The sequence below is a fragment of the Streptomyces sp. genome (genome assembly GCF_019510245.1).
Taxonomy (GTDB): Bacteria; Actinomycetota; Actinomycetes; order Streptomycetales; family Streptomycetaceae; genus Streptomyces.
Genome location: NZ_JAEKKT010000164.1, coordinates 1 through 94,906, shown reverse-complemented (window position 1 = coordinate 94,906; position 94,906 = coordinate 1). Strand labels below are relative to the sequence as shown.

Below are 94,906 nucleotides of genomic sequence, written 5' to 3'. Positions count from 1 at the left end.
AGGCACTTCAGGAAGGCGCCGGAGGCCGCGTTGAAGGTGATGTCGGCGGCCGCGACGACCACCGAGACCAGCAGCAGCTGGCCGATACCGAGGGCACCGAGCGCGTAGGCGGCCGGGACGGTGAGCAGCGCGCCGAACCTGACGAGGTCCATCGCCATCATCACCGGCCGTTTGCGCCGGAACTCCACCCACGGCCCGAGCGGCACCGCGGCGACGGCGCCCACGGCAGGCCCGGTCGCGGCGAGCAGCGCCACCTCCGCGGAGTCCGCGTGCAACGCGATGACGGCGATCACCGAGAACACGTCGAAGGCGAGCCAGGTCCCGAGCGCACTCACCGAGTACGCGGCCCACAGCCACCCGAACCGCCGCCCCATGCACAACCTCCCGTTGACCCGGGACATGAAAACGTGCAGGTGGCCGTCGGATCAAACAACCTCCAGGTCGGCCGCCACAACCACCGGTTGTACGGTGTGGAGGTGGACCTCACCGCCGTGCGCACCTTCGTCGCCGTGGCCGACTCCGGGCAGTTCCAGGAGGCCGCGGCCGTGCTGGGGGTCACCCAGCAGGCCGTGTCCAAGCGGATCGCGGCCCTGGAGCGGGAGCTGGGCGTGCGGCTGTTCACCCGGACCGCCCGGGGCGCCGAGCCGACCGTGGACGGCCGGGCCTTCCTGCCGCCCGCCCGCGAGCTGCTGCTGGCCGAGGAGCGGGCGGCCGCCTCGGTACGGCGGGGCCGGCGCCCCCTGCGGGTCGACGTGGTCGGCTCCCGGCTCGCCCCGGCGGCGCTGCTGCGCGCCTTCCACGAGGCGCACCCGGACCTCGCCCTGGACGTCGTCACCCTCTTCGACGTGGAGTCGGCGCTGACCGCCCTGCGCTCCGGTGCGATCGACGCGTCCTTCCGGGCGGTCGCCATGCCCGGCCGTCCGCTGCCGAGGGGCATCGAGGCGGTCCGGGTGTACGACGAGCCCGTCCAGCTCCTCACCGGCCCGGGACACGCCCTGGCCGGCCGGAGCTCGGTCACGCCCGCGGAGCTCGCCGGGCACCGGATCTGGATCCCCGGGATCGTGGAGGGCACCGAGTGGGCCGCGTACTACGCCTCCCTCGCCGCCGCGTTCGGACTCGCCATCGACTCCTCCGGCCCCAACTTCTCCGGGGCGCTGCAGGACGCGCTCGCGGGCTCCGCGACCCTGGCGACCCTGGTCAGCGAGCGGACCGGGCTGGTCTGGCCGGACAGCCACGGCCTGCGCCGGATCCCGCTCACCGACCCGACCCCCCACTACCCCCACTCGCTGCTGTGGGCCACCGCCAACCCGCACCCGGCGCTCCCCGCCCTGCGCACCCATCTCCTCGAGTCCCGTCCGCCGCGCACCGTCGCCCGGACCTGGACGCCGGGCTGGGCCGAGACCGTGCGTGGCGTCTTCCGTCCGTGACGCCCCTGCGCCATCATGATCGGCCGTCAGCCGTTCGCGATCAGCGAAGAGGTGAGGCACATGGCCAAGCTCCGCATGGGTGAAGGAATTCTCCGTCGCAAACCCATCGAGCACATCGAGGAGACGGAGGTCACCGAGGGCGCCCGGCTCGACAGATCGCTCGGGCTGGTGCAGCTCACCGCGATCGGCGTGGGCGGCATCATCGGCGCCGGCATCTTCACCCTCGCCGGCACCGTCGCCAACGAGACGGCCGGTCCCGCCGTCCTGGTCTCGTTCCTCATCGCCGGTGTGGCGAGTGCCTGCGCCGCGCTGTCGTACGCCGAGTTCGCCGGGCTGATCCCCAAGGCGGGGTCGGCCTACACGTACGGTTACGCGGTGCTCGGCGAGTTCGCGGGCTGGTTCATCGGCTGGGACCTGCTCCTGGAGTACACGGCGATCGTGGCGGTGGTCGCGATCGGCATCTCGGGGTACTTCGGCTTCCTGGTCGAGGAGATGGGCGCGAACCTGCCACAGTGGATGCTCGGCGCCCCGGGCACCGGGGCCGGTCACCGCGTCGACCTGTTCGCCGCGGTCCTCTGTCTGCTGATCGCGTACCTGCTCAACCTCGGCATCCGCAGCGCGGCCCGCTTCGAGACCTTCGTGGTGGTGCTCAAGGTGCTGGTGGTTCTGGTGGTGATCGGCGTCGGTGTGTTCCACATCGACTCGGCGAACTACCACCCGTTCTTCCCGTTCGGCATCAGCGGCGCGTTCACCGGCGCGGCCACGGTGTTCTTCGCGGTCTTCGGGTACGACGCGATGTCGACGGCGGCCGAGGAGTCGAAGGACGCCCAGCGGCACATGCCCAAGGCGATCATCTACTCGCTGGCGATCTCGATGGTGCTGTACGTGGCGGCCTGCCTGGTCCTGACGGGCATGCAGAACTACAAGGACATCGACCCGGAGAGCGGCTTCTCGACGGCGTTCAAGTCGGTGGGGCTGAGCGGCCTCGCGGACGTGATCGCGGTGGGCGCGATCATCGGCATCCTGACCGTCATGTTCACGTTCATGCTGGGCGTGACCCGAGTCTGGTTCAGCATGTCCCGGGACGGGCTGCTGCCCGGCTGGTTCGCGAAGACGCACCCGACGCGGCACGTGCCGACCCGGGTGACCTGGATCGTGGGGGTGGCCTCGGCGCTGCTCGCCGGGTTCGTGCCGATCGGCGAGGCGGCCGAACTCACCAACATCGGCATCCTGCTGGCGTTCGTGGTGGTGTGCACGGCGGTCATCGTGCTGCGCTACCGGCAGCCGGAGCTGCCGCGCACCTTCCGTACGCCGTGGATGCCGTTCGTGCCGGCGCTGGGTGTCGTCTTCTCGATTTGGCTGATCACGTTCCTGAAGTGGCAGACCTGGGTGCGGTTCGCGGTCTGGTTCGTGATCGGTTGCGTGATCTACTTCGGCTACTCGTACAAGAGGTCGCGGCTGGCAGGGCGTTAGAGGCCGCGGAGGAAGCCGAGCAGGAGGGCGTTGAACTCCGCGGGCCGCTCCAGGTTCGGGTAGTGGTCGGTGCCCTCGACGACCTCGGCTTGGCCGTTCGGGACCTCGCGGGCCAGGCGCTCGGCGGCGGCGAGCAGGTCGGCGGGTTCCAGACCGCCGTTGATCGTGAGGACCGGGACGTCGATCTTCGGCACCCTGGGCCAGGAGTCGGTCACCCGCACCAGCCGGTCGGGCTCGTCGGGGGTGTGCTTCGAGATCGTGTGCAGCGCCATCTCCCGCAACCGGCGCGGAATCTCCGGGTCGACGGCGTCGAGGGTGCGGTGCTCGCCCGGTACGACCTTCACGAAGGCGTCGAGCCAGCCCTCGATGTCACCCGCGCCCAGGGTGCGGGCGTATTCGGCCTGGAGCTCCGTGTGCCAGGGGTCCGTGTAGCGGAAGTCGCCGGTCACCGCCCCGCAGGTGACCACCGCGCGGACCAGCTCGGGGTGTTCCAGCACGGTGTCGGTGGCGATCACCCCGCCCATCGAGACGCCGACGACGACGGCGGGTCCGGCGTCGAGGTGGCGCAGGAGTGCGGCGAGGTCGTCGGCCCAGCGGAACGGCTCGCTCGCGTTGGCGGAGAAACCGTGGCCGCGCACGTCCGGGGCGATGACCCGGTACTCGGCGGCGAGCGCCGGGATCTGCCGGTACCAGAACCGGTGGTCGACGTATCCGGAGTGGATCAGGACCACCGGTTCGCCGGAGCCGGTGTCGAGGTAGGCGAGGTCGCCGTCGGAGGACGGGAAGAAGCGGACGTCCGCAGCACCATTCATGACAACCAAGGTGTCATCTTCGGGGAACTTTGACAACCTGGTTGTCATCACTGTTCTCACACCTCGGTCGCCCTGACGGCGCGGTGCATGATGGCCGGGTGAACGACATCGACAAGCCCCTCGCCCCCGACGAGCTGGGCGAGCGCATCACCGAGGTGTTCGATCTGATCGGCCCGCTGTACCGGCGCGCCTACCGCAAGATCGAGCAGGGGGAGCAGATCGAGGGGGCCTCGGTCGGGGTGCGCTCGGTGCTGGACCTGCTGCGCCGGCACGAGCCGATGACGGTGCCGCAGATGGGCCGGATCATGGCGCTGAGCCGGCAGTTCGTACAGCGCATGGTGAACGACGCGGTGGCGCGCGGCTGGGCCGAGGTCACCCCCAACCCGGCGCACCAGCGCTCCTCCCTGATCCGGCTCACGCCCGAGGGACGGGCGACCGTCACCGCGGTCCTCGCCCGCGAGCACGCCCTGAACCGGCAGGTCGGCGGCGATCTGACCGACGCCGAGATCACGGCGTGCGTGCGGGTGCTCAAGCAGCTGCTGAAGACGTTCGACCACGTCGACGTGGAGTGACCGCCGGCGTGGGGTGACCGCCGCTACTCCCCCATGACCAGCCCGTCCTTCGCGGCGCCGCGGCTGAGCACGACGTTCCGGATGGCGTCCCGGACGGCGGTGAAGTCGGCGCCCTGGTCGATGGCCGCGTTGAGGTCGACGACCCGGCCGGCGTCGACGTCGTACAGCTGGGGGACGAACTCGGCCTTGGCGACCTCCCAGCGGCCGCCCGGGGTGGTGGGCGGGGTGAAGGTGAAGCGGGCGAGGGTGGACTGGTTGCCGCGCGGGTCCTGGTGGCCCCGGCTGTTGTACATCTCGCCGGCCAGCTGGTCACCGAGGCCGTAGACCACCCAGGTGCCGTTGACCTTCTCGTACGCCTGCGGGATGTGCGCGTGGGTGCCGAGGACCAGGTCGATGTCGGGCCGGCCGCCGGTGCGCGCGGCGGTGAGCCGCTTGGCGAGGGTGAGCTGCTGCTGGTCGGGGGCGTCCGTGCCGTCGGTGCCCCAGTGCACGGAGACCACGACCACGTCGGCGCCGGCCCGCCGGGCGGCGCGGGCGTCGGCGAGGATGCGGTTCTCGTCGAGGAGGCCGACCGCCCAGGGCCGGCCGGGCGGCAGGGCGTTGCCGTTGACGTCGTAGGTGTAGGAGAGCTGGGCCACCCGGGCGCGGCCCGCGTTCATCACGGTGAGGGTGCCGGCCTCGGCCTGGGTGCGGGCGGTGCCGGAGTGCCTGAGGCCCACCCGGTCCAGGGCGTCGAGCGTGCGCTGGATGCCCGCGGCGCCGTCGTCGAGGGCGCGGTCGGAGGCAGTGGAGCAGCCGTCGTAGCCGGTGGCGGAGAGGGCCTCGGCCAGCTGCGGCGGGGAGGTGAGGGCGGTGTGGCCGCCGTCCGTCCCGGTGACCGTCGCCAGGTGACAGAGCGCCAGGTCGGCACCGGCGACGACCGGTCCGACGCCGGACAGCATCGGGCGGAAGTCGTAGCCGTTGCCGCCCGCGTCGAAGTGCGCGTGGTCGAGCGCGGAGCTCTGCGGCATGACGTCGCCGGAGGCGACGAGGGTGAAGCCCGTGGCGGGCACGGCGGGTGCCGGGTGCGGCGGCGGGGCGGCGCTCTCCTGCCGCAGGTGGTTCTGGCATGCGGCCGCGGCGGCGAGCAGGGCGGTCAGGGCCAGGGCCGCCTGGCGTCTGCGATTGATCATCAGGAGTACCCCAGAGTCGCAAGCCTTGTCCGATTTACAGATCAATGGGTACGAAGGTGGAGGCGGCCGCAAACAACTCAGGCGCCCCGATTGACCCATCCGGGTCGGGTACGGGGCGTGAGGGACCGTTCGTCGCACCGGCCGGCCCCTGCGATGCCATACGGCCATGACGGCCGGAACCACCCTTCCCCACGGGACGACGACCGCCGAGCACGAGCTCGTCGCGCTCCAGCGCGAGCACGGCCGACCGCTCTTCGCGCTGCTGCTGCGGCTCAGCGACGGGGACCGGCAGCGGGCCGAGGACCTCGTCCAGGAGACCCTCGTACGCGCCTGGCAGCATCCCGAGGCGCTGCGCGCCGACGACTTCGACTCCGTGCTGCCCTGGCTGCTGACGGTCGGCCGGCGGCTCGCCATCGACGCGCGCCGGGCCCGGCAGGCGCGGCCCGCCGAGGTGCACGACGCCGCCCTGGAGAACACCCGGGCCACCGGCGACCACGCCGAACGCGCCGCCGCGACGCTCGACGTCCGGGAGGCTGTGAAGACTCTCACTCCGGAGCACCGTGAAGTCCTGGTGCTGGTGTATTTCCAAGGGGCGAGCGTGGCGGAGGCCGCCGAGACCCTGGGGATTCCACCCGGTACCGTGAAGTCGCGGGCATATTACGCACTGCGCGCCCTGCGCCGGGTTCTGCCAGGTTATGCACCCGACCTGCGATGAAACCGTAAGCCGGGTCAAACCTCGGTAAAGCGCCTTGCTGAGGACCATGTTTGAGCAATCAGCTGTCTTCATCCGTGTTCCGCACCGGGAGAGGGACGGACCCGGGGTCGGGGCCACGCGCGCACCGGAGGAAGGCAGGACGGGATGCTGCACAGAGGTCAAGAGAGCACGGACGGGGCCGGGAGCGGGGAACTGGCGGTCCCGATGGCCTGGTTGTACGCCGAGTACATCGCCGACGAGCTGCTGCGCACCGGCGATCTCATGCCACCGACGTCCTTCGAGTTCCGGGCCGGCCGCGACGCGCTGGCGCTGACCATCTTCCTCTCCGACACGGACGGCGAACTGTCGGGCATCCGGGTCGTCTCCCAGTTGGAGACCTGGCTCTCGCTGACGGCGTACGACCAGCCGTGGCAGGACTGGGTGGCGGAACGCATGGCCGGGCTGACCGCCGAGACGGCCGAGTCCGGCGGCCCCTCCCCGGACCTGGATCTGGCCGCGGCCGCCTGGCGCTGGCTGGAGGAGACCGAGCTGCTCGCGCCCGACCTGGACGCGGTGCCGGGGGGCGGTTCGGTGTTCGGCGAGGACGACGGGCCGAAGGTGTGGACGCCCGCCTGGCGGCTCGGTCTGCCGCTGGGACACCTCGCCATCCATCTTTTTTGATTCAGGACCAATCCGCGGGCCCGGCGGCTCCGAATCCGTTGATTACGATTCTGTACGTGGCTTGAGTGAAACGGCTGCCGACTGCGTACGGGTGGGAGCAAGGAACAACGAGTAACCCCCACCCGCACCCATCGGCACGAGGATTCGGCATGAGGTCCCTGGAAAGGCATCGCGACGTCGGCGCGTACGCGCTCGGCGTGCTGGACGAGGCGGAGGCCTTCCGCTTCGAGGACCATCTCATGGAGTGCCCGAGCTGCACGGCACACGTGACCGAGTTCGGCCCCGCGGCACGGCAGTTGATGCTGTACCGCCGGGCCACGCCGCGCTTCGTGCACCCCATGGCCCAGCCCGGGCCCCGGCTGCTGGACCGGCTGCTCGGCGAGGTCGCGAACCGGCACCGGGCCAAGCGCCGCAAGCTGCTGTACGGCCTCGCCGCCTCGGTGGTGTTCGCGGTCGCCGGCCCCGGCATCGCGGCCTACGTCGGCCACGAAGCGGCGCCGGCCGTGCAGGTCACCGCGGCCACCGACGCGCAGTCCGGCATCTGGGCGCAGGTGAAGTCGCAGGACACGGACTCGGGCAGCACCATCGAGCTGCAGGTGAAGGACCCGGACGGGCCGCGCTCCTGCCGCCTGATCGCCGTCGGCGACGACGGCTCCGAGCAGATCGTCACCACCTGGGCGGAGCGGGACCACGACGACCGGGTGAGCACCATGACGGGCGGCTCCTCGATGCACCCCGACGAGATCGACCGCTACGAGGTGCGCGGCGCGGAGGGGCAGCGCCTGGTGACCCTGGACCCCAAGTGAGCACCGGCTACCTGAGCAGGCGGGACATGCGGCGGTCCGCGAGCGGCTTGCCGCCGGTCTGGCAGGTCGGGCAGTACTGCAGCGAGGAGTCGCTGAAGGAGACCTCGCGGACGGTGTCGCCGCAGACCGGGCAGGGTTCGCCGGTGCGGCCGTGGACCCGCAGACCGCTCTTCTTCTCGGCCTTGAGCCGCCCCGCCGCCAGGCCGCGGGAGCGCTCCACCGCCTCGGTGAGGGTGGTGCGCAGCGCCTCGTGGAGCCGGTGCGTCTCCTCCGGCGTCAGGGACGCGGCCAGCTTGAACGGGGACATCCTCGCCGCGTGCAGGATCTCGTCGCTGTAGGCGTTGCCCACCCCGGCGATCAGGCTCTGGTCGCGCAGGGCGCCCTTCAGCTGCCGCCGCTCGCCGGCCAGCAGGGCCGTCAGGCGGGCCTCGTCGAATCCGGCGGCGAGCGGGTCGGGACCGAGCCGGGCGATACCGGGGACGTCCTGCGGGTCGCGGACGACGTACACGGCCAGCTTCTTCTGGGTGCCGGCCTCGGTGAGGTCGAAGCCCGCACCGGTCTCCAGGGCCGCGCGCAGCGCCAGCGGGCCCTTCCCGGGCCGCGGCAGCCCGTCCGGCAGCCGGTCCTTCCACTGGAGCCAGCCCGCGCGGGCCAGATGGGTCACGAACCGCAGTCCGCGGTCCCCCTCGATGTCCAGGAACTTGCCGTGCCGGTGCACGGCGACGACCTCGCTGCCCTCGAAGGCGCCGACCGGAGGGTCGTACGTCTTCAGGACGCTGACGGCGACCGGCAGCACGCGCACGACCTGGCGGCCGACCAGGTTCTCGGTCAGGAATTCCCTGAGCGCTTCGACCTCGGGCAGTTCGGGCATGCGTCCAGGGTGCCACCCGGGGCCCGTGGGGTCAGGTCCCGTCGTCCTTCTCCGGCACCCGGAACTCGCACCAGACCGCCTTGCCGCCGCCGCGTGCCTCCACGCCCCACACGTCGGCGAGCCGGTCGACGAGCAGCAGTCCCCGTCCGGAGACGCCGTCCTCGCCCGCCTCGCGGCGGCGCGGCAGCGCGCTGGAGGAGTCCTCGACCTCGACGCGCAGCCGACGGTCGGTGCCGCCGAGGACCCTGAGGGTGACGATGGCGGAGCCCTCGGTGTGCATCAGCGCGTTGGTGATCAGCTCGTCGGCGACCAGTTCGACCTCGTCGGCGCGGTCCCCGGCGCCCCAGGCCCGGACGGCGGCGCGGACCATGTGGCGGCCGAGGGCGAGCGCCTCGGGGTCGCCGGAGGCCACGTGCTGCTGGAGGCGGCCGACGGCCTGCACGGTGTCGGAGAGGCGGCGGCGCAGCAGGAGCAGGGCCACGTCGTCGTCACCGGCCCGCTCGTCGGCGACCTCGATCAGCCGGTCGGCGAGGTCCCGCACGTCCTCGGGCCCCTTGGCGACCTGCTCGATCAGGACCCGCATGCCGTCCCCGAGGTCCTGGCCGGGCTGCTCGACAAGCCCGTCGGTGCAGAGCAGCAGCGTCTCGCCCGGGTCGAGCTCCAGGGTGGACACCGGGTATTCCAGGCTGTGGAACTCGGCCGACAGGCCGAGCGGGAGCCCGCCCTCGACGGGCACCCGGCGGCAGCCGCCGTCGACGGCACGGACCAGCGGGTCGATGTGCCCGGCGCGGACCACCTGGACGACCCCGGTGGCCAGGTCGGCCTCGGCGTACAGGCAGGTGGCGAAGCGGTCGGTGTCCAGCTCGTCCAGGAAGACGGAGGCGCGGGCCATCACGGTGGCCGGTGCGTGCCCCTCGGCGGCGTAGGCGCGCAGCACGATGCGGAGCTGGCCCATGACGGCCGCCGCGTGCGTGTCGTGGCCCTGGACGTCGCCGATGACCGCGCCGACCCGGCCGCCGGGCAGCGGGATGAGGTCGTACCAGTCGCCGCCGATGTCCCTGCCCAGGGAGCCGCCGGCGGCCGCGGAGCGGTAGCGGACGGCGACGTCGGCCCCGCGCACGCTGGGGATGGTGCGCGGCAGCATGGCCTGCTGGAGCCCCTGGGCGAGGTCCTTCTCCTGCTCGAAGAGCATGGCCCGCTGGAGGCTCTGCGCGATGCTGCTGCCGAGGGCGACCAGGACGGCGCGTTCCTCGGTGGAGAAGCCGAGCCGGTCGTTGTAGAGCAGGCCCATGGCGCCGATCGGGCGGGCCTGGGCGATCAGGGGCAGGTAGGCGGCCGAGGTGATGTGCAGGTCGGTGATGTGCGGCCACAGTATCGGGTAGCCCTCGGCGAACGCCTCCGGTGACTCGATGAAGCACGGGCTGAGGGTCCGCACCACCTCCCCCATCGGGTACGGCTCGTCTATCCGGGTGATCCGGGTGCCGGGCACGAAGCTGCCGGCCGGTCCCTCGGCGACGAGCCGGATCCGGCCGGCCTCGACCAGGCCCATCACCAGGCTGGTGGCGCCCAGGTTGGGGATGCCGTGGGTGTCCTTGAGGACGTCGATGACCTCCTGGACGCTGCTGGCGTGCGCGAGCGCCGCGGTGACCGCCTGGACGACGCCGGTCTGCCGGCGCAGCGCCTGCCCCTGGGCGTCCCGCAGGTCGCGGGCCTCGCTGTCCTCCAGTTCCTGCGTGGCGTCCCGGACGATCCCGACGACCCGGCGCGGGCGGCCCGTCTCGTCGCGCCGGATGTAGCCCTGCGTGTGGGTCCAGCGCGGGCTGCCGTCGCGGCGCCGGATGCGGAAGTACGTGCCGTAGTTCTCGCTGCCGTCCTTGATGGCCCGGGACACCACCGCGTCCAGCCTGCTGGACTCGGCCGGGGGCACCCGCACGGCGAGGGACTCGGGGCGGCCGTCGTACTCCTCGGGGGTCAGGTCGAACACCTCGTACGCCTGGGTGTCCATGTGGAACAGGCCGGCGTCGAGGTCCCAGTCGAAGGTGCCCATGTGGTTGAGCGCCAGGATCGGGTGGTCCAGTTGGGCGGGCCAGTCGTCCGGGAGTGACGGAGCGCGCGCTCCCCGGTCAGCCATGGGGCCACCATGCCAGGGGAACCCCTCACCGGCAATTCCTCCCCTATTGCCTGCTTCACTCGCTCGGGTTACGCAAGCGGGAAGGCGCGGTACACAGGGTGACAGGCCCCTTCCGGTCCCGGGGCCGCACACTGGAGAGAGGCAGGAGCGCACCGCCGTGGACTGGTTCACCGACCCCGGGTACTGGGTGAGCCGGCTGGTCTTCCAGCGGGCTCTGGCCGGCGTGTACCTCGTCGCGTTCCTGACGGCGGCGCTGCAGTTCCGGGCCCTGCTGGGCGAGCGCGGGATGCTGCCGATCCCGAGGTACGTCGCCCGCGTCCCCTTCCGGCGGGCGCCGAGCCTGTTCCAGCTGCGCTACTCGGACCGTTTCTTCGCGGGCTGCGCCTGGGCGGGCTGCGCGGTGTCGGCGGCGCTGCTCGCGGGCGCGGACGCCGACGTGCCGCTGTGGGCCGGGATGGTGCTGTGGCTGATCCCCTGGGCGCTGTACCTCTCGATCGTCAACGTCGGCCAGACCTGGTACGCGTTCGGCTGGGAGTCCCTGCTCCTGGAGACCGGCTTCCTGGCCGTCTTCCTGGGCAACGACGAGGTGGCCCCGCCGGTCGTCGTGCTCTTCCTGCTGCGCTGGATCCTGTTCCGGGTGGAGTTCGGGGCGGGGCTGATCAAGATGCGCGGGGACGCCTGCTGGCGGAAGCTGACGTGCCTGCACTACCACCACGAGACCCAGCCGATGCCGGGGCCGCTGAGCTGGTTCTTCCACCACCTGCCGGGGCCGGTGCACAAGGCGGAGGTGGCCGCGAACCACCTCACCCAGCTCGTCGTCCCCTTCCTGCTGTTCACCCCCCAGCCGATCGCGACGGCGGCCGCGGCCCTGATGATCCTCACCCAGCTGTGGCTGGTGGTCTCGGGCAACTTCTCCTGGCTGAACTGGATCACCATCGTGCTGGCCCTGTCCGCCCTCCGGCTGCCCACGGACCGCACCACCGCGCCGCCCACCCCGCTCTGGTACGAGGTGGTGGTCCTCGCCGTGGCCGCGCTGCTCGTCTTCCTGAGCTACCACCCGGTGGTGAACATGGTCTCCCGCCGCCAGGTCATGAACCGCTCCTTCGACCCGCTCCACCTGGTCAACACCTACGGCGCGTTCGGCAGCGTCAGCCGGATCCGCTACGAGGTGGTGGTCGAGGGCACGCTGGACAGCACCCCGCGCGAGGAGTCGGAGTGGCGGGAGTACGAGTTCAGGGGCAAGCCGGGCGATCCCCGGCACTGGCCGCGCCAGTTCGCGCCCTACCACCTCCGCCTGGACTGGCTGATGTGGTTCGCCGCCCTCTCCCCCGCGTACGCCGGGGACTGGTTCGGCGGTCTGGTGGAGCGCCTCCTGGAGAACGACCGCGACACGCTGCGGCTGCTGCGCCGCTCCCCCTTCCCGCCCGGCCGGCCCCCGCGCTTCGTCCGCGCCCGCCTCTTCCGCTACCGCTACACGAGCTGGCGGGAGCTGCGGGAGACGGGCGCGTGCTGGGAGCGGACCTACGTACGCGAGTTCCTGCCGCCGACCCGGCTGGCGGGGGCGGCTCAGAGGCCGTAGACGCGGGCGGCGGTGGTCTCGAAGACGGCGGTGCGGTCGGCGGGGGCGATCAACTGCGTGGCCGCGTCGAAGACCTCGCCGTAGGTCCCGGCCAGGACGCACACCGGCCAGTCCGAGCCGAACATCAGGCGGTCCGGGCCGAAGGCGTCCAGGACCGTCTCGGCGTACGGACGCAGGTCGTCGACGGTCCAGGAGGCGGGGTCGGCCTCCGTGACCATGCCGGAGAGCTTGCAGACGGTGTTGGGCAGGGCGGCGAGGGCGCGGACGGCGGTGGCCCAGGGTTCGAGGGCGCCGGACGCGATGGGGGGCTTGCCCAGGTGGTCGAGGACGAAGGTGAGGTCGGGGTGGGACTCGGCGGCCCCGGTGGCTGCCGGGAGCTGGTGGGCCCGGACGACGAGGTCGTAGACGAGGCCCGCGTCCGCGAGCGCGGTCAGGCCCCGGCCGACATCCGGGCGCAGCAGCCACTGCGGGTCGGGTTCGCCCTGGACCTGGTGGCGGATGCCCTTCAGGTGGGAGCCGCCGGGGAGTGCGCGCAGGCGGGCGAGTTCCTCGGCGACGTCCGGGCGGGTCAGGTCGGTCCAGCCGACGACTCCGGCGATCAGGTCGTGGGCGGCGGCGAGGGCGAGGAACTCCGGGGTCTCCTCGGGGACGGTGACCGTCTGGACGAGCACCGTGCGGGTGACCCCGGCCGCCGCCGCCTCGGGCCGGAGGTCCTCGACGGTGAAGTTCCTTCTGAGCGGCCGGAGTCCGGGCCCGGTGAGCCAGTCCTGGTCCCGTACCGAGAGGTCCCAGACGTGGTGGTGGGCGTCGATCGTCACGGCAGCTCCCACACCACGGGCAGACCGGCCTGCGAGCCCGCCTCGGAGTAGTCGTGGACGACGTCGAGCAGCTCGGCCATCCGGGCCTGCCAGGCCACGTTGACCGGGAGTTTCTCCAGCTCGGCGAGGAGGCGGCCGTAGTCGGCGCACTCCAGGACGTGGAAGAGGTCGGTGCCGCTGCGCCAGATGGTCCAGGAGGTGGCTCCGGCGGCGCGGATGGCGTCGGTGAGTTCGGTGGGGACCTCGCGGTGGGCGGCCTCGTAGGCGGCCACGCGGTCCGCGCGGACCCTGGTGTGCAACGCGACCCTCATGAGGGGTCCTCCGCGGGTACGGGGGCGTCGGCGGGCAGCAGGCCGCCGGCGTGCAGCTCCTGCCAGAAGGCGGCGGGGACGTGCGTGGCGAACTGCTCCGCGCCGTCCGCGATCTCGGCCGCCGAGCGGGCCCCGACCAGGACGCTCGCCACGGCCGGGTGGGCCGCGCAGAAGGCGAGCGCGGCGGCGCGCAGTGTGGTCCCGTGCTCTTCCGCGAGCGCCTTGAGGCGCAGGGCGCGGGACAGCAGTTCGTCGGGGACCTGGGCGTAGTCGTAGGTGGCGTCGGGTTTCGGGTCGGCCAGCAGACCGGAGTTGAAGGCCCCGCCGATCACCACCGAGGTGCCGCGTTCCGCGGCGGCCGGGAGCAGGTCGGTGAGGGCGCTCTGGTCGAGGAGGGTGTAGCGGCCCGCGCACAGCACCACGTCGACGTCGGTGTCGCGGACGAACCGGGTGAGCATGGCCGTCTGGTTCATGCCGGCGCCGATCGCGCCCACGATCCCCTCGGCGCGGAGCTTCTCCAGGGCCGGGTAGCCCTCGCGGAAGGCCTGTTCGGCGTGGTCGTCCGGGTCGTGCAGGTAGACGACGTCGACCCGGTCGAGGCCGAGCCGCTCCAGGCTGCTCTCCAGGGTGCGGCGGATGCCGTCGGCGGTGAAGTCCCAGACCCGGCGCAGCGTGTCGGGCACGGCGAAGCCGTGGGCGAGGTCGTCGCCGTCGCCGGGCCCCGGCTCCAGCCGGCGGCCGACCTTGGTGGAGAGGGTGTACGCGTCCCGGTCGTAGGGCCGCAGTGCCTCGCCCAGCCGCCGTTCCGACAGCCCCAGGCCGTAGTGCGGGGCGGTGTCGAAGTAGCGGATGCCCTGCTGCCAGGCGGTGGTGACGGTGTCGTGGGCCTGCTGGTCGGGGAGTTCGGTGTACAGGTTGCCGATCACGGCGGCGCCGAGGCCCAGCGGGGTGACCGGGACGCCGCTGCGGCCGAGGGCGTTCACTGGCCCACCGGCCGCAGCCTGAGGCCCTGCATGCCGCCGTCGACGGCGAGGGAGGTGCCGGTGGTGGCGCCGGAGAGGGGGCTCGCCAGGTAGGCGATGGCACCGGCGACCTCGGCGGCGGAGACCAGGCGCCCGGCGGGCTGGCGGGCCTCCAGGGCGGCGCGCTCGGCGGCCGGGTCGGGGGCCCTGCCCAGCAGGCGGCCGATCCATGGGGTGTCCGCCGTACCGGGGTTGACGCAGTTGACGCGGACGCCCTCGCGGAGGTGGTCGGCGGCCATGGCCAGGGTGAGGGAGTACACGGCGCCCTTGGTGGCGCTGTACAGGGCGCGTTGCGGCAGGCCCGCGGTGGCGGCGATGGAGCAGGTGTTGACGATCGCCGCGTGCGCGGAGCGGCGCAGGTGCGGGAGGGCGGCGCGGGCGGCGCGGACCATGCCGAGGACGTTGACGTCGAAGACGCGGCGCCACTCGTCGTCGTCGTTGTCCTCGACCGTGCCCTGGGCGCCGATGCCGGCGTTGTTGACGAGGACGTCGAGGCCGCCCAGCGCCGCCACGGCGCTGTCCACGGCCGTCCGCACGGAGGCGTCGTCGGTGACGTCGGCCTGGAAGCCGAGCAGCGGCTTCTCCACGGCGGACGGGTCGAGGTCGAGGACGGCGACCTGGGCGCCGCGCTCGGCGAGCAGCTCGGCGGTGGCCCGCCCGATCCCGGAGCCGCCGCCCGTGACCAGGGCCCTCAGGCCCTCGAAGTCGGTCATGCCGCCTGTCCTTTCTGCGTTTCGGGGTCGGCGGCCCAGAAGGTGCCGCCGGGATAGGTGTACTCCGCGACGGACTCCGGTCGCATGGCGGCGGAGAAGCCCGGCGCGGTGGGTGCCGTGTAATGACCTTCGCGGATCACCACCGGGTCGAGGAAGTGGCCGTGCAGATGGTCGACGTACTCGATGACCCGGTCCTCGGTGGTGCCGGAGACGGCCAGGTAGTCGAACATCGAGAGGTGCTGGACGAGTTCGCAGAGCCCGACCCCGCCCGCGTGCGGGCAGACCGGGACGCCGAACTTGGCGGCCAGGAGCAGGATGGCGAGGTTCTCGTTGACGCCGGCGACCCGGGCCGCGTCGATCTGGACGAAGTCCAGGGCGCCGGCCTGGAGCAGCTGCTTGAAGACGATCCGGTTCTGGACGTGTTCGCCGGTGGCGACCTTCACCGGGGCGACCGCCCGGCGGATCGCCGCGTGGCCGAGGATGTCGTCGGGGCTGGTGGGCTCCTCGATCCAGTACGGGTCGAACTCGGCGAGGGCCTTGGTCCAGCGGATCGCCTCGTCGACGTTCCAGCGCTGGTTGGCGTCGATGGCCATGCGGATGTCCGGGCCGACGACCCGGCGGGCGACCCGGCACCGCCGGATGTCGTCCGCCAGGTCGGCACCGACCTTCAGCTTGATCTGCCGGAAGCCGTCGGCGACCGCCTGGGCGGCGAGCCGGGTGAGCTTCTCGTCGTCGTAGCCGAGCCAGCCCGCGGAGGTGGTGTAGGCGGGGAAGCCGCGCTCCAGCAGCCGGGCCCGGCGCTCCCCGGCGCCCTCGCGGCCCCGGCGCAGGATGGCCAGGGCCTCCTCGGGGGTGAGGGCGTCGGTGAGGTAGCGGAAGTCGATCTGGCGGACGATCCACTCGGGTTCGGCGTCGGCGAGCAGCTGCCACAGGGGCTTTCCGGCGCGGCGGGCGGCGAGGTCCCAGACGGCGTTGATCACTGCGCCGATCGCCATGTGCATCACGCCCTTCTCGGGGCCGAGCCAGCGCAGCTGGCTGTCGCCGATCAGGGCCTGGAAGAGGGATCCGGGGTCGTCGCAGATCTCGTCGACCGGGCGGCCGAGCACATGGCCGCGCAGCGCGTCGATCGCGGCGACCTGGACGTCGTTGCCCCGCCCGATGGTGAAGGTGAACCCGTGCCCCTCGTGCCCGTCGGCGGCGTCGGTGCGCAGCACCACATAGGCCGCCGAGTAGTCGGGGTCCGGGTTCATCGCGTCGGAGCCGTCCAGCTCGCGCGAGGTGGGGAAGCGGATGTCGTAGGTGTCGACCGCGGTCACGCGGGCCGGGCTCGGGGACACGGATTGCCTTTCCGTCAGGAGGGGTCGATACGCGGGCCGGTCAGTCCTGGGCCCGTCCCGTGGTGACACGGGCGATCATGAGGGCGACGAGGATGATGCCGCCGTAGATGGCCTGAATCCAGAACGACGGGACCTGCGCCAGGGTGAGCAGGTTCTGCACGACACCCAGCAGGAGCACGCCGGTCAGGGCGCCGAACATGGTGCCTTTCCCGCCGTCCAGGCTGATGCCGCCGATCACCGCCGCCGCGAACACCGTGAAGATCATGTTGTTGCCCTGGTTGGCGCTGATCGCGCCCACGTACCCGGTCTGCATGATCCCGCCGACCGAGGCGAGGACACCGGCCACCACGAAGACCCCGAGCATCACCCGGTCGACGCGGATACCGGCGGCGCGGGCCGCGTCGGCGTTGCCGCCGATGGCGTACAGGGCGCGGCCGACCCGGTGGTACTTCAGGACGAGCCCGGTGACCGCGAAGGCGACCGCGGCCAGCCACACCGACATGGGGACGTTGAGGAACGTGGTGGTGGCCAGGGTGAAGAAGCTGTCGGGCATCCCGAACAGGGTCTTGCCCTTGGTCGCGCCGACCAGGACACCGCGCAGCACGATCAGCATCGCCAGCGTCACGATGAACGCGTTGAGCTTGAACTTGACGACCAGGATGCCGTTGAAGGCGCCGACCGCCGCGCCGACGACCAGGATCGCCACCATGGCGAGGGCGGCGGGGAACTCGGTGCCCCAGCCGGACTCGGCCGACGGCAGGACGAGGAGGGCGCCGACGGCGGGGGCGATGCCGACGACCGACTCCAGGGAGAGGTCGAACTTGCCGGTGATCAGGACCAGTGACTCGGCGAGCACCACCATCGCGAGGGCGGCGGAGGCGCCGAGGATGGAGATCAGGTTGCGCTCGGTGAGGAACGAGTCGTTGACCACCGCGCCGAGCACCATCAGCAGCAACAGGGCGGGGACGAGCGCGAGCTCACGGGCCCGGCGCAGAAGGACCGTGCGGGCCGTGCGCGGGTCCGGGGAGCGCACCGGGGTGAGCGGCGGGGCCTTGGTCTCAGCCATGGTCCACTCCTTCGGGCATGGAGTCCACTCCTTCTATGGAGGCGATCAGCTCGTGGTCGTGCCAGCCGGCCGGGTGTTCGGCGACGATCCGGCCGTGGAAGAGGACGAGGACGCGGTCGCAGCGGCGCAGGTCGTCGAGTTCGTCGGAGACGACCAGCACGGCGGTGCCGTCCTCACGGGCGCCGTCCACGCGGGCCAGCAGGGACTCCTTGGACTTGACGTCGACGCCCGCGGTGGGGTTGACCAGGACGAGCAGCCGGGGGTCGGAGGCGAGGGCGCGGGCCATGACCACCTTCTGCGCGTTGCCGCCGGACAGGTCGGAGACGGGCTGGTCGGGGCCCTCGGCGTGGATGTCGAGGCGCTCGATCAGGCCGGTGGCGAAGCCCCGTTTGCGGTCGGTGCCGACGAACCCGCCGCGGCCGAGCCGGTCGAGGACGGACATGGTGGCGTTGTCGCCGATGCTCATGCCGGCCACGAGTCCCTGGTCGTGCCGGTCGCGGGGCACGAAGCCGACGCCGGCCCTGAGCGCGGCCCGCACATCGCCGAACGGCAGCTGTTTCGCCAGCAGTTGCGCGCTCCCGCCGGTCGGGGTGCGCAACCCCGCGATGGTCTCGGCGAGTTCGATCTTGCCGCTGCCGCTGGTGCCGGCCAGGCCGACGACCTCGCCGCTGCGGACGGTGAGATCGATACCGTCGTACGACTCCGACGTGAGCCCGCTGGTGCTGAGGACGACGGGCGCCTCGGCGGGCACCGCGTCCCGTGCCGGCTGCTCCTGCCCGGTCAGCGCCTCCCCCGCCATCGCCTCCACCAGGGCGGCCCTGGGCAGGTCGGCGACGGGGGCGGTGATGATCCAGCGGGCGTCGCGGAGCACGGTGACGGTCTGGCAGACCTCGTACACCTCCTGGAGGTGGTGCGAGATGAACAGGAAGGTCACGCCCGAGTCCTGCAGCGCCCGCATCCGGCTGAACAGCCGCTCGATCTCGCGGTTGTCGAGCTGGGCGGTCGGTTCGTCGAGGACGATGAACCGCGCGCCGAAGCTCAGCGCCCGGGCGATCTCGACCATTTGACGGTCCTCGACCTTGAGGTCGGCGGTGCGCGCCTCGGGGTCCACGCGGACGTCCCAGGTGTCGAGGAGCGCGGCCGCCTCGCCGCGCAGCCGGCGCCAGCTGATGAAGCCCCGGTGCAGGGGCTGCCGGTTGATGAAGAGGTTCTCGGCGACCGTCAGCTCCGGTACGACGGTCGGCTTCTGGTAGACGCAGGCCACCCTGCGACGCCAGGCGTCCCGGTCGGCGAGCGCGGGGGCGGGCTCGCCGTCGAAGCGGACCGTGCCCTCGTCCGGGGCCTGGAGGCCGGTGAGGACGTTGACCAGGGTGGACTTGCCGGCGCCGTTGCGGCCGACCAGGGCGTGGGACTCGCCCGGCAGCACGGTGAGCCGGCCGTCGGCGAGGGCGACGGTGGGGCCGTACCGCTTGACGATGTCCCGGGCCTCGACGAGTGGCGTGATCATTTGACGGTGTTGCCCCACAGCTTCGGGTCGTCCACGTTGTCCTTGGTGACCAGCGGCGCCGGAAGCTGGTCCTCCAGGATCCCGCTCGGCAGCTTGACGATCGTGGAGTCGTGGTCGGTCGGACCCGGCTTGAACGTCTTCCCGTCCATCGCCGCCTTGATGTAGTACATGCCGTACTTGGCGTAGGCGTCGGCGGGCTGGGAGACGGTCGCGTCGATCTGGCCCTTGCGGATGGCGTCGAACTCCTGCGGGATGCCGTCGTTGGAGACGATCACTATGTGCCCGCTCTGCCCGGCCGTCTTGAGCATGCCCTTGGACTTCAGGGTCTGCAGGGTCGGCGCCAGGTAGACGCCGCCGGCCTGCATGTAGATGCCCTTGATGTCGGGGTTGGCGTTAAGCAGGGTGCCCAGCTGGGAGGCGGCCGTGTCGGACTCCCACTTGGCGGGGATCTCCAGGACCTTGAGCTTCGGGTACTTCTTCTTCACGCAGGAGCGGAACGCCTCGGAGCGGTCCCGGCCGTTGACCGAGGCCAGGTCGCCCATGATCTGCACGACCTTGCCGCTGGTGACGTGCCGGCCCAGGTAGTCGCAGGCCTTGGTGCCGTAGGCGACGTTGTCGGCGCGCACCACCATGGCGACCTTGCCCTTGTCGGGCGCCACGTCCACGGCGACCACCGGCACGCCCTTGCGCTCGGCCTGGTCCAGGCCCGCCTCGATGGCCGCGCTGTCCAGCGGGGCCACGACCAGGCCCTTGACGCCCTGGTTGAGCTCGTTGTTGATGTCGGTGATCTGCTGCGAGGGGTCGCTGTTGGAGTTGACCGTCTTCAGGGCGTCCACGCCCTCGGACTTCGCCATCTTGGGCACGTAGTCGTTGTACGACTGCCAGAACGGCGAGGTCAGCAGGGGCAGGACCACCCCGACCTTGCCGGTGCCGCCGCCACCGGCGCTGCCGCTGCCGGTGTCCTTGGTGCTGCCGCAGGCGGCGAGCGCGAGCGAGGCGCCGACGGCCACGGCCGTCGCGCCGATGATCCGGGACCTGTTCCGCTTCCTCAGTGTTCTGCCGGGCATCTGGGCAGCTCCTCATCGAGCGTGTTCGAGCAGATGCCCGCATACTTATCAGACCACTCGGCCCTTTCAACACCCCGCAGACGCGAATTTCCCGCCTGTTGGGCCATAGTGGTCGGACCACCTCGCTGGTTAGACTTCGGCGCACCGGCGACAGGAGGAGCGGTGTGGACGAGACGGCGCCACAGAAGGGCACGGTGACGCAGCGCGCCATCGAGCGGATCAAGGCGATGATCGCGGAAGGCCGCCTGGAGCCGGGTCAGCGGCTGCCGACCGAACGGGATCTCGCCGCCCAGCTGGGCATGTCCCGCAGTTCCATGCGCGAGGCGATCCGCGCGCTGACGGTCCTGGGCGTGCTCGAGGCCCGGCACGGCTCGGGCATCTACGTCACCCAGCTGGAGGCGGGTGACCTGCTGGAGACGTTCGGTGTGGTCGCCGACCTGTCCCGCGGGCCGCGGCTGGTGGAGCTGCTGGAGGTGCGGCGGGTGCTGGAGTCGACGGCGACGGCGCTGGCCGCCGCGCGGATCACGGCCGATCAGCTGGCGGAGGTGGAGAAGCACCTCGCGGCGATGAACGCGACGGACGATCCCGAGGAGATCCTCGCGCACGACCTCGCGTTCCACCGGGTGATCGCGGGGGCCGCGGGGAACGACACGATGGCCGCGATCCTGGAGGGGCTGTCGTCGCGGACGTTCCGGGCGCGGGTGTGGCGGGGGTACGAGGAGGAGGGGGCGTTCGATCGGACGCGGCGGGAACATGCGGCGATTCACCGTGCCCTCGTCGCCCGGGATCCGGAGGCGGCGAGGGCTGCGGCGGCTGCGCATGTGGGGGAGGTGGAGGAGTGGTTGCGGGCGCAGCTCGGCACCTAGTGCGGTGTCGCGGCTGCGGGTGCGTGGGGGCTGAGCGCGCAGTTCCTCCCCCGGCCTTCGGCCGGGGGTGCCCCCGGCGCCCCTGACGGGGCGCTGTGGCTCAGGCCCTCGTGAAGCGCAGTGTCGTCAGTTCGAAAGGGCGCAGGCGCAGGGGCACGCCGTTCTCCTCAAGAGCTGGTGCGGCTACGTCGGTCAGGGGGCGTTCCAGCAGGTCCGTGACCATGACCCCACGGGTCTCGAAGTTCGCCGTCAGCGTCGCCCTGGCACGGCCCCCGTGCGCCTCGTGGAAGCGGACCACCACGTCTCCGCTGCCGTCGTCCGCCAGTTTCACCGCTGTGATCACCACCGCGTCGTTGTCGACCGTGACCAGGGGAGCCACCTCCCGCCCGCCCGTCACCCGGCGCTCCGGCAGGTTGATCCGCCAGCCCTCCCGGACCGCGTCCGCGATGCCCGCGCCCGGTACCAGGGCGTGCCGGAAGTGGTGGATGCCCTGGTCGGTCTCGGGGTCGGGGAAGCGGGGGGCGCGCAGGAGGGAGACACGGACCGTGGTCGTCGTCCCCCTGTCGCCGTCGGTGCGGACGCTGCGGGTGACGTCGTGGCCGTAGGTCGAGTCGTTGACGACCGCCACGCCCCAGCCCGGTTCGTCCAGGTGGGTGAAGCGGTGGTTGCAGGCCTCGAACTTCGCCGCCTCCCATGAGGTGTTGGTGTGGGTCGGGCGGTGGAAGTGACCGAACTGGGTCTCGGACGCGTACCGTTCGGCGTGCACGTCCAGGGGGAAGGCCAGCTTCAGGAACTTCTCCGTCTCGTGCCAGTCGACCTCCGTGTCGATCAGCAGCCGGCGCTCCCCCGGTGCCAGCGACAGCACCTGGGTGACCCGGGACGAGCCGAAGGACCGCACGATCCGCACTCCCTCCTCGCCGGCCGTCAGCTCGTCGGTCTGCGTGAGGTCCGTGACCGCGTTGCGGTAGAAGGCGTCGACGTCCCAGGCGTCCCACATGTTCGGGAAGTCCGGGTGGAGTTGGAGGAGATTGGCGGCCGCGCCCGGGGCGACGGTCTCGCGGTCGGCGTCGAGGTCGTAGGCGGAGACGACGAGGCCGCGGGCGTCGATCTCGATCCGCAGCAGGCCGTTGGCGAGGACGTGTCCGCCCTCGGGCCGGTCCGACACGGTCACCTCGCCGGACGGCTGCTCCTGCGCCGCGCCCCCGGCGGGGACGCCGCCCCGGCCGTGCGGCGCCGCGTTGAACAGCAGCGGCCGGTCGCCCTCCCCCGCAAGGGCCCGCTGGGCCGCGTCGACGATCCGGGCGAGCTCGGTCGCGATCCGCTCGTAGGTCGCCCTCGCCTCCCGGTGCACCCAGGCGATCGACGACCCCGGCAGGATGTCGTGGAACTGGTGGAGCAGGACCGTCTTCCAGATGCGGTCCAGCTCCTCGTAGGGGTAGGGGAAGCCGGTGCGTACGGCCGCCGTCGCCGCCCACAGTTCGGCCTCGCGCAGGAGGTGCTCGCTGCGCCGGTTGCCCTGCTTGGTCTTCGCCTGGCTGGTGAGGGTGGCACGGTGCAGTTCCAGGTAGAGCTCGCCCACCCAGACGGGCGGGTCCGGGTATTCGGCCTCGGCCTTGTCGAAGAACTGCTCCGGGGTCTCCCAGACGACCGCCGCCGAGCCCTCCAGGTCCCGGACCCGGGCCGCCTTGGCGACCATCTCGCGGGTGGTGCCGCCGCCCCCGTCGCCCCACCCGGTGGGTGCGAGGGAGTGCCGGGCCCGCCCCTTGTCCTTGAAGTTGCGGGACGCGTGGGCGAGTTCGCTCCCCTTCATGGAGCAGTTGTAGGTGTCGACGGGCGGGAAGTGGGTGAAGATCCGGGTGCCGTCGATGCCCTCCCACTGGAAGGTGTGGTGCGGGAACTTGTTCGTCTGGGACCAGGAGATCTTCTGGGTGAGCAGCCGGGTCGAGCCCGCCGCCCTGATGATCTGCGGGAGTCCGGCGGCGAAACCGAAGGTGTCGGGCAGCCACGCCTCGTCGTTCTCGATGCCGAACTCCTCGAGGAAGAACCTCTTGCCGTGCACGAACTGACGGGCCATCGCCTCCGAGCCCGGCATGTTGGTGTCCGACTCCACCCACATCCCGCCGGCCGGTACGAACCGCCCCTCGGCGACCGCCTTCTTCACCCGCGCCCACACCTCGGGCCGGTGTTCCTTCACCCAGGCCCACTGCTGGGCCTGGGACATGGCGAACACGAAGTCGGGCTCGTCCTCGATGAGGGCGGTCATGTTGGCCGTCGTACGGGCCACCTTCCGGACCGTCTCGCGCAGCGGCCACAGCCACGCCGAGTCGATGTGCGCATGCCCTACCGCGCTGATCCGGTGTGCGGAGGGGGCGGCGGGGGTGGAGAGGACGTCGGCGAGGCGGGCACGGGCCTGGGCGGCCGTGCCGTTCACGTCCTGGAGGTCGACCGCGTCCAGGGCCCGTTCGACCGCGCGCAGGATCTCGTGGCGGCGCTGTGCGTCGGCCGGCAGCTCGGCCATCAGCTCGCCGAGCACCTCCAGGTCGATCACGAGCTGCCACACGGTCTCGTCGAAGACGGCGAGGTCCATCCGGGTGAGCGTGTACTGCGGTTCCCGCCCGGCGGTCTCCTTGTCGCCGAGCCAGGTGGGCCGGAACGGGTGGTAGTCGAGGATGACGGGGTTGGAGGCGGCCTCGATGTGCAGCCGGACCTGTTCGCCGCCCTCGGCGGGGGCGCCGACGCGGACCCACTGGTTACGCGGGTTGAGGCCCTTCACCGGGCTGCCGTCGGGACGGTAGACCAGGCCCTCGCACTGGAAGCCGGGCATGTTCTCGTCGAAGCCGAGGTCGAGGAGGGCCTCCACGGTCCGTCCGGCCCACTCCTCGGGAACGGTTCCGGTCACCCGGAACCAGCTGGTGCCCCACGGGGCACCCCACCGGGCGCCCACCTCGATCGGCTCGGGCTCGGCCGCGAGCCCCTCGTCTACCGGCACGGGCTCGCCGGGCGCGTGCCACACCGCGACGTCGAGCGGCACGGACTCGGGGTACACGGCGGGGCGGATGCGCTCGTCGAGGACGCGCCTCAGGCGGGCTTCGACCAGGCTGCGGTCGTCATGCATGTGGGGTGCTCCGTTGGTTGGTGACGGTTACCAGGTGTGCGTGACGGTCACGGGGTCCGACGAGGTGTACAGCTCCCCTACGGCACGCACTTCGAACCGCGCCGTCGTCTCTCCCTGCTCCGGCTGGAGGCCGGTCAGGAAGTAGGCCCGCTGGCCGGTGGCGCCGAGGAAGCGCCGGGTGCCGTCGGGGAGGAGGCGGTGCAGGGTGTAGTGGCGCACGGCGGAGGGTGCCGCGCCCCAGGCGAGGCGCAGGTTTCCGCCGTCGGCCGCCGTGACCCGCGGGTCGGCGGGAGCGGCCGGGTTGCCCGCCTCCTCCCGTACGGCGATCGCGCCGAGCCGCCACCGGACCGGCCCGTCGCTCGCCGTGAGACGGACGCCGAGGGCGTGCACCGTGCCGGCGAGGCCGGTGAGCGGGACGGTCGCGGTCGACCAGCCGGCTGCGGCGGCAACGGGCAGACAGGTGTACGGCGGTGCCGTGCCGGCGCTGCCCGGTTCGGCGGTGGCGACGGCCAGTTCGGCGTCCACGTTCCCGGCGTCGGTCCGGTACGTCAGCTCGACGACCGTCCGGTCGGTGATCGGGAGCCGGGTCGCGTAGAGTTCGAGGACCACGGGCTGGTCCAGGGCGCCGTCCACCAGCACGCTGCTGCCGCCCCGCCAGGCGTCCGCGAAGTCGAAGGTCACGGCCGGCCTGGTGCCGGCCGTCCGTACCGCCCAGCGCCGGGACGGGAGCCGGTCCTGGAGGCCGAGGTGGTTCCAGGGCGTGTCCGAGGTGACCTCGCCGTCCTCGTACCAGCGCAGCCCGTGCCCGGTGTTGAAGGCGCTCGCGAACGGCACCGCCGACACCGTCGAACGGTCGGCCACCGACACGGCCGGTGCCCGCCACGGGTCCGTGCCGTCGGGCCGGGACGGGTCCAGTGACCGCCCGGTCCAGAACCGGTCGTCGGCGGCGTGGAAGTCGCCGGGGGTGCGAGTCGCGGGCAGGTGGTTGCGGGTCCACTCGGGCCGGTAGAAGCCGATGGACGTGAGGTGTGCGGAGCCGCCGGGCACCATCGCGTCCCAGTCCACGGAGGTGTCCGAGCCGTTGGACTCCACGTCGACCCCGGCCCACAGCTCGTAGCGGCTGCGGCCGAGCTGGACCGCCTTCGTGCCCGAGGAGGCGAGGGTCGAGGCGCTCCACCGGAAGTCGACGAACATGTCGTCGGCCGCCTGGAAGAAGGCCTGGTTCTGGCTGTTCAGCGCGCCCTGCCAGCTGACGGTGCCGTTGACGGTCATCGCGTCGTACCAGGTGACCCGCTGTCCCCGGGCCGCCGCGAGGGACTTGAGCTCGGTGACGAAGCCGAGCACGGCGGCGCCGAGGGCGGTGTTGCCGCCGCCGGTCTCGGCGTTCACGAACCAGCCGTCGAAGCCGTAGGCGGCGGCCAGGGCGACGAGCTGGGCGGCGAGCGGGTGGTGCCCGGTGGCGTCCGTCTGGACCAGGTCGCGGGTCCACTGGAGCCGGCCGCCGTAGGCGGTGGGCGGCAGGAAGATGTTGCCGAGGACGGGGACGCCGTGCCGGTGGGCGGCGTCGACGATCGGTGCGTTCGGGGCGAGGATCAGCCCTTCTCCGGCCGAGCCGCCCCAGAAGACCAGTTCGTCGAGGTACGCCCAGTGGGTGAGGGCGTAGTAGTCGGCGGTGGCCGAGCCCTGGGAGAGCTCAGAAACGGCACACAGGGGTTCGTTAACTCGAACGTGTGATGGTCGGCCCACTGGCTTGCAGCGGCGGAGGGACAACGAGGTAGCGTAATCATGCGACCTGGGACGCCGGGTGCGGCGCCAGCGTGCGGGGCCCCTGCTCCACCAGCGAGATGGTTCAGGGCCTCCCCGTCGCCTCTGGCCGCACACACAGGCCAGGTCGTGAGGGACTCCGCCCTTCCGGGGCCGGACCACGGACGGGATCCGTGACGCCGCCCGGTTGCGCAAGCGGACGACCAGTGCGCCCAAGGCCGTTCGGGGCGTGCCGGTGCGCGGATTCAATGCGCTCACCGCCCAGGAACGGTGGGGAGTACCTGGTCGGGAGTAACGACCTCAGTGATGCCGCGCGCGGCAAGGTGTTCCTTGTCGGCGGCGTACGCGTCCAGCACTGTGGTGGGGCGCGCGCCGTCGGCGACCAACCGGAACCACGCGTCGAAGACGGGTCCGCCGGGCGCGCTCCGGGAGCGCAGCGCCGGGTCGGCGGGCACGACGAGCGCCGTGCCGCGGGTCCGCGCCGCCGCGGGCTCGGCCGCCGCGAGGACGTGGGCGATGTCCTTGGGCTTGCGGTCGTTGGTCAGCAGGCCGAGCCCGTATTCGAGTTCGGGGAAGTCGGCGAGGCTCCGGCTGACGTCGTGGGAGCACCACCAGGTGACGCCCCACAGGTCGGGGCAGTCGAGGACGGCGGTGATCGTCGCCTCGGCAAAGGCGGCCGCGTGCTCGGCGGGGATCAGCGGCGCGGGCGCGCCCACTTCCTGGAGCCAGACGGGCCGGTGCGCGTCCTCGGCCCAGGCCTTGCTCAACTCGACGAGGTAGGCGGCGTGCTGCTCGGTCTGCACGGCGGCGCGGCCGTGCCGCTGGGCGGTGCCGTCGAAGACCCACGAGTGCACGGCGGTGACCGCCCCGAGGCGGGCCGAGTGGGCGGGGGTGAAGGGCTGGTCGTCCTGGTACCAGGCGGCGTCGTAGGAGGCGTGCAGGTGCAGTCCCCCGGGGGCGCCCTCGGCGCAGGCGGCCAGCAGCCTGACGAGCCACTGTTCCGCGTCCGCTGCGCCGATCCGGTCGGGATCGGGGTGCGGGCCGGCGGCGAACTGGTTGACCTCGTTGCCGATGGTCATCCCGATGAAGTTGGGCCGGTCCGCGAGGGCCGCGGCGAGGGTGCGCAGGTAGGCCGCCTCGCCCTCGACGACGTGCGGGTCGGTGAAGAGGTTGCGCCGGTGCCAGGTACGGGTCCAGGCGGGCAGGAAGTCGAAACTGCTCAGGTGTCCCTGGAGGCCGTCGACGTTGACGTCCAAGCCGCGCTCGGCCGCCGCGTCCGCGAGGGCGACGAGCTGCTCGACGGCGCGCGGCCGGATCAGCGAGCGGTTGGGCTGGAAGTAGGGCCACAGCGGGAAGACCCGGATGTGGTCGAGGCCCAGCGCGGCGATCGAGTCGAGGTCGGCGCGTACCGAGTCCAGGTCGAAGTCGAGCCAGTGGTGGAACCACCCTTCGCTGGGGGTGTAGTTGACGCCGAGACGCACGGCAGGAGGCATGTGTGTTCCTTGCTGGCGGTGGACGGGGTTCAGCCTTTGACGGCTCCCTCGCCGACGCCCCGGAAGAAGTACCTCTGGAGGCAGGCGAACAGGGCGATGAGCGGGGCCACGGCGATCACGGTGCCGGCGGCGACGAGGCGTTCGTCGTTGGCGAAGGTGCCGTGCAGATAGTTGAGGCCGATCGTGAGCGTGAACCTGGAGGGGTCGCTGAGCACGATGAGGGGCCACAGGAAGTCGTCCCAGGCGCCCATGAAGGCGAAGATCGCGACGACGGCGACGGTGCCCCGGACCGACGGCAGGGCGATCCGCAGGAACCGCTGCCAGACGTTCGCGCCGTCGACGTAGGCCGCCTCCTCGATCTCGTACGGCAGGTTGAGGAAGGCGTTGCGCATCAGCAGCACGTTCATGGCGCCGATCGAGCCCGGCAGGGCGACACCGATCAGGGTGTTGTTGAGGCCGAGTTCGCGCATGGTGGTGAACTGGGCGATGATGATGCCCTCCACCGGGACGAGCATCGCGAGGACGAAGACCAGGGTGGCGATGCGGCGGCCGCGGTAGCGCAGCCGGGCCAGGGCGTACCCGGCGAGTGCCGAGCCGACGCAGTTGGTGACCACGCTCGCGCTCGCGACCTTCAGGGAGTTGAGGGCGTAGTCCCAGACGGGGATGGTGTCGGCGACCCGCCGGTAGTTGTGCAGGGTGGGGTGTGCCGGCAGGAAGCTGGGCGGAGAGCCGAAGATGTCCTCGGTGGGGCCCTTGAGCGAGGTGGACAGCTGCCACAGGAACGGTCCCACGGTGATGGCCAGGACGAACAGCAGCAGGGTGTAGCGCAGGACCAGTTCGCCGATCCGGATGCGGCGGCCGTGTTCGTCGGTGACGCGCGTCTCCTTCGCCGGGGGCAGGGTCCGCACGGGTTCCTCGGTGACGGTCATGTCCGCTCCCTTCGGTCGGCGCGCAGCACGAGGAGCATCAGCGCCACCGTCACCACGAAGACGACGACGGAGAGCGCCGAGGCGTAGCCGACCCGGCCGGTCAGTCCGGTGCCGGTCCGCTGGACGAGCATCACCAGGGTGGTGTCCTCGCCGGCCGGGCCGCCGTCCGGGCCTGCCAGCAGGTAGACCTCGGAGAACGTCTTGAAGGCGGCGACCGAGGACAGGGCGGCGACCAGCACCATGGTGGAGCGGACGGCGGGCACGGTGACGGTGAGGAAGCGGCGGACCGCCCCGGCGCCGTCCACGGCGGCGGCCTCGTGCAGCTCGCGGGGCACGTCGGCGAGCGCCGCAAGGTAGATGATCATGTAGTAGCCGAGCCCCTTCCAGACCGTGACCGCCATCGCGCTCAGCAGGAGCAGCCACTGGTCGCTGAGGAAGCCGACCCGGCCGATCCCGACGGTCTCCAGCAGGGAGTTGACCAGGCCCCGTTCGTCGAGCAGCCACACCCAGATGAGCCCGACCACGACGACCGAGGCGACGACCGGGGTGTAGAAGGCGGACCGGAAGAAGGTGATGCCGGGGATGTTCTTCTGCACCAGCAGGGCGAGCAGCAGCGGCAGGACGACGAGGGCGGGGACCACCCCGACGATGTACAGGGTGCTGTTGCGCAGGCCGGTCCAGAACATGTCGTCATGGATCAGTTCACGGAAGTTGGCGAGCCCGACGAAGTGCCCCGGGATCAGGGTGCGGCGGTCCGTGAAGGAGTTGACCACCGTCGAGACGAACGGGTAGAGCACGAAGGCGCCGACGACCAGCAGCCCGGGGGCGGCGAACAGCCAGGGGCTGGTGGGCAGTTGGCGCCGCACGCGAGTCACGCCGGCCATCGGGTCGTCAGCCTTCCTGCTGGAGCAGGCGGTCGCAGGCCTTGACAGCGTTGTCGAGGGCCGACTTGGGGTTCTCCTTGCCCTGCAGCGTCTTGGCGACCTCGTTGCGCAGGGCGGTCTTCATCTGGTCACTGAACAGCACCGGTGTGTAGTTGACAGCGTTCTTCAGCGACTTGGCGGCGGCGATGCGCACCCGGGTCTCGTCGGTGCCGTCCTCCTTGGTGAAGTACGGGTCGTCGAGGGAGCCGGCGGTGCTGGGGAAGATGGCGACCTTCTTGGCGAAGGACATCTGGTTCTGTGCGTCGGTCACGAAGTGCGCGAAGGCGACGGCGGCCGCCGTGTGCCTGGTCCGGGAGTTGACCATCACGCCCATCACGTACATGTTGACGTGGCCGGTGCTGGTGATCTGGTCGGTGATGCCGATGTTCTTGTACAGGCTCGGCGCCTGCTTCTTGAAGTTGTCGAGGTCGAGGGCGCTGCCGGGGTTCATGGCGACGGCCCCGGTGAGGAACTTCTTGCCGGTGGACTCGGGGGTCGCGGTCAGCGCCTGCGGGTCGAGCGCCTTGGCGTCGTAGAGCTCCTTGTACTTGGTGAGCAGTTCGATGCCCTTGGCGTCGTTGAAGGCGAACCCGGTGCCCGCCTTGTTCATCAGCTGCGAGCCGTACCGCCCGAAGTCCTCGATCGTCGGCACGTTGGCGAGGGTGGCGACCTTGCCGCCGCTGTGCTGCGCCATCTTCAGCGCGTCGGCGAAGAGTTCGTCGTACGTCCTCGGCGGCTGCTCCGGGTCGAGCCCGGCCTGCTTGAACAGGGTCTTGTTGTAGAACAGCGGCCCGGTGTTCAGGTACCAGGGGAAGGCGTACGTCCCGCTCGTCCCCGGTATCCGGTGGCTGGCCCAGGCGCCTGCCAGGTATTCGGGCTTGTACGTGGCCGCCGCCTTGTCGAGGTCGAGGGCGAGGCCCGCCTTGGCGAGCGGGGCGACCAGGTCCGGGGAGACGTTGACGACGTCGGGCAGGGTGCCGCCGGCCGCGTCCGCGCTGATCTTGTCGGCGTAGCCCTCGGCCGGCTGGTCGATCCACTTCACGTGGGTGCCCGGGTACTTCTTCTCGAAGTCCGCGACCAGGCCGTCGAAGTACGACTTGAAGTTCGCGCGCAGGTTCCAGGTCTGGAAGGTGATGTCGCCCTCGACCTTGCCCGAGGCGTCGGTGGAACCGCCGTCGTCTCCCCCGGAACCGCAGGCGCTCAGCGGCAGGGCGAGGACGGCGGCGGTGGCGAGGGCGAAGGCTCTGCGGGAGATGCGCATGGTCCGTTGCTCCTTTGCAGCGGGGTCGGCCGGAGGTGCCGGGCCAGACCTTGCACGCCGTTTTGGCACCGCGTCAATGGAGTCGGCCCAGCTAAAGACATTAGTGACTCAAACCCCCTGCTCAGAAAGGTGTTGTGAACGTATTGCCACGGATCACTAATGCGCTTTAGGGTGCGGTGACTCAAGCGCATTAGCAGATCACGGTCCCGATCCGAATGGGGAAGTGAGTTGGCGGAGAAACGCATCCCCGCGCGGCGGCCGACGATGAAGGACGTCGCGCGCCGCGCCGGGGTCTCCGAGAGCGCGGTCTCCTTCGCGCTCAACGGCCGCCCCGGGGTCTCCGAGACGACCAGGGCCCGGGTCCGGCGGGTCGCCGAGCAGCTCGGCTGGCGTCCCAGCACGGCCGCCCGCGCCCTGTCCGGCGAGGGCGCCGCCACCGTCGGCTTCGTCCTGGCCCGCCCCGCGCACTCGCTGGGCGTGGACTCCTTCTTCCTCCAGCTGGTCTCGGGCATCCAGGAGGTGCTCGCCGAACGCCATCTCGGTCTGCTCTTCCAGATGGCGGAGGACGTGGCCGACGAGTGCGCGGTCTACCGCCGCTGGTGGGCGGAGCACCGCGTCGACGGCGTCCTGGTGGTGGACCCGCGGGCCGACGACCCCCGCCCCGACCTGCTCGACGAACTGGGCCTGCCCGCCGTGGTGATCGGCGGCGCCCCCGACGAACGCCACCCCGGTCTGTCGACGGTCTGGGCGGACGACGCGGCCGCGATGGCGTCCGTGGTCGACGAGTTGACCCGGCTGGGCCACCGGCGCATCGTCCACATCGCCGGCCTGCCCGGCCTCGCGCACACCCAGCGCCGGATCCGCACCCTGCGCGCCGAGGCCGGCCGGCGGGGCCTGGGCGAGGTCCACTCGGTCACCACCGACTACTCCGACGCCGAGGGCGCGGCCGTCACCCGCCGGGTCCTGCGCACGGCCCCGCCCCCAACGGCCCTGATCTACGACAACGACGTGATGGCGGTGGCCGGGGTCGCGGCGGCGGCCGAACTCGGCTACGCGGTACCGGACGACGTCTCCGTCGTCTCCTGGGAGGACTCGGCCCTGTGCCGCATGGTCAAGCCCTGGCTCTCCGCCCTCTCCCGCGACAGCACGGAGTTCGGCCGCACGGCGGCCCGCGAGCTGACCGCCCTGCTGGACGGCGGCGCGGCCCGGGCGGTACGGGTGCCGGTGCCCCGGCTGACGGTACGGGGCAGCACGGCGGCGGCCGCTCACCACGATGAGCCGTCTGTCTGAGGACTGTTACGGGGGAAACCAGTGGACGAGGATGCGCGCACGACGGTCCCGGTCGAGATCGACGGCCGGACGATCCTGATGTCGGTGGCTCCCGGCGAGGGCACGCCGGTACCCGCCCCGGGCGAGGAGCAGGAGATCGGCTGGCGCCGCCCCAGCCTCGACCCGGTCCTCGACGGCCGCACGGCGGTGGCCCGCGCGATGGGCACGCGGCTCCGGGAGACGGGAGCGTCGAAGGCGACGGTCGAATTCGGGTGCGACGTCTCCTTCGACACCGGACAGTTCCTGGCGGTCGTGGGCAGGGCGTCGTCCAGGTCCGCGCATGCCCGGCGCTCGGCACCTCGTGCGCGCGGCCGGTGAGCTCCTGCGGTGGCGCTCATCACGTGACGTCGCCAGGCGGACCCTGAGATCCGTGCTCGGCGCTTCGAAGGACCCAGTGGTCGGATGACCGGCAAGGAGAGCGCTGATGACGTCGGCCGTCCCGCGGCGGGCCCGGTTGCGATGAACAGGAGCCGGGAGTCTCGACGTGGAGCCCACGGCCGGGCAGAGTGCCCTTTCGTACCGACGAGTAAGCCGCAGGCACGCACCCCGAGGAGCGCCCGTGACCGACTGGGCCGGCCGGACCGCCGCCGAGATCGCCGCCGCCGTACGCGAGAAGCGGGCCACTCCCCGGGAGGTGGTCGCCGGGCATCTGGAGCGGATCGCCCGGCTCGACAGGCGGATCGGTGCGTTCCGCAAGGTCCGGGCGGAGGCGGCGGAGGCGGAGGCGGACGAGGTCGCGGCCCGTGCCGATCTCGGCGAACTCCCCCTGGCCGGGGTGCCGGTCGCGGTGAAGGACAACCTGGCGGTGCGCGGGGAGGCGCACCTGGACGGTTCGGCCGCGACGCCGGACACCCCCGCCGACGCGGACCATGTCACCGTGGCGCGGCTGCGGGCGGCGGGGGCGGTGGTCATCGGGCTGACCAACGTGCCCGAACTGTGCGTCTTCGGCACCACCGAGGGGCCGCACGGCATCACCCGCAACCCGTGGGACACCGGGCGCAGCGCGGGCGGCTCCTCGGGCGGCAGCGCGGCCGCGGTCGCCGCCGGGCTGGCGCCGATCGCCCTCGGCAACGACGGCATGGGCTCGCTGCGGATCCCCGCGGCCAACTGCGGCCTGGTCACCATCAAGCCGGGCTTCGGGGTGGTGCCGGCCGGGATCGGCAACGGCGACTGGTTCGGCATGTCGGAGAACGGGCCGCTGGCGACCACCGTGGCGGACGCCCGGCTGATGCTGTCGGTACTGGCGGAGAAGGAGTTCGAGGGCGCCGGGCAGCGCACGCCGCGGAAGATCGCCGTCTCGCTGCGCAGTCCGTTGGCCGGCGTGACCGTCAGCAAGCCGTATACGAACGCGGTGACGGAGGCGGCCGGGCTGCTGGCGGGCACCGGACACCGGGTGCGGCGCGCCGAACCGCCCTATCCGGCGTCGATCGGTGTCACCGCGATCCGGCACTGGACCGCCGGGACGGCCGTGGACGCGGCCGGCCTGGACCCAGCGCTGCTGGCCCGGCGGACCCGGGTGCACGCGGCCCTCGGGCGCCGCTTCGTGCGCGGGGTGCAGGTGGGCGACGCCCGCGGGCGGCTGCGCGCCCGGCTCGCCCCGTTCTTCGCCGAGCACGACGTGCTGCTCACCCCGGCCCTCGCCCGCCACGCCCCGAAGGCGGGCCCCTGGCACGAGCGGGGCTGGCTGCGCAACGCCCTGGCCGGGTCCAGCCACTCCCCCCTGACCCCGGCCTGGAACCTCACCGGCTGGCCGGCGATGTCGGTCCCGTTCGGCACGCTGCCCTCGGGCGCCCCCTGCGCCGTACAGCTGGTGGGCCGGCCGGGGTCGGAGGCGGTCCTGCTAGAGGTCGCCGAGCAGCTGGAGACGCTGCGGCCGTGGCAGCGGACGGCGCCTGTCGGCTGAGTACGCACGTCGAGGCGCGCGATGCGCCGTCGTCCTGGGTGCCGCCGGCCGGGCCGGTCACCGTCACAGGGCGCGGTACATGATGTGCAGGCCGACCGGTCCGTGCTTCGGGTGGTCGAAGGCCTGCGGGACCGTGCCGAGGATGGTGAAGCCCAGGGAGGTCCACAGGGCCACGGCGGGGTTGGTCTCGACGACGGCGTTGAAGACCATCGCCCGGTAGCCGTGCGCCCGGGCCTCGGCGAGGACGTGCTCGGCGAGTGCGCGCCCGATGCCCCGGCCGCCCTGGTCGGGGTCGACCATGAAGCCGGCGTTGGCGACGCCCGCGGCGGGCCCCCCGTAGTTGGGGGTCAGGTAGGCGGAGCCGACGACGGCTCCGGTGGGGTCCTCGGCGACGTAGACACGCTTGGCCGGGCTCATCCACAGGGCGCGGGCCGCCTCCTCCGAGGTCTCGGGGTCCCATCCGTAGGTCTCGGCGGCGGCGACGATCCGGTGCCAGAAGGGCCAGATCTGCGGCCAGTCGGCCGCGGTGGCTTCTCTGATCAGCATGGGCGTGAGTCTCGCACGCCCATGCGCGTCGGCGATCGCGACGGGACCGACCTGAGGGTCAGTCCACGCTCGGCAGGATGTGGGGCTCCGCGAGATCCTCCTCGTAACCAGCGAGGCGGATCGGGGCGGACCGGGCCCACACGTCGAGGCTGCCGAGCTGTCCGGGCCGCGTGCCCGCGCGCTCCGTGCGTTCCTTGGGGCGCTGCTCGCGATTCGTCTTCTCCGGTGTCACCGCGCACTCCTTATGTGTCGGTCACCCTCGGGGCGTGCCGGACGGTCTGCTTTCCGGTGCCGGGCGCCCGCTCGGGTCTGGATGGAAGGCCAGTTCGGACGCGGTGGCGCCGGAAACTCACAAGAGAGCAGGCCGCTGTCGACCGACTCGTCCCGGGACGGACCGTGGGTGTGGGTGGGACCCCTTGGTGCTGTCCGTCTCCTCTAGGTTAACCAAATGAGCGGGGGTCCGCTCGATAGGGAGTGCAAACAAGGTGTAACTATCTCGAGTCGCTCCGCATCTCGGCGCGTCGCGAATGCGCCTTTTCGTAACATGATGCGCCGTTTGCGCCCCGCTCGCTCGCATGCCGGCCTCGGAGGTGGCGTCGGAAACAGCGGGCGGACCGTGGCCGGGGCCACGAGGGGCTGTGCAGTTCAGGTTGCGTTGGCCGGGTCGAAAACTCGGCATGATCCGATGGCGCAGGACAACGGCTGTCTCGCGGAAGGACTGACGCATGGAGCTGCGCAGCGTCGAGGAGCTGATGGATCTGCTGTACGCCTGCCGGCACCAGCGCGCACTGCGCGCCGCGGCACTGCTGCGGCGCGGCCGCCCCGCCGACAAGGAGCTCCAGGTGGCAGGCCTGGTGCACGGCATCGAGGAACTGCTCGGCCCGGCCGACGGCGCCGCGCACGCGGTACGCCACCTGCTCGGGGAGCGTGTCTACCACCTCGTCCGCGGGGACGGCACCGCGACGGACGACGACGTACTGCGCCTGCGCCAGGCGGACGAGGAGAGCCGCACCGCGGGCTTCGACGCGGGCGTCCTGGAGGACTGGCGGACCGTCCTGGAACTGGTCGCCGCCCGCAACTCCCGCCTGGGGGCTGTCGACTGACGTCCCGTCATGAGACGGTACGGCGATGACGTCATCGTACGGGCCGTCGTGCGGGCTCCGGGGCCGGGCGGCCGTCGTCACCGGTGGCACCCGCGGCATCGGGCGTGCGGTCGCCGAGGCGCTCGCGGCGGCCGGCGCGCTGGTGTGCGTGAGCGCGCGGGACCCGGACGAGGTGCGGCGTACGGCCGCGGGGCTGGGCGGTATCGGCCTGGCCGGCAGCGTCGCCGAGCCGGAGCACGCCCGGGAGCTGACCCGGCTGGCGCTGACCGAGTTCGGGCGGCTGGACATCCTCGTCAACAACGCGGCGACCAACCGTCCGTACGGCCCGCTCATGGACGCGGACCTGGGCCTGTGGCGGGAGGCGTTCACGGTGAACGTGGAGGCCCCGCTGCGGCTGACGCAGTGCGCGTGGCGCGGCTGGATGCGGGAGCACGGCGGCTCCGTGATCAACATCTGCACGGAGGGCGCGGCCCACGTCGGCCCCCACGTGGGCGCGTACGGCACCAGCAGGAGATCGCCGCCGGGCTGCCACTGGGACGCATCGGCGAGCCGCGGGACGTGGCGGGCGCGGTGCTGTGGCTGGCCTCGGACGCGGCGGAGTGGGTGACGGGAGCGGACCTGGTGGTGGACGGCGGCACCCGGGTACGGGCGGCGCGTACGGCAACCTAGGCGCGCCCCACCCGCGCCCCGTCCGCGCGACCGCGGGAGGCGGGCGTGCCCGAGATCAAGTCGGCTACGCGGTTGCCCCCAGCGGGCGACGGGCCCATGGGTGGACCCGTATGGGATCGAACCACGAAGTACGCGTGACCTGCGCACCGGGCACACCGGCGCCTGCCGGAAGACTAGGGCCCGGTGGCAGGCGTCGCCAGCGATTAAGCGGGGCTCACCACTTGCCGGGCACGTAGTCCTTCAGGAAGACCCCGTACACGTCCTCGCCGTCCTCGCCGCGCACGATCGGGTCGTAGACGCGGGCCGCCCCGTCGACCAGGTCGAGGGGCGCGTGGAAGCCGGCCTCGGCCAGTCGCAGCTTGTCGTAGTGCGGCCGCTCGTCGGTGATCCACCCGGTGTCGACGGAGGTCATGAGGATGCCGTCGGTCTCGAACATCTCCGTCGCGCTGGTCCGCGTGACCATGTTCATGGCGGCCTTGGCGGCGTTGGTGTTGGGGTGCCCGGCGCCCTTGTAGCCGCGGCCGAAGACGCCCTCCATCGCCGAGACGTTGACGACGTACGACCGGCCGCGCGCCGCCTTCTTCGCGGCCGCGGCCATGGCCGGGCGGAGCGCGCTGATCAGGATGAACGGCGACGTGTAGTTGCAGAGCTGGGTCTCCAGGAGCTCCACCGGGGAGATCTGGTCGATGGTCTGCACCCAGGTGTTGGTGTCGACGACGTCCGGGACCAGGCCGCCGGCGTCGATGGCGGTGCCGTCGAGGTGCCGGGCCACGCTGGCGTTGCCCGCGACGAGGGCCAGGTCGGCGACCTGCTGCGCGTCCAGGCCGCTGGTGCCCAGCGGCAGGGCGGCGAGACCGTCGACGGCACCCGAGTTGAAGGCGCCGATGACCTGGTGGGCGGGGAGCTCACCGGCGGGCAGCGGGGCGCTCTCGCCCTCGACCAGGGCCGCGTACGCGGACGGCAGCCTCCGTACGGTCTGGGTCGCGTTGTTGATCAGGATGTCGAGCGGGCCCGCCGCACCGACCTGCTCCGCGAGGGCGACGGCCTGCGCCGGGTCGCGCAGGTCGATGCCGACGACCGCCAGGCGGTGCAGCCAGTCCGCCGAGTCCTCCATCGCCTTGAACCGGCGGATGGCGTCCTTCGGGAAGCGGGTGGTGATCGTCGTGTGGGCGCCGTCGCGCAGCAGCCGCAGCGCGATGTACATGCCGATCTTGGCGCGGCCGCCGGTGAGCAGGGCGCGCTTGCCGGTCAGGTCGGCGCGGGCATCGCGCTTGGCGCGGTTGAGCCCGGCGCAGTCCGGACAGAGCTGGTGGTAGAAGTAGTCGACCTCGACGTAGCGGGTCTTGCAGGTGTAGCAGGAGCGTGGGCGCTGGAGTATCCCCGCGACCCTGCCCTCCTCGGTGCGGGAGGAGGGCAGCAGGCCCTCGGTCTCGTCGTCGATGCGCTGGGCGGAGCCGGTCGCGGTGGCCTCGGTGACCGCCTTGTCGTGGGCGGTCTTGGCGGCCCGGCGCTCCTGGCGGCGGCGCTGCTTGACCGTGCGGTAGAGGCCGGCCGTGGCCCGGCGCACCGTGATGGCGTCCGGGTGGTCGACCTCCAGCCCGTCCAGCTCCGCGAGCACGCCGAGGCAGACGGCGAGCCGCTCGGGGTCGATGCCGGGGCCGTAGACCATGGCCCCGTCCACGGCCTCGTCCACGGCCCGCACCGCATCCTCGGCCGCCGGGCCGTCCTGTGTCACCGTCATCGCGCTGCCGCTTCCCTGATCCACCAGCGGCGCTCCGACTCGCGCCCGCTTTCGAACGGGGAATTTTACGGAGCGCCGGGCGATACCTCCAAACCCGACCGGATCATGGATCGCAGACCGCGATCAGCGAGACCACCTCGTCGGTGACCGCACGGGCCAGCACGTCGAGGTCGGGGACGGCGCTCGCGTCGGCGACCAGGCCGTAGTGGACGTGGTTGCGGTAGGTGGAGATGGCGACCGCCAGGGACTGGCCGGGCGCGAGCGGGGCCAGCGGGTAGACGGCCGTGAGCGGGTGACCGCCGAGGCGCAGGCCGACGCCCGGCAGCGGCACGCTGGTGACCAGGATGTCGAACCAGAGCCGGGCGGCCTGGCCGACGAGCGGCCCGCCGAGCCGGTGCCCGAGCGCGGGCACGTGGTCGGCGAGCAGGGCGACGGCACCGGCGCCCCGGTTGGGGCCGGCGTCCTTGTTGCGGACCATCGCCGTGCGGACGCGGTCGAGGCGGGCGAGCGGGTCAGGGTTGTCGACCGGGAGCCGTATCAGGTACCCGGAGAGCCGGTTGCCCTGGGGGGACGCGGTACGCGGCCGGCGCTGGGAGACGGGGATCAGGGCGCGCGGGGCGACGCCGTCGCTGCCGTCGCCGCGTTCGTCCAGCCAGCGGCGCAGGGCGCCGGCGACGACGGCGATCAGCACGTCGTTGACGGTGCCGCCGACGGCCTTGCGGACGCGGTGCACGTCGTCGATGTCGAGGTCGACCCCGGCGATGCTCCGGGTGCCGGTGGGCTCGGACCTCAGCGCGGCCGAGGAGCTGACCCCGAGGGCGGACAGGGCGACCGAGGCGCCGATGTCGAGTGCGCGGCCGACGTCGGAGAGGGCGCCGCGCACCAGCTCGGGAAGCCTGCGCACGTCGGGCAGCGCCAGCATCGGCCGCGGCGGCTCGATCGAGCGGGGGGCGCGCACCGGCAGGTCGAGCGGGTCCATGACACCGGCGGCCAGCTTGAGGGCGCGCAGCCCGTCGGCGAGGGCGTGGTGGAACTTGAACAGCACCGCGAAGGACACCCCGTCCTCGCCGGGCAGCACATGTGCCTCCCAGGGCGGCCGGCCACGCTCCAGCGGACGCTCCATCAGCCGGCCGGCTTCGCCCTGGAAGTCGGCGGTCGGGGCGTGCAGCCGGACGTGGTTGAGGGGATCGAAGTCCGGGTCGGTCTCGCGGGCGGCGCTGCCGAACGCGAGCGGCTGCCAGACGTCCTTGATGCGCATGCGCAGTCCGGGCACGGCGGCGGCCCGGGCCGCGAGCAGGTCGGCGGCGTGCGCCCCGGCGGTCGGCGAGTGCGCCGAGAAGACGCCCAGCGCGCCGAGGTGCATCGGGTGGTGTTCGGACTCGATGTTCCAGAACGCCAGGTCGAGCGGGGCGAGCAGGTCAGCAGTCGCAGTCATCGAAGAGGATGCCTCGTGTGGACGGAGGGTGGATCAGCAGTCAAACGCCGACTCATGATTACGGTCAAGTACGATCACGCTACGCTCAGTTAACAGCAGATTAAGTCCCGCCTCCTCCGAAAGAGGCGGGACTCCTGCGGCACCTGAGGTCATTTCAGCGCCGGTGGTCCCGCCTCGGGTGACGTACCCCACTCCGACGGGCGCGGGCCGACCGTGAACGCCAGCGACCGCAGGGAGCGCAGCGCACCGGTCGTCAGATAGGTGCGGCCGTAGTCGGTGCCGTCGGTGCGGGCCCGCTGGATGTACCGGTGGTCGGGGGAGGTCCCCGGTGCGGTCACCGTGAACCCGCCGCTCGGCCAGAAGCGCCGGTCGAGGCGGACGTCGGCCCGGTCGAACACGGGCGTGGACAGGCCCCAGGTGCCGTAGCCGGGCTGTACCGGGAAGAGGCCGAGGGACGACAGGACGTTCCAGGCGGACATGGTCCCGAGGTCGTCGTTGCCGGTCATCCCGGTCGGGCCGTCGGTGAACAGGGTCAGCGCCGCGTGCACCACGTCGGTGGTCTTCCAGGGCTGGCCGGTGGAGAGGTAGGTGTACGGGGCGATCAGGTCGGGCTCGTTCATGGGGTTGTAGACGGCCGCGTTGTAGTAGGCGTACGCGTTGCCGTGCACCCACACCTCGCGCGCGGTCTTCTCCGGGTCGGCGAGCAGTTTGCCGTAGGCGAAGAACGAGTCGAGGCGGGCGTTGGCGGCGCGCTCGCCGCCGATCAGGGAGATCACGCCGGGCAGGTCCTGCGGGACGAGCCACTGGTACTGCCAGGCGGTGCCCTCGTGGAAGCCGATGCCGCGGGCCGGGTCGGGATCGCCGGTGAAGAGGCCGGAGCCGTCGCGGGCGCGGAAGAAGCCGGTGGAGGGGTCGAAGACGTTGCGGTAGTTCTGCGCCCGGGTGGCGTAGCGGGCCGCGTCCTCGACATGGCCGAGATCCCGGGCCAGCTGCGCGAGCATCGCGTCGGACAGCGCGTACTCCAGGGTGACGGAGGCGCCGTGGTCGTAGTCGGAGTCGCCCACCTTGGTGTGCGGGCGGCCCTTGAGGTACGGCGCGAAGCCGTCGGCGAGGTACTCGGCGTTGGCCTCCCGGCCGACCCCGGCGTTGGCTGCCGGCGGCACGCCGTCGGCGTTCTTCTTCAGCGCCCGGTAGGCGCGCTCCTCGTGCCCCTTGAGCAGGCCCAGCTGGTAGGCGGTGGTCAGGAAGGGGGTGACCGGGTCGCCGGTCATGATGTTCGTCTCGACCGTGCCGTAGCCCCACTTGGGCAGCCAGCCGCCCTCCTCGTCGATCTTCAGCACCGACAGGGCCATGTCGCGGGCCTCGCGCGGGGCGAGCAGGGCGAGTGCCTGCGCCTGGGTGCGGTAGGTGTCCCAGAGCGACCAGTTCTGGTAGTAGGTGAACCCCTCGGCGCGGTGGATCCGGCGGTCCCAGCCGGTGTAGCGGCCGTCGGCGTCCTCGCCGACGTTGGGCGCGAGGAAGGTGCGGTACAGGGACGAGTAGAAGGTACGGCGCAGGGTCGGGGTGCCGCCCTGGACACGGATGCCGGTGAGCCGCCGCTCCCAGGCGTCCCGGGCCTGCCGCCGTACCGCGTCGAACGAACGGCCGCCCTCGGCGCGCAGATTGGCCTCGGCGCCGTGCGCGTCGACGTACGAGAGAGCGGTGGTCGCCTCGACCGTACGGTCCCGGGTGGTGTCGAAGCGGACGTAGGCGCCGTCGGCTCCGGCGCGCGAGCCGGGGGTGACCGCGGTGCCGTTCCAGGTGCCGTACGCGGTGAAGGGGCGGCTGAAGCGGGTGACCGTGTAGACGGTGTACGGGGCGGTCTCGCGGCAGAAGCCGTGGCCGGTGATCCTGGTCCGGACGGTGTGGTCGTCGAGGATCTCGACGTCGCTGCTGACCGGCTTGTGCAGCGCCTGGTGGGCGTTGAGCAGGACGTTGGCCTTGCCGGTGGCCGGGAAGGTGTAGCGCTGGACGCCGGTGCGGGCGGTCGCGGTCAGCTCGGCCGTCACGCCCGAGTCGAGGCCGACGCGGTAGTAGCCGGGGACGGCCGCCTCGTGGGCGTGGTCGAACCCGGCGGCGTACTCGGCGTAGTCCGTCTGCGTGACGTCCCCGGTGGTGGGCAGCACGGGCAGGTCACCGCCGATGGCGCAGCCGACACCCGAGAGGTGGACCAGGGAGAAGCCGCGGATCCGGTGCTGGGAGTAGTCGTAGCCGGTGCTGTGCCCGGTGTCCGGAGAAAGCTGCACCATGCCGAAGGGCACGGCCGCGCCGGGGAACGTGTTGCCCTCGTCCTGGCTGCCGATGAAGGGGTTCACCAGGTCGGCGAGGCGGCCGCCGGCCGGTTCGGCGGCCCCCGCGGCGGGGGCGGCGAGCAGCGCGGACGCTGTCAGCACGGCGGCGAGGCACAGCCGTGTGCACCGGGTCCCTCTCATGTCGGACGACCTCCGAAGTTCGACAGTTCGACATCGCTGTCTGCATCGTGAGGGGAGAGGGCCCCAAAGTCCGGCAAATGAGGGTTATTCACTCACAGCGCGTCGCGCGCGAGTTGGCGTGCGCACGAGGGCTACGAGACGATCTGTCCCTTCCCGAGGGCGATGACCCCGCCCTTGGAGACGGTGTACAGCTCGGCGTCCCGGTCCGGGTTGACGCCTATCGTCGCGCCCGGCGGGACCTCGACGTTCTTGTCCAGGACCGCGCCGCGCACCACCGCGCCCCGCCCCACGACGACGTTGTCGTGCAGCACCGACCCCTGGACCACCGCGCCCGGGTCGACCCGCACGCCCGGCGACAGCACGGACCGGGTGACCTGGCCCCGGATCAGGCAGCCCGCGCTGATGATGGACTCGCTTGCCATGCCGCCGGCGTTGAAACGGGCCGGGGAGAGCTGGTACGAGTGGGTGTAGATGGGCCAGCTGCGGTTGAAGAGGTTGAAGGCGGGCCGCTCGGCGATCAGGTCCATGTGGGCGTCGTAGTACGCGTCGAGGGTGCCGACGTCCCGCCAGTAGCCGCGGTCGCGGCTGGTCTCGCCGGGGACGTGGTTGGCGGCGAAGTCGTAGAGCTGGGCCTCGCCGCGGGCGGTGAGCTGGGGCAGGATCGAGCCGCCCATGTCGTGCACCGAGTCGTCGTCCTCGGCGTCCCGGTGCAGGGCCTCCACCAGGGCCTTGGTGGTGAAGATGTAGTTGCCCATGGAGGCGAAGACGCAGTCCGGGGCGTCCGGCAGACCCGGCGGGTCCGCGGGCTTCTCCAGGAAGGTCTCTATCGTCTGGCCGTCCGAGCCCGGGGTGATCACCCCGAACGCCGAGGACTCCGCGCGCGGGATGCGGATGCCCGCGACCGTGACCCCGGCGCCGCCCTCGACGTGCTGCTGGAGCATCTGCCGGGGGTCCATGCGGTAGACGTGGTCGGCGCCGAACACCGCGACGTAGTCGGGCTGTTCGTCGTGGACCAGGTTGAGGGACTGCAGGAGGGCGTCGGCGCTGCCCAGGTACCAGCGCGGGCCGAGCCGCTGCTGCGCGGGGACCGGGGTGACGTAGTTGCCGAGCAGGCTGGACATCCGCCAGGTGGTGGTGATGTGCCGGTCCAGCGAGTGCGACTTGTACTGGGTCAGCACGCAGATGCGCAGCACGTCCGCGTTGACGAGGTTGGACAGCACGAAGTCGACCAGGCGGTAGGTACCGCCGAAGGTGACAGCCGGTTTCGCCCGGTCGGCGGTCAGCGGCATCAGGCGCTTGCCCTCCCCGCCGGCCAGCACGATCCCGAGTACCGAAGGCCCACCACGACGCATGGTCGCTCCCCTCACCCTGGTGCTCCATGCCTGCCCTGGGAGCACATCCGCTAAGCCTGCCCCGGGATCGCGTCGAACAGGCAGCCTGTTCGTTACGCCTGTCGTTACACCTGCTTGAGGATCTCGTCGTAGAGCCGGACCGTGCGCCGGGCCACCGCGTCCCAGCCGAACTCCCCCACGGCGCGCTCCCGTCCGGCCTCGCCCATCCGGCGGGCCGTCTCCCGGTCGCCGACGACGGCGTCCAGGGCCCGCGCCAGGCCGTCCTCGAAGTCGTCGTCCAGGTCGACCAGCAGGCCGGTCTTGCCGTCCTCGACGACCTCGGGGATCCCGCCGACCCGGGACGCCACCACGGGGGTCCCGCAGGCCATCGCCTCCAGGTTGACGATGCCGAGCGGCTCGTAGACCGACGGGCAGGCGAACACGGCCGCGTGGGTGAGGAGTTGGATGACGTCGGCGCGCGGCAGCATCTGCGGGATCCAGTGCACGCCCTCGCGGACCCGGCTCAGCTCCGCGAACAGTTCGCGGAACTCCCGGTCGATCTCCGGCGTGTCGGGCGCTCCCGCGCACAGTACGACCTGCGCCGCCGGGTCGATGTCCCGCACCGCGCGCAGCAGATGGGGCACGCCCTTCTGGCGGGTGATACGACCGACGAACAGGACGTACGGGCGGGCCGGGTCGATGCCGATCCGGGCCAGGACGTCGGTCGCGCGGTCCGGGCGGTAGAGGGTGGTGTCGATGCCGTTGTGCACGACGTGGACCTTCGCCGGGTCCAGGGCGGGATAGCAGTCGAGGATGTCCGTGCGCATCGCCCCGGACACCGCGATCACGCCGTCGGCGGCCTCGACCGCACTGCGCTCGGCCCAGCTCGACAGGGCGTAGCCGCCGCCGAGTTGCTCTGCCTTCCAGGGCCGCAGCGGCTCCAGCGAGTGGGCGGTCACCACGTGCGGGACGCCGTACAGCATCTTGGCCACGTGGCCGGCCAGGTTGGCGTACCAGGTGTGGGAGTGCACGAGCTCACGGCCTTCCAGGCCCGCGGCCATGGCGAGGTCCACGGAGAAGGTGCGCAGCGCGTCGTTGGCGGTGTCCAGGGCGGTCCAGGGGCGGTGCCGGACGACGCCGACCCCGCGGCCCTCGCCCCAGCAGTGCACCTCCAGGTCGACCAGGGGACGCAACTCCCTGGCGAGGAACTCCACGTGAACACCCGCGCCGCCGTAGACGTCCGGGGGGTACTCCCGGGTCAGCAGTCCGACTCGCACCCGCAACCCCTCGCTCTCCACGGCCGGTTGTTCCATGGTCACCCAGATGCGGCGCGCGGGGAAGAGCGCGGTGGTTGTGTGAAACAACAGTCACCGCAGACCCCGCCGCCCGGTACCCGGTAGTAGAGGCAGCAGCTGCGCCGCCGGAAGGCCAGGCCGGTACGGGTGCCGGTGGTGCTCAGCAGGGGGTGCGCGAAGAGGGCGTCGGCGAGGGCGCGGGTCCGGGCGGCCGCATCGGCACAGTTGTTCGCACGTGCCCAGCGGTCCAGCTCCCGTACGGCGCCTGCCAGCGCGGAGCCGGCGTTGCCCCGCAGCAGGCCGGCGGCGAGACCGTACCGGTCCCGCAGGGCCGCCCCCAGGGGTTCGAGATGGCCGTGCCCGACGACTCGTACGACGGCCTCGGCGAGGGTCACGGGGCCGGCCGGGGCGGTGGCGTCCGGCAGCGCGCGCACCTCGGTGAGCCAGAGGTCGTCGGGGGCGGTGGCCCCGGGATCCCAGTGGAGCAGACCGGGGCCCAGGTCGGGGAGACGGCCGTAGCGGACGGCGCAGCCGAGGGCGACCGACCAGAGCCGGGCGGCCAGCGCCTGGTGGGCGATGGAGGCGGCGACCCGGGGCTCCGCGGTGCCCAGACGCCGCGAAACGGTGTCGACACGGAAAGTCAGCACATCACGGTAAACATCCGACGTGAGTTTTTCATAGGCCTTTACCAAGGTCGTCGATCGGTCGGTCCGCGCCGGGCCGCAGTCTCCTACCGCAGGCCGGACCGTGCGCAGGACGAAGAAGCCGCCGAGCGGGCGGAGCGCGGCGAGTTGGGGGTCCAGGTCCTCGAACAGGTCCACGAACAGCAGTAGTACCAGGCCGCCCGGAATCCCGGGCGCGCACCGCCTCCACCCGGCGGCCCCCACCCTGGGGATGATCAGGATCCCGCCGTACTCCATCGGTAGTAGGACCCATTAGGTGCTCAGGTACGACGACGGGAAGCACGCGGACGGGCAGAGTGTTGCTCATGGAAGCCGACCGATCACCGCGCGGGGCCAACCGGCCCCGGCTGGCGCAGAGGAGCCGAGCATGAGCGCCCTCGCGCTGTCCGTGTTGCTTTCCTTCGTCTCCGCCGTCGCCTACGCCGGCGGGGCGATCGTGCAGGAACAGGTGGCGGTCTCCTCCCCCGACGAGCAGTACGCGCCGCTGCGCCGCCCGAGCTGGTGGGGGGCGATGGCGCTCAACGGCCTCGGCGGTCTGCTGCACGTGGTGGCACTCGCCTACGGCCCGCTGAGCCTGGTCCAGCCGCTGGGCGCGCTCACCATCGTCTTCGCGCTGCCCATGGCGGCCCTCTTCGTCGGCCGCAGGGCCGGGGCGACCGCCTGGCGGGGCGCGATCATGGCGACCGTCGGTCTGGCCGGTCTGCTCTCCCTGGTCGGCTCCTCCGACTCGCACTCCCTGGACTCCGCCGGGCGGATCGGGGTCGCGCTGGTCACCGGCGGGGCGGTCGTCGCGCTGATGATCGCGGGCCGGGCCGCGCACCGGCACCCGGCGGTGCGCAGCGTGCTGCTCGCCACCGCGTCCGGCATAGCCTTCGGCATGTCCTCGGTGTTCACCAAGGTCGTGGCGATCGACTGGGACGGCGGGATCGCCACGGCCGACCTGCTCTGGCTGTCAGTGATCGGCGCCTACGCCGTCGCGGGCGTCCTGATCTCCCAGGCCGCCTACCGCGGCGGCGGCCTCGCGGCGCCCCTGGCCACGCTGACCGTGGTCAACCCGGTGCTGGCCGCCGCGGTCGGCATCACGATGTTCGGCGAGACGTTCCGCTACGGCGCCACGGGCACGCTGCTGGCGCTGGGCTGCGGTGCGGTGGCGGCGGGCGGCCTGATCCTGCTGACGACCGAGCGCATCGAGCGGACCCCGCATCCGGCGCTGCCGGTGCCGGAGCCCGCCGTGGTGGAGGCGTCCCCCGAGCCGCTGGTGGAGGCGCTGGTGGAACTGGCCGAGGCCGGTCTGGCGCAGGCCGGCGCGGAGCGTGCCGGTGCGGCGCGGGCGGAGGTGGCCGGGCCGGCGGAGGCCGCCGCACTGGTCGAGATGCCGCAGCAGCGGTCGGGTCCGGCGGCGCCGGACATGGTCCCGGACGTGGCCGATGTGCTGCTGCCCGCCGCCGAGTACCTGCACGGCCCGTTCCTCGACCGGCGCGGTATGTGGATCAGATCCTGACGCCGCCGGCCCGGAGATAGGCGACCGGGTCGATGTCCGTGCCGAAACCGGGCCCCGTCCGCACCTCGAAGTGCAGATGCGGGCCCGTGGCGTTTCCGGTGGAGCCCGAGCGGCCGATCCGCTGGCCCGTGGACACGCTCTGCCCGGCCCGCACGGAGATCGCCGAGAGATGGCCGTACTGCGTGTAGCGGCCGTCGGCGTGCCGGATCACCACCTGGTAACCGTAGGAGCCGCCCCAGCCCGCCGTGACGACCTGCCCGGCCTCGACCGCCTTCACGGAGGTGCCGGTCGGCGCGAGGAAGTCGACGCCCGTGTGGTAGCCCTTCGACCAGTGCGAGCCGGACACGTGGTAGCCGGTGCCGATCGGGGCGTCGACCGGTGCGACGAGGGTGTGGCCCGTGTGGGTGGCGGCCTTCGTCTTCTCGGCCTTGGTCCTGCTCTTGGTCCCGGTCTCGGCCTTCGGGTGGGCCGTGGTCTTGGAGGCGGGCTTCTTCGCCGCCGCTGCGGTGCCGGCCGCCCGGCCCGTGAGGCTCAGCCGCTGGCCCGGCAGGATCAGGTCGGGGTCGGAGCCGACCGTCGCGCGGTTGGCCGCGTACAGCCGATGCCAGCCCCCGGCCACGTCGTGTTCCTCGGCGATCCCGGAGAGCGTGTCGCCGTGCACCACCGTGTACATCTCGGCCTTGCCGGCCCGGGACTGCGGCGTGGTCTGCGGTTGTACGTCCCGTACGGAACTCTTCGCGGCGCTCTTGGCCGAACTCTTCTCGGCGTGGTGCGCCGCGGGGTGGGTGGCGGCGCTCTCGGTGTGCACGCCGGGGGTGTCGCCGCCGCGGGTGAGCCCCGCCCGCGCCGAGCAGACCGGCCAGGCACCCGGCCCCTGGCCGGCCAGGACCTTCTCCGCCACCGCTATCTGCTGGTCCTTGGTGGCGAGATCGGCGCGCGGCGCGTACCGCGTGCCCCCGTAGGCCTCCGGTGCCGTCCGTGATCGGCCATGTCCGAAGCCCCCCTCGCCACGCGCGTCAGGAAGGCCAAAAGTAAGCGTCCCGAACAGGCCATGACAAGACGGCAATCAGCCGCCTCTTGTCCCCAGGGGCTCGGCCGTCCCGCCCGAACCGGTGCGAGGGTGAAAGGCGTTGACGCGCCATCAGCCGCGAGGGCCCAACGGGACTGCCGGAAGCCGTTTCGCGAGATTACTGAGCCGTCGGGGCCGTGCGGTCCGTATCTGCAAGTGCGGCCGGTCGAACGGCGGGTCAGGATGGCCTTTGGGCAATACTGGCGGGCATGAGCGGCGGCAGCATCCCTTGCACGTTCTACGGGATCGACTTGATTCTTGAGGAGCAGGCGGTATGAGCACTTCGGCGCAGATCGGCGTCACGGGTCTCGCGGTCATGGGCCGCAACCTCGCCCGGAACTTCGCGCGCAACGGCTACACGGTGGCGTTGCACAACCGCACGGTGTCGAAGACACACGAGCTGGTGGAGAACTTCGGGGACGAGGGCGACTTCATCGCGGCCGAGACCGCCAAGGAGTTCGTGGCGGCGCTGGAGCGGCCGCGCCGGCTGGTCATCATGGTCAAGGCGGGCGGTCCGACGGACGCGGTGATCGAGGAGTTCGCACCGCTCCTGGAGCCCGGCGACATGATCATCGACGGCGGCAACGCGCACTTCGCGGACACCCGGCGCCGCGAGCGGGCGCTGCGCGAGCAGGGCATCCACTTCGTGGGCATGGGCGTGTCCGGCGGTGAGGAGGGCGCGCTGCACGGGCCGAGCATCATGCCGGGCGGGCCGAGGGAGTCGTACGACTCGCTGGGCCCGATGCTGGAGAAGATCTCGGCGAAGGCGGCCGACGACGCGCCGTGCGTGACGCACATCGGCCCCGACGGTGCCGGGCACTTCGTGAAGATGGTCCACAACGGCATCGAGTACGCCGACATGCAGCTGATCGGCGAGGCGTACCAGCTGCTGCGCGACGTCGCCGGGTACTCCCCCGCGCAGATCGCGGACATCTTCCGCACCTGGAACACGGGCCGGCTCGACTCCTACCTGATCGAGATCACGGCGGAGGTGCTGGCGCACGTGGACGCCGCGACCGGCAAGCCGTTCGTGGACGTGGTGGTGGACCAGGCGGAGCAGAAGGGCACCGGCCGCTGGACGGTTCAGATCGCGCTCGACCTGGGCGTGCCGGTGTCGGGGATCGCCGAGGCGGTCTTCGCGCGCTCGCTGTCCGGGCACGCCGATCTGCGGGCCGCGTCCCGGGGCCTGGCCGGCCCGAAGCCGAAGGCGCTGTCCGAGGCGGAGGCGGCGGCGTTCGCGGACCGGGTGGAGCAGGCGCTGTACGCGTCGAAGATCGTGTCGTACACGCAGGGCTTCCACGAGATCCAGGCGGGCAGCGACGAGTACGGCTGGGACATCGACCTCGGGGCGGTGTCCTCGATCTGGCGGGGCGGCTGCATCATCCGGGCGGCCTTCCTGGACCGGATCCGGGCGGCGTACGACGCGCGGGCGGATCTGCCGAGCCTGCTGTCGGACGAGACGTTCGCGCGGGAGATCGCGCAGGCGCAGGACGACTGGCGCGAGGTGATCATCGCGGCGACGCGGGAGGGGGTCGCCGTGCCCGGCTTCTCGGCGGCGCTGGCGTACTACGACGCGCTGCGGGCGGAGCGGTTGCCTGCGGCGCTCACGCAGGGGCAGCGGGACTTCTTCGGGGCGCACACGTACCGGAGGGTGGACCGGGAGGGGGCGTTCCACACGCTGTGGGGCGGCGACCGCTCGGAGGTCACGGCGTAGCGTCCGGCGTTCGCGGGGTGCGGGCGATCTGCGGTTTCGCGCAGTTCCCCGCGCCCCGCGCGACGTTGCTCGTCGGGTGCCGGCGCGTTGGGGGTTTCGCGCAGTTCCCCGCGCCCCAAGGGGGTGGGCTTGTTTGTCGGGGGTATGGCGTAGTTCGCGGTGTCCCAGGGGGTGGTCAGGTCAGGGGTGGGCCCGGTTCTGGGGTGGGGGTGGGTTCTGGGCCCGGGGGGATCGGGGATGGGCCGGGGGGCGGGGGTGTCGGGGGCTGGGGTGGGGGGGTTGGTTCGGGTGCGGGGGGTGGTTGGGGGGTGGGGACCGGGCTGGGGTAGGGGTCCGGAGGTTGGGGGGATGGGGGTGGGGTCGTCATGGTGTCCTCCGGGCGATGGCTGGTCTACTGGGCCACCTACCCGACCGGCGCTCCTGCACTCCTCGCAGCCGCCGCGAGGCCCGGGCGTGGGCTGGAGAGCACCGGGACCGCCGTGGTCGCGAACCTCGCGGCCGGGGTCATGGAGGCCTGGGCCAGGACGATCACGTCGGCGTCGGTGACGGCGTCCGCCGCGGCGGCCACCAGGCGGGCGCATCCCTCGATGTCACCGGCCTCGAAGCGGGTCCAGGCGTCCGGTACGACCTGGGCGCGGGTGCGGATCGGGCGGTCCGCGCGGCGCGCCTCGTCGTCGAGCAGGGCCAGGGTGGGCGGCAGGGTGCTCTCGACCGTCGCCAGGACGGCGATACGGAGGCCCGCCGCCACTGCCGCGGCCGCCATCGGGCGGTCGCCGCGGACGACCGGTACGCCGACCTCGGCGGCGGCCCGCTCCGCGACCTCGCCGATCGTCGAGCAGGTGCAGAGCAGGGCCCTGGCATCGGAGCTCGCTGCCCGGCGGAGGGCCGCGGTGACGTCCCTGGCGACCGCCTCGGGGCCGTCCCGGCGGGCCCGGGCCAGGAGCGCCGGATCCACGTGGTGGCGCAGCTCCAGGCCCGGGTGGTGCTCGTCGCGCAGGGCGTCGAAGACGGGGACGTGGAGCGGCGAGGTGTGCAGGAGGGCGAGCATGCGCGGCCGCCCCGCTCAGAAGCGGCCGGGGTGGGCGACCAGCCACTCCTTCGCCGCGCGCAGCAGCTCGGGGTCCGGTGTCGGCGCCACCTCGGGGTGGCGCTCGGCCCACCTGACGACGTACGGGCAGAGCGGGGCCACCGGGGTCTCCTCGCGCTCGGAGATCGCGTACAGCTCGCGGGCGAGGTTGCCCGCGATGCCCTTCCCCTCGTGCTCCGGCTCCACGATGGTGTGCACGGGCACGAGGGCCCGGGAGGGCGACTCCAGGACGAAGTACTCGATGTGGCCGACGACTTCGTCGCCGGCGACCGCCTCCAGACGGCCCGCCGCCCGGTCGTCGCGGATCTCGATGTCGCTCATGTCGCCCTCCTGGTCCTTCGGTCAGGCCGACACGGCCTGCGGGCTGCGCTCCTGGTCCGAGCCGGGTACGGGCTCGGACGGGTCGGCGCCGAGGGCCACGATCCGGTTGTCGTGGTCGACGTGCACGACCCGCGGCCGAAACGTACGCGCCTCGGCGTCGGTGACCTGAGCGTAGCTGATGATGATCACCAGGTCTCCGGGGTGGACCAGGTGGGCGGCCGCCCCGTTGATCCCGATGACCCCGGAGCCCCGCTCGCCCTCGATGACGTACGTCTCCAGCCGGGCGCCGTTGGTGATGTCGACGATGTGGACCAGCTCGCCGGGCAGCAGGTCGGCGGCGTCGAGGAGGTCGGCGTCGATGGTCACGGATCCCACGTAGTGCAGGTCGGCCTGGGTGACGGTGGCGCGGTGGATCTTGGACTTGAACAGAGTACGCAGCACTTGGACTCCTGGAAGACGGCTCCCCGCCGCTTTCTGCAGGTCAGGGGCGTCCTTCACTGTACATCAGCAGGTCTTCGGCTCGAAGACCTGCCGGCACATCGTGCGCTGCGACGGGCAGGCTCCTCACCTGCTCGATCTGCGCACATCATGCTGTCTCGAAGCCACCGAGCAAGAGCACGTACGGAAGACCGTCTCGGACTGATGCTGGTTGGATGCCGACTTGCCTGAAAGGTCGTCAGACAAGCGAGGCCGCCAGTTACTGGGACTGCTTTCGCAGGGAGCACTGCGTGAGGAGCGTCCTCTCGGCCCGGGATTCCACCTGCGCCTATGCAGAAGGAAGGTGAGACGGCTCCGGCCGTCCGTGTGGGCGGGGAGAGCCCGCGAGCGATCAAGCCGGCAATAACGTGCTCCGTGCAGTGCAGTCGAGCATGACTGTGGCGGGACTGTGCGGAATGCGCCTGCCGGTCACGGCCGGCTCCAGCCTGGCTGACGCCAGGACCATAGGGTCTCGTTGACGACCCACCGGCACTTCACGACCGCCGGGAGGGCAACAGCCATGTCTCGGTCAGGGTGCGTCGGCGCGGCCAGGGCAGCAGCTCAGCGGACTGCACCGGCAGCACGTGGTACGAAGCGCAACTCCGGGTAAGCCGGGTCCGGACGGGGTTCGCCTGGCGGCAGCACGGGAGCCAGCGCCTCGAACACCCGCTCCGTCACCTGGTCCGTATATCCGGCCGGCGTTTCCGAAGCCTGCAGCAGCACACCCCCCGCCCGGAGCGGGAGCACCCGGTGAAAGGCCCCGAGCTCTCCAGCGCCGTGGCGCCGCCGAGCCGTGCCGCCAGCTCCGCCGGACAGACCGTCGCCCAGGCGTAGCCCCGTAGGAAGCGCCGACTCTCGCGCTGCGACGTGCGCGGCTTCCGGCTGAGTACGGCATCACGGTTGGTGAGTTCGTCAAAGTTGCGCCACTCGATGCGACCGAAGGCAGGATTGCTCGCGTCCAGTGCTGCGTGGAGGAAGTCGACCAGCCCGGTACAGGTCACGGCGTCGTCCGGGGCATCCACGCTCACCGAGGCCGACGCCCGCCAGATGGAACCGTCCCTGAGGACGTGATAGGAGTTTGCCCGGCCCAGCTCATCCAGTTCCTCGCCGTGCGTGAGGAACGTGAGCCCCGCCCCCCAGGGGAAGGTGGAGAGAGCGGCCTCGAACTGGTCCCATCCATCGCGGGTGAAGCGGCGCGGGGGGGCGTCGATGTCCCGGATGATCCGCGCCTCAGAGGTGACCTCCCCGCCGTCCTCCGCCTCCACCAGGTCCCGGAACGGCTGGGCGCGTGCCATGCGGAACCACTGGACCAGCGATTCACCGGGGCCGCTCGCCACCGCGGTGTCGAAGGAGGCTTCGACGTAGACGTTCATTCGCTCACCTTGCTGGCGCCTCAGCAGGCTCCGCCCAGCACACAGGCCGGGCCCTCGGACAGGACCTTCCCGGTGCCGCAGATCGTCGCCCACACGACACCGGTGACCATGACCGCCGGACCGTACTTGCCTGCATTCACCTCAGGGCCGGTTGCCGGGGATCCGGGGCCGTACGTCAGAGGAGGTCCTCGACTACGCCACCGCGAACAACATCGCGTTCATCCCGTGGTTCCCGACGGCCATGGGCAGGCCGAGTGCTTCGACACGGCTACCCTGGCTTACGTCGCCAACCAGGCGTGCATCACCCGGTACCCCTAGCTGAGCCACGTGGACGGCCTGGGCCACCCCGCCCGCCTTGTCTTCGACCTCGACCCACCCGACCCCGCGGTGGGCGTTCAGCATGGCGTTGCGCGCAGTGCCGAAGAGCCACGGACGTGGGTCCTCCGGCAGCTCGCTGCGACGACGCCACGCCGCGAGAAACGTCTCGCCGACGATGTCATCCACGTTCATCGGGTGAGCATGCGACGGACGAAACGCAGCACGTCCTCGTAATGAGCGCGGTAGACATCGGTGAACTCGTCCTCGCTGCCGGTGGCCATGGCTTCCTCTCGCTGCTTCCGTCCCTACGTGTCCGCCACCCGTGGAGGTGCAACGCGAGAGGTCGAAGAAATTTTTGTGCCGGCCCCCAGCAGCTCGGACAGGGTACGCGGCAGTGCTCGCCCCCGGGTCGCCTCCTACACTGCCGCTCTGCTCTCGCAGACGGCGGTGCCCGCGTGGAACGACGCCCACCGCGGGCTGCCGTACGTCTTCACCGGATCCGCCGCGGCGAGCGGCGCCGGTCACGGCATGCTGGTGGCCCCCGTGGCGGAGGCGGGACCGGCACGGCGACTCGCCGTGGGCGGCGCGGCCGCCGAGGTCGTCGAGGCCGGCGTGAGACCCACGAGGGATCCTGCCCACGTGGTGAAGCCGTAGCGCGAGCGCCTGCAGTCCCGTCTCGGAGGGGTGAACGAGGACTGACCCCGGTGCTCCCATGGTCGTGACCGCTTCGGCTGGATGGCGCTCGAACCGTTGGCCCTATCGGTGCAAAAGCGCGAGGTCGTCAGTCGTTGAAGCGGACCGTGTCCGGCCCGCTGATTAGCCCGACGTGAGCGCATGGCGAGTCGGATCGTCATGGCCGTAGGGAGACCACACGTCGCCGTACGCGTCACCCTCGACACGCCGACCACCACGACTCGCGAGCCGGCTTTTTGGTCCGGGCTGAAAAGAGAACCCATGCTGACGCCCTCTCTGCTCGGCGTCTCCAGGTGGAGGTCCCGCCCTCAGGGCGGGCGAGTTCGTGCTGGGCTATCCCGATCAGACGGGAAACCTGCCCCCGATGCCGGAGCCGGACGTGCTGGGCCGTAACGGCACGTTCGTGGTCTGGCGGAAGCTGCACACACGCGTCGCCGCCTTCCGGCGGTACCTCCGCGACAACGCCCACAGCCCGGAAGAGGAGTCGCTGCTCGCCGCGAAGATCGTGGGCCGCTGGCCGAGCGGAGCCCCCTTGATCCTGGCGCCCGAGCACGACGACCCGGACCTGGGGGCGGACGAGCAGCGCAACAACGACTTCCTCTACGCCTCCGACCCGCACGGTGCGGTCTGCCCCCGTGGCTCCCACGCCAGGCGTGCCAATCCTCGTGACTCGGAGATCATCGGTGACGTCGACCTCCACCGTCTGATCCGGCGGAGCACCAGCTACGGTCCGCCACTCCCGGCAGGCACCCTGGACGACGACGGCGCCGACCGCGGCATCGTGTTCATCGCCGTCAACGCGCACCTCGACCGCCAGTTCGAGTTCGTGGAATCGCAATGGTTCAACGACGGCAACTTCGCCGGCCTCGACGTGGAGAAGGACCTGCTCACCGGCGACAACGACGGCTCGGGCATCTTCACGATCCCGCAGCACCCCGTCCGGCGTCGCCTGCACGGCGTCGAGCGCTTCGTCACCACGCGCGGCGGCGAGTACTTCTTCCTGCCGAGCCTCAGCGCCTTGCGCTGGCTGGCCACCCTTGGGGCATGAACACCCGTCGTCAGGTGAACCGGGCGTTGCTGACGTCGATGGACACCATCGTCCGGTCCAGGATCGGGCGGTTGCCCGCATCGCTTCGGTAGGCCCGGCGTTTGGTGGGCAGGCGGATCCCGTCTGCTTCCACGATGTCGTAGACGTACTGTGCTGCGGCGAACCCGCCTGCGATGTCGACGTGGCAGTCATGCCGACGCAGGAGATGGTCGGGGCCGAAGTAGAAGTCCTGTCGCGTGCTGTGGCTGGCGATGTCGGGCGGGAAGGCGGCGCGCAGCCCGCGCCAGAGCTCGTCGCCTTCCCGCCACGGTTCGATTTCGGTGACGCTGAAGCCGGGCATCGCCAGCAGGAAGGGCGTGGTGAGATACGTCCACAGCGCGTATCCGTTGAAGCAGGCGCGGCCATCGCCGGGTGGGTCCGCGACGACGGTCCGATGCCGACGACACAGCCGCAGCCCCGGCCAGGCGATCCGGTGGCCCTGATCAGTCTGGCGCCCCTCTCATCGTTCACTGGTTCGTCGGCATCGCGCACCTGGGCGCTGGTCCTGGGGACCCCTGTAAGCCCCGGTCGGAACCGACGGGGACGGCGAGTATCCGCAGGTCGACCCGGCGTCCTCGGGCTTGGCGCGCGGGGTTCGTCGGGGTCCGCCAGTGGAGGTCACAGGGGGTTTCTCGTTCCGCGCTTCGTGCAGAGCCGTGGCTGGGTGCGATCTGCGGCGGCGCAGCCCCTGGCAGGCGGGCAAGCTGGAAGGCGGAGGTGGTTTCCATGGCCGGCGAGACGCCGCTGATGGTCGTGGACGGCGGGGGCGTGGTCGTGCAGTGGAGCCACCAGGCGGAGGAGTTGTGGGGGCGGCCGGCGGGCGAGGTGGTCGGGCGGCCGGCGACCGACCTGGTCAGCCCTGTCCCCGCGCCAGGTGGTGGTGACCTGGAGCGCTGCAGGGATGACGGCCTGCTTGATGTTGCAGTGGGCGCCGCCGGCGGTGGCCTGCATGTGCGGCCGGTGCTGCGGGACGACGGTTCGGTGACGTGGGGGATCTTTCTCCCACCTGCGGACGGAATGGTGCCCGGCATCGAGAGCGCGGTACTCGATGCGCTGTCCGCCCACATGGCAGAGGCTCTGTTCGTGGTGGACGAGGAGTTGCACGTCGTGTCGGCCAACGCGGCAGCTCAGGCCCTGTCCGGCGCGAGCGCACCGCAGATCCAAGGACGCCCCCTCACCGATGCGTGGCCTCTTGCCTCCCCCGGCGAACTGGAGAACATGCTGCGCCAGGCCATGACGGACGGTACTTCGACGAGGGACCACGTGATGTGGACGGACCCGAACGGCGATCCCCCGCCCGCGTATACGGTCACCGTGCTTCCCCTGCGGGATGTAGCGAGGGCGGTGGTCGTGGCCCACGACGTGACGGATCAGGAGAAGGCACGCCGCGGAGTCCAGGCCCTGTATGCCGTCCGGGAGCGGGTGGGACAAACCCTGGAGGTCGTGGTCACCTGCCAGGAACTGGTCCACGCGCTGGTCCCCGGGTTCGCCGATATCGCCGTCGTGGAAGTGGTGGAGCCCGTGGTGCGTGGAGAGGAACCACCGCTGAGCCCTCTGGGACGGGGTGTGCCCCTGCGTCGGGCCGCCTTCGGGAACAGCGGCGGAGACCAGCAGGCCCGGGCGCATCCGGTGGGAGATGTCCGCGCGCTGCCGTTCCCGACCCCGTACGCGCAGGCGCTGGCCGACCTCAAGCCCCGCACGATCGCCCTCGGCCCCGACACGCCCTGGCTGGCGGCCGATCCGGCGCGGGCCGAAGCGATTCGCGCATCCGGCGCACGCGCCCTGCTCGTCACACCGCTGACGCTGCGCGGAAAGGCGCTCGGGCTGCTGAGCCTCTACCGCACCCAGCGATTGGGCGGATTCGACGAGAAGGAACTCGCCCTCACCCTGGAACTGGCCACGCACACCGCCCTGAGCATCGACAACGCCCGCCGCTACACCCGCGAGCACACCATCGCAGCGACATTGCAGCGCCATCTGCTGCCCCCGGCTCCTCCCTCGCAGACCGCGATCGAGACCGCCGACCTGTACGTGGCCGACGACCGGGGCGCCGGGGGCTGGTCCAACGCCTGCGCCCTGCCCGGCGCCCGTACGGCCCTGGTCGTGGGGGAAGTCGCCGGCCATGGCATCCACACCGCCGTCACCATGGGGCAGCTGCGGACCGCCATGCAGTCGCTCGCCGCACTGGACCTGGAACCCGACGAGTTCCTCGCCCGGCTCGACGACACCATGGCCCGTCTCGCGTGGGAGCGGAGGGCGCTGCCACTCGGCGACCCCGTGCGCAGCCAGCCCCTCAGCGCGACGTGCCTGTGCGTGCTCTACGACCCGTTCGCTCAGACGTGCACCATCGCCTCCGCCGGACACCCGCCGCCCGTCGTCGCCGGCCCCGGTTCCGGCACCCGAGTGGTCGAGCTGGCTGCGGGTGGTGCCCTCGGCGGCGGTGGAGGGCCCCCGTACGCCACAACCGCCGTCACCCTGGCCGAAGGAGAGGTCCTCGCCCTCTACACGACCTCGCTTCTCTTTGCGGCACGGCCCGAGCACGGCACAAGCGGCACGCAGCCGCTCCAGCGCTTGCTCGCCCACACCGACCGACCCCTGCAGGACCTGTGCGACGACATCCTCTACCGACTCCGCATCGATGCCCTTCCCGGCGACGCCATCCTTCTCCTCGCCCGCACCCACTCCTTCCCCGCCGACCGCGTAGCCACCTGGCCGCTGGACGATGAGCCCACCGCCCCCGCCGTCGCGCGGCGCCACGCCCGGCGCCAACTCGCCGACTGGGGCGTGGACGAGGACACCGCCTACGACACGCAGGAAGTCGTCAGCGAGCTTGTCACCAACGCCCTGCGGTACGGCGCGCCGCCCGTACACCTGCGCCTCATCAACGACCGGAAGCTCACCTGCGAGGTCCACGACTCCGGCATCTCCGCTCCGCGGCTGCGCCACGCACGAACGGTCGACGAAGGCGGCCGCGGCCTGTTCATCTGCGCGCAGCTCGCACAGAACTGGGGTATCCGCTACACCAACGACGGGAAGACGGTCTGGACCGAGCAGACCTTCCCCTCACAGCGCCCATAGCGCCCCTCCGACAAGGAGTCGTGCACAGAGGCGCTCTGGCTTTCCCGCGCCCGTCTCGGGAGGTCGGCGGAGCACCTGGTGCGGGTGGCGTCGTGTACAAGTCTTCAGCGGCTGGCCGCGATCAGCGCAGGAGGACACCGAAGACCATGCGGAAGAAGGCGTTGAAGGGAGCGGACGGCTTGTCGGCCCGGGCGCGTTGATCAGCGTGCCCGTTCGGCCTGGAGCGCTTCACCGACCACATCATCCGGTCGACCGCAGCAGGGCGGAGCGCCCCAGAAATGCTGCGCCCGCTCATCCATGCCATCCTCGAGCATCGACACAACAAAGGCAGCGCCGACGCCACGATTCTGATGTTCGAGTGGCAGCCCCCTGATCCGTCACCGCAAGAGTCGGAGGGCACAGCCGTGGCGCCGGCACTGCGGCGACGCAGACGCTGACGTCGGTGGATGCCGAGCGTAGCTCGGTCTCCGGGAAGCGGCGCCGGTATGGTGCCCCGCATCTGCAGCGCCATACCCGCGCTTGCAGGGCCCCCGGTGACGGCCTGCAGAATCCATCCCACACGACTGTCAGACGATCAACACCCTCGACAACACCACGCCTCACGGGCTCAGTCCGCGAGGTCGGCCTTGCCGAACAGGACCGCGTAACTGGACGGGAGCTGGCTGATGATCTGATTCAGCTCTCCGCCGGTGACAGCGTCGGCCACGGTGGTCAGAACCGCGCTGGCGTCCCACTGCGCCGTACGCGGCCGGGCATGGGTGCGCTCGGCGACCCGGCGGTAGAACTCTTCGATCCCGAATCCTCGCGCCTGCTGCGGCGTGGCATGGTCCAGGACTTGTCCCAGCGGGCCGGGCAGCTGGGATGCGAGGTCCTTGACCTCTCCCGGGCTGATCCGTTGGGCCAGCACTTCCAGCACGGCGTTGGTGACGTCCGCGGCTTCGTCCTGGTCGTTGTATTCGCCTCGCTCGCGCACACGGGCGAGGAATCCGTCATATTTCATAACTGACTTCCTTCTGCCTTGGTCACCGCTGGTCACCTGGGGATCGCCCAGTGCGCCGTCCGGCCGGCCGGGTCCGTCCGGCGGCGCGTAGATGCCGCTCGCAAGGCCCTTGGCCCGAGACTCCCGCCGGACTCACGCAGAGCACGGCGGAAGCGCCCGGGGCGGAGCGCGTGGGATATCTGTTCGATCTCGTCGTCGAGGCGCTGTTCGGCCATGGCGGACGTACGACTTGCCGTACCCGCGGTGCCGGCCGTCCTCGGGAGTACAGGGTGCTGCCCGGTCCGGTGCCCGGGGCGGTGGCGGCGAACTCCGGCGCGCTCCTACTCCCGGCGGCGGGCGGTGCGGTCGGCGATTTTCAGAACCTCGCTCACTGTCAGACGGGCCGAGTTCGCTCCCGCGTACGCCACGAAGAAGGGCAGCGAGAAAGGCAGGAAGAACCACCAACGGTGGGGCGCCACGTAGCGCGTCTTCGCCGCCGTGAGGGGTGTCGAGCCTCGCCGGCCCGGCCGCGGTGCCGGATGGGTGCCCGAAACCGCGGCGCTTGCGTTTCAGCCGCTGCTCTCGGTACTTCCACTCGCCTCGGTGATCTCGACGTGCCGCGGCTTTGCGACGTCGGTCTTGGGGACGGTGATGCTGAGCACTCCGTCCTGCATCTCAGCCTTGATCTTGTGGGTGTCCAGCTCTCCGGGCAGCCGCAATCGGTACTCGAAGGCTCCGACGCGGCGGGTGCTGCGGCGCAGGACACCCTTGCGCTCGCGCTCCTTGATCTCTCCGGTGACCACGAGTTCGGGGCCGTTGGCCTCTACGTCGATGTCCTTGCTCTTCACCCCGGGGAGTTCGATCTCCATGTGGAAGGCGTCCTCGGACTCCGACACGTCCGCGAGAGGCGTCCACACGGCCGCGGGTGCCGCGCCCACCGTCGACTCCAGCAGGCCGCTCATCTGGCTGAGCAGTTCGTCGAACTCGACCAGGGGATTGACAGGGGTGGGTGCCCAGACGGGCCTTTCCTGCAGGCCGCCACCGCGGTGGCGCCGGACGGGCATGGCCATCGCCATCGCCTCCTTCTTCCATCTCGTGATCTCATCGTTCGCCATTCGTCATGTGAGCCATGCGGACTCCTTGTGACGTATGCGTGGGGAGACGTCCAAGTGGCCCGCGACAGCGGACGTGCCCGTGGTGCCGGGTGCGGCCGAGTGCCCCAGGTGCCGGTGCGCGAAGTGGATGGCCATCGCGCCCTCACCGGCCGCGGAGGCCACCCGCTTCACCGAGCCGCTGCGGACGTCCCCTACCGCGAAGACCCCGGGCAGGCTGGCCTCCAGGGTCATGCACGAACGCCCGCGGCCGTGCCACACCTGGGGGGAGGCGCAGGCTTCCTGGGCCTCCGGCCCGGTGAGGACAAAGCCGCGGGAGTCGAGGGCGATGGTGCCGGCGAGCCACTCGGTGTGAGGGTCGGCTCCGGTGAAGACGAACAGGCTCCGTACCGCGAGCCGGCGGTGCCCGCCCGTGCGGTTGTCGACCACGTCGAGCTCCTCCAGCACCTCCTGGCCGATGACCTCGGTGACCTCGGTGTGCAGCATGACCTCCACCCCCGGATGGCGCTCGACCTGGTCGACCAGGTAACGGGACATGTTGGCCTCAAGGCCGGCTCCTCGGACCAGCAGGTGCACCTTCGGCGCGTACCCGGCGAGGAACAGCACCGCCTGGCCTGCCGAGTTGCCTCCGCCGACGACGGCCACCGGGTCGGTGCGGCACTGCTGGGCCTCGTAGACGGTCGCCGAGTAGTGCACGCTCGTGCCCTCCAGGCGTTCGATGCCGGGCACCTGGAGCCGGCGGTAGCGGGCACCCATGGCCAGGACGACGGCGCGGGCCGCGATCTCGCTGCCGTCGGCGAACGCCACCACGTAGTGGTCCTCGTCCTTGGCATGGAGACCGGTCGCCTCCTGCGGAAGGCTGATCCTGGCGCCGAACTTGTCGGCCTGGAGCACGGCGCGTTCGGTGAGTTCGGCGCCGGAGATGCCGGACGGGAAGCCGAGGAGGTTCTCGATACGGGACGACGTGCCGGCCTGGCCCCCGGTGGCCATCGCCTCCACCACCGTGGTGCTCAGGCCCTCGGAGGCGGCGTACACCGCGGCAGCGAGGCCGGCGGGCCCGGAGCCTACGATGAGGACGTCGCCGTGACGGTTTCCGGCGGGTAGTGACGGCAGGCCGATGAGTCGGGCCAGTTCCGCGTTGCTGGGGTTGCGCAACAGGGTGGTGTCCCGCCAGATGACGAGTGGTGTCTCCGCCGGGCCGACGCCGAAGCGGCGCAGCAGCTCCTCGGCCTCCTCGTCGGTCTCCAGGTCGATCCAGCGGTGCGGTAGCCGGTTGCGGACGGCGAACTCGCGCAGCCGTCTGGTGTCGGGCGAGTAGCGCGAGCCGATGATGCGGAAGCCGGCGCCCTGTCCGACGAGCAGCGCGCGACGGCCCAGACAGGCGCGCAGCACGACGTCCCCGATGCTGGAGTCCTGGGACACCAGGTGGCGCAACTGGTCCAGGGGAACGACGAGGACCTCGCCGGGCTCCTTGGCGACAGCGGTGTAGAAGGCCACCTGTCCGTACAGCAGGCCGAGTTCGCCGATGAAGCGACCGGGGCCGTGCACGCGCAGCAGGTGCTCCTCGGGAGTGCCGTAGTCCTCGACGACGGCGACGGAACCGCTGAGGACGACGTAGAACGTCTCGCAGCGCTCCCCCTCCCGGATCAGCACGTCGTTCGGCGCCATGCTCCGGCGTTGCCCGTGCTCCGCCAGACGTGCTGTCTGGTCCTCCGTAAGGCGCGGATACGCGCCGTAGATGTCCGGGGTCTCCCAGAAGGCGGCCTTGCCCGTTTCCTCCGGCGCCGGTTCTGCGCCCGGCAGCGCCTGGTCGCCGGACATCAGACGAGCGCCTCGTGGACGTAGCACCAGCGCCAGTCCTCGCCGGGCTGGAACGACTGCACGACGGGATGGGCGACGGCGGCCGCGTGCTTGCGAGCGTGCTTGTTCGGCGAGGAGTCGCAGCAGCCGACGTGCCCGCAGGTCAGGCAGAGCCTCAGGTGGACCCACGGGGAGCCGAGCCTCAGACACTCCTGACACCCTTCTGTGGTCAGCGGCTGGACCCGCCGGACAAGCGCGAGGTGGGGGTCTGCATGCAGGGTCATCCGGATCACCCTCTCCGGGCGGTGATCGACTGTTCCACCCATCGGCGCAGAGCGGGGGCGGGCGCCGCCCCCGCCTGCCGGGCGACCGTCTCGCCCTGGTCGAGGATCAGCAGTGTCGGCACGGCCTGGACCTCGAAACGCTGCGACAGTCGCGGGTTCTTGTCGACGTCGACCTTGACGAGTTTGATGCGGCCGGCGAGATCGGTGGCGACCTTCTCCAGTGCGGGGCTGACCATGCGGCAGGGGCCGCACCAGGTGGCCCACAGGTCGACCACGACGGGGACGTCGGCCCGCTCGGCGACCTCGGTGAAGTCGTCGTCGCCCGCGTCCACCATCCACGGCAGGGGCTGCTTGCAGTGGCCGCACTTGGGGCGGCCCTCCGCAGCCACGGGCACCCGGTTGGTGCGCCCGCAGTGGGGACATCTGACGGTCGTCGCCTGCATCGTGCTCATGCCGCCCGCGCTCCCTTGATGTCCTCGGGCTGGTCGTAGGTGACTACCAGCTCTCCGTGTTCGGCGTCGACGCGGACCGTCGCGCCGTCCTGGACGTCACCGCGCAGAAGGGCGCGCCCGACCATCGTCTCGACCTCGTGGGAGATGTAGCGGCGCAGCGGCCGGGCCCCGTACACCGGGTCGTAGCCCTGGTGGGCGATCACTTCTCGGGCCGCGTCGGTGAGTTCGACGGTGATGCGGCGTTCGGCGAGCCGCTGCCGCAGTTCATCGAACTGCAGTTCCACGATCCGCTCGATCTGCCGCTCGCCGAGCGGTTTGAACAGCACGATGTCGTCGACGCGATTGAGGAACTCCGGGCGGAAGTGCCCGCGCAGTTCGCCCATCACCAGGGCGCGGGCGTCGGGCTTGATCTCGCCCTCGGCGGTGGCGCCGTCGAGGAGGTGCTCGGAACCGATGTTGGAGGTCAAGATGATCACGGTGTTGCGGAAGTCGACGGTTCGGCCCTGGGAGTCGGTGATGCGGCCGTCGTCGAGGACCTGCAGCAGGGTGTTGAAGACATCGGTGTGCGCCTTCTCGATCTCGTCGAACAGCACGACGGAGTACGGCTTGCGGCGTACGGCCTCGGTGAGCTGGCCGCCTTCCTCGTAGCCGACGTATCCGGGTGGTGCGCCCATGAGCCGGCTGACGGTGTGCCGCTCCTGGTACTCACTCATGTCGAGGCGGACCATGTTCTCCTCGGAGTCGAACAGGGCCGCCGCGAGGGTCTTGGCGAGCTCGGTCTTCCCGACGCCGGTGGGGCCGAGGAAGATGAACGAGCCGATGGGGCGGCGCGGGTCGCGGATGCCGGAGCGGGCGCGGATGATGGCGTCGGCGACGAGTTGGACGGCCTCGTCCTGGCCGATGACGCGCTCGCGCAGGATCTCGTCGAGGCGCAGCAGTTTCTCTCGTTCGCCCTCCTGGAGACGGGCGACGGGGATGCCGGTCCAGGCGGCGACGATCTCGGCGATCTCCTCCTCGGTGACAACCTCGCGCAGCAGCCGGTTCTGCCCCTGTTTGGCGGCCAGTTGCTCCTCCTCGGCCTTCAGCCGGCGCTCCAGGTCCTGGAGGCGGCCGTAGCGGAGTTCGGCGGCGCGGTTGAGGTCGTAGGCGCGTTCGGCCTCCTCCGCCTCGTGACGGACCTGCTCCAGTTCCTGGCGCAGCTCCTGCACGCGGCGGATGGCCTGCCGTTCGGCCTCCCACTGGGCGTGTTTGGCGTCGGCCTCGCCGCGCAGGTCGGCGCCCGACGTTCCTTGCGCAGTTCCTCCAGGCGAGTCTTGCTGGCGGCGTCGGTCTCCTTGGACAGGGCCGCCTCCTCGATCTCCAGGCGGGTGACGCGGCGGGTGACCTCGTCGAGTTCGGCGGGCATCGAGTCGATCTCGGTACGCAGCCGGGCGCAGGCCTCGTCGACGAGGTCGATGGCCTTGTCGGGCAGGAACCGGTCGGTGATGTAGCGGTGGCTGAGGGTGGCCGCGGAGACCAGTGCGGTGTCCTGGATCTTCACGCCGTGGAAGACCTCCAGACGTTCGCGCAGTCCACGCAGGATGGAGATGGTGTCCTCCACGCTCGGCTCGTCGACCAGCACCTGCTGGAAGCGGCGTTCGAGGGCGGCGTCCTTCTCGATGTGCTTGCGGTACTCGTCGAGGGTGGTGGCGCCGATCATGTGGAGTTCGCCGCGGGCGAGCATCGGCTTGAGCATGTTGCCCGCGTCCATGGCCCCTTCGGCGGCGCCCGCGCCGACTACGGTGTGGAGTTCGTCGACGAAGAGCAGGATGCGTCCCTGGGCGGCCTTCACCTCGGCCAGCACGGCCTTGAGGCGTTCCTCGAACTCGCCGCGGTACTTGGCGCCGGCGACCAGGGAGCCCATGTCGAGGGCGAACACCGTCTTGTCGCGCAGGCCCTCGGGGACGTCGCCGCGGACGATGCGCTGGGCCAGGCCCTCGACGATGGCGGTCTTGCCGACGCCGGGATCGCCGATGAGGACGGGGTTGTTCTTGGTCTTGCGGCTGAGGATCTGGGTGACGCGGCGGATCTCCGCATCACGGCCGATGACCGGGTCCAGCCGCCCGGACCGGGCCTCGAGGACCAGGTCACGGCCGTACTTCTCCAGAGCCTCGTAGGCCACTTCGGGGTTGGCGGAGGTGACGCGCTGGTTGCCGCGGACCTGGGTGAGGACGCTCAGGAACGAGTCCCGGGTCACGCCGTGCTCCTTGAGCAGGCGCCCGGCCGCGGTCGCCGAGCCCTCCTCGGCCAGGGCGAGCAGGAGGTGCTCCACGGACACGTACTCGTCCTTGAGGCGTTTCGCCTCCCGCTCGGCGGCATCGAGCAGGCGGGACAGGCGCCGGGTGACGAAGACCTGGCCGGGTGCCGCGCCGGGGCCGGTGACCTTCGGGCGACGGGAGAGTTCCTCGCGCACGGCCGCACGCAGCTCCTTGGGCTCGGTGCCGGCCTGTTGCAGCAACCGCGGGATCAGACCGTCCTCCTGATCGAGAAGCGCGAGCAGCAGGTGTTCCCCGTCGACCTCGGTGTGCCCCATGCCGACGGCCGCGCTCTGGGCCTCCTGGAGGGCTTCCTGGGACTTCTGGGTGAGACGGTTCATGTCCATGGGGGTGTTTCACTCCTCGTACCGGTGCGGCGCAGGGCGGCTTCGAGCATGCTGATGCGGTCCAGCAGGTCGAGCACCAGGCCGATGGATGCGTAGTTGAGGCAGAGTCCGGTGCGCAGCCGCTGGATACGGGCGAGAACCGCCGGGGCCGTGGGGTCGAACACCAGTCGCCCAGCGGAGTCGCGTTCGGCCTCGATCAGGCCGAGGGCGACGAACCGGCGGATCAGATCGGGGTGGAGACCCGAGCGCAGGGCCACGGCGGCCAGGGAGAGCCTGGGGACGGGCACGAGCGCGTACCGGACGGCCGTCGAGGCGGTGATGTCGGCGCCCGTTCGGACCGGACGGGCGCCTACGCCGGCCCGGCCGATGCCTCCCGCTCCCGCGGGTCGGTCGTTCATCGCGTCCTCCTGGGGTCGAACGAGGAAGTGGCGGCGAGCTCCTCGAACAGTTCGCGCTCCCGGTCACCGAGGGTGGGTGGCACCATGACGCGGACCTCGGCGTACAGGTCGCCGTTCGCGCCCCGCGGGTTCGGCATGCCCTCGCCGCGCAGCCGCAGCCGCCGACCGCTGGACGAGCCCGCGGGCACCGTGACCTTGGCCGTGCCGCCGCCGGGCGTGGGCACCGGCACGGTCGCACCCAGGGCCGCCTCCCACGGGGCGACCGGGAGCTGGACGTGCACGTCACGGCCGTCCAGCCGGAACCGGGGGTGGGGCTGGATGCGCACCCGCAGGTACAGGTCGCCCGCGGCGGCGTCACCACTGCCCTGGCCACCCTCACCCGCCAGCCGGATGCGCTGCCCGTCGGTGACGCCCGGCGGCACGTCCACCTCGTATCGCCGCGGCTGCCCGGTGGGACCGGCGAGCGTGACGGTGCGACGACCGCCTCGGTACGCCTCCTCGACAGTGAGCGGCAGTTCGGCCTCCTGGTCCGCTCCGGGGACGCCGCCTCGGGCGGCGCCGGCTCCGAACATGGAGCCGAACAGGTCCTCGATGTCGATGCCCTCCGCGCCGAAGCCGTCGCCGAAGCCGGTGGCGTACCGGACGCGCGGACCTCCACCGCCTGCGGTCCTCCGACCGCGGAAGCCGCCGCCCGCTCCCGCCGCGACCCGTTCGTCGAAGTCCTCCGGGATCTTACGGAAATCCTCGCCGAAGCGGTCGTAGCGGGCTCGGGTCTTGGGATCGGACAGGACGCTGTACGCCTCGTTGAGGTCCTTGAAACGCTCCTCCGCCCCGGGGCCCTTGTTGACGTCCGGGTGGTACCTGCGGGCGAGTTTGCGATATGCCTGCTGGATCTCGTCCTGGCTCGCGGTCCGCGAGACGCCCAGCACCTCGTAGAAGTCCCGTGCCATGTCCGGTCACTCCCGCTTCGCCACAGTCACGGCGGCGGGCCTGAGCTGCCGCTCGCTGTCCCCGTAGCGGGGCGCAGCACCTCGACGACCGTGCCCGGCGGGGCGTCGGGGTCCTGGACGACGCCGACCACCTCGTGCCGGGCCGGGTCGAAGGCGACGCCGGTCTCCGCATGCCGCGGGTAGCCGAGCAGTTCGAGGACGTTCACCGCCTGGTCGTGTACGGCTCGGATGCCCTCCACGATCGCGCCCACCCCGGTCGAGGAGGCGGTGCGCGCCGTGGTCGGCGGCTGACGCCGCACTCCGCCCTCGCCCGGGTACGAGTGACGACTCGCATCCAGGACCGTTCGAACGGTGAGGTCACAGACGCTGCATCACGGCATGAGGGAGGAGGATGGACGTGAGCGAAGCGACGGAAGGAGGCCCGTCATGAAATCCCGAGCCCCTGATGACGACGGCTGGTACTCACGCACACCCTCGCAGGCCGAGGGCGAGCGGGACGAGGCGAGTGAGCGTACCGCAGCGGAACAGCACCCGGACGTCCCACGGAGCGAGCCGTCCCAGGCGGAGGGCGAGCGGGGCGACGACGCCTAGCGTCAGTGGACGACACCGTCGCCGGGGACCGGGTGAAAGTGGTGCGCTTTCGGCACTGTCACCGGTCCCCGGCCCGCCTGCCGTCCGGCATCCCGTGCAGGTGCGCGGCGGCGTTCCCGATGTCCGTGTATTTCTGCTGCCGGGCGCGTACCTCGGCGGAGACCTCGAGGTAGGCATTCTCGTCCGCTGCCGAAGGCCGGTGCTCGCTCCACTCGTCCCGGTCGTCCAGGACGATGCGGTCCTCTTCGGTCAGTTTCTTTGCGTGGTTGAACGCCATCGCGTTCAGTTTCACCGTCATGCCGTTCACCGCCCGATGGGTTGAAGCGGTGCAGCCAGCACGCGTACCCCGACTCATCTCAATCATCCTGTGCCGACAGCAGAATCGTCCGCGGTGTCTCAGCCCGCTGGGTCGATTCCGACCGCGTGATTTGGTCACCGTGCACCGATGGCGATCCGAAGCCCGGAGCGCAGCATGGCATTCACCGACCGTGGAGTCGATCGCAGCGTACCCACGCCGATGCCGACCGCCCGGTGAGTTGAGCCTTGGCGCTCTCTGCTGAATCACCCGACGTTCCGAAGAGCCCTCGTTGGCTTTTCGTCCACGGACAGGAGAAGGAAACCGAGAAGATCGTGGACCGCATCGAGCCGAGGGTGCCGGGGCGTGTTGTGAAACCCCCGTCGTCCGGGGTGCGGGCCGAGCAACGGTCGCCGGAGAACGTGGGAAGTCGACCTGTCCCGGGGCACTTCGTACCGGCTCGTGCCATCCGTGGCGTTCCAGGAGAAATCCGGCTGACGGGGGTGTTGTTCCGGGGAATTCTGTGACCAGCCGCCGAATCCAGGGGAGAGCACATGCCCGGCAATATCGAACGTGCCGCCTTGCGCGCCGCGGCGCAGGCCGCCGAACGTGTCCTGGCGAACGCCGCCGAGCAGGCCGAGAAGGCCGAGCGGCAGTCCCCGCAGGACCGGTACGCCCAGCGCGTCGCGAGGTCGGGATGCTCACCGGTGCGTTGAGGGTCCTGCTGGACGCGGTGCGTCCCTTTACCGAGGAAGGTGAAGAGGGCGGAAAGTGACCGGCGCTTTCGGCACCGGCCGCGAGGTTCGCGTCGGTATTTCGCTCACCGTTCGGGGCAGTGCATGCGCGGTACCGGCGATGGATTGCAGTTCGGAGGCGCCGTGGACAGCGACGGGTTCGTCCGGCTCGTCCGCCGACGGGCCCACGCGCCGCGTGGTTCGCAGGAACAGCGCCGCCTGCCGGGTGGAGTTGCCCCCTGGCCGGCCAGGGCGACCGGATCGGCAGAGACCGGCCTCGTGCCCTATGCAGGCGCTGATGCCGCTCCACCCGTACCGGGTGGCTGCACGGCCTGCGTCTGGCGAGTCAGGCATGCACAAGTCCGGTCGGCCCACGAGCCACGAGAGAAAGGATCCACACGGACCTGCTGCGACGTGCGCTCGAACAGCGCGCAGCCGAGCTCGCGCTCCAGGGAGCGGATCGCGGCGGACACCCCCGACTGCACCACGTGCAGCCGACGGGCGGCACGCGTGAAACTCAGCTCCTCGGCGACCGCGATGAAGTGCTCCAGCTGACGTAGCTCCACACCAGAAGTATCACTCACATTGCTGGAACCCAGCAAAAACATTCGTTGGCATTGATTCTGCCTGGTGAGGAGGATGGAAGACGTCATCCAATTCCACCCGAGGAGGGGTACTCCTGCCTGCCGTACCGACGCCGCTGAGCCGTCCCACGACCGATGCCTCCCCCGGCCTGCCGCCCCCGCGTCCCCACCCGGCGCCGCGCCCCGCACACGACCGGCTTCTGGTTCGTGGCGGTGTCCTTCGCCGTGCTGATGGCCTTCGGTACCGCTCCGACCCCGCTGTGGCCGTTGTACGGTGCCCGGGACCACTTCGGCGCGACCACGGTCACGGTGGCGTACGCCTCGATGGTCGTGGGCGCGGCGGCGGCTTTCCTGGGACTGGGACACCTGTCGGACCGGCTCGGCCGGCGCCGCATCATCGTCCCGGCGCTGCTCGTCGGCATCGTCGCGTCGGTCGTACTGATCGTGTGGCGGGACCTGCCGGGGCTGATCGCGGGCAGGGTCCTGAACGGTGTCGGACTGGGGCTGATGGCCTCGACCGCGACGACCTACCTGCACGACCTCCACCGCGAGGCCCGTCCGGACCGGACGGGTTCGGTACTGCCCGGCATCGTGGCGACCGCCGCCAACCTCGGCGGCCTGGCATCAGGGCCCCTGGTGGCCGGAGCCGCCGCCGAGTGGCTTCCCACTCCCCTGATCACCGCCCAGGCGATCTTCACGCTCGCCATGGCGGTGTGCCTGGCGCTGGTGCTGTGCACCCCGGAGACCGTGGACCAGGAGCTGCCCGCGGCCGAACCGGCCAGGAGGTTCGTCCTGCGCCCCGGCGGCCGGCGGACGTTCGGCGCGGCCGGCGCGCTGGGCGCCTTCACCTTCGCCATCCTCGGCCTGATCTCCTCACTCGGGGCGAGCGTGCTCCACGGCACCCTGCATACCGACTCGCATTTCGTGGTCGGCCTGGCGGCCTTCCTCATGTTCGGTTCCGCGGCGGCCGCCCAACTGGTGCTGGGACGCCTCCCGCTGCCCCGGGTCCTGACCGTGGGGGCAGTGGTCTTTCCGGTAGGCCTGGTCCTGTGCGCCGTCGCCCTCTACCACCCGGCGCTCTGGCTCTACCTGGTCGCCGTGTCCCTCTCGGGAGCCGGCTCCGGGCTGCTGTTCAAGGGAGGAGTCGACCGTGCCGGTTCAGTGGCCGAGCCCGCCTCACGGGCGGGGGTCCTCGCCGTGTTCTTCGTCGTCGCATACCTCGGAATGGGCCTGCCCTCCGTGCTGTTCAGCATCGCCCTGCGGCACTTCGCCGTGCAGACCGCGATGATCGGCTTCGCGACGGTCCTCTCCTGCGGCGCCGTCGTGTCGGTGGCCGTCGCTCTGGGCGGTGGCGCACCCGGTCCCGGCGAGCTCTCGGCGCCGTCCGCTCGGCACTCCTGACCTCATTCTCCGGCGCATCCGACACCTGTTGTCTGGGAGGCGCGGACCTGGGCACCCGGAGCGGGTGACGCGGATCCGCGGCAGACGGGAGGCCCGAGATGTCCGTGGAATCGGCCAGAACGATCACGCTCCCCTCCGGTGAGGAGATCGCGGCGCTCGGGCAGGGCACCTGGTATCTGGGCGAGGATCCGGCCCGGCGCGAACAGGAGATCGCCGCGCTGCGGCTGGGCGTGGACCTGGGCATGACCGTCGTCGACACGGCGGAGATGTACGGCGACGGCGCAGCCGAGGAACTCGTCGGGGAGGCCCTCCGGGGACGCCGGGAGGAGGTCTTCCTCGTCAGCAAGGTGCTGCCCGGCCACGCCGACCGGAAGGGCACCGTCGCCGCCTGCGAGGGCAGCCTGCGGCGGCTCGGTACGGAACGGCTGGACCTCTACCTGCTGCACTGGCGGGGACGGTGGCCGCTCGAGGAGACCTTTGCGGGATTCACCGACCTGCTGGCGGCGGAGAAGATCCGTTACTGGGGCGTGAGCAATCTGGGCGTCGCCGACATGGCCGAGCTGACCACCCTCCCCGGTGGCGACGCCGCGGCCGTCGACCAAGTGCTGTACAACCTCTCCCGGCGCGGCATCGAGTGGGATCTGCTCCCCTGGTGCCGCGAGGCGGGGGTGACGGTCATGGCCTACTCCCCTGTCGAGCAGGGGCGGCTCCTGGAGGTCGAGGCACTGGATGCCGTGGCCCGGGCCCTCGGAGCCACGCCGGCCCAGGTGGCATCCGCCTGGGTGCTGGCACAGGGGGTGGCCGCGATCCCGCGTTCCGGATCACCCGACCACGTTCGGGAGAACCGCGGCGCAGTGGACCTCCGCCTTCCCGCCGAGGCGCTCGACGCCCTCGACGAGGCGTTCCCGCCACCCGGCGGGCCCACGCCCCTGGAGATGCTCTGAAGGAGTTGACAGGATGACGCGCCCGCTCGTCGTCGGCATGGGAGGTTCGCTGCACACGCCGTCGACCAGCCTCACCGCACTGCGTGTGGCGGTCGAGGGGGCGGCCGACGCGGAGGGCGCGTTCTTTTTCGGCCTGGAGTGCGGAGGCGCCCAGCAGGGGGCTCTGCGAATCTCGACCGGTAACAGCCGATGGCGACGCCGGCGGGAGCGAAGGACGCCGTCCGGTTCCCGGTGAGGAGGCGAGAGGCATGACCGTGATGGGTGTGTCGAAGTTCGAGAGGTTCTTCCGCGCCGCCGCGGGCCTCGACGTGGACAAGAACGCCCTGAAGCGGTAAGGCGACTTCGTCGACGCCAAGCTCTAGGACCTCCTGGTCGTCGGCCAGGCATCGGCCAGGGCCAACGGCCGGGACACCGTCGAACCGTGGGACCTGCCGATCACCGAGGGCCTCCAGGAGAGCGTCCACCGGTTCCGGCGGCTCGACGAGGAGGTCGAGCTGAAGCCGATCCTGGAACAGCTCGCCGCGCACCCTCCCCTCGACAGGACACCCACCCAGCAGACCGAAGAGCGCTACCCCGAGATCATCGGCGGTCTCAGCGTCGCCCTCGCCGAGACGTTCAAAATCGTGTATCCGGACGTCAAGAACCCGCAGACCAGCCACTGGGACGGCGTGACCGCGGTGTTCGACCGGCTGCTGTAGCGGTCGCGTCCCGTTGCAGGTCACCGGACTCGTCCTCACTCGGACGGTGGGGAGGCGGACAGGCCCTGCCGGGTCTCCCGACCGCTCGCGGCCTACGACCAGCGACTCGTGAAGGGAGCCTTGACCATGACACAGGAACTCCGGGGGATGCGGGTGGGAATTCTGGCCACCGACGGCGTCGAGCGCGTGGAACTCGACCAGCCGCGCGGTGCGCTGCAGGGCGCAGGGGCGAAGACCGAGATCGTCTCGCTCCACCCCGGCGAGATCCAGGCCCGCCAGTTCGACCTCAACGCGGCCGGAACCTTCCCGGTGGACCGCCTGGTCGCCGACGCCTCCGTCGACGACTACCACGCGCTGCTCCTGCCCGGCGGCACCATGAACCCTGACCAGTTGCGCATGGACCGCGACGCGGTGCAGTTCGTCAAGGACTTCATGGCCAGCGGCAAACCGGTCGCATCGATCTGCCACGGTCCGTGGACCCTGGCGGAAGCCGACGCCGTGCGCGGCCGCCGTCTGACGTGCTGGCCCAGCATCCGCACCGACCTGCGCAACGCCGGCGCGGAGGTCGTCGCCGACGAGGAGGTGGTCGTCGACGGGCAGCTGGTCACCAGCCGCGGCCCAACCGACCTGCCCGCCTTCTGCGCCGCCGTCGTGGAACAGTTCGCCCGGGCGCACCACCCCATACCCGGCTGACTCGGCGGCCTGGTCGCGGGCGCCGCACAGTGGGGTGGGGCCCGCGGTCTGCTGGGCCCGTCTCCCGCGGGGCGATCAGGGGGCGGTCGCTTCCCTGCGACTGCCGTTCCGTGGCGCCGCGCAGCCGCGTCGAATGCCGCCGCACCCCCCGCGCCCCGAACCCGGCTGCCCGGTGCTCAGCCCCTCGCGCTGTCGTCAGGAGCGCGCGAGCCGGGCCGCGAGATAGGGCGCGGTGGCGCTGCGGCGGCCCCTCGCCACCTTGGCCGGCGGGCCCTCCGCGACCACCCGCCCGCCCACGTCGCCGCCGCCCGGACCGAGGTCGATGACCCAGTCGGCGGTGGCGATCGTGTCCAGGTCGTGCTCGACGAGGACGACCGTGTTGCCGGCGTCGACGAGCCGGTGCAGCTGTCGCAGCAGCAGCGCGATGTCCGAGGGGTGCAGCCCCGCCGTCGGCTCGTCGAGCAGGTAGAGCGCGTGGCCGCGGCGGGCCCGCTGCAGTTCGGTGGCCAGTTTGATGCGTTGCGCCTCACCGCCGCTGAGTTCCGTCGCGGGCTGGCCCAGCCGCAGATACCCCAGTCCCACCTCGCGCAACGTCTCCAGACTGCGGGAGGCGGCCGGGACGGCGGACAGGAACGTGGCGGCGGCGTCGACGGACAGCGCCAGCACTTCCGCGATGTTCCGGCCGCGGTAGGTGACTTCCAGCGTTTCGGCGTTGTACCGGGCGCCCTCGCAGGTCGGGCACGGCGCGTAGGTGCCGGGCAGGAACAGCAGTTCCACCGCGACGAATCCTTCGCCCTGGCAGGTCTCGCACCGCCCCTCGGGCACGTTGAAGGAGAACCGCCCGGCCGAGTAGCCGCGCGCCCTGGCTTCGTCCGTCGCCGCGTACAGCTTGCGCACCGCGTCGAACATCCCGGTGTACGTGGCCAGGTTGGACCGCGGCGTCCGGCCGATGGGCCGTTGGTCGACCCGGACCAGCCGGTCGAACGACTCGACCCCGGACGCGTCCTGGACGTCGACCTCCAGTTGCGCCTCGTCGGGCTCCTCGGGTACGAGTCCGAGGTGGCCGCGGACGACCTCGGCGAGCACCTGCGTCACCAGCGTCGACTTCCCGGAACCGGACACGCCCGTCACCGCCGTCAGTACGCAGAGCGGTACGTCGACGGACACGTCGTGCAGATTGTGGCGGGAGACGCCGCGCAGGTGCAGCCAGCCGTGCGGGGTGCGCGGGCGGTGATCGAGCGGCTGGGCGCGCCCGAACAGGTACCGGCTCGTGGCCGACTCCCCGACCCGCTCGAGACCGGCGACCGGGCCGCTGTACAGCACGCGTCCGCCGCCCTCGCCCGCGCCGGGGCCGATGTCGACCACCCAGTCCGCCCGCCGTACGACGTCCATGTCGTGCTCCACGACGAACAGCGAGTTGCCCGCCGCCTTGAGGCGGTCAAGCACCTCCAGCAGCGGTTCCGCGTCAGCCGGGTGCAGGCCCGCGGAGGGTTCGTCGAGGACGTAGACGACGCCGAACAGCCCCGAGCGCAGCTGGGTGGCGATCCGCAGGCGCTGCGCCTCGCCGGGCGACAGGGGCGTCGAGCGGCGCCCGAGGCTGAGGTATCCGAGGCCCAGGTCGAGCAGTACGTCGATCCGCGCGACCAGATCGCCGCAGATCCGGACCGCGACCTCGGTCGTCTCCCCGGATCGGGCGGTCGACGTGGTGGCGTCGGCCTCGGACCGCCCGGCGACGGGCCGCAGCAGCGCCACGACCTCGGTGAGCGGCATCGCGTTGATCTCCGCGATGGAACGTCCGGCGAAGGTCACGCCGAGCGCCTCGGGCCGCAGTCCGCTGCCGTGACAGGCGGGGCAGGGCACACTCCTGACGAACCGGAGTGCCCGTTCGCGCATCTTCTCGCTCTTGGAGTCGGCGAGGACGTGCATGACGTGCTTGCGGGCGCTCCAGAACTTGCCCTGGTAGCCGTAGTCGACGCGGTCCTCCTCCGGCTCGATGTACACGGAGGGCTGCTCGTCCGTGTACAGCAACCAGTCCCGGTCCTTCTTCCTGAGCCTGCGCCACGGCCGGTCGATGTCGATCCCCAGGCCGTTCACGACGCTGCGCAGGTTGGCGCCCTGCCAGGCGCCCGGCCAGGCGGCGATCGCCCCCTCCCGGATGCTCAGCGAGGGGTCCGGGACGAGCAGGTCCTCGGCGACGTCGTGCACGACGCCCAGCCCGTGGCACTCCGGGCAGGCGCCGGCCGCGGTGTTGGGTGAGAACGACTCGGCTTCCAGCCGTGCGGCCCGGGGCGGATAGGTGCCGGCGCGGGAGTAGAGCATGCGCAGCAGATTGGACAGCGTGGTGAGGGTGCCGACCGTCGAGCGCGAGCTGGGCGACCCGCGTCGCTGCTGCAGGGCCACGGCCGGTGGCAGTCCGGTGATCTCCTGCACGTGCGGTGCGCCGACCTGTTGCAACAGCCTTCGGGCGTACGGTGCCACGGACTCGAAGTAGCGCCGCTGGGCCTCCGCGTAGAGCGTGCCGAACGCGAGCGAGGACTTGCCCGAACCTGAGACGCCGGTGAAGGCGACCATCGCGTCCCGCGGAATGTCGACATCGATGTTCCGCAGGTTGTTCTCACCGGCGCCCCGGACATGTACGAAGGGGTCGGTCGCGTCCTCGTTCACCGTTCCTGATTACCTGATCGCGTCGGCAACCGCGCGACGGGCGCCGTCACCGAGCCCCGCTCCCAGGCACCGTTGATGCGTAGGTGGGCGAGAAGGGAACTGTGTCCCCAGGCCTCACCACGAGGAGGATCTGACCCGTACCGCCTGCCCCTGCCGGCAGGGGCCAGCGTGTCACGCAGCGTCGGCGTTACCTCGGCGGCATCCTGTGGGCACTCGCGATCGCGGGGTAGCCGACTAGAGGGAGTCATGCGGGTGTCGTCTCAGGACGTTACGGTCGTGGCTCTTCTGGCGGACCCGGACGCGCCCACGGAGATCGCGCAGCGCATGGCCCGGATACTTCCTGATCGGCTCGCCGGCAGGTCAGGCCAGGAACGGCGGTTCGGCGTGGAGGTGGTCAGTGAGCCCTTCACCGCAGGGACCGAGGACCTGTCCACATTGACGCGCCGGATCATGGACCGCAGAAGTGCGGGGCACTGGGACGTCGTCGTGGCCCTCACCGACCTTCCGCTGCACTCACATGGGCGCAAGCTCATGTTGGATCTGAGTCACGAACACGGCCTGGCGCTGTTGTCTCTTCCCACGCTGGGGGGTTTCCGGCTGCAGACCAGGGCCCGGCAGGCCGTGGAAGAAGCCGTGCTCAGCCTGGCGGGCCCCGCGGCCCCTGGGGCTGAGGGGCCTCCGGGAAGTCAGCCACTGCGGGGGCCCTTCACCTGTCGTCTCGCGCCTGTCCATCCGGGCCAGGTCGGCGAGGAGGAGATCGCCGATCTGCGGTACGTCGTCACGGGGCCGCGCGGTTACCTGAGAGTGCTCCTCGGTATGGTCCGCGCCAACCGGCCGTGGCGCTTGGTACCGGGCTTGTCGAAAGCGCTGGCGGCCGCACTCGCCACGGGAGCAGTCGCCACCGTGAACTCCACCATCTGGAACCTGGCCACCTCCCTGAGCACGCCACGCCTGGTGATCGCCACGGTCGGGTCCGTCGCTCTCATGATCGGCTGGCTGATCGTGGACGCGGACCTGTGGCATCGAACGGATGAGGTCTCACCGGAGGCGAGGAAGAGGACCCATCTCTACAACACCTCGACGGTCGTGACCGTGGGTATCGGGGTGGTCGTCTGCTACGCGGGTCTGGTGGTCATCAACCTGGTGTGGGCGCTGTTCATCCTCAACGACCGGCTGTTCGCCTCCACGACACGAACGCCGCTGCACGCCACGCAGTACTGGACCCTGGCCTGGTTCGTCGCATCGGTCGCCACGGTGGGCGGCGCGCTGGGATCAGGCTTGGAGAGTGATGAGGCGATCCGGGCAGCCGCCTACTCCAAGCGCGAACAGGAGCGTCGCAGCCTGCTGCTCGACGACGGTGACTAGCGGGTGACCTGGGTCGGAGACGTGCCCGTCGGTCGGGGGTCGTCCGGGTTCGGGGATTCCGCTGATCGGCTGGTGCGTGGTCGTTTCGCCCAGGGGCCGAGGGGCACCCGGACGCAGCGCCGCCGGAGCGCCGAAGCTCCGCCCGGCGGCCCGACGGCAACGACCGTTCCATCTGATCCAGGTGGACGGCCCGCGGAGGCGTGCGGAGCCACGGACCTTGTCGGCACTTCCGAGAGTCAGGCTCTCTGCGTCCTCTCCAGCACCGCCATGCCGTGACATCCAGGGAAGCCACCATGAAAGCAGCGGTATACGAAGGACCGCGGACGGTCGCAGTGAAGGACGTACCGGACGCGAAGATCGAACATCCTTGCGACATCATCGTCAAGATCACCACCACCAACATCTGCGGTTCGGACCTGCACATGTACGAGGGCCGCACCTCGTTCGAGTCCGGCCGCACCCTGGGACACGAGAACCTGGGCCAGGTGGTGGAGGTCGGCTCGGCCGTTCGCAAGGTGCAGGTCGGCGAGTACGTGGTCCTGCCCTTCAACATCGCCTGCGGCTTCTGCAAGCAGTGCGAGCAGGGTCTGACCAACTACTGCCTGACCATGCAGCCGGAACCCGCCCTCGCCGGAGCCGCCTACGGATTCGCCGACATGGGCCCCTACCAGGGCGGCCAGGCGGAACTGCTGCGCGTGCCCTACGGCGACTTCAACGCGCTGCGTCTGGGCGAGGACGCCGCCGAGCGGCAGACCGACTACGTGATGCTCGCCGACATCTTCCCCACCGGCTATCACGCCACCGAGATGGCCCACGTCAAACCGGGCGACCAGACCATCGTCTTCGGAGCCGGTCCCGTCGGGCTGATGGCGACCTACTCCGCCCTCCTCAAGGGCGCCGGCCGCGTCTGGACGGCCGACCACCAGCCCGACCGGCTGCGCAAGGCGGAGGAGATCGGGGCCATCCCCATCAACACCGCCGAGCAGAACCCGGCGGAGGTCGTCAAGGAGGCCACCCTCGGTCTGGGCGCCGACAACGGCTGCGAATGCGTCGGCTACCAGGCACACGACCCCCAGGGACACGAGGACGCCAGCCTCACGCTCAACGGCCTGATCGACTCGGTCAGGTTCACGGGCAACATCGGCGTGGTGGGCGTGTTCCTGCCCCAGGACCCCGGCGGCGCGGAGGCCCAGGGCGAGCTGGAGGCCCAGGGCAAGGTCCCGATCGACTTCGGCATGATGTGGTTCAAGGGCCAGCAGATGGGGACCGGGCAGGCGCCGGTGAAGAGGTACAACCGGGCCCTGCGGGACCTGATCGCCGGCGGGAAGGCGAAGCCGAGCTTCGTCGTCTCCCACGAACTCAGCCTGGACGAGGCCCCCACCGCCTACGAGCACTTCGACGCCCGTGACGACGGCTGGACCAAGGTGGTCCTGCATCCGAACGGACACGGCAACGGCCACAAGCGGTAAGAGACTCGGGGCCGCCGTGCCCCCTGTTTCCCCCGGACCGGTCCGGGGGAAACGTGTCGAGCTGCCCGTCCCCCGGACGGGGCCATGGGCAGTGGCCGCGATCCGGACGCATCTGAACCGACAACAACTGCCCGCGCTCCGGCACGGAGGACGGACGGCGGACGCTCAGCAGCGCCCGCAGTGCCAGCACCCCGTCGGGCGGCTGCGGCCCCCAGCCAGTTCGCGGGCCGTGTGGGAGGCCTCCTTGCCCGTCGGCTGCCGCGCCTCGACCAGGCCGACGCGACCCGGCAGGGCGTTCCGGCCAGGCGGACACCCGTGACGTGGCTGCGGGCCTTCGGGGAGGTCGTACGGACCGGGCTCACGATCGAGGAGACGCGGCTGGAGCCCCTGCCCGCGCTGCGCGCGGCCGCTGGGGTGGCGATCGTCATCGGGCCGGCGCTGTGGCTGGTCTCCCCCGCGTACGCCGCGTCCGCCGCCCTCGGCGCCTACTCCGCGGGCGGGGCCACCTTCCAGCGCAGCTGGCGTCCGCGCAAGGTCGTCGCGCTCGGCGCGGGCGCGGGTCTGGCGGTCAGCACCTTCGTGGGCTACCTGGCGGCGGGGCGACTCGTGACGTTTCTTCCGCTGCTGGCCGTATGGGCCTTCGCCGCGGGAACGGCGTGGGCCGTCGGATCGACCGCCGGGATCGTCGCTGCCACGACCGTGGGCAGCATGCTGGTGACCGTCACCCTGCCCACGAGCGTCGGGCGAGCCCTGGAGCACGCCGGGGTCATCGCGCTCGGGGGCGTGACGCAGGCCGTGCTGATCCTGCTGTTCCCGATCCGGCGTTGGGGAGCGCATCGTGACGCGCTCGCCGACGCCCTGGCCGCCGTCGCGGACTACGCCCGCCGGTTGCGGCACGACCCGACCGCGCCGTTCGACCCGGAGCCGTTGATGACGGCTCGGGACGCGGCCGCGGTGACGCCGTCACAGGCCCGTACCCGTCCGCCCGTCCTGCACGGCCCCCGGGGACTCGCCGAGCGCATTCGGCCGGTGGTCGCGGCGCTCGCCGACCCGGACGTGGGCGCCCCGGCGGAGGGACCCGGGCGGGACCGTGCGCGGGAGTTGCTCGACGCGGCCGCCCGTTCGATCCGACGCGGCACTCCCGCCGAGGTGCGGCCCGAGAGCACGGACGTCCTGCGCGTCGACGAGGAGCACGAGGTGCTGGAGGGCCCCGCGCGGCAAGCCGCCGAGCGGCTCGTGGAACTGCTCGGCGAGGCGTTGGAGATCGCCGGGAGCGGCTGCGCGCGTGGGCGGACGGCCACGCCGCCCGGCCCCGACGGCGCTCGGTTCCTGGTGCGCCCGACAATGCTCCGGCTGGTCCCGGTCGTCGTCCGGGCGGTGCGCCGTGAGCTGCGCCGGGACTCTCCCGTGTTCCGGCACGCCGTCCGCCTGGCGGCGGTGGCCACGCTCGGCTATCTGATCGCCGCCCGGCTACCCCTCGGCCACGGCTACTGGGCGCCCATCGCCTCGGTGATGGTGATGCGGCCGGACTTCCACCGGACGTACGCGCGTGCGGTGGCCCGTCTCGCCGGGACCCTGGCGGGGGTCGCGCTCGCCACCGGCGTGGTGCGGGCCCTGGGCCCGGACGCCCATGTGTCCGGCGCGCTGGCGGTGGTCTCGGCGGGCCTGTCGTACACGCTGAACCGTACCGGCTACGCCTACTCCCAGTGCTTCACCGCCTCATACGTCGTCTTCCTGCTCGGCATGGGCGGCCAGGCATGGGAGCAGACGGTCCCGGAGCGGGTGCTGCTCACCCTGCTCGGCGGGGCCCTGGCAATGCTGGCGTACGTGGTGTTCCCCGCATGGGAGACACCCCGACTGCCGAGTCGGCTTGCGGACTGGCTCGCCGCCGACGGCCGCTACGCGGCCGCGGTGGTCCGCGACTACGCCGAACCGACCCGGGAGCATCATGCCGACATGCGCAGGGCACTGCTGGAGAGCAGGGAGGCACGTGCCGCCTGGCAGGAGGCATACGACCGGGCACGGCGGGAACCGGTCCGCCCCAGGGGTCTGACGTCGCAGGAGGCGCAGGAGGCGCAGGAGGCGCAGGAGGCGCAGGAGGCGCTCAAGGGGTTCGGCCGGGCAGCGATGCTCATGGAGAGCCACGTCCCGCGGGCCGACAGCCTTTTTGTCCCCGAGGCGGGGCGATTCCCCGAGGCGGAGCGATCAGAGAGCGCGACACCTCCTGCAACGGGCAATAGTCTCCCGGCCGCGTCGAGCCCCGCCACACGTACGCCGGTCTCGCCATCACGAGAATCAGACCCGCCAGGGTCAGCCGTTCTGAGCCCGTCCCTTCTGGCCGACCCGGCCGTAGTCGGCCCTTGAGGCGATGCGCCGGAACCCCGGACCGGACGCCGCCTTCGGGGTGAGCTGCGCGATCAGTGCCCGGGCGGGGGCACAAGTTCAGTCGGCCGCCGCGACCGCGTCCCTGATGAGGCGGCGAGCGGCCGCATCGGTACGGGCGACGTCATGGGTCACCAGGCGGTCCTGACACAGACCGCGCAGGCCGGAGACGAGGAGTGTGGCCCCGGTCCGCGCCTGCTGCGGCGAGTGCCCCAGCCGGACGTACGCCGCGGCGATGGGGGCGATCATGACCTCGACGGTCTCGGCCGCGATGCTGCCGTACTGCTCGGGGTCGGTGGCGGCCAGGCTGAGCAGCTGCAACAGCATGCGAATCGGCCCTGACTGCTCCCCGACGGTCATCGCTTCCCACAGGGCAAGGGCCGCCGTGCGCAGTCCCGCGGTGTCGCCGACGTCGTCGAACATCGCGTGGGCGTCGGGGCGGCTGGCGGCCAGGGCTTGGGCCAGCAGGTTCTCACGGCTGCCGAAGTAGTACAGAAGCATGCGCTTGGTGGTGCCGATGGACTCGGCGAGCGGACTCAACGACATCTGCGCGACACCGTGGTGCTGGAGGTGGTGCACCACCAGCTTCAGCAGCTCGGCGCGCTTTTCGGCATTGACGGGGCGAGGCACGGCTTTGACTGTACCGATCGGTACGCGTAGGGTCCAACGGGTGTAGATGTGCCGATCGGTACATTTATTGAAGGGCGCCGTCCCGATGGTCGGGCGCGGACGGCCGAGAGGAGCGCCGTGAAACTGGTTGGATCGCGGGTGGTACAGGACGACCGGCATCGAAGAGGCGGCCGTCGGATCGTCGGGCATCCGGTCGGCCGCGTGCACAGTGACATGGCTCGCCGGGGCGCCCGGGGGGTGGTTCGGTGAAACACCGGACCGAGCGTCCCCGCGGTGTCACCTTGGTCAAAGTCCTGGCCGAGACCCTGACGATCCCGGCCCTGCTCTTCCTCGGGCTGCTGTTCTGCTTCCCCATGGCCTTCCACCAGCCTCAGCCCGACCACGCGAAGCTCGTGATCGCCGGCGCCCCGGTGGCGGACAAGGTCGACACCGCTCTGCAACGGCAGCATCCCGGCGGGTTCGACGTCACCGCCGTGACGGACGCCCGGGAAGCCCGCCGGGCGGTACTGGACCGGGACGCCGTGGCCGGCTTCGCCGCGCAGGGCAAACACGCCGTGCTCTACGTGGCCGGGGCCAACGGGGTGAGCCTCGACCAGGCCCTGACCAAGGGCTTCACCCAGCTTGCGGCGCACAACCACCAGAAGCTGACGATCACGGACGTGGCGCCCCCCGTGAGCAAGGACGGACTCGGCACGACCCCGGTGTACTTCGCGGTCGCCTGGAACATACCCGGCTACATCCTCGCGACCTCCCTGCTGCGGGCGGTGACCCTCAACCGCCGCAAGAAACTGCTGACGGTCGCGTGCTTCGCCGCGGTGTTCAGCGCCGTGGGGTTCTTCGTGGGCGTGGGACTGGGCTACCTGCCCGACTCCCCCGCCGCCCTGGCGATCGCCTTCTTGCTCACCACCGCGGTGGGCACGTTCTCCCTCGGCATGGCGCCTTTCGTCAAGCACTTCTTCCCGCTCGCGGGTCTGGGCCTGTACATCGTGCTGAGCGTGCCCTCCAGCGGCCTGGTCCCCGTCCAGCTGCTGCCGAGGTTCTTCCAGGGCCTGCACACCGTCATGCCCCTCGGCAACGCGGTCGACGGCCTGAGAGGGGTCCTGTACTTCGACGATGCGGGCGTGCTCCAGCCGGTCCTCGTGCTGTGCGCATGGATCACGGCAGGTGTGACCCTGCTGGCTCTTGACGCGTGGCGGCACCACCGCAGGGCCGCACGACAGGGAGCCGAGGACGAGCACGAGGACATTCCGGAACCGCCGGTGGAGGACCCCTCCGTGGAGGCACCCGTGCCCACGGCACTTCCGGTCCGCCCCCATCACTTCGGCGAGCTGCTGCCGATGCTGGAGGGCACCGTCCACGACGGCGAGCAGCAGCCCGTCCGCCATGCCTCGGTGACCGTCATGGACACCAGTGGCCGGCAGGTCGTGCGAACCGCGACGAACGCGCGGGGCGAGTACGCCGTGACCGGTCTGCCCGAGGGATACATCAATGTGGTGGTCTCGTACCCCGGCCGCAACCCGCTGGTGCACCAGAAGCTCCTGCAGTCCGGTGTGGCCGTCCGGGCCGACTTCACCCTGCACGACCGACGCGACCGGACGACTCGCGCGGCGGCTCAACCCCTCGATCTCGAACCCACGAGACGCGGATCCTGAGGAGCTGACCGACTGCCGCTCGGCATCTGGTGACCCGGACCACCACAGCGCGGGACATGAGGGGGGCACTTCGCGCCCCGGCCCTCGGATCTGCCGCAACACGGAAATCGGAGCAATAGATTCCATATCAGCAGCAGTCCCGCCCGCGTGGCCGCAGTGGCACGTGCCCCCAGCTGAGAACGCGGCCCGGTCCGGGCGCGGCCAAGGCCCCTGAGGCGCAGCGACAGGAAGCTCGCGGCCCGGCGCCGTCATTCTCGAAGGAGTTCCGCCGATGAAGACTGTCACCCATTGGATCGCAGGCAAGCCCTACGGAGACGTCTCGGGCGCCTCAGGCACCTGGGGCCCCGTGACCGACCCCGCGACCGGACAGGTCACCACGCGGGTGGCCATGGCCGGCGCCGACGAGGTCGACGCCGCGGTCGCCGCGGCGAAGGAGGCCTACGCCACCTGGCGCACGTCCCCGCTGGCTCGGCGGACCGCGATCCTCTTCCGCTACCGCGCCCTGCTGGACGCGCACCGCGACGACATCGCCGCGCTGATCACCGCCGAGCAGGGCAAGGTCCACGCGGACGCACTGGCCGAGGTGGCCCGGGGCCTGGAGATCGTCGAGCTGGCCTGCGGGCTCGGCACGGCGCTCAAGGGGGACACGTCGACCGAGGTGTCGAGCAACGTCGACGTGGCCTCGGTCCGCCAGCCGCTCGGTGTGGTCGTCGGCATCTCACCGTTCAACTTCCCCGCGATGATCAGCATGTGGATGTTCCCCATGGCGATCGCCTGCGGGAACACCTTCGTGCACAAGCCGAGCAGCAAGGCCCCGTCCGCGTCCATACTCCTCGCGGAGCTCGCGGCGGAGGCCGGCGTGCCCGACGGCGTGCTCAACATCGTGCAGGGCGACGAGGTCGCGGTGGACGCACTGCTGGACCACCCGGACGTGGCGGCCGTGTCGTTCGTGGGCTCCACGCCGGTCGCCCGCCACGTCTACAGCCGGGCGTCCGCCGGTGGCAAGCGCGTCCAGGCCCTCGGCGGTGCGAAGAACCACATGCTGGTGCTGCCCGACGCCGATCTCGATGCGGCGGCCGAAGCCGCGGTGTCCGCCGCCTACGGCTCCGCGGGCCAGCGCTGCATGGCCGTCTCCGTGGTGGTCTCGGTCGGCTCGGCGGGCGACGCGCTGGTCTCCCGGATCGCCGAGCGCGCCGCGAAGGTCAGGATAGGACCGGGCAACGACCCGGCGTCCGAGATGGGCCCGCTCGTCACCAAGGCGCACCGCGACGAGGTCGCGCAGTACGTCGCGGGCGCGGCCGCCCAGGGAGCCGACGTGGTGCTCGACGGCCGCGGCTTCACTGTCGAGGGCCTGGAGAACGGGCACTGGATGGGTATCTCGCTCCTCGACAGGGTCAGCACGGACTCGGACGCGTACCGCAACGAGATCTTCGGTCCGGTCCTGTGCGTGCTCCGGGCAAAGACCTACGAGGAAGCCATGAACATCATCAACGGCTCCCCGTTCGGCAACGCCGGCGCCATCTTCACCCGTGACGGCGGCGCGGCCCGCCGGTTCCAGTTGGAGGTCGAGGTCGGGATGGTCGGCGTGAACGTGCCGATGCCGGTGCCGGTGGGCTACCACTCGTTCGGCGGCTGGAAGGACTCGGCCTTCGGCGATCACCGCATGTACGGCGGGGAAGCCGTGCACTTCTACACGCGCGGCAAGGTCATCACGAGTCGCTGGCCCGATGCTGCCGAGACGGCGTCCGGTCCGGACCTGCGCTTCCCCGCGTCCCGCTGACGCCCGCTCAGCAGCTGCCCGGTCCCCCGGGTCGCCGGTGCGGTCGCAGGCCTGCCCCCGGGGCCGCCCGGCGTCCGGGGCGGTCGGATTCCCGGGAACAGTGACGCTTGCGCGGCGGTGAACCGCCACGCCATCGCGCAACCGGGGAAGGCAGCGGAGGCAAGACCCCTTCCGCCAGACGCACTCTGAAGAGGGGCGCGCGATCGACGCGGGCCCGGATGGAGGCAGACGTATGTCCGAGAAGAACCACGCCACGGTGGCGGTCACCGGGGTGACCGGGGCGCTGGGCAGCCGGATCGCGGCCCGGCTGGCCGATCGCGGCGTCCCGCAACTCCTCGTCGGGCGCAGCCCCGACCACATGCCCGAACTGCCTGGCGCCCAGCGACGCGGCCCGGCCGCCTACGCCGACGCCTCCGCCATGCGCAAGGCGCTCGAGGGCGCGTCGACCCTCGTCCTGGTCTCCGCACACCGCACGGGCCGCCGACTGGAGGAGCACGCCAGTGCGGTCGAAGCCGCGATCGCGGTCGGCGTGGACCGGGTTCTGTACGTGTCCCTCGTCGGCGCGGCGCCCACCGCCACGTACCTCAACGCCCGCGACCAGTGGCTGACCGAACAGTTCCTGGCAGGGGCCGGGATCCGCCACACGGTACTCCGGGCCGGCTTCTACACGTCGACGCCGGCTGCCCTCGCCGACGAGGAATTCGTCGTCAGCGGCCCGACGAACACCGGCCGGGCCGCCTTCGTCACCCACGAGGACATCGCCGACGTGATCACGGCCGTCGCCCTGGACGAGGGTCCCCGCTCCGAGCACGACGGCGCGATCCTTGAGATCACCGGGCCCGAGGCCCTGACCCTCGACGAAGCGGTCACCCGGATCGCCGCGGCCACCGGCCGGCCCTACCGCTACGAACCCGAGACCCTCGAGCAGGCCTTCGCACGACGATGGCGGCGGGGCATGAGCGGGAACCAGATCGAAACCTGGATCTCGTGGTACCAGGCGATCGAGAAGGGGGAGATCTCCGTGGTCACCGACGTGGTCCCCCGGCTCACCGGCTCACCGGCGACTCCCGTCTCGGACGCGGCCTGGTGGCCCGCACCGAACACCGCGCGCGGCACCGCTGAGCTCGCAGCCCCGGCCAGCGCCGTCGGCGACGCAGCGTCCGGGGCGTGACGGTCCCCGCAGGCCATCCGCCGGGGCGTGGCTGCCGGTCGACGTGGCGCACCGCCCCTCAAGGTCACCGGTGACGGGCCGATGACATCACCCGCGAAGACCCGTGTCCGGAGGCCGGCGTCCGAGCAGGAAGGGGCAGAGTGCGGCGAATGCGGCGAAGGAGTGGAACCACCGAGCCCTCGGACACCGACGACGACCGGATTCCGGCTGACGACCGTCGAGGGTGAATCAGTCACAGGAGGACGTGCCGGCGCAGCCACATGTGCGCGGCGCTCTCGGCGTCGGCGAACCTGGCACGTCCTGCCTCGGTCAGTGTGACCTCGACCGTCCTGCGGTCTCTGCCGCGGCGATTGCGTTCGATCAGTCCTGCAGCCTGCAGGTTCTTCAGGAGGGCGGACATCCGCGTCCCTGATTCCTGGAGGAATGCCGTCAGCTGGGTCACGGGCACGGGCCCGCCCTCGGCTCCGGCAAGGGCACCGAGAACGAGGTAGTCGTGGAGCGACAGACCGTGCCGCGCCCGCAACTCGCCGTGCAGGAGGCCAAGACTCCACAGGATCGGTGGAGGCTGCCGTGCGGTGTCCGCCGGATCGCAATCGATCATGTTGGTTCCCCGGGTGTGCTTGCCGGCCGCGGGCTCGCGGCCACATGGTCGTAACCCGGTTCCCCGCGAGGCTGATTGCGGGCCGGTAAGACGTGAAGCCCTCGGATCAGGACACCACATCGTCCGCGCCCGTTCCGCCCTTAGGCGGCGGTCGCCCGCGGCAGGCGGTCTGGCCTATGTCCCAATATGAGGCTGATGTGGCCCGGAGGACCGTCTGTCCCCGTTATCTCGCGGATTTAGAGTCGTCAACGCGACGTGCTCGCAGTGGTTGGTCTGTGAAGCGGGGTGCCGGATCCGGGGGTACGGAACACGTGGGGCAGACGGCTGTCGGGGTTGCGTCGGGATCGTAGGGCTTCACACAGGGAAGAAGGCGTTCTACGCCATGGCCTCGCAATCAGACACCGCTCGAACCGTGGTTCACGGACTGGATTTCGGACTCAACGCATGGGTCGTGGACGAGCAGCGGCAACGTTTCCTACGCGACCCGGGCTCGGTCGAGCAGACATGGCGGGACTTCTTCGCAGTCCCGGGAGCCCTGGCCGCCGCGGCGTCCTTGCCCATCGCGGCTGCCCAAGGCGCATCGCCGACCCGGCCGGTGGGCGCCGTCTCGACTCAGAACCGTGAGGACGGCGACGAGGCCGCGCTCAGGGCCGTCCGGGTCGCGGCGCTCATTCACGCCTACCGCGTACGCGGCCATTTGATGGCCGGCACGGACCCGCTCGCGGCGCAGCCCGCCGCCGCCCATCCGGAACTGGAGCTCGCCGCGTTCGGACTGCACGGCACGGACAGAGCACAGAACGTCGTCGTGGACGGGTTCGCCGGGCGCGCCGTGACAACACTCGATGAAGTGCTGGGCGCTCTAAGGGAGTTCTACTGCGGCAGTGCCGGGTTCGAGTACATGCACATCCAGGACTCCCGCGAACGCCGCTGGATCCAGCAGCGCCTCGAGAGCCCGCAGCGTCGGCCGGACCGTGCCCGGCAGCTGCGGATCCTGTACCGGCTGGGGGCGGCGGAGGCCTTCGAGACGTTCCTGCAGACCAAGTACGTCGGCCACAAGCGGTATTCGCTCGAAGGCGGCGAGTCGGCCGTCGTACTGCTGGACGCCCTGCTGCACAGTGCCATCGAGGACGGTGTCGCAGAGGCCGTTATCGGCATGGCGCACCGCGGCCGGCTGAACGTCCTGGCCAACATCATCGGCAAGTCCTACGCGCAGATCTTCAGCGAGTTCGAGGACGCGGTGGACCTCGAGTCCGTGCAGGGTTCAGGAGACGTGAAGTACCACCTCGGCGCAGCGGGCACCTACCGCGCTCTGCAGGGCGGAACGATCGCCGTCTCGGTCGTGGCGAACCCCTCCCATCTGGAGATCGTGGGCCCGGTCACGCAGGGAGTGGTGCGCGCCAAGCAGGATCTGGCGGCAGAACACAGTGGGTCCGCGCGCGTCCTGCCGGTCGTCGTCCATGGAGATGCGGCGTTCGCCGGCCAGGGGGTGGTCGCCGAGACGCTGAACATGTCGCAGCTACCCGGCTATCGCACGGGCGGGACGGTTCACGTCGTGGTCAACAACCAGGTGGGCTTCACGACTTCGCCCGCCAGCGGCCGCTCCAGCACTTACGCCACCGATGTGGCGCGGATGGTGGAGGCCCCGATCTTCCACGTCAACGGCGACGATCCGGAGGCCGTCGACCGCGTCGCGCGGCTGGCTTTCGAGTACCGCCAGACTTTCCGCAAGGACGTCGTGGTCGATCTGGTCTGCTACCGGCGCCACGGCCACAGCGAGGTCGACGACCCGTCCATCACGCAGCCGGTCATGTACGACCGCATCGATGCCAGGGCGTCGGTGCGCACGCTGTACGCCGAGGCCTTGGTGACACGCGGCGACATCAGCGAACGGCAGGTGGAGGGTGCCCGCCGCGACTACCAGGACCACCTTGAGAAGGCCTTCGCCGAGACCCGGATGCTGCCCGCTCCCCGCGCCGCCGAGGACGTTCCCGGCTCCGGCACCGGTGCCGGACTGGACACCACGCCGCGCACACCACGGCGGGCGGTGACCGCGATCGGCGAGCCGACGATGCGGCAGGTGATCGCCTCGCAGGCCGACCTGCCGCCGGGCTTCACCGTGCACCCACGCGTCCTGCCGCAGCTCCACCGGCGTACGCAGACACTCGACACCGGCGCGGTCGACTGGGCCACCGCGGAGCTGCTGGCGATCGGTTCACTGCTGCTGGAGGGCGTCCCGGTGCGGCTGGCCGGGCAGGACTCCCGGCGCGGCACCTTCGGCCAGCGCCACGCCGTGTTGACAGACCGGCGAACGGGTGCGGAGCACACGCCGTTGCGCTCCCTCGGCCCGCGGGCCGCAGGTTTCGCGCCGTACGACTCGATGTTGTCCGAATTGGCGGCGCTGGCCTTCGAGTACGGCTACGCGCTGGCCCGCCCCGAAGCCCTGGTGCTGTGGGAGGCCCAGTTCGGGGACTTCGCCAACGGCGCGCAGACGGTCGTCGACGAGTACATCGCCTCGTCCGAGCAGAAGTGGGGCCAGCGCTCCGCCGTGACGCTGTTGCTGCCCCATGGTCTGGAAGGCCAGGGCCCGGACCACTCCTCCGCCCGGATCGAGCGCTTCCTTCAGATGTGCGCACAGGACAACATGACCGTGGCCATGCCCTCCCTGCCGGGCAACTACTTCCATCTGCTCAGGCAGCAGGCACTGGACGGCCGCAGGCCGCTGGTGGTCTTCACCCCGAAGTCGATGCTGCGGTCGAAGACGGCCACCTCGGCCCCGGCCGAGTTCACCCAGGGCGGCTTCCGCCCGGTCCTGCCGGACGACACCGTGGACCCGGCCCGGGTCACGCGCGTGCTGCTGTGCTCGGGCAAGGTCTTCTACGACCTCGACGCCCGGCGGCACGCCTCGGGCTCGACCGACACGGCGATCGTCCGCGTGGAGCGCCTCTACCCGTTCCCCGACGAGGAGTTCGAAGCGGAACTCGCCCGCTTCCCTTCGGCCGCGGACGTACGGTGGGTGCAGGAGGAGCCGGAGAACCAGGGTGCATGGTCGTTCGTCGCGCCGCGTCTGCACCGGCTGGCGCGGCGCGCCGTGGAGTGTGTGAGTCGGCCCGAGGCGCCCGCGCCCGCGGTCGGCTCGGGCCGCCGGCACGCTGCGGAGCAGAAGGCTCTCGTGGCGTCGGCCTTCCAGTGACCAGCGGCTCGCGCGGTGCGCATCGGCTGTCCACCGCGTACCCGGTCGCCCCAGCTGTGCCTGGACGCGACAGGTGTCACTTGGGCACGGTTGCCGTCATCAAGATCAATTCGGGGGTGACGGCTCGCTCGGTTCTGAGAACGGCAGCGGTAGGTGGTCCGCGGAGGCGCCCGGGCGGCTGCGGCCGGAGATATCTAGGCTGGCACTACTACGGAAGGGGCGGTGCCATGAATGCGGAGTCCCGGATCAGGGCTGCGATCGAGGAGCATTGGCAGGCTTCGGAACGAGGAGACTTCGAGGCCGAGCATGCGATCTACGCTGCGGACGCGGTGCTGGACTATCCGCAGTCGGGCGAACGTTTCCGAGGGCGCGAGACGATCGCGGCGCAACGCGGCGGGCACCCGGCCGACCGGCGCTTCACCATCCGGCGCATCACAGGCCACGCGGATGTATGGGTGAGCGAGTGCGTCATCACCTACGACGGCGCGCCGTCGTACTCGGTGAGCGTCATGGAATTCGCCGACCAGCAGGTCGTACACGAGACACAGTACTTCGCCGCTCCCTTCGGCACGCCCGCGTGGCGGGTCGCGCTCGCAGAGCCGATGCCGGGGCGGACCATCGAGGAAGCCTGATTGGCCTCGTCCGGCGCGGCCGGCCTGTCGGAGTTCGTCGATTGCCTGAGCTCGCCGCATACCTCAAGGGCATCAGGCGCGCTTGCCGTCGCCTGCGGTGTGCGTGGTACGGAAGCGAGCGCGGTAGGCCCCCGGCGTGATGCCGAGGTTGCGCGTGAAGGCCCGGCGCAGCGACTCCGGTGACCCGAAGCCGGTGCGCCGGGCCACCGTGGCCATGGGGTCGTCGCTGTCTTCCAGCATCGCCTGGGCAGCTTCCATGCGGACCTGCTCGACGTAGCGGGCCGGGGTCGTGGTCATCTCGTCGTGGAACAGGCGTGTCATGTGGCGGGCACTCACACCCGCCCGGCGCGCCATGGCGGTAAGGGTGTGCGGGGCGGACGGGTCCTCGGCGACCGCGTCCAGGACCCGGCGCAGCATCTCCTGTCTCGCGCGCGGGGTGTGGGTACGGACACTGAACTGCGACTGGCCGCCCGGCCTCTGCATGAACACGACCATGTCCTTGGCCACAGCACGGGCGACGTCGGCGCCGAGGTCCTCCTCGACCAGGGCGAGCGAGAGATCGATGCCCGAGCTGACGCCCGCGGAGGTCATGATGTGACCGTCGCGCACGAACAGGGCGTCCGCCTCTACGGTCACCTGCGGATAACGCAGAGCGAGCTGGTCGGCGAAGCGCCAGTGCGTCGTCGCCTTGCGTCCGTCAAGCAGTCCGGCCGCGGCGAGGAGGAAGGCTCCGGTGCAGATGGACGCGGTGCGGCAGCTGCGCGCGTCGAGCACCCCTATGGCATCCAGCAGGGTGTCGTCCTTGACGAGGGAGGGCCACTCCGGGCCACCGGGAACGACGACCACATCGCTGGCCTCCTGCACCTGCGCGGCAGCCAGGTCGACGCGCAGTCCGGTGCCGGCCGCGGTAACCACATCGGCGCCGTCCGGCGAGACCGTGCGTACGCGGTAACGGCCGCCGAATTCGTTGGCCGTCGTGAACACCTCAATCGGGCCGGTCACGTCGAGCAGCCGTACGCCGGGGAAGACCAGCACGGTCACCAGGAGCGGCTTCCTGCCTGACGGCCTGTCGTTCATCGTGCGCCTCCCGGACGGACTGGGCCCCATAGCGGAAGACACCATCATCCGCCCGGCGACGCCCCGCCGCGCCCGCGCCCGCGCTGAGTGTCGTCCGCGTCCCTGAGGCATGATGCCGCGTTCCCTTGTGTTGGATCGAGGCCTCGGGTTTCGGTGCCTCACCCGCTTTCAGCGGTCGACTGCCGTCTCGTCATGGCCGCATATGCGGCCACAACACGCTCAGACAAGGACATCGGGGCATCCTGCCGGCACTTGGCAACGGGCCTGGACGGTGCTCGATGTCTTGGTCTGACGGCGTCATGACGGGGAGCGTGCGGCGGTGGATGTGGACTGGGTGCTGTGGTCGGCCGGTACGGTGCCGGGTCTTGCCACCACCTGCACGATTCCGTATCCGGATTCCGTATCTGATGGTCACGCGCCACCGTTTCACGCCGGACGCGGCGTTCGGCGGCTGGCTGTTGCCGGTGGTGCCGCCGATGGTCTCCGCCGCGACGGGCGCGCTGCTCGTCCCGCGGACGCCGACCGGGCAAGTGCGGCCGGCTCTGCTCCTGGGCTGCTACTCGATGCTCGGCCTCGGGCTGATCGCGGTCCTGCTTGTGGCGGCCGTGGTCTACAGCCGCCTGGTGCATCATGACGCGCCCGTCGGTGCGGTGGTGCCCACGGTGTGGATCGGTGTGCACCGGATCAGGCGGTGACAGCGCGGGGGACGCCGGCCACGGCGCTGACCGTACGGGAAATCCGCAGCGGCCTGCCCTCGCACCCCGCTGGTGGTCCTTCGTCTTCCCCCTCGGCGCCTGCGTCACCGACACCAGCGCGCTCGCCGCACATTCCGGCTCGCGGCTGTTCGTCTGGGATCGCCGTCGTCCTGTATGCCCTGCTCGTCGCCGCCTGGATGCCGGCCGACCGAATGTGCGCCTTCGCTGTCCGTATCTGCGGCCACGCACACCCGGCCCCTGCGAGTTGAACACCTCAGGGAAAGTCCGTAGGCCGGGCCGGCTTGCTCGACCGCCTCCCAAGACAGCGTCCGGGGACACGGCGGCGGCCCGAGCGAACAGAAAGCGATCAGTGATGACTCCGATCAGTCCCACTCCCGAACCGGATCCGCGCAGGTGGCGCGCGCTCGGGATCATCTGCCTGGTGCAGGTGATGCTGCTCCTTGACGTGACCGTGGTCAACGTCGCGCTGCCCCCCATCCAGCGCGATCTCGGCTTCACGACCACGGGCCTGGCATGGGTCGTCAACGGCTACACCGTCACCTACGGTGGGTTGCTGATGCTGGGCGGGCGCCTCGGCGATCTGCTCGGCCGCAGACGCCTCTTCCTGACCGGATTGGCGATCTTCGCGCTGTCGTCGGCGAGCGCCGGAGTGGCCCAGCAAGCCGGTGTACTGATCGCCAGCCGTTTCGTACAGGGCGTCGGTGCGGCACTCGTCAGCCCGGCGGCCCTGTCCCTGGTGACGCTGCTGTTCACACAGCAGCAGGAAAGGGCACGGGCCATGGCCATCTGGAGCGGCCTGGCCGGAGTTGGTGTGGCCCTGGGAGTCGTGCTCTCGGGCGTCCTGACCACCATCGCCTCCTGGCGCTGGATATTCTTCGTCAATCTGCCCATCGCCGCCTTCGCGTTTTTCGCCACCTTCAAGCTCGTCTCCGAAAGCCGGGCCACCAAGCGCGGTCGGCCTGACGTGCTCGGCGCCATGACGGTCACCCTCGGTCTGCTCCTGGTCGTGTTCGGCCTCCTGGAGAAGGACAGCCACGCATGGCTCTCGTTCTCCGTCCTGGGCTGCGTCGGGATCGGTGTGCTCTGCTTGATCGGGTTCGTGCTGGTGGAGGCCCACGCCGCCCAGCCCCTGATGCCCCTCGCATTCCTGCGCTCGCGTAACCGGAGCATCGCCACCGTCGTTCGTATCTGCTACTATGTCGGCTTCGCCACCCTCTTCTTCTCGCTGAGCCTGTATGTCCAGCGCATACTGCACTTTTCCGCGCTCGCGACCGGATTCGCCTTTGTACCGTTCGGGTTGGTCATTCTTTTCAGCGCCACCGTGATGGCACAGCGCATCCTTCCCCGGTTCGGTCTGCGGGCCCTGAACGGAGGTGGGCTTGCGGTCACCACGGTCGGCTACCTTCTCCTTGCCGGGCTGAGCAGCCACGGCACCTATGTGGCCGCCGTGCTGCCCGGACTGATCCTCGTGCCGCTGGGAGGCGGCCTCGTCCTCGTCGGATCCACTGTCGCCGGAGTGGACGGCGCCACCGGTGAGGACGCGGGCATCGCCACCAGCATGAACAATGCGTCCATGCAGATCGGCAGTGCCATCGGTCTGGCCGCCCTGGTCTCACTGGGCACCGGCCACGCCGCCGTGCTGCAGCGTGCGGGCGCCGACCCGGTGACCGCTGCCGCGCACGGTTACGGCTTCAGCTTCACCATCGCCGCCGGCGTGACGGCCTTCGGCGCGTTCCTCGGCTTCGTCGGGATCCACCCGACGCCGACCGAGACTCCGACGGTGAGGGCCGACGCCAGGCAGCGCGTGGGCTGACTTGCCGCCGGCGGCCAAAGCGCGAGTCCGGGGCCGCGACGGGCCTGGCGGAATGGCGCTGGCGCGGCGTCTCAGGGGACACAGTGGGGCCACGCTCGAAGAGGCCGAGTGCGAACCAGGTGTTCGTGCGGCGGCGGTACTCATGGCCCCACTCTTCTCGAACTGCCGCTCCGCATCGCCATCCCCCTGCCCGGCCGCCCGGCAGGCGGGTCTCCACCAGGACGCACCGGGCGCGCACGACCAGTACTGCTCACATCACACGCACAGGCAGGACGACAGGCATGACCGCAAACGACCGTCTCGACTACTTCAAGCCACAACTGGTCGTCATCCCGTGTGGCAGCCGCAAACTGGGCTCGCCCGCACGCTCGGCAGACATCTACGTCGGCTCCTACCACCGGGCATGCCGCAAGGCGGCCGATGCACTGCAACCTGACCGGCTGCTCATCCTCTCGGCACGCCACGGGTTCCTCGACCTCGACGACGTCATCGAGCCGTACGACACACCCCATGGCACAGCCGAGGCAGTAACGAGCCAGGTCCTTCTGGAGCAGGCAACCGTGCGGGACATCCTGGCCCTCGACCCCGTGGTGGCCCTCGGCGGCGCACGACACATCAGCCTCGTTCGCTCAGTCTGGCCGCACATCCACACGCCGTTGGCCGGAGCACGCGGCATGGGTGAGCAAATGGCCCGGCTTGCAGCATTGCGCGAGGGACGGGACTACATCTGACACAACGCCACGTGCGGCGGCCGCACGGCGGGGCGGCCTGGCAGCGGCCTCAAGGCCGCACCAACAGGGGTCAAGGCGGCACGGGGATCAACCTCGCCGCCCTGCGCCACGGCACGGACGCCCAGCACGCTGACAGCTGGGCTCGACGCCTGGACGACCCCGGGGTGCCACATTCGCCTGTACGGGACGCCGTTTCCGCCGAATTCATCTCCGCGGCCGACCCGGACGGCATCGCCTGGGAGTTGTGGGCCGCCAAGCCGAGGCACTGAGCACGGCTGAAGTCGACGCCGACCTTTTCCTTCAACCGCAGAGGGGGCATGGCACACGATCGCGAGTGGCCTGCCCGAGGCGTGTTGCGCCGACAGCAGCCGGCCGACGTCGGCGTCGAACGCCAAATCCGACATCGGCCATGGCCGCCAGGCAGGTACACCGCGTCGTGGTCCTCAAGACGGACGTCCGACGGCTTCAGGGGCCGCCGCATCACCTCCGCAGAGCGGATGATGGCCTCCAGTTCGAGGGCCCCCTCCTCACCACCCGCCATGAGCCAACCGCAGCTCGGCCATTCCCCCGGGCGAGACCGCCGGCCACGTCCCACCCGCAACGCGCGCACGGGCATGCGCAGGTTGCGGGCCACACTCGGCGCGCGAGTGGATAGCGCGAGTGCCGGTGAAGCGGTCAGATCGCGGGACTGATCGACTCAGCCACCGCTCTTACGCCTGAACGACCGCTGGCTCGCAGCCGGGCCGTGCGCGGCACGCACCTTCGACGCATCCGGGTTGGCGGCAACATCGGCGGCGTCCGCCTGCGCACCGCGCTTGCGCGCCAAGGCTTCGCGGAACTTTC

General features: G+C 71.2%; 82 protein-coding genes and 7 pseudogenes. 38 read left to right on the top strand and 51 right to left on the bottom strand.

Annotated features, from left to right (window positions below; translation table 11 throughout):
- Positions 1–374, bottom strand: a pseudogene (locus JF597_RS31780) (MFS transporter); the annotation flags it as partial.
- A gap of 102 nt (positions 375–476) precedes the next feature.
- On the opposite strand from JF597_RS31780, the gene JF597_RS31775 reads away from it, so the two are divergent.
- Together JF597_RS31775 and JF597_RS31770 are read left to right on the top strand one after the other, a co-directional pair.
- Positions 477–1,427, top strand: coding sequence for a LysR family transcriptional regulator (locus JF597_RS31775; RefSeq protein WP_294003227.1), 951 nt, complete (start codon positions 477–479; stop codon positions 1,425–1,427).
- A gap of 60 nt (positions 1,428–1,487) precedes the next feature.
- The gene (locus tag JF597_RS31770) at positions 1,488–2,900 is read left to right on the top strand and encodes an amino acid permease (protein ID WP_294003221.1); all 1,413 of its coding nucleotides are present in this window, start codon (positions 1,488–1,490) and stop codon (positions 2,898–2,900) included.
- On the opposite strand, the gene JF597_RS31765 is transcribed toward JF597_RS31770, so the two are convergent.
- Positions 2,897–3,712: an alpha/beta hydrolase gene (locus tag JF597_RS31765; RefSeq protein ID WP_294003220.1), complete on the bottom strand. Its 816-nt coding sequence runs from the start codon at positions 3,710–3,712 to the stop codon at positions 2,897–2,899. The two genes, JF597_RS31770 and JF597_RS31765, sit on opposite strands and share 4 nt — an antisense overlap.
- 98 nt (positions 3,713–3,810) lie before the next feature.
- On the opposite strand from JF597_RS31765, the gene JF597_RS31760 reads away from it, so the two are divergent.
- Entirely contained in the window at positions 3,811–4,284 is a 474-nt protein-coding gene (locus JF597_RS31760; RefSeq protein ID WP_294003218.1) for a MarR family transcriptional regulator, read from the top strand.
- A 23-nt stretch (positions 4,285–4,307) separates the two neighbouring features.
- Here JF597_RS31760 and JF597_RS31755 read toward each other — a convergent pair whose 3' ends face one another.
- Positions 4,308–5,456: a CapA family protein gene (locus tag JF597_RS31755; protein ID WP_294003216.1), complete on the bottom strand. Its 1,149-nt coding sequence runs from the start codon at positions 5,454–5,456 to the stop codon at positions 4,308–4,310.
- A gap of 166 nt (positions 5,457–5,622) precedes the next feature.
- Here JF597_RS31755 and JF597_RS31750 point away from each other — a divergent pair, with 166 nt between their 5' ends.
- From JF597_RS31750 to JF597_RS31740, 3 genes are all read left to right on the top strand, one after another.
- Positions 5,623–6,171 carry a sigma-70 family RNA polymerase sigma factor gene (locus JF597_RS31750; RefSeq protein ID WP_294003214.1) on the top strand — a complete coding sequence of 183 codons (549 nt, stop codon included), beginning with the start codon at positions 5,623–5,625 and terminating at the stop codon, positions 6,169–6,171.
- 144 nt (positions 6,172–6,315) lie between these two features.
- Entirely contained in the window at positions 6,316–6,831 is a 516-nt protein-coding gene (locus JF597_RS31745; protein WP_294003212.1) for a hypothetical protein, read from the top strand.
- Between the two features lie 149 nt (positions 6,832–6,980).
- A complete protein-coding gene (locus JF597_RS31740) occupies positions 6,981–7,637 on the top strand; it encodes a zf-HC2 domain-containing protein (protein WP_294003210.1) in 657 nt (218 codons plus the stop codon).
- Between the two features lie 7 nt (positions 7,638–7,644).
- On the opposite strand, the gene JF597_RS31735 is transcribed toward JF597_RS31740, so the two are convergent.
- The gene (locus JF597_RS31735) at positions 7,645–8,508 is read right to left on the bottom strand and encodes a DNA-formamidopyrimidine glycosylase family protein (protein WP_294003208.1); all 864 of its coding nucleotides are present in this window, start codon (positions 8,506–8,508) and stop codon (positions 7,645–7,647) included.
- Positions 8,509–8,539: 31 nt separating this feature from the next.
- Positions 8,540–10,639 carry a SpoIIE family protein phosphatase gene (locus tag JF597_RS31730; protein ID WP_294003206.1) on the bottom strand — a complete coding sequence of 700 codons (2,100 nt, stop codon included), beginning with the start codon at positions 10,637–10,639 and terminating at the stop codon, positions 8,540–8,542.
- Positions 10,640–10,796: 157 nt separating this feature from the next.
- Between JF597_RS31730 and JF597_RS31725 the strand changes: the two genes are divergently transcribed.
- Positions 10,797–12,218: a lipase maturation factor family protein gene (locus tag JF597_RS31725; protein ID WP_294003204.1), complete on the top strand. Its 1,422-nt coding sequence runs from the start codon at positions 10,797–10,799 to the stop codon at positions 12,216–12,218.
- On the opposite strand, the gene JF597_RS31720 is transcribed toward JF597_RS31725, so the two are convergent.
- From JF597_RS31720 to JF597_RS31685, 8 genes are read right to left on the bottom strand one after another with little or no spacing between them, the layout of a single operon-like run.
- Positions 12,206–13,036, bottom strand: coding sequence for an amidohydrolase family protein (locus tag JF597_RS31720; protein ID WP_294003202.1), 831 nt, complete (start codon positions 13,034–13,036; stop codon positions 12,206–12,208). The two genes, JF597_RS31725 and JF597_RS31720, sit on opposite strands and share 13 nt — an antisense overlap.
- On the bottom strand, positions 13,033–13,347 hold the full coding sequence (locus tag JF597_RS31715; RefSeq protein WP_294003200.1) for an L-rhamnose mutarotase: 315 nt from the start codon (positions 13,345–13,347) through the stop codon (positions 13,033–13,035). The genes JF597_RS31720 and JF597_RS31715 overlap by 4 nt, the downstream gene beginning before the upstream one ends.
- Complete coding sequence (locus JF597_RS31710; RefSeq protein ID WP_294003198.1) at positions 13,344–14,330, bottom strand: aldo/keto reductase; 987 nt, start codon at positions 14,328–14,330, stop codon at positions 13,344–13,346. Before JF597_RS31710 ends, JF597_RS31715 begins: the two co-directional genes overlap by 4 nt.
- On the bottom strand, positions 14,327–15,082 hold the full coding sequence (locus JF597_RS31705; RefSeq protein WP_294003196.1) for an SDR family oxidoreductase: 756 nt from the start codon (positions 15,080–15,082) through the stop codon (positions 14,327–14,329). The genes JF597_RS31710 and JF597_RS31705 overlap by 4 nt, the downstream gene beginning before the upstream one ends.
- Complete coding sequence (locus JF597_RS31700; RefSeq protein ID WP_294003194.1) at positions 15,079–16,419, bottom strand: enolase C-terminal domain-like protein; 1,341 nt, start codon at positions 16,417–16,419, stop codon at positions 15,079–15,081. The genes JF597_RS31705 and JF597_RS31700 overlap by 4 nt, the downstream gene beginning before the upstream one ends.
- Positions 16,420–16,459: 40 nt before the next feature.
- Complete coding sequence (locus JF597_RS31695) at positions 16,460–17,485, bottom strand: ABC transporter permease (protein WP_294003192.1); 1,026 nt, start codon at positions 17,483–17,485, stop codon at positions 16,460–16,462.
- Positions 17,478–18,992, bottom strand: a complete 1,515-nt coding sequence (locus JF597_RS31690) for a sugar ABC transporter ATP-binding protein (protein ID WP_294003190.1) — start codon at positions 18,990–18,992, stop codon at positions 17,478–17,480. Before JF597_RS31690 ends, JF597_RS31695 begins: the two co-directional genes overlap by 8 nt.
- The gene (locus JF597_RS31685) at positions 18,989–20,059 is read right to left on the bottom strand and encodes a sugar ABC transporter substrate-binding protein (protein WP_294003188.1); all 1,071 of its coding nucleotides are present in this window, start codon (positions 20,057–20,059) and stop codon (positions 18,989–18,991) included. Before JF597_RS31685 ends, JF597_RS31690 begins: the two co-directional genes overlap by 4 nt.
- Before the next feature lie 164 nt (positions 20,060–20,223).
- Here JF597_RS31685 and JF597_RS31680 point away from each other — a divergent pair, with 164 nt between their 5' ends.
- On the top strand, positions 20,224–20,925 hold the full coding sequence (locus JF597_RS31680) for a FadR/GntR family transcriptional regulator (RefSeq protein WP_294003186.1): 702 nt from the start codon (positions 20,224–20,226) through the stop codon (positions 20,923–20,925).
- 100 nt (positions 20,926–21,025) lie between these two features.
- Here the strand turns inward: JF597_RS31680 and JF597_RS31675 are convergent, their stop codons facing one another.
- The 6 genes from JF597_RS31675 to JF597_RS31650 form a co-directional block, all read right to left on the bottom strand.
- On the bottom strand, positions 21,026–24,040 hold the full coding sequence (locus JF597_RS31675; RefSeq protein ID WP_294003184.1) for a glycoside hydrolase family 38 C-terminal domain-containing protein: 3,015 nt from the start codon (positions 24,038–24,040) through the stop codon (positions 21,026–21,028).
- 27 nt (positions 24,041–24,067) lie between these two features.
- The gene (locus JF597_RS31670; protein WP_294003226.1) at positions 24,068–25,786 is read right to left on the bottom strand and encodes an endo-beta-N-acetylglucosaminidase; all 1,719 of its coding nucleotides are present in this window, start codon (positions 25,784–25,786) and stop codon (positions 24,068–24,070) included.
- A gap of 272 nt (positions 25,787–26,058) precedes the next feature.
- Entirely contained in the window at positions 26,059–27,297 is a 1,239-nt protein-coding gene (locus tag JF597_RS31665; RefSeq protein ID WP_294003182.1) for a glycosyl hydrolase, read from the bottom strand.
- Between the two features lie 29 nt (positions 27,298–27,326).
- Complete coding sequence (locus JF597_RS31660) at positions 27,327–28,226, bottom strand: carbohydrate ABC transporter permease (protein WP_294003180.1); 900 nt, start codon at positions 28,224–28,226, stop codon at positions 27,327–27,329.
- Positions 28,223–29,110: a carbohydrate ABC transporter permease gene (locus tag JF597_RS31655; RefSeq protein WP_294003178.1), complete on the bottom strand. Its 888-nt coding sequence runs from the start codon at positions 29,108–29,110 to the stop codon at positions 28,223–28,225. Before JF597_RS31655 ends, JF597_RS31660 begins: the two co-directional genes overlap by 4 nt.
- A gap of 7 nt (positions 29,111–29,117) precedes the next feature.
- The gene (locus tag JF597_RS31650; protein WP_294003176.1) at positions 29,118–30,410 is read right to left on the bottom strand and encodes an extracellular solute-binding protein; all 1,293 of its coding nucleotides are present in this window, start codon (positions 30,408–30,410) and stop codon (positions 29,118–29,120) included.
- 264 nt (positions 30,411–30,674) lie between these two features.
- Here JF597_RS31650 and JF597_RS31645 point away from each other — a divergent pair, with 264 nt between their 5' ends.
- From JF597_RS31645 to JF597_RS31635, 3 genes are all read left to right on the top strand, one after another.
- Positions 30,675–31,700 carry a LacI family DNA-binding transcriptional regulator gene (locus JF597_RS31645; RefSeq protein WP_294003225.1) on the top strand — a complete coding sequence of 342 codons (1,026 nt, stop codon included), beginning with the start codon at positions 30,675–30,677 and terminating at the stop codon, positions 31,698–31,700.
- 21 nt (positions 31,701–31,721) lie between these two features.
- A complete protein-coding gene (locus JF597_RS31640) occupies positions 31,722–32,057 on the top strand; it encodes a hypothetical protein (RefSeq protein ID WP_294003174.1) in 336 nt (111 codons plus the stop codon).
- 241 nt (positions 32,058–32,298) lie between these two features.
- The gene (locus JF597_RS31635; RefSeq protein ID WP_294003172.1) at positions 32,299–33,642 is read left to right on the top strand and encodes an amidase family protein; all 1,344 of its coding nucleotides are present in this window, start codon (positions 32,299–32,301) and stop codon (positions 33,640–33,642) included.
- Positions 33,643–33,705: 63 nt separating this feature from the next.
- On the opposite strand, the gene JF597_RS31630 is transcribed toward JF597_RS31635, so the two are convergent.
- Both JF597_RS31630 and JF597_RS31625 read right to left on the bottom strand, forming a co-directional pair.
- Positions 33,706–34,188, bottom strand: coding sequence for a GNAT family N-acetyltransferase (locus tag JF597_RS31630; protein ID WP_294003170.1), 483 nt, complete (start codon positions 34,186–34,188; stop codon positions 33,706–33,708).
- 58 nt (positions 34,189–34,246) lie between these two features.
- Entirely contained in the window at positions 34,247–34,420 is a 174-nt protein-coding gene (locus tag JF597_RS31625; RefSeq protein ID WP_107436349.1) for a hypothetical protein, read from the bottom strand.
- A 493-nt stretch (positions 34,421–34,913) separates the two neighbouring features.
- Between JF597_RS31625 and JF597_RS31620 the strand changes: the two genes are divergently transcribed.
- Together JF597_RS31620 and JF597_RS31615 are read left to right on the top strand one after the other, a co-directional pair.
- The gene (locus JF597_RS31620; RefSeq protein ID WP_294003166.1) at positions 34,914–35,291 is read left to right on the top strand and encodes a hypothetical protein; all 378 of its coding nucleotides are present in this window, start codon (positions 34,914–34,916) and stop codon (positions 35,289–35,291) included.
- Positions 35,292–35,316: 25 nt separating this feature from the next.
- Positions 35,317–35,960, top strand: a pseudogene (locus JF597_RS31615) (SDR family oxidoreductase).
- Between the two features lie 214 nt (positions 35,961–36,174).
- Here the strand turns inward: JF597_RS31615 and JF597_RS31610 are convergent.
- The 6 genes from JF597_RS31610 to JF597_RS31585 form a co-directional block, all read right to left on the bottom strand.
- Positions 36,175–37,701, bottom strand: a complete 1,527-nt coding sequence (locus JF597_RS31610; RefSeq protein ID WP_294003164.1) for an SDR family NAD(P)-dependent oxidoreductase — start codon at positions 37,699–37,701, stop codon at positions 36,175–36,177.
- 103 nt (positions 37,702–37,804) lie between these two features.
- Positions 37,805–39,136 (bottom strand): wax ester/triacylglycerol synthase family O-acyltransferase, encoded by a 1,332-nt coding sequence (locus JF597_RS31605; protein WP_294003162.1) that lies wholly within the window; start codon positions 39,134–39,136, stop codon positions 37,805–37,807.
- 149 nt (positions 39,137–39,285) lie between these two features.
- Complete coding sequence (locus JF597_RS31600) at positions 39,286–41,607, bottom strand: GH92 family glycosyl hydrolase (RefSeq protein WP_294003161.1); 2,322 nt, start codon at positions 41,605–41,607, stop codon at positions 39,286–39,288.
- 131 nt (positions 41,608–41,738) lie between these two features.
- Positions 41,739–42,959 (bottom strand): glucose-1-phosphate adenylyltransferase, encoded by a 1,221-nt coding sequence (gene glgC / locus JF597_RS31595; RefSeq protein WP_294003159.1) that lies wholly within the window; start codon positions 42,957–42,959, stop codon positions 41,739–41,741.
- Between the two features lie 104 nt (positions 42,960–43,063).
- The gene (glgA, locus tag JF597_RS31590) at positions 43,064–44,215 is read right to left on the bottom strand and encodes a glycogen synthase (protein ID WP_294003224.1); all 1,152 of its coding nucleotides are present in this window, start codon (positions 44,213–44,215) and stop codon (positions 43,064–43,066) included.
- A 38-nt stretch (positions 44,216–44,253) separates the two neighbouring features.
- Positions 44,254–45,072, bottom strand: coding sequence for a (2Fe-2S)-binding protein (locus tag JF597_RS31585; RefSeq protein ID WP_294003223.1), 819 nt, complete (start codon positions 45,070–45,072; stop codon positions 44,254–44,256).
- 211 nt (positions 45,073–45,283) lie between these two features.
- Between JF597_RS31585 and JF597_RS31580 the strand changes: the two genes are divergently transcribed.
- On the top strand, positions 45,284–46,417 hold the full coding sequence (locus tag JF597_RS31580) for a DMT family transporter (RefSeq protein WP_294003157.1): 1,134 nt from the start codon (positions 45,284–45,286) through the stop codon (positions 46,415–46,417).
- Here the strand turns inward: JF597_RS31580 and JF597_RS31575 are convergent.
- Positions 46,407–47,399: pseudogene (locus JF597_RS31575) on the bottom strand (peptidoglycan DD-metalloendopeptidase family protein); the annotation flags it as partial. The gene JF597_RS31580 and the pseudogene JF597_RS31575 overlap by 11 nt on opposite strands.
- 361 nt (positions 47,400–47,760) lie before the next feature.
- Here JF597_RS31575 and gndA point away from each other — a divergent pair.
- The gene (gndA, locus tag JF597_RS31570) at positions 47,761–49,200 is read left to right on the top strand and encodes an NADP-dependent phosphogluconate dehydrogenase (RefSeq protein ID WP_294003155.1); all 1,440 of its coding nucleotides are present in this window, start codon (positions 47,761–47,763) and stop codon (positions 49,198–49,200) included.
- A 403-nt stretch (positions 49,201–49,603) separates the two neighbouring features.
- Here the strand turns inward: gndA and JF597_RS31565 are convergent, their stop codons facing one another.
- The 5 genes from JF597_RS31565 to JF597_RS31545 all read right to left on the bottom strand — a co-directional run bounded on the left by JF597_RS31565 (position 49,604) and on the right by JF597_RS31545 (position 52,968).
- Entirely contained in the window at positions 49,604–50,248 is a 645-nt protein-coding gene (locus JF597_RS31565) for an aspartate/glutamate racemase family protein (protein WP_294003153.1), read from the bottom strand.
- Between the two features lie 15 nt (positions 50,249–50,263).
- Positions 50,264–50,608 (bottom strand): GNAT family N-acetyltransferase, encoded by a 345-nt coding sequence (locus JF597_RS31560; protein WP_294003151.1) that lies wholly within the window; start codon positions 50,606–50,608, stop codon positions 50,264–50,266.
- Positions 50,609–50,629: 21 nt separating this feature from the next.
- Complete coding sequence (gene panD, locus JF597_RS31555) at positions 50,630–51,049, bottom strand: aspartate 1-decarboxylase (RefSeq protein ID WP_294003149.1); 420 nt, start codon at positions 51,047–51,049, stop codon at positions 50,630–50,632.
- A 710-nt stretch (positions 51,050–51,759) separates the two neighbouring features.
- Positions 51,760–52,458 (bottom strand): hypothetical protein, encoded by a 699-nt coding sequence (locus JF597_RS31550; RefSeq protein ID WP_294003147.1) that lies wholly within the window; start codon positions 52,456–52,458, stop codon positions 51,760–51,762.
- Positions 52,459–52,650: 192 nt separating this feature from the next.
- Positions 52,651–52,968: a sigma factor gene (locus JF597_RS31545; RefSeq protein ID WP_294003145.1), complete on the bottom strand. Its 318-nt coding sequence runs from the start codon at positions 52,966–52,968 to the stop codon at positions 52,651–52,653.
- Positions 52,969–53,133: 165 nt separating this feature from the next.
- Here JF597_RS31545 and JF597_RS31540 point away from each other — a divergent pair, with 165 nt between their 5' ends.
- Together JF597_RS31540 and JF597_RS31535 are read left to right on the top strand one after the other, a co-directional pair.
- Positions 53,134–53,430, top strand: a complete 297-nt coding sequence (locus tag JF597_RS31540) for a hypothetical protein (RefSeq protein WP_294003143.1) — start codon at positions 53,134–53,136, stop codon at positions 53,428–53,430.
- Positions 53,431–53,833: 403 nt separating this feature from the next.
- A complete protein-coding gene (locus JF597_RS31535) occupies positions 53,834–54,517 on the top strand; it encodes a Dyp-type peroxidase (RefSeq protein WP_294003141.1) in 684 nt (227 codons plus the stop codon).
- Positions 54,518–54,527: 10 nt separating this feature from the next.
- Here the strand turns inward: JF597_RS31535 and JF597_RS31530 are convergent, their stop codons facing one another.
- The gene (locus JF597_RS31530) at positions 54,528–54,857 is read right to left on the bottom strand and encodes a hypothetical protein (RefSeq protein WP_294003139.1); all 330 of its coding nucleotides are present in this window, start codon (positions 54,855–54,857) and stop codon (positions 54,528–54,530) included.
- Between the two features lie 425 nt (positions 54,858–55,282).
- Between JF597_RS31530 and JF597_RS31525 the strand changes: the two genes are divergently transcribed.
- Positions 55,283–57,634, top strand: a complete 2,352-nt coding sequence (locus JF597_RS31525) for a SpoIIE family protein phosphatase (protein ID WP_294003137.1) — start codon at positions 55,283–55,285, stop codon at positions 57,632–57,634.
- A gap of 121 nt (positions 57,635–57,755) precedes the next feature.
- Here JF597_RS31525 and JF597_RS31520 read toward each other — a convergent pair whose 3' ends face one another.
- A complete protein-coding gene (locus JF597_RS31520) occupies positions 57,756–57,929 on the bottom strand; it encodes a hypothetical protein (protein WP_294003135.1) in 174 nt (57 codons plus the stop codon).
- Between JF597_RS31520 and JF597_RS31515 the strand changes: the two are divergent.
- A pseudogene (locus tag JF597_RS31515) lies at positions 57,847–58,071 on the top strand (hypothetical protein); the annotation flags it as partial. The gene JF597_RS31520 and the pseudogene JF597_RS31515 sit on opposite strands and share 83 nt — an antisense overlap.
- A 170-nt stretch (positions 58,072–58,241) precedes the next feature.
- On the opposite strand, the gene JF597_RS31510 reads toward JF597_RS31515, so the two are convergent.
- The 9 genes and pseudogenes from JF597_RS31510 to grpE form a co-directional block, all read right to left on the bottom strand.
- Positions 58,242–58,634: a DUF2267 domain-containing protein gene (locus tag JF597_RS31510; RefSeq protein WP_089512149.1), complete on the bottom strand. Its 393-nt coding sequence runs from the start codon at positions 58,632–58,634 to the stop codon at positions 58,242–58,244.
- Between the two features lie 548 nt (positions 58,635–59,182).
- On the bottom strand, positions 59,183–59,683 hold the full coding sequence (locus tag JF597_RS31505) for an Hsp20/alpha crystallin family protein (protein ID WP_294003129.1): 501 nt from the start codon (positions 59,681–59,683) through the stop codon (positions 59,183–59,185).
- A gap of 48 nt (positions 59,684–59,731) precedes the next feature.
- Complete coding sequence (locus tag JF597_RS31500; protein WP_294003127.1) at positions 59,732–61,546, bottom strand: FAD-dependent oxidoreductase; 1,815 nt, start codon at positions 61,544–61,546, stop codon at positions 59,732–59,734.
- Positions 61,546–61,809, bottom strand: coding sequence for a UBP-type zinc finger domain-containing protein (locus JF597_RS31495; protein ID WP_294003125.1), 264 nt, complete (start codon positions 61,807–61,809; stop codon positions 61,546–61,548). Before JF597_RS31495 ends, JF597_RS31500 begins: the two co-directional genes overlap by 1 nt.
- A 5-nt stretch (positions 61,810–61,814) precedes the next feature.
- Positions 61,815–62,261, bottom strand: coding sequence for a thioredoxin (gene trxA / locus JF597_RS31490; RefSeq protein ID WP_294003123.1), 447 nt, complete (start codon positions 62,259–62,261; stop codon positions 61,815–61,817).
- Positions 62,258–64,902 (bottom strand): annotated as a pseudogene (gene clpB, locus JF597_RS31485) (ATP-dependent chaperone ClpB). The gene trxA and the pseudogene clpB overlap by 4 nt, the downstream one beginning before the upstream one ends.
- Entirely contained in the window at positions 64,893–65,300 is a 408-nt protein-coding gene (locus tag JF597_RS31480; protein ID WP_294003121.1) for a chaperone modulator CbpM, read from the bottom strand. The pseudogene clpB and the gene JF597_RS31480 overlap by 10 nt, the downstream one beginning before the upstream one ends.
- Positions 65,297–66,250 carry a J domain-containing protein gene (locus tag JF597_RS31475; RefSeq protein WP_294003119.1) on the bottom strand — a complete coding sequence of 318 codons (954 nt, stop codon included), beginning with the start codon at positions 66,248–66,250 and terminating at the stop codon, positions 65,297–65,299. Before JF597_RS31475 ends, JF597_RS31480 begins: the two co-directional genes overlap by 4 nt.
- A 6-nt stretch (positions 66,251–66,256) precedes the next feature.
- Positions 66,257–66,498 (bottom strand): annotated as a pseudogene (gene grpE / locus JF597_RS31470) (nucleotide exchange factor GrpE); the annotation flags it as partial.
- 178 nt (positions 66,499–66,676) lie between these two features.
- Between grpE and JF597_RS31465 the strand changes: the two are divergent.
- Entirely contained in the window at positions 66,677–66,841 is a 165-nt protein-coding gene (locus JF597_RS31465) for a hypothetical protein (protein ID WP_294003117.1), read from the top strand.
- 58 nt (positions 66,842–66,899) lie between these two features.
- Here the strand turns inward: JF597_RS31465 and JF597_RS31460 are convergent, their stop codons facing one another.
- Entirely contained in the window at positions 66,900–67,139 is a 240-nt protein-coding gene (locus JF597_RS31460) for a hypothetical protein (protein WP_294003115.1), read from the bottom strand.
- Between the two features lie 551 nt (positions 67,140–67,690).
- Here JF597_RS31460 and JF597_RS31455 point away from each other — a divergent pair.
- A complete protein-coding gene (locus JF597_RS31455; RefSeq protein WP_294003113.1) occupies positions 67,691–67,852 on the top strand; it encodes a hypothetical protein in 162 nt (53 codons plus the stop codon).
- A 413-nt stretch (positions 67,853–68,265) separates the two neighbouring features.
- Here JF597_RS31455 and JF597_RS31450 read toward each other — a convergent pair.
- Positions 68,266–68,436: pseudogene (locus JF597_RS31450) on the bottom strand (LysR family transcriptional regulator); the annotation flags it as partial.
- Between the two features lie 153 nt (positions 68,437–68,589).
- On the opposite strand from JF597_RS31450, the gene JF597_RS31445 reads away from it, so the two are divergent.
- From JF597_RS31445 to JF597_RS31425, 5 genes are all read left to right on the top strand, one after another.
- Positions 68,590–69,855 carry an MFS transporter gene (locus JF597_RS31445; protein WP_294003111.1) on the top strand — a complete coding sequence of 422 codons (1,266 nt, stop codon included), beginning with the start codon at positions 68,590–68,592 and terminating at the stop codon, positions 69,853–69,855.
- A gap of 98 nt (positions 69,856–69,953) precedes the next feature.
- Entirely contained in the window at positions 69,954–70,799 is an 846-nt protein-coding gene (locus JF597_RS31440; protein WP_294003109.1) for an aldo/keto reductase, read from the top strand.
- Positions 70,800–70,812: 13 nt separating this feature from the next.
- A complete protein-coding gene (locus JF597_RS31435; RefSeq protein WP_294003107.1) occupies positions 70,813–71,034 on the top strand; it encodes a hypothetical protein in 222 nt (73 codons plus the stop codon).
- A 133-nt stretch (positions 71,035–71,167) separates the two neighbouring features.
- Positions 71,168–71,497 carry a DUF1931 family protein gene (locus JF597_RS31430; protein WP_294003222.1) on the top strand — a complete coding sequence of 110 codons (330 nt, stop codon included), beginning with the start codon at positions 71,168–71,170 and terminating at the stop codon, positions 71,495–71,497.
- A 126-nt stretch (positions 71,498–71,623) separates the two neighbouring features.
- Positions 71,624–72,190: a type 1 glutamine amidotransferase domain-containing protein gene (locus JF597_RS31425; protein WP_294003104.1), complete on the top strand. Its 567-nt coding sequence runs from the start codon at positions 71,624–71,626 to the stop codon at positions 72,188–72,190.
- A 195-nt stretch (positions 72,191–72,385) separates the two neighbouring features.
- Here JF597_RS31425 and uvrA read toward each other — a convergent pair whose 3' ends face one another.
- Positions 72,386–74,854, bottom strand: a complete 2,469-nt coding sequence (gene uvrA / locus JF597_RS31420; RefSeq protein ID WP_294003102.1) for an excinuclease ABC subunit UvrA — start codon at positions 74,852–74,854, stop codon at positions 72,386–72,388.
- Between the two features lie 246 nt (positions 74,855–75,100).
- Between uvrA and JF597_RS31415 the strand changes: the two genes are divergently transcribed.
- From JF597_RS31415 to JF597_RS31405, 3 genes are all read left to right on the top strand, one after another.
- Positions 75,101–76,219 (top strand): hypothetical protein, encoded by a 1,119-nt coding sequence (locus JF597_RS31415; protein ID WP_366916470.1) that lies wholly within the window; start codon positions 75,101–75,103, stop codon positions 76,217–76,219.
- 293 nt (positions 76,220–76,512) lie between these two features.
- Positions 76,513–77,688, top strand: coding sequence for a glutathione-independent formaldehyde dehydrogenase (locus tag JF597_RS31410; protein ID WP_294003097.1), 1,176 nt, complete (start codon positions 76,513–76,515; stop codon positions 77,686–77,688).
- 315 nt (positions 77,689–78,003) lie between these two features.
- Positions 78,004–80,052, top strand: a complete 2,049-nt coding sequence (locus JF597_RS31405; protein ID WP_294003095.1) for an FUSC family protein — start codon at positions 78,004–78,006, stop codon at positions 80,050–80,052.
- 78 nt (positions 80,053–80,130) lie between these two features.
- On the opposite strand, the gene JF597_RS31400 is transcribed toward JF597_RS31405, so the two are convergent.
- Positions 80,131–80,700, bottom strand: coding sequence for a TetR family transcriptional regulator (locus JF597_RS31400; protein WP_294003093.1), 570 nt, complete (start codon positions 80,698–80,700; stop codon positions 80,131–80,133).
- A 281-nt stretch (positions 80,701–80,981) separates the two neighbouring features.
- Here JF597_RS31400 and JF597_RS31395 point away from each other — a divergent pair, with 281 nt between their 5' ends.
- From JF597_RS31395 to JF597_RS31385, 3 genes are all read left to right on the top strand, one after another.
- A complete protein-coding gene (locus JF597_RS31395; RefSeq protein WP_294003091.1) occupies positions 80,982–82,352 on the top strand; it encodes a carboxypeptidase regulatory-like domain-containing protein in 1,371 nt (456 codons plus the stop codon).
- A gap of 271 nt (positions 82,353–82,623) precedes the next feature.
- A complete protein-coding gene (locus JF597_RS31390) occupies positions 82,624–84,132 on the top strand; it encodes a CoA-acylating methylmalonate-semialdehyde dehydrogenase (protein ID WP_294003088.1) in 1,509 nt (502 codons plus the stop codon).
- A gap of 232 nt (positions 84,133–84,364) precedes the next feature.
- The gene (locus tag JF597_RS31385) at positions 84,365–85,303 is read left to right on the top strand and encodes an NAD(P)H-binding protein (protein ID WP_294003086.1); all 939 of its coding nucleotides are present in this window, start codon (positions 84,365–84,367) and stop codon (positions 85,301–85,303) included.
- A 232-nt stretch (positions 85,304–85,535) separates the two neighbouring features.
- On the opposite strand, the gene JF597_RS31380 is transcribed toward JF597_RS31385, so the two are convergent.
- A complete protein-coding gene (locus JF597_RS31380; protein WP_294003084.1) occupies positions 85,536–85,904 on the bottom strand; it encodes a MarR family winged helix-turn-helix transcriptional regulator in 369 nt (122 codons plus the stop codon).
- A gap of 382 nt (positions 85,905–86,286) precedes the next feature.
- On the opposite strand from JF597_RS31380, the gene JF597_RS31375 reads away from it, so the two are divergent.
- Together JF597_RS31375 and JF597_RS31370 are read left to right on the top strand one after the other, a co-directional pair.
- Positions 86,287–89,094 carry a multifunctional oxoglutarate decarboxylase/oxoglutarate dehydrogenase thiamine pyrophosphate-binding subunit/dihydrolipoyllysine-residue succinyltransferase subunit gene (locus JF597_RS31375; protein WP_294003082.1) on the top strand — a complete coding sequence of 936 codons (2,808 nt, stop codon included), beginning with the start codon at positions 86,287–86,289 and terminating at the stop codon, positions 89,092–89,094.
- Positions 89,095–89,321: 227 nt separating this feature from the next.
- Positions 89,322–89,726, top strand: a complete 405-nt coding sequence (locus JF597_RS31370) for a nuclear transport factor 2 family protein (protein WP_294003080.1) — start codon at positions 89,322–89,324, stop codon at positions 89,724–89,726.
- A 72-nt stretch (positions 89,727–89,798) separates the two neighbouring features.
- On the opposite strand, the gene JF597_RS31365 is transcribed toward JF597_RS31370, so the two are convergent.
- Positions 89,799–90,803: a GlxA family transcriptional regulator gene (locus tag JF597_RS31365; protein ID WP_294003078.1), complete on the bottom strand. Its 1,005-nt coding sequence runs from the start codon at positions 90,801–90,803 to the stop codon at positions 89,799–89,801.
- A 407-nt stretch (positions 90,804–91,210) separates the two neighbouring features.
- Between JF597_RS31365 and JF597_RS31360 the strand changes: the two genes are divergently transcribed.
- The 4 genes from JF597_RS31360 (at position 91,211) to JF597_RS31345 (ending at position 94,332) form a co-directional block, all read left to right on the top strand.
- A complete protein-coding gene (locus tag JF597_RS31360) occupies positions 91,211–91,498 on the top strand; it encodes a hypothetical protein (protein ID WP_294003076.1) in 288 nt (95 codons plus the stop codon).
- Between the two features lie 442 nt (positions 91,499–91,940).
- Positions 91,941–93,332, top strand: coding sequence for an MFS transporter (locus JF597_RS31355; RefSeq protein WP_294003074.1), 1,392 nt, complete (start codon positions 91,941–91,943; stop codon positions 93,330–93,332).
- A 281-nt stretch (positions 93,333–93,613) separates the two neighbouring features.
- Positions 93,614–94,063 carry a DUF6884 domain-containing protein gene (locus JF597_RS31350; RefSeq protein WP_294003072.1) on the top strand — a complete coding sequence of 150 codons (450 nt, stop codon included), beginning with the start codon at positions 93,614–93,616 and terminating at the stop codon, positions 94,061–94,063.
- An 11-nt stretch (positions 94,064–94,074) separates the two neighbouring features.
- Positions 94,075–94,332 (top strand): hypothetical protein, encoded by a 258-nt coding sequence (locus JF597_RS31345; protein WP_294003070.1) that lies wholly within the window; start codon positions 94,075–94,077, stop codon positions 94,330–94,332.
- A gap of 428 nt (positions 94,333–94,760) precedes the next feature.
- Here JF597_RS31345 and JF597_RS31340 read toward each other — a convergent pair.
- Positions 94,761–94,906: DUF5302 domain-containing protein (locus JF597_RS31340; protein ID WP_292904257.1), on the bottom strand; the 146-nt coding region annotated here is incomplete at its 5' end.

Excerpts from the sequence above, each read along its gene's own strand:
- JF597_RS31525 (WP_294003137.1), top strand. The coding sequence starts at position 55,283 with ATGGCCGGCGAGACGCCGCTGATGGTCGTGGACGGCGGGGGCGTGGTC.
- JF597_RS31610 (WP_294003164.1), bottom strand. The coding sequence starts at position 37,701 with ATGACGGTGACACAGGACGGCCCGGCGGCCGAGGATGCGGTGCGGGCC.
- JF597_RS31460 (WP_294003115.1), bottom strand. The coding sequence starts at position 67,139 with ATGACGGTGAAACTGAACGCGATGGCGTTCAACCACGCAAAGAAACTG.
- JF597_RS31445 (WP_294003111.1), top strand. The coding sequence starts at position 68,590 with ATGCCTCCCCCGGCCTGCCGCCCCCGCGTCCCCACCCGGCGCCGCGCC.
- JF597_RS31435 (WP_294003107.1), top strand. The coding sequence starts at position 70,813 with ATGACGCGCCCGCTCGTCGTCGGCATGGGAGGTTCGCTGCACACGCCG.
- JF597_RS31600 (WP_294003161.1), bottom strand. The coding sequence starts at position 41,607 with ATGAGAGGGACCCGGTGCACACGGCTGTGCCTCGCCGCCGTGCTGACA.
- JF597_RS31665 (WP_294003182.1), bottom strand. The coding sequence starts at position 27,297 with ATGCCTCCTGCCGTGCGTCTCGGCGTCAACTACACCCCCAGCGAAGGG.
- JF597_RS31510 (WP_089512149.1), bottom strand. The coding sequence starts at position 58,634 with ATGAAATATGACGGATTCCTCGCCCGTGTGCGCGAGCGAGGCGAATAC.
- gndA (WP_294003155.1), top strand. The coding sequence starts at position 47,761 with ATGAGCACTTCGGCGCAGATCGGCGTCACGGGTCTCGCGGTCATGGGC.
- JF597_RS31620 (WP_294003166.1), top strand. The coding sequence starts at position 34,914 with ATGGAGCTGCGCAGCGTCGAGGAGCTGATGGATCTGCTGTACGCCTGC.
- trxA (WP_294003123.1), bottom strand. The coding sequence starts at position 62,261 with ATGAGCACGATGCAGGCGACGACCGTCAGATGTCCCCACTGCGGGCGC.
- JF597_RS31565 (WP_294003153.1), bottom strand. The coding sequence starts at position 50,248 with ATGCTCGCCCTCCTGCACACCTCGCCGCTCCACGTCCCCGTCTTCGAC.
- JF597_RS31695 (WP_294003192.1), bottom strand. The coding sequence starts at position 17,485 with ATGGCTGAGACCAAGGCCCCGCCGCTCACCCCGGTGCGCTCCCCGGAC.
- JF597_RS31580 (WP_294003157.1), top strand. The coding sequence starts at position 45,284 with ATGAGCGCCCTCGCGCTGTCCGTGTTGCTTTCCTTCGTCTCCGCCGTC.
- JF597_RS31480 (WP_294003121.1), bottom strand. The coding sequence starts at position 65,300 with ATGAACGACCGACCCGCGGGAGCGGGAGGCATCGGCCGGGCCGGCGTA.
- JF597_RS31410 (WP_294003097.1), top strand. The coding sequence starts at position 76,513 with ATGAAAGCAGCGGTATACGAAGGACCGCGGACGGTCGCAGTGAAGGAC.
- JF597_RS31685 (WP_294003188.1), bottom strand. The coding sequence starts at position 20,059 with ATGCCCGGCAGAACACTGAGGAAGCGGAACAGGTCCCGGATCATCGGC.
- JF597_RS31560 (WP_294003151.1), bottom strand. The coding sequence starts at position 50,608 with ATGAGCGACATCGAGATCCGCGACGACCGGGCGGCGGGCCGTCTGGAG.
- JF597_RS31675 (WP_294003184.1), bottom strand. The coding sequence starts at position 24,040 with ATGCATGACGACCGCAGCCTGGTCGAAGCCCGCCTGAGGCGCGTCCTC.
- JF597_RS31425 (WP_294003104.1), top strand. The coding sequence starts at position 71,624 with ATGACACAGGAACTCCGGGGGATGCGGGTGGGAATTCTGGCCACCGAC.
- JF597_RS31475 (WP_294003119.1), bottom strand. The coding sequence starts at position 66,250 with ATGGCACGGGACTTCTACGAGGTGCTGGGCGTCTCGCGGACCGCGAGC.
- JF597_RS31735 (WP_294003208.1), bottom strand. The coding sequence starts at position 8,508 with ATGCCCGAACTGCCCGAGGTCGAAGCGCTCAGGGAATTCCTGACCGAG.
- JF597_RS31660 (WP_294003180.1), bottom strand. The coding sequence starts at position 28,226 with ATGACCGTCACCGAGGAACCCGTGCGGACCCTGCCCCCGGCGAAGGAG.
- JF597_RS31755 (WP_294003216.1), bottom strand. The coding sequence starts at position 5,456 with ATGATCAATCGCAGACGCCAGGCGGCCCTGGCCCTGACCGCCCTGCTC.
- JF597_RS31365 (WP_294003078.1), bottom strand. The coding sequence starts at position 90,803 with ATGAACGACAGGCCGTCAGGCAGGAAGCCGCTCCTGGTGACCGTGCTG.
- glgC (WP_294003159.1), bottom strand. The coding sequence starts at position 42,959 with ATGCGTCGTGGTGGGCCTTCGGTACTCGGGATCGTGCTGGCCGGCGGG.
- JF597_RS31465 (WP_294003117.1), top strand. The coding sequence starts at position 66,677 with ATGAAATCCCGAGCCCCTGATGACGACGGCTGGTACTCACGCACACCC.
- JF597_RS31500 (WP_294003127.1), bottom strand. The coding sequence starts at position 61,546 with ATGTCCGGCGACCAGGCGCTGCCGGGCGCAGAACCGGCGCCGGAGGAA.
- JF597_RS31545 (WP_294003145.1), bottom strand. The coding sequence starts at position 52,968 with ATGAACGTGGATGACATCGTCGGCGAGACGTTTCTCGCGGCGTGGCGT.
- JF597_RS31645 (WP_294003225.1), top strand. The coding sequence starts at position 30,675 with ATGAAGGACGTCGCGCGCCGCGCCGGGGTCTCCGAGAGCGCGGTCTCC.
- JF597_RS31715 (WP_294003200.1), bottom strand. The coding sequence starts at position 13,347 with ATGAGGGTCGCGTTGCACACCAGGGTCCGCGCGGACCGCGTGGCCGCC.
- JF597_RS31505 (WP_294003129.1), bottom strand. The coding sequence starts at position 59,683 with ATGGCCATGCCCGTCCGGCGCCACCGCGGTGGCGGCCTGCAGGAAAGG.
- JF597_RS31440 (WP_294003109.1), top strand. The coding sequence starts at position 69,954 with ATGTCCGTGGAATCGGCCAGAACGATCACGCTCCCCTCCGGTGAGGAG.
- JF597_RS31690 (WP_294003190.1), bottom strand. The coding sequence starts at position 18,992 with ATGATCACGCCACTCGTCGAGGCCCGGGACATCGTCAAGCGGTACGGC.
- JF597_RS31745 (WP_294003212.1), top strand. The coding sequence starts at position 6,316 with ATGCTGCACAGAGGTCAAGAGAGCACGGACGGGGCCGGGAGCGGGGAA.
- JF597_RS31535 (WP_294003141.1), top strand. The coding sequence starts at position 53,834 with ATGCCGGAGCCGGACGTGCTGGGCCGTAACGGCACGTTCGTGGTCTGG.
- JF597_RS31380 (WP_294003084.1), bottom strand. The coding sequence starts at position 85,904 with ATGATCGATTGCGATCCGGCGGACACCGCACGGCAGCCTCCACCGATC.
- JF597_RS31520 (WP_294003135.1), bottom strand. The coding sequence starts at position 57,929 with ATGAGCGGGCGCAGCATTTCTGGGGCGCTCCGCCCTGCTGCGGTCGAC.
- JF597_RS31370 (WP_294003080.1), top strand. The coding sequence starts at position 89,322 with ATGAATGCGGAGTCCCGGATCAGGGCTGCGATCGAGGAGCATTGGCAG.
- JF597_RS31455 (WP_294003113.1), top strand. The coding sequence starts at position 67,691 with ATGCCCGGCAATATCGAACGTGCCGCCTTGCGCGCCGCGGCGCAGGCC.
- JF597_RS31730 (WP_294003206.1), bottom strand. The coding sequence starts at position 10,639 with ATGGCTGACCGGGGAGCGCGCGCTCCGTCACTCCCGGACGACTGGCCC.
- JF597_RS31350 (WP_294003072.1), top strand. The coding sequence starts at position 93,614 with ATGACCGCAAACGACCGTCTCGACTACTTCAAGCCACAACTGGTCGTC.
- JF597_RS31650 (WP_294003176.1), bottom strand. The coding sequence starts at position 30,410 with ATGCGCATCTCCCGCAGAGCCTTCGCCCTCGCCACCGCCGCCGTCCTC.
- JF597_RS31415 (WP_366916470.1), top strand. The coding sequence starts at position 75,101 with ATGCGGGTGTCGTCTCAGGACGTTACGGTCGTGGCTCTTCTGGCGGAC.
- JF597_RS31655 (WP_294003178.1), bottom strand. The coding sequence starts at position 29,110 with ATGGCCGGCGTGACTCGCGTGCGGCGCCAACTGCCCACCAGCCCCTGG.
- JF597_RS31750 (WP_294003214.1), top strand. The coding sequence starts at position 5,623 with ATGACGGCCGGAACCACCCTTCCCCACGGGACGACGACCGCCGAGCAC.
- JF597_RS31770 (WP_294003221.1), top strand. The coding sequence starts at position 1,488 with ATGGCCAAGCTCCGCATGGGTGAAGGAATTCTCCGTCGCAAACCCATC.
- JF597_RS31375 (WP_294003082.1), top strand. The coding sequence starts at position 86,287 with ATGGCCTCGCAATCAGACACCGCTCGAACCGTGGTTCACGGACTGGAT.
- JF597_RS31740 (WP_294003210.1), top strand. The coding sequence starts at position 6,981 with ATGAGGTCCCTGGAAAGGCATCGCGACGTCGGCGCGTACGCGCTCGGC.
- JF597_RS31630 (WP_294003170.1), bottom strand. The coding sequence starts at position 34,188 with ATGCTGATCAGAGAAGCCACCGCGGCCGACTGGCCGCAGATCTGGCCC.
- JF597_RS31360 (WP_294003076.1), top strand. The coding sequence starts at position 91,211 with ATGGTCACGCGCCACCGTTTCACGCCGGACGCGGCGTTCGGCGGCTGG.
- JF597_RS31390 (WP_294003088.1), top strand. The coding sequence starts at position 82,624 with ATGAAGACTGTCACCCATTGGATCGCAGGCAAGCCCTACGGAGACGTC.
- JF597_RS31495 (WP_294003125.1), bottom strand. The coding sequence starts at position 61,809 with ATGACCCTGCATGCAGACCCCCACCTCGCGCTTGTCCGGCGGGTCCAG.
- JF597_RS31530 (WP_294003139.1), bottom strand. The coding sequence starts at position 54,857 with ATGCCCGGCTTCAGCGTCACCGAAATCGAACCGTGGCGGGAAGGCGAC.
- JF597_RS31765 (WP_294003220.1), bottom strand. The coding sequence starts at position 3,712 with ATGAATGGTGCTGCGGACGTCCGCTTCTTCCCGTCCTCCGACGGCGAC.
- JF597_RS31705 (WP_294003196.1), bottom strand. The coding sequence starts at position 15,082 with ATGACCGACTTCGAGGGCCTGAGGGCCCTGGTCACGGGCGGCGGCTCC.
- JF597_RS31385 (WP_294003086.1), top strand. The coding sequence starts at position 84,365 with ATGTCCGAGAAGAACCACGCCACGGTGGCGGTCACCGGGGTGACCGGG.
- JF597_RS31605 (WP_294003162.1), bottom strand. The coding sequence starts at position 39,136 with ATGACTGCGACTGCTGACCTGCTCGCCCCGCTCGACCTGGCGTTCTGG.
- JF597_RS31550 (WP_294003147.1), bottom strand. The coding sequence starts at position 52,458 with ATGAACGTCTACGTCGAAGCCTCCTTCGACACCGCGGTGGCGAGCGGC.